Source organism: Bacteroidota bacterium, from assembly GCA_016195025.1.
Taxonomy (GTDB): domain Bacteria; phylum Bacteroidota; class Bacteroidia; order Palsa-948; family Palsa-948; genus Palsa-948.
Window position 1 is genome coordinate 1 of sequence record JACQAL010000060.1, and the last position, 115,343, is coordinate 115,343.

105 protein-coding genes, 1 tRNA gene and 1 pseudogene are annotated in these 115,343 nt (G+C 40.9%); 60 read left to right on the forward strand and 47 right to left on the reverse strand.

Annotated elements, in window-relative coordinates; translation table 11 throughout:
* Positions 1 to 525 precede the first annotated feature (525 nt).
* The 4 genes from trxB to HY063_11885 all read left to right on the forward strand — a co-directional run bounded on the left by trxB (position 526) and on the right by HY063_11885 (position 6,758).
* Positions 526 to 1,467, forward strand: a complete 942-nt coding sequence (gene trxB / locus HY063_11870) for a thioredoxin-disulfide reductase (GenBank protein MBI3502479.1) — start codon at positions 526 to 528, stop codon at positions 1,465 to 1,467.
* 63 nt (positions 1,468 to 1,530) lie between these two features.
* Complete coding sequence (locus tag HY063_11875) at positions 1,531 to 2,265, forward strand: hypothetical protein (protein ID MBI3502480.1); 735 nt, start codon at positions 1,531 to 1,533, stop codon at positions 2,263 to 2,265.
* A 48-nt stretch (positions 2,266 to 2,313) separates the two neighbouring features.
* A complete protein-coding gene (locus HY063_11880; GenBank protein ID MBI3502481.1) occupies positions 2,314 to 4,503 on the forward strand; it encodes a tetratricopeptide repeat protein in 2,190 nt (729 codons plus the stop codon).
* Positions 4,500 to 6,758, forward strand: coding sequence for a glycosyltransferase family 39 protein (locus HY063_11885; GenBank protein MBI3502482.1), 2,259 nt, complete (start codon positions 4,500 to 4,502; stop codon positions 6,756 to 6,758). Before HY063_11880 ends, HY063_11885 begins: the two co-directional genes overlap by 4 nt.
* On the opposite strand, the gene HY063_11890 is transcribed toward HY063_11885, so the two are convergent.
* The 4 genes from HY063_11890 to HY063_11905 are packed head-to-tail and all read right to left on the reverse strand — an operon-like array spanning position 6,759 to position 10,431.
* Complete coding sequence (locus tag HY063_11890) at positions 6,759 to 7,565, reverse strand: NAD(P)-dependent oxidoreductase (protein ID MBI3502483.1); 807 nt, start codon at positions 7,563 to 7,565, stop codon at positions 6,759 to 6,761.
* Positions 7,562 to 9,163, reverse strand: coding sequence for a hypothetical protein (locus HY063_11895; GenBank protein MBI3502484.1), 1,602 nt, complete (start codon positions 9,161 to 9,163; stop codon positions 7,562 to 7,564). Before HY063_11895 ends, HY063_11890 begins: the two co-directional genes overlap by 4 nt.
* Positions 9,163 to 9,555, reverse strand: a complete 393-nt coding sequence (locus HY063_11900) for a hypothetical protein (GenBank protein ID MBI3502485.1) — start codon at positions 9,553 to 9,555, stop codon at positions 9,163 to 9,165. Before HY063_11900 ends, HY063_11895 begins: the two co-directional genes overlap by 1 nt.
* A 9-nt stretch (positions 9,556 to 9,564) precedes the next feature.
* Complete coding sequence (locus HY063_11905) at positions 9,565 to 10,431, reverse strand: glycosyltransferase family 2 protein (GenBank protein ID MBI3502486.1); 867 nt, start codon at positions 10,429 to 10,431, stop codon at positions 9,565 to 9,567.
* A 133-nt stretch (positions 10,432 to 10,564) separates the two neighbouring features.
* Between HY063_11905 and recQ the strand changes: the two genes are divergently transcribed.
* On the forward strand, positions 10,565 to 12,772 hold the full coding sequence (recQ, locus tag HY063_11910; GenBank protein MBI3502487.1) for a DNA helicase RecQ: 2,208 nt from the start codon (positions 10,565 to 10,567) through the stop codon (positions 12,770 to 12,772).
* 12 nt (positions 12,773 to 12,784) lie between these two features.
* On the opposite strand, the gene HY063_11915 is transcribed toward recQ, so the two are convergent.
* The 6 genes from HY063_11915 to folB form a co-directional block, all read right to left on the reverse strand.
* The gene (locus HY063_11915) at positions 12,785 to 14,092 is read right to left on the reverse strand and encodes a glycosyltransferase family 4 protein (protein ID MBI3502488.1); all 1,308 of its coding nucleotides are present in this window, start codon (positions 14,090 to 14,092) and stop codon (positions 12,785 to 12,787) included.
* A gap of 83 nt (positions 14,093 to 14,175) precedes the next feature.
* Positions 14,176 to 16,734, reverse strand: coding sequence for a YfhO family protein (locus HY063_11920; protein MBI3502489.1), 2,559 nt, complete (start codon positions 16,732 to 16,734; stop codon positions 14,176 to 14,178).
* A gap of 42 nt (positions 16,735 to 16,776) precedes the next feature.
* Positions 16,777 to 18,456 carry a gliding motility-associated C-terminal domain-containing protein gene (locus HY063_11925; protein MBI3502490.1) on the reverse strand — a complete coding sequence of 560 codons (1,680 nt, stop codon included), beginning with the start codon at positions 18,454 to 18,456 and terminating at the stop codon, positions 16,777 to 16,779.
* Positions 18,457 to 18,659: 203 nt separating this feature from the next.
* The gene (gene carB, locus HY063_11930; GenBank protein MBI3502491.1) at positions 18,660 to 21,476 is read right to left on the reverse strand and encodes a carbamoyl-phosphate synthase large subunit; all 2,817 of its coding nucleotides are present in this window, start codon (positions 21,474 to 21,476) and stop codon (positions 18,660 to 18,662) included.
* Between the two features lie 68 nt (positions 21,477 to 21,544).
* Positions 21,545 to 21,615 (reverse strand) — tRNA-Cys (locus HY063_11935).
* Positions 21,616 to 21,680: 65 nt separating this feature from the next.
* Positions 21,681 to 22,031 (reverse strand): dihydroneopterin aldolase, encoded by a 351-nt coding sequence (gene folB, locus HY063_11940; protein ID MBI3502492.1) that lies wholly within the window; start codon positions 22,029 to 22,031, stop codon positions 21,681 to 21,683.
* Between the two features lie 74 nt (positions 22,032 to 22,105).
* Here folB and HY063_11945 point away from each other — a divergent pair, with 74 nt between their 5' ends.
* Together HY063_11945 and HY063_11950 are read left to right on the forward strand one after the other, a co-directional pair.
* On the forward strand, positions 22,106 to 23,593 hold the full coding sequence (locus HY063_11945; protein MBI3502493.1) for an NAD(P)/FAD-dependent oxidoreductase: 1,488 nt from the start codon (positions 22,106 to 22,108) through the stop codon (positions 23,591 to 23,593).
* Positions 23,594 to 23,737: 144 nt separating this feature from the next.
* Entirely contained in the window at positions 23,738 to 24,601 is an 864-nt protein-coding gene (locus HY063_11950) for a glycerophosphodiester phosphodiesterase (GenBank protein MBI3502494.1), read from the forward strand.
* A 20-nt stretch (positions 24,602 to 24,621) separates the two neighbouring features.
* Here HY063_11950 and HY063_11955 read toward each other — a convergent pair whose 3' ends face one another.
* Positions 24,622 to 25,857 carry a T9SS type A sorting domain-containing protein gene (locus tag HY063_11955; GenBank protein ID MBI3502495.1) on the reverse strand — a complete coding sequence of 412 codons (1,236 nt, stop codon included), beginning with the start codon at positions 25,855 to 25,857 and terminating at the stop codon, positions 24,622 to 24,624.
* A gap of 195 nt (positions 25,858 to 26,052) precedes the next feature.
* Here HY063_11955 and HY063_11960 point away from each other — a divergent pair, with 195 nt between their 5' ends.
* From HY063_11960 to HY063_11975, 4 genes are all read left to right on the forward strand, one after another.
* Entirely contained in the window at positions 26,053 to 26,406 is a 354-nt protein-coding gene (locus tag HY063_11960; GenBank protein MBI3502496.1) for a hypothetical protein, read from the forward strand.
* A 556-nt stretch (positions 26,407 to 26,962) separates the two neighbouring features.
* Positions 26,963 to 27,688 carry a hypothetical protein gene (locus HY063_11965; GenBank protein ID MBI3502497.1) on the forward strand — a complete coding sequence of 242 codons (726 nt, stop codon included), beginning with the start codon at positions 26,963 to 26,965 and terminating at the stop codon, positions 27,686 to 27,688.
* Between the two features lie 275 nt (positions 27,689 to 27,963).
* Complete coding sequence (locus HY063_11970; protein MBI3502498.1) at positions 27,964 to 28,806, forward strand: hypothetical protein; 843 nt, start codon at positions 27,964 to 27,966, stop codon at positions 28,804 to 28,806.
* 134 nt (positions 28,807 to 28,940) lie between these two features.
* Positions 28,941 to 29,888: a hypothetical protein gene (locus HY063_11975; GenBank protein ID MBI3502499.1), complete on the forward strand. Its 948-nt coding sequence runs from the start codon at positions 28,941 to 28,943 to the stop codon at positions 29,886 to 29,888.
* 89 nt (positions 29,889 to 29,977) lie between these two features.
* Here the strand turns inward: HY063_11975 and HY063_11980 are convergent, their stop codons facing one another.
* Positions 29,978 to 30,277 (reverse strand): hypothetical protein, encoded by a 300-nt coding sequence (locus HY063_11980; GenBank protein MBI3502500.1) that lies wholly within the window; start codon positions 30,275 to 30,277, stop codon positions 29,978 to 29,980.
* An 83-nt stretch (positions 30,278 to 30,360) separates the two neighbouring features.
* Positions 30,361 to 31,353 (reverse strand): hypothetical protein, encoded by a 993-nt coding sequence (locus HY063_11985; GenBank protein ID MBI3502501.1) that lies wholly within the window; start codon positions 31,351 to 31,353, stop codon positions 30,361 to 30,363.
* An 85-nt stretch (positions 31,354 to 31,438) separates the two neighbouring features.
* Here HY063_11985 and HY063_11990 point away from each other — a divergent pair, with 85 nt between their 5' ends.
* On the forward strand, positions 31,439 to 31,633 hold the full coding sequence (locus tag HY063_11990; protein MBI3502502.1) for a hypothetical protein: 195 nt from the start codon (positions 31,439 to 31,441) through the stop codon (positions 31,631 to 31,633).
* Here HY063_11990 and purD read toward each other — a convergent pair.
* Together purD and HY063_12000 are read right to left on the reverse strand one after the other, a co-directional pair.
* Entirely contained in the window at positions 31,626 to 32,936 is a 1,311-nt protein-coding gene (gene purD, locus HY063_11995) for a phosphoribosylamine--glycine ligase (GenBank protein MBI3502503.1), read from the reverse strand. The two genes, HY063_11990 and purD, sit on opposite strands and share 8 nt — an antisense overlap.
* Positions 32,937 to 32,999: 63 nt before the next feature.
* Positions 33,000 to 33,206 carry a hypothetical protein gene (locus tag HY063_12000; protein ID MBI3502504.1) on the reverse strand — a complete coding sequence of 69 codons (207 nt, stop codon included), beginning with the start codon at positions 33,204 to 33,206 and terminating at the stop codon, positions 33,000 to 33,002.
* Between the two features lie 88 nt (positions 33,207 to 33,294).
* On the opposite strand from HY063_12000, the gene HY063_12005 reads away from it, so the two are divergent.
* Together HY063_12005 and HY063_12010 are read left to right on the forward strand one after the other, a co-directional pair.
* Positions 33,295 to 33,495 carry a cupredoxin domain-containing protein gene (locus HY063_12005; GenBank protein ID MBI3502505.1) on the forward strand — a complete coding sequence of 67 codons (201 nt, stop codon included), beginning with the start codon at positions 33,295 to 33,297 and terminating at the stop codon, positions 33,493 to 33,495.
* Between the two features lie 170 nt (positions 33,496 to 33,665).
* Complete coding sequence (locus HY063_12010) at positions 33,666 to 34,835, forward strand: gliding motility-associated C-terminal domain-containing protein (protein MBI3502506.1); 1,170 nt, start codon at positions 33,666 to 33,668, stop codon at positions 34,833 to 34,835.
* Positions 34,836 to 34,846: 11 nt separating this feature from the next.
* Here HY063_12010 and HY063_12015 read toward each other — a convergent pair whose 3' ends face one another.
* The 5 genes from HY063_12015 to HY063_12035 all read right to left on the reverse strand — a co-directional run bounded on the left by HY063_12015 (position 34,847) and on the right by HY063_12035 (position 44,247).
* Positions 34,847 to 36,307: an exosporium protein gene (locus HY063_12015; protein ID MBI3502507.1), complete on the reverse strand. Its 1,461-nt coding sequence runs from the start codon at positions 36,305 to 36,307 to the stop codon at positions 34,847 to 34,849.
* 357 nt (positions 36,308 to 36,664) lie between these two features.
* Positions 36,665 to 37,159: a T9SS type A sorting domain-containing protein gene (locus HY063_12020; GenBank protein MBI3502508.1), complete on the reverse strand. Its 495-nt coding sequence runs from the start codon at positions 37,157 to 37,159 to the stop codon at positions 36,665 to 36,667.
* A 253-nt stretch (positions 37,160 to 37,412) separates the two neighbouring features.
* Entirely contained in the window at positions 37,413 to 38,990 is a 1,578-nt protein-coding gene (locus HY063_12025; protein MBI3502509.1) for a T9SS type A sorting domain-containing protein, read from the reverse strand.
* A 100-nt stretch (positions 38,991 to 39,090) separates the two neighbouring features.
* Positions 39,091 to 42,357 (reverse strand): PD40 domain-containing protein, encoded by a 3,267-nt coding sequence (locus HY063_12030; GenBank protein ID MBI3502510.1) that lies wholly within the window; start codon positions 42,355 to 42,357, stop codon positions 39,091 to 39,093.
* Positions 42,358 to 42,393: 36 nt separating this feature from the next.
* The gene (locus tag HY063_12035) at positions 42,394 to 44,247 is read right to left on the reverse strand and encodes a tetratricopeptide repeat protein (protein ID MBI3502511.1); all 1,854 of its coding nucleotides are present in this window, start codon (positions 44,245 to 44,247) and stop codon (positions 42,394 to 42,396) included.
* Between the two features lie 120 nt (positions 44,248 to 44,367).
* Between HY063_12035 and HY063_12040 the strand changes: the two genes are divergently transcribed.
* The 15 genes from HY063_12040 (at position 44,368) to HY063_12110 (ending at position 56,277) form a co-directional block, all read left to right on the forward strand.
* Complete coding sequence (locus tag HY063_12040; GenBank protein ID MBI3502512.1) at positions 44,368 to 44,718, forward strand: NADH-quinone oxidoreductase subunit A; 351 nt, start codon at positions 44,368 to 44,370, stop codon at positions 44,716 to 44,718.
* Between the two features lie 53 nt (positions 44,719 to 44,771).
* Positions 44,772 to 45,308 carry an NADH-quinone oxidoreductase subunit B gene (locus tag HY063_12045; protein MBI3502513.1) on the forward strand — a complete coding sequence of 179 codons (537 nt, stop codon included), beginning with the start codon at positions 44,772 to 44,774 and terminating at the stop codon, positions 45,306 to 45,308.
* A 128-nt stretch (positions 45,309 to 45,436) separates the two neighbouring features.
* Positions 45,437 to 45,880 carry an NADH-quinone oxidoreductase subunit C gene (locus tag HY063_12050; GenBank protein ID MBI3502514.1) on the forward strand — a complete coding sequence of 148 codons (444 nt, stop codon included), beginning with the start codon at positions 45,437 to 45,439 and terminating at the stop codon, positions 45,878 to 45,880.
* A gap of 181 nt (positions 45,881 to 46,061) precedes the next feature.
* Complete coding sequence (locus HY063_12055) at positions 46,062 to 47,192, forward strand: NADH-quinone oxidoreductase subunit D (GenBank protein ID MBI3502515.1); 1,131 nt, start codon at positions 46,062 to 46,064, stop codon at positions 47,190 to 47,192.
* Positions 47,193 to 47,242: 50 nt separating this feature from the next.
* Positions 47,243 to 47,677, forward strand: coding sequence for an endonuclease domain-containing protein (locus HY063_12060; GenBank protein MBI3502516.1), 435 nt, complete (start codon positions 47,243 to 47,245; stop codon positions 47,675 to 47,677).
* Positions 47,674 to 48,759 (forward strand): NADH-quinone oxidoreductase subunit NuoH, encoded by a 1,086-nt coding sequence (gene nuoH / locus HY063_12065; GenBank protein MBI3502517.1) that lies wholly within the window; start codon positions 47,674 to 47,676, stop codon positions 48,757 to 48,759. Before HY063_12060 ends, nuoH begins: the two co-directional genes overlap by 4 nt.
* Before the next feature lies 1 nt (position 48,760).
* Entirely contained in the window at positions 48,761 to 49,243 is a 483-nt protein-coding gene (locus HY063_12070; GenBank protein MBI3502518.1) for a 4Fe-4S binding protein, read from the forward strand.
* A gap of 86 nt (positions 49,244 to 49,329) precedes the next feature.
* Positions 49,330 to 49,842, forward strand: coding sequence for an NADH-quinone oxidoreductase subunit J (locus HY063_12075; GenBank protein MBI3502519.1), 513 nt, complete (start codon positions 49,330 to 49,332; stop codon positions 49,840 to 49,842).
* Positions 49,839 to 50,150 carry an NADH-quinone oxidoreductase subunit NuoK gene (gene nuoK / locus HY063_12080; GenBank protein MBI3502520.1) on the forward strand — a complete coding sequence of 104 codons (312 nt, stop codon included), beginning with the start codon at positions 49,839 to 49,841 and terminating at the stop codon, positions 50,148 to 50,150. The genes HY063_12075 and nuoK overlap by 4 nt, the downstream gene beginning before the upstream one ends.
* Entirely contained in the window at positions 50,150 to 52,108 is a 1,959-nt protein-coding gene (gene nuoL / locus HY063_12085) for an NADH-quinone oxidoreductase subunit L (GenBank protein MBI3502521.1), read from the forward strand. The genes nuoK and nuoL overlap by 1 nt, the downstream gene beginning before the upstream one ends.
* Positions 52,109 to 52,111: 3 nt before the next feature.
* On the forward strand, positions 52,112 to 53,584 hold the full coding sequence (locus HY063_12090) for an NADH-quinone oxidoreductase subunit M (protein ID MBI3502522.1): 1,473 nt from the start codon (positions 52,112 to 52,114) through the stop codon (positions 53,582 to 53,584).
* The gene (locus HY063_12095; GenBank protein MBI3502523.1) at positions 53,581 to 54,996 is read left to right on the forward strand and encodes an NADH-quinone oxidoreductase subunit N; all 1,416 of its coding nucleotides are present in this window, start codon (positions 53,581 to 53,583) and stop codon (positions 54,994 to 54,996) included. The genes HY063_12090 and HY063_12095 overlap by 4 nt, the downstream gene beginning before the upstream one ends.
* Positions 54,993 to 55,418 (forward strand): hypothetical protein, encoded by a 426-nt coding sequence (locus HY063_12100; GenBank protein ID MBI3502524.1) that lies wholly within the window; start codon positions 54,993 to 54,995, stop codon positions 55,416 to 55,418. Before HY063_12095 ends, HY063_12100 begins: the two co-directional genes overlap by 4 nt.
* A 49-nt stretch (positions 55,419 to 55,467) precedes the next feature.
* The gene (locus HY063_12105; GenBank protein ID MBI3502525.1) at positions 55,468 to 55,770 is read left to right on the forward strand and encodes a hypothetical protein; all 303 of its coding nucleotides are present in this window, start codon (positions 55,468 to 55,470) and stop codon (positions 55,768 to 55,770) included.
* A 120-nt stretch (positions 55,771 to 55,890) separates the two neighbouring features.
* On the forward strand, positions 55,891 to 56,277 hold the full coding sequence (locus HY063_12110; GenBank protein MBI3502526.1) for a hypothetical protein: 387 nt from the start codon (positions 55,891 to 55,893) through the stop codon (positions 56,275 to 56,277).
* Here HY063_12110 and HY063_12115 read toward each other — a convergent pair.
* Positions 56,269 to 57,291 carry an aminotransferase class I/II-fold pyridoxal phosphate-dependent enzyme gene (locus HY063_12115; protein MBI3502527.1) on the reverse strand — a complete coding sequence of 341 codons (1,023 nt, stop codon included), beginning with the start codon at positions 57,289 to 57,291 and terminating at the stop codon, positions 56,269 to 56,271. The genes HY063_12110 and HY063_12115 overlap by 9 nt on opposite strands.
* Positions 57,292 to 57,358: 67 nt before the next feature.
* Here HY063_12115 and HY063_12120 point away from each other — a divergent pair, with 67 nt between their 5' ends.
* From HY063_12120 to HY063_12140, 5 genes are read left to right on the forward strand one after another with little or no spacing between them, the layout of a single operon-like run.
* Positions 57,359 to 58,303 (forward strand): ABC transporter ATP-binding protein, encoded by a 945-nt coding sequence (locus HY063_12120; protein ID MBI3502528.1) that lies wholly within the window; start codon positions 57,359 to 57,361, stop codon positions 58,301 to 58,303.
* 6 nt (positions 58,304 to 58,309) lie between these two features.
* A complete protein-coding gene (locus HY063_12125; protein MBI3502529.1) occupies positions 58,310 to 58,981 on the forward strand; it encodes an SDR family oxidoreductase in 672 nt (223 codons plus the stop codon).
* A gap of 5 nt (positions 58,982 to 58,986) precedes the next feature.
* Entirely contained in the window at positions 58,987 to 60,240 is a 1,254-nt protein-coding gene (locus HY063_12130) for an MFS transporter (protein MBI3502530.1), read from the forward strand.
* A gap of 37 nt (positions 60,241 to 60,277) precedes the next feature.
* Entirely contained in the window at positions 60,278 to 61,321 is a 1,044-nt protein-coding gene (locus HY063_12135; protein ID MBI3502531.1) for an SRPBCC family protein, read from the forward strand.
* Entirely contained in the window at positions 61,318 to 62,070 is a 753-nt protein-coding gene (locus tag HY063_12140) for a TIGR02757 family protein (GenBank protein MBI3502532.1), read from the forward strand. Before HY063_12135 ends, HY063_12140 begins: the two co-directional genes overlap by 4 nt.
* Positions 62,071 to 62,444: 374 nt before the next feature.
* Here the strand turns inward: HY063_12140 and HY063_12145 are convergent.
* The 6 genes and pseudogenes from HY063_12145 to HY063_12170 all read right to left on the reverse strand — a co-directional run bounded on the left by HY063_12145 (position 62,445) and on the right by HY063_12170 (position 66,892).
* Positions 62,445 to 62,522 (reverse strand): annotated as a pseudogene (locus tag HY063_12145) (30S ribosomal protein THX).
* Between the two features lie 69 nt (positions 62,523 to 62,591).
* Positions 62,592 to 63,260 (reverse strand): RNA methyltransferase, encoded by a 669-nt coding sequence (locus tag HY063_12150; protein MBI3502533.1) that lies wholly within the window; start codon positions 63,258 to 63,260, stop codon positions 62,592 to 62,594.
* Complete coding sequence (locus tag HY063_12155) at positions 63,260 to 64,318, reverse strand: agmatinase family protein (GenBank protein ID MBI3502534.1); 1,059 nt, start codon at positions 64,316 to 64,318, stop codon at positions 63,260 to 63,262. The genes HY063_12150 and HY063_12155 overlap by 1 nt, the downstream gene beginning before the upstream one ends.
* Positions 64,315 to 65,268, reverse strand: coding sequence for a methionyl-tRNA formyltransferase (locus tag HY063_12160; GenBank protein ID MBI3502535.1), 954 nt, complete (start codon positions 65,266 to 65,268; stop codon positions 64,315 to 64,317). Before HY063_12160 ends, HY063_12155 begins: the two co-directional genes overlap by 4 nt.
* A gap of 3 nt (positions 65,269 to 65,271) precedes the next feature.
* A complete protein-coding gene (locus HY063_12165) occupies positions 65,272 to 65,655 on the reverse strand; it encodes a hypothetical protein (GenBank protein MBI3502536.1) in 384 nt (127 codons plus the stop codon).
* A gap of 37 nt (positions 65,656 to 65,692) precedes the next feature.
* A complete protein-coding gene (locus HY063_12170; GenBank protein ID MBI3502537.1) occupies positions 65,693 to 66,892 on the reverse strand; it encodes a class I SAM-dependent rRNA methyltransferase in 1,200 nt (399 codons plus the stop codon).
* A 105-nt stretch (positions 66,893 to 66,997) separates the two neighbouring features.
* On the opposite strand from HY063_12170, the gene HY063_12175 reads away from it, so the two are divergent.
* The gene (locus HY063_12175; GenBank protein ID MBI3502538.1) at positions 66,998 to 67,906 is read left to right on the forward strand and encodes a hypothetical protein; all 909 of its coding nucleotides are present in this window, start codon (positions 66,998 to 67,000) and stop codon (positions 67,904 to 67,906) included.
* A gap of 26 nt (positions 67,907 to 67,932) precedes the next feature.
* Positions 67,933 to 68,439 (forward strand): hypothetical protein, encoded by a 507-nt coding sequence (locus HY063_12180; GenBank protein ID MBI3502539.1) that lies wholly within the window; start codon positions 67,933 to 67,935, stop codon positions 68,437 to 68,439.
* On the opposite strand, the gene HY063_12185 is transcribed toward HY063_12180, so the two are convergent.
* Both HY063_12185 and HY063_12190 read right to left on the reverse strand, forming a co-directional pair.
* Entirely contained in the window at positions 68,436 to 69,005 is a 570-nt protein-coding gene (locus HY063_12185) for a DNA-3-methyladenine glycosylase (protein ID MBI3502540.1), read from the reverse strand. The two genes, HY063_12180 and HY063_12185, sit on opposite strands and share 4 nt — an antisense overlap.
* On the reverse strand, positions 69,002 to 70,906 hold the full coding sequence (locus HY063_12190; protein MBI3502541.1) for a RecQ family ATP-dependent DNA helicase: 1,905 nt from the start codon (positions 70,904 to 70,906) through the stop codon (positions 69,002 to 69,004). The genes HY063_12185 and HY063_12190 overlap by 4 nt, the downstream gene beginning before the upstream one ends.
* Positions 70,907 to 71,022: 116 nt before the next feature.
* Here HY063_12190 and HY063_12195 point away from each other — a divergent pair, with 116 nt between their 5' ends.
* The gene (locus tag HY063_12195) at positions 71,023 to 71,244 is read left to right on the forward strand and encodes a hypothetical protein (protein MBI3502542.1); all 222 of its coding nucleotides are present in this window, start codon (positions 71,023 to 71,025) and stop codon (positions 71,242 to 71,244) included.
* Positions 71,245 to 71,374: 130 nt separating this feature from the next.
* On the opposite strand, the gene HY063_12200 is transcribed toward HY063_12195, so the two are convergent.
* The 4 genes from HY063_12200 to HY063_12215 form a co-directional block, all read right to left on the reverse strand.
* Positions 71,375 to 73,654, reverse strand: coding sequence for a patatin-like phospholipase family protein (locus HY063_12200; GenBank protein MBI3502543.1), 2,280 nt, complete (start codon positions 73,652 to 73,654; stop codon positions 71,375 to 71,377).
* Positions 73,655 to 73,800: 146 nt separating this feature from the next.
* On the reverse strand, positions 73,801 to 74,568 hold the full coding sequence (locus tag HY063_12205; protein MBI3502544.1) for a hypothetical protein: 768 nt from the start codon (positions 74,566 to 74,568) through the stop codon (positions 73,801 to 73,803).
* Between the two features lie 27 nt (positions 74,569 to 74,595).
* Positions 74,596 to 75,057, reverse strand: a complete 462-nt coding sequence (locus tag HY063_12210) for a hypothetical protein (protein MBI3502545.1) — start codon at positions 75,055 to 75,057, stop codon at positions 74,596 to 74,598.
* On the reverse strand, positions 75,054 to 75,344 hold the full coding sequence (locus HY063_12215) for a hypothetical protein (protein MBI3502546.1): 291 nt from the start codon (positions 75,342 to 75,344) through the stop codon (positions 75,054 to 75,056). Before HY063_12215 ends, HY063_12210 begins: the two co-directional genes overlap by 4 nt.
* A 352-nt stretch (positions 75,345 to 75,696) precedes the next feature.
* On the opposite strand from HY063_12215, the gene HY063_12220 reads away from it, so the two are divergent.
* The 3 genes from HY063_12220 to HY063_12230 all read left to right on the forward strand — a co-directional run bounded on the left by HY063_12220 (position 75,697) and on the right by HY063_12230 (position 79,393).
* Complete coding sequence (locus tag HY063_12220; protein MBI3502547.1) at positions 75,697 to 76,977, forward strand: T9SS type A sorting domain-containing protein; 1,281 nt, start codon at positions 75,697 to 75,699, stop codon at positions 76,975 to 76,977.
* An 80-nt stretch (positions 76,978 to 77,057) separates the two neighbouring features.
* Positions 77,058 to 78,038 (forward strand): T9SS type A sorting domain-containing protein, encoded by a 981-nt coding sequence (locus HY063_12225; protein ID MBI3502548.1) that lies wholly within the window; start codon positions 77,058 to 77,060, stop codon positions 78,036 to 78,038.
* Between the two features lie 56 nt (positions 78,039 to 78,094).
* Complete coding sequence (locus HY063_12230; GenBank protein ID MBI3502549.1) at positions 78,095 to 79,393, forward strand: T9SS type A sorting domain-containing protein; 1,299 nt, start codon at positions 78,095 to 78,097, stop codon at positions 79,391 to 79,393.
* A gap of 90 nt (positions 79,394 to 79,483) precedes the next feature.
* Here HY063_12230 and ftcD read toward each other — a convergent pair whose 3' ends face one another.
* Entirely contained in the window at positions 79,484 to 81,118 is a 1,635-nt protein-coding gene (ftcD, locus tag HY063_12235; protein ID MBI3502550.1) for a glutamate formimidoyltransferase, read from the reverse strand.
* Positions 81,111 to 82,358, reverse strand: a complete 1,248-nt coding sequence (locus HY063_12240; GenBank protein MBI3502551.1) for an imidazolonepropionase — start codon at positions 82,356 to 82,358, stop codon at positions 81,111 to 81,113. Before HY063_12240 ends, ftcD begins: the two co-directional genes overlap by 8 nt.
* A 51-nt stretch (positions 82,359 to 82,409) precedes the next feature.
* On the opposite strand from HY063_12240, the gene aroC reads away from it, so the two are divergent.
* Positions 82,410 to 83,486 carry a chorismate synthase gene (gene aroC / locus HY063_12245; GenBank protein ID MBI3502552.1) on the forward strand — a complete coding sequence of 359 codons (1,077 nt, stop codon included), beginning with the start codon at positions 82,410 to 82,412 and terminating at the stop codon, positions 83,484 to 83,486.
* Here aroC and HY063_12250 read toward each other — a convergent pair whose 3' ends face one another.
* Both HY063_12250 and HY063_12255 read right to left on the reverse strand, forming a co-directional pair.
* The gene (locus HY063_12250) at positions 83,487 to 85,076 is read right to left on the reverse strand and encodes a T9SS type A sorting domain-containing protein (protein MBI3502553.1); all 1,590 of its coding nucleotides are present in this window, start codon (positions 85,074 to 85,076) and stop codon (positions 83,487 to 83,489) included.
* Positions 85,077 to 85,107: 31 nt separating this feature from the next.
* Positions 85,108 to 85,695, reverse strand: a complete 588-nt coding sequence (locus HY063_12255; protein ID MBI3502554.1) for a DUF479 domain-containing protein — start codon at positions 85,693 to 85,695, stop codon at positions 85,108 to 85,110.
* A gap of 107 nt (positions 85,696 to 85,802) precedes the next feature.
* Between HY063_12255 and gldF the strand changes: the two genes are divergently transcribed.
* The 5 genes from gldF to HY063_12280 all read left to right on the forward strand — a co-directional run bounded on the left by gldF (position 85,803) and on the right by HY063_12280 (position 91,953).
* Positions 85,803 to 86,531, forward strand: coding sequence for a gliding motility-associated ABC transporter permease subunit GldF (gldF, locus tag HY063_12260; protein MBI3502555.1), 729 nt, complete (start codon positions 85,803 to 85,805; stop codon positions 86,529 to 86,531).
* Positions 86,531 to 88,210 (forward strand): gliding motility-associated ABC transporter substrate-binding protein GldG, encoded by a 1,680-nt coding sequence (gene gldG, locus HY063_12265; GenBank protein MBI3502556.1) that lies wholly within the window; start codon positions 86,531 to 86,533, stop codon positions 88,208 to 88,210. The genes gldF and gldG overlap by 1 nt, the downstream gene beginning before the upstream one ends.
* Positions 88,211 to 88,214: 4 nt before the next feature.
* Complete coding sequence (locus HY063_12270) at positions 88,215 to 89,276, forward strand: hypothetical protein (protein ID MBI3502557.1); 1,062 nt, start codon at positions 88,215 to 88,217, stop codon at positions 89,274 to 89,276.
* Positions 89,277 to 89,389: 113 nt separating this feature from the next.
* Entirely contained in the window at positions 89,390 to 90,508 is a 1,119-nt protein-coding gene (dnaN, locus tag HY063_12275; protein ID MBI3502558.1) for a DNA polymerase III subunit beta, read from the forward strand.
* Positions 90,509 to 90,597: 89 nt separating this feature from the next.
* Complete coding sequence (locus tag HY063_12280; protein MBI3502559.1) at positions 90,598 to 91,953, forward strand: T9SS type A sorting domain-containing protein; 1,356 nt, start codon at positions 90,598 to 90,600, stop codon at positions 91,951 to 91,953.
* On the opposite strand, the gene HY063_12285 is transcribed toward HY063_12280, so the two are convergent.
* Positions 91,936 to 92,577 (reverse strand): rhomboid family intramembrane serine protease, encoded by a 642-nt coding sequence (locus HY063_12285; GenBank protein MBI3502560.1) that lies wholly within the window; start codon positions 92,575 to 92,577, stop codon positions 91,936 to 91,938. The two genes, HY063_12280 and HY063_12285, sit on opposite strands and share 18 nt — an antisense overlap.
* A 180-nt stretch (positions 92,578 to 92,757) precedes the next feature.
* Between HY063_12285 and HY063_12290 the strand changes: the two genes are divergently transcribed.
* From HY063_12290 to HY063_12315, 6 genes are read left to right on the forward strand one after another with little or no spacing between them, the layout of a single operon-like run.
* Positions 92,758 to 95,025, forward strand: a complete 2,268-nt coding sequence (locus tag HY063_12290) for an aconitate hydratase (GenBank protein MBI3502561.1) — start codon at positions 92,758 to 92,760, stop codon at positions 95,023 to 95,025.
* A 43-nt stretch (positions 95,026 to 95,068) separates the two neighbouring features.
* Positions 95,069 to 96,157, forward strand: a complete 1,089-nt coding sequence (locus tag HY063_12295) for a DUF4421 family protein (GenBank protein MBI3502562.1) — start codon at positions 95,069 to 95,071, stop codon at positions 96,155 to 96,157.
* A gap of 56 nt (positions 96,158 to 96,213) precedes the next feature.
* A complete protein-coding gene (locus HY063_12300; GenBank protein MBI3502563.1) occupies positions 96,214 to 96,906 on the forward strand; it encodes a carboxypeptidase-like regulatory domain-containing protein in 693 nt (230 codons plus the stop codon).
* 15 nt (positions 96,907 to 96,921) lie between these two features.
* Entirely contained in the window at positions 96,922 to 97,689 is a 768-nt protein-coding gene (locus HY063_12305) for a ChbG/HpnK family deacetylase (protein ID MBI3502564.1), read from the forward strand.
* Positions 97,686 to 98,441, forward strand: coding sequence for a glycosyltransferase (locus tag HY063_12310; protein MBI3502565.1), 756 nt, complete (start codon positions 97,686 to 97,688; stop codon positions 98,439 to 98,441). The genes HY063_12305 and HY063_12310 overlap by 4 nt, the downstream gene beginning before the upstream one ends.
* The gene (locus HY063_12315) at positions 98,438 to 99,583 is read left to right on the forward strand and encodes a DUF2029 domain-containing protein (GenBank protein MBI3502566.1); all 1,146 of its coding nucleotides are present in this window, start codon (positions 98,438 to 98,440) and stop codon (positions 99,581 to 99,583) included. The genes HY063_12310 and HY063_12315 overlap by 4 nt, the downstream gene beginning before the upstream one ends.
* A gap of 1 nt (position 99,584) precedes the next feature.
* Here HY063_12315 and HY063_12320 read toward each other — a convergent pair whose 3' ends face one another.
* On the reverse strand, positions 99,585 to 101,024 hold the full coding sequence (locus tag HY063_12320) for an aminotransferase class V-fold PLP-dependent enzyme (protein MBI3502567.1): 1,440 nt from the start codon (positions 101,022 to 101,024) through the stop codon (positions 99,585 to 99,587).
* A 71-nt stretch (positions 101,025 to 101,095) separates the two neighbouring features.
* Here HY063_12320 and hemE point away from each other — a divergent pair, with 71 nt between their 5' ends.
* A complete protein-coding gene (gene hemE, locus HY063_12325; protein ID MBI3502568.1) occupies positions 101,096 to 102,118 on the forward strand; it encodes a uroporphyrinogen decarboxylase in 1,023 nt (340 codons plus the stop codon).
* Between the two features lie 182 nt (positions 102,119 to 102,300).
* Here hemE and HY063_12330 read toward each other — a convergent pair whose 3' ends face one another.
* Both HY063_12330 and HY063_12335 read right to left on the reverse strand, forming a co-directional pair.
* Positions 102,301 to 102,675, reverse strand: a complete 375-nt coding sequence (locus tag HY063_12330) for an LUD domain-containing protein (protein ID MBI3502569.1) — start codon at positions 102,673 to 102,675, stop codon at positions 102,301 to 102,303.
* An 11-nt stretch (positions 102,676 to 102,686) separates the two neighbouring features.
* Complete coding sequence (locus HY063_12335; protein MBI3502570.1) at positions 102,687 to 102,935, reverse strand: LUD domain-containing protein; 249 nt, start codon at positions 102,933 to 102,935, stop codon at positions 102,687 to 102,689.
* A gap of 90 nt (positions 102,936 to 103,025) precedes the next feature.
* On the opposite strand from HY063_12335, the gene HY063_12340 reads away from it, so the two are divergent.
* Genes HY063_12340 through HY063_12355 form a run of 4 tightly spaced genes read left to right on the forward strand, consistent with a single transcriptional unit; the run spans position 103,026 to position 108,807 of the window.
* Positions 103,026 to 104,306 (forward strand): MFS transporter, encoded by a 1,281-nt coding sequence (locus HY063_12340; GenBank protein MBI3502571.1) that lies wholly within the window; start codon positions 103,026 to 103,028, stop codon positions 104,304 to 104,306.
* On the forward strand, positions 104,303 to 105,025 hold the full coding sequence (locus tag HY063_12345) for a (Fe-S)-binding protein (protein ID MBI3502572.1): 723 nt from the start codon (positions 104,303 to 104,305) through the stop codon (positions 105,023 to 105,025). The genes HY063_12340 and HY063_12345 overlap by 4 nt, the downstream gene beginning before the upstream one ends.
* Before the next feature lie 35 nt (positions 105,026 to 105,060).
* Positions 105,061 to 105,552 (forward strand): hypothetical protein, encoded by a 492-nt coding sequence (locus tag HY063_12350; protein ID MBI3502573.1) that lies wholly within the window; start codon positions 105,061 to 105,063, stop codon positions 105,550 to 105,552.
* A 42-nt stretch (positions 105,553 to 105,594) separates the two neighbouring features.
* Complete coding sequence (locus HY063_12355) at positions 105,595 to 108,807, forward strand: M1 family metallopeptidase (protein ID MBI3502574.1); 3,213 nt, start codon at positions 105,595 to 105,597, stop codon at positions 108,805 to 108,807.
* Here the strand turns inward: HY063_12355 and HY063_12360 are convergent.
* Entirely contained in the window at positions 108,804 to 109,286 is a 483-nt protein-coding gene (locus HY063_12360) for a hypothetical protein (GenBank protein ID MBI3502575.1), read from the reverse strand. The two genes, HY063_12355 and HY063_12360, sit on opposite strands and share 4 nt — an antisense overlap.
* A gap of 9 nt (positions 109,287 to 109,295) precedes the next feature.
* On the reverse strand, positions 109,296 to 109,859 hold the full coding sequence (locus HY063_12365; GenBank protein MBI3502576.1) for a chalcone isomerase family protein: 564 nt from the start codon (positions 109,857 to 109,859) through the stop codon (positions 109,296 to 109,298).
* A gap of 85 nt (positions 109,860 to 109,944) precedes the next feature.
* On the opposite strand from HY063_12365, the gene pfkA reads away from it, so the two are divergent.
* Positions 109,945 to 110,913, forward strand: a complete 969-nt coding sequence (gene pfkA / locus HY063_12370) for a 6-phosphofructokinase (protein ID MBI3502577.1) — start codon at positions 109,945 to 109,947, stop codon at positions 110,911 to 110,913.
* 1 nt (position 110,914) lies between these two features.
* Here pfkA and HY063_12375 read toward each other — a convergent pair whose 3' ends face one another.
* From HY063_12375 to HY063_12390, 4 genes are all read right to left on the reverse strand, one after another.
* A complete protein-coding gene (locus tag HY063_12375) occupies positions 110,915 to 111,157 on the reverse strand; it encodes a hypothetical protein (protein MBI3502578.1) in 243 nt (80 codons plus the stop codon).
* A complete protein-coding gene (locus HY063_12380) occupies positions 111,154 to 111,924 on the reverse strand; it encodes a hypothetical protein (GenBank protein MBI3502579.1) in 771 nt (256 codons plus the stop codon). Before HY063_12380 ends, HY063_12375 begins: the two co-directional genes overlap by 4 nt.
* 157 nt (positions 111,925 to 112,081) lie before the next feature.
* Entirely contained in the window at positions 112,082 to 112,753 is a 672-nt protein-coding gene (gene ung / locus HY063_12385; protein MBI3502580.1) for a uracil-DNA glycosylase, read from the reverse strand.
* A 384-nt stretch (positions 112,754 to 113,137) separates the two neighbouring features.
* Positions 113,138 to 113,542 carry an OsmC family protein gene (locus HY063_12390; protein MBI3502581.1) on the reverse strand — a complete coding sequence of 135 codons (405 nt, stop codon included), beginning with the start codon at positions 113,540 to 113,542 and terminating at the stop codon, positions 113,138 to 113,140.
* 76 nt (positions 113,543 to 113,618) lie between these two features.
* On the opposite strand from HY063_12390, the gene HY063_12395 reads away from it, so the two are divergent.
* Both HY063_12395 and lipA read left to right on the forward strand, forming a co-directional pair.
* On the forward strand, positions 113,619 to 114,404 hold the full coding sequence (locus HY063_12395; protein MBI3502582.1) for a hypothetical protein: 786 nt from the start codon (positions 113,619 to 113,621) through the stop codon (positions 114,402 to 114,404).
* Between the two features lie 71 nt (positions 114,405 to 114,475).
* Positions 114,476 to 115,336 carry a lipoyl synthase gene (gene lipA / locus HY063_12400; GenBank protein ID MBI3502583.1) on the forward strand — a complete coding sequence of 287 codons (861 nt, stop codon included), beginning with the start codon at positions 114,476 to 114,478 and terminating at the stop codon, positions 115,334 to 115,336.
* Positions 115,337 to 115,343: the final 7 nt, after the last annotated feature.

The following is a 115,343-nucleotide window of genomic DNA, read 5'->3' on the forward strand; positions in this document are numbered from 1 at the left end:
ATGAACAAGTGGATGATATTTGCGTAATCGGTATTAGAATATAGAAGATAAGAAATGAATTTGCTGTAAAGGTTTGAATCCATCCCGATACGGCTTCTATCGGGAAGGATGATATTTGCGTAATAGGAATAAAAGTTTAGATTTTATTATACCGAAGGTAGTTAGGTTTCCGAAAAATGAGAAAGTCCCAAGCATCAAGCCCCAAGTTTCAAGCCCCAAGAAACAGCCAACAGCAACGGCTGTTTTCTTGGAATTTGGGACTTGCCGGCCGGCCGGCAAGGCAGGGAATTTGGAACTTTGGACTTCAACATTTCGCAAAGCCGATTTGTTTCAGTATAAAGAGAGGGAAAGAGGGAGAGTTTGTTTGAAAGTTTTTACGGAGAAAGTGGTGATACAGTAAGCGGTGCACGTTCTGAAAAATTAGTTTGCCGGCCCGCTTTCTTTTCCTGAAAGAACTCTATTCAAACAATTCATTTTTTTCCAAACAAGCAGTTGCTTTGTGAATATATTTGCACAAAATAGTTTATGCAATCTGAAAAAGTAAAATGCCTCATCATCGGCTCCGGTCCTGCCGGATACACGGCAGCCATTTATGCCGCGCGCGCAGATTTAAAACCGGTAATGATTGCCGGAATGGAACCTGGCGGGCAGTTGATGACCACCACCGAAGTTGAAAATTATCCCGGCTACCCCAGTGGAATTCAGGGACCGCAGATGATGGATGACTTCCGCAAACAGGCGGAGCGCTTCGGCACAAAAATAATTTACGGCTACGCTTCCTCGGTTGATTTTTCTTCCTATCCCTATAAAGTGGTGGTGGATGAAAAAGATACGCTCATTGCAGAATCAATAATTATTTCCACGGGCGCATCGGCAAAATGGCTCGGCATTGAATCGGAGCAGCGCCTGCGAAAACTCAGCGGAGGGGTTTCCGCCTGCGCAGTGTGCGATGGATTTTTTTTCAAAGGGCAGGATGTGGCGATTGTGGGCGGAGGCGATACCGCTGCCGAAGAAGCAACGTATCTTTCCAAACTCTGCCGCAAAGTGTACATGCTGGTGCGGAAAGATTTTTTGCGCGCCTCCAAAGCCATGCAGCACCGCGTGGAAAATACGGCAAACATTGAATTGCTTTACAATCATGAAACGGTGGAAGTGCTTGGCGAAACCGGAGTAAGCGGAGCGAAAATAAAAAATGTGAAAACAGGCGAAGAACGGAAAATTAACATCACCGGATTTTTTGTCGCCATCGGCCACCAGCCCAACACGGAAATCTTCAACGGAAAAATAAAAATGGATGCGCAGGGATACATCATCACTGTTCCCAACTCAACCAGAACAAATGTGGAAGGTGTTTTCGCCTGCGGAGATGTGCAGGATAAAGTTTACCGCCAGGCGGTAACTGCTGCCGGAAGCGGATGCATGGCGGCTTTGGATGCCGAGCGCTGGCTGGCTGCGAAAGGTCATTGAGATAAGGGAACATTTTCTCTCAGTAATTTGTATTTTCGCAAACATTTTCTTTTAAGGTTTCACATGGTAAAAAAGTTACTTCTCTGTTTTATCTTATTTATCGGTTGCCATTTTTCATTCACTGTTTGCCAGGCGCAGGTGAAAAAAGGAGAAGTGCTCGAGTTCGTGGATGTGTATGATTCGGCTTACGGAATAAATGTGTACGATAACCTTTGCATCGGCACAGGCGGAGATTCCACGCGCAACGATGGAAAGGGCTATGCCGCGCAGGGCTGGATTGAAGACGAATATCCCGATGGAAAACTTCTTCACAAAGGATATTACATTGACGGGCAGTTGAAGGCATATAAAAATTATTTTCCCAGCGGGCAGCTGGAGCGCGAATTCAAAATGACCGACCTCAGCAAAAGCGCCATGAATATTTTTTACCAGGATGGAAAACCACGTTCGGTGATTGCATATTCCGGAAGCAATACATTAAAAGAAGAAGATTATTATCCGAGCGGACAACTCTCCTACGTGGAAGAATACGATAGAAAATGTGAATACTATCTTCAGCGGAAATTTTTTAACCTGAACGGCAAGCCCACTTCCACCCTCGACATCACCGACACCAAACGAAAAACTTACGACAGCAAAGAATATTACGACAACGGCAACCTGAAGGAAGAAGGACAAATGATTTTCAACACCGCGCTGGGCGATTACCAGAAAAACGGCAAATGGAAATTTTACAATGAGAACGGGGGCGTGAAAGAAGAAAAAACTTTTTCGAAAGGAGAAGAAGGAAATGAATAGGGTTTCATCCTTAAAAAAAATTAACTTTATCTTTCAGGAATAAAATTTATGGCAGGAACTCCTTCCGCGCATACTGCACGCTATTATTTTTCAGAGAACCTGAAAAATTTTGTTCGCTATTTTGAATTGGAAAAGAAATCTCCGGCAGAACCGGAAAAAATCCCCGTAAAGAAGTTTCTGGTTTTCTTTTCTGCCCTCGCCCTGGCGGTAACGCTCGTTTACTCCAATCATTTTCACAACGCATTTCATTTTGACGACATGCACACCATTGTGAATAACAGTTATGTTCAGGATATAAAAAATATTCCGTTGTTCTTTAAAGACGGAAGAACATTCAGTTCACTTCCTTCCAATCAATCCTACCGTCCAATGGTTACCACCACGCTCGCCATTGATTATTGGCTGGGGGGAGGGTTGAATCCTTTTTACTTTCACGTTTCGCAGTTTGTTTTTTTTCTGGCGCAGGGATTGCTTCTGTTTTTTCTCTTCTATAAAATTTTTTCCATTGCATTTCCTCATGCCTGGAATTTTTTTGTTGCACTTCTTGCTGCGGCATGGTATCTTCTTCATCCCGCCAATGCCGAAACCATTAATTACATCATAGCGCGCGGAGATTCGCTTTCCACTTTTTTTGTAGTGCTTGCGTTTGTAATGTATATGTATTCTGAGCGGAGCAGGAAATATTTTTTATACCTGATTCCCGTTGCGCTTGGCGTGCTCACCAAACTTCCGGCAGTTATGTTTGCTCCGCTTCTGTTTATTTACATTGCCATGTTCGAAAAGAAAATTTCTTTCACCAATTTCCGGAAAAAAGAAAACCTGAACTCTTTTTTTTCTGCGGTGAAATTATCTTTGCCTGCCTTTATTTTTTGCGGAGCATGTTATTTGTTTCAGCAGGTGAAACAGCCGCCCACCTGGGTGGGCGCTTTCACTTCGCGCCATCTTTATTTAATCTCTCAGCCCTATATCATTCTTCATTACTTCAAAACTTTTTTTCTTCCCTTCTGGCTTTCGGCAGATACCGATTGGCAGGTATTTGATTCGGTTTGGAATTTCAAAGTTATTATTGGTTTTTTGTTTGTCGCAATTTTATTTTTCTTCGGACTCCTTTGTTCCCGCTATGAAAAACTCCGCCCGGTTTCATTTGGAATTTTCTGGTTCTTCCTCGCGCTCCTTCCTTCTTCAAGCATTTTTCCGCTTTCCGAAGTGATGAATGACCATCGGATTTTTTTTCCGTATATCGGACTTGCGCTCAGCGTGTGCTGGCTGGTGTTTTTATTTCTGCAGGGAATAAAAAAAGAGTTTTCTTCTGAGAAAAAATTAATTTCCATTTCATTTATTTTTTCTTTGCTTCTTCTTTCTGCGTATGCGTATGGAACACGTCAGCGCAATAAAGTTTGGGAAACCGATGAATCGTTGTGGTACGATGTTTCGGTGAAAAGCCCGAACAACGGGCGAGGATTGATGAACTACGGGCTGGTGCTGATGGGAAGAGGCGATTACAAAGGCGCTGAAAAATATTTTACCGATGCGCTTAAACTCTGGCCTTACTACGCTTACCTGCATGTGAACATGGGAATTTTAAAAGATGCAATGGGAAATCCGCAGGAAGCAGAACCGTATTTTAAGAACGCCATTTCATACCGCGGTGATGCGCCCGACTGCTATTATTATTACGCGCGCTTTTTGAATGACCATAAACGGACCGATGAAGCCATTGCGCTGCTGGAAAAATCGCTGAAGATTTCGCACGGCTATACGAATTCGCGCTACATGCTGTTGACTATTTATTTTAACCGCGGAGAATTTGATAAAGTAAATAAAATGGCAAATGAACTGCTAAGCATTTTACCGAATGATGAGCAGGCGAAATATTTTCTGAATGCCGCGAAAGGAAAAAATTCTGTCGCGAATAAAAATCAGAAATCCTCTCTGGAAATTGCTCTTGAAAATGCCACGAACAATCCAACTCCTGAAAATTATATTCAACTAAGTTTGGAATATTACAATGCCGGCAAATACGAAGAGTGCATCAGCGCCTGCGAAAAAGCACTGAAGTTAAAACCCGACTATGATCTTGCCTACAACAATATTTGCAGCGCATACAACATTCTTGGAAATTGGGATAAGGCGATTGAAGCAGGTGAAAAAGCAGTTCATCTGAATCCAACTAATCAATTAGCAAAAAACAATCTCCGTTTTGCAATCCAGTCAAAACAATTACAAAAAAAGAAATGAAGTGGTTTTCTGATTATAAAAAAATATTCATTCTCCTTTCGGTGATTATTGGAATTACACTTCCTGTTTTGAGTTTTGATTTTGGAATTACGGAGGATGAGCAGGCGCATAACCAGCATGGAAAAAGTATTTTGAATTTTTTTCTTGGAGAAAACAACGATGCCATTCGCAGCCCTATCGACAGCACTGGAAAACTTTTGAATTCTGCTTTTGATAGTCAAATGAATGATATTTCGGGAGAGATGAATATGTATGGAGGATTGTTCGATTTAATTTGCGCGATTGCCAACAAATATTTTTTACACTTTGGTGAATTTGAAAACCGTCACTTTGTTAATTCATTATTTGGACTGCTGCTGATTATTTTCAGCGGACTTGTTGCGCAATTTATTGGGGGATGGCGAGCTGGCGTGATAACTTTATTGCTGTTAGCCATTTCTCCGCGAATCATTGCGTACTCCATGAATAATCCGAAAGATTTGCCATTTGCTGCATTCTATATGCTCAACTTGTTTTTTATTTTTCGATTTGTTCAGGAACTTCCTCGTCCTTCTTTAAAAACATGGCTGCCACTTCTCATTGGAATTCCACTTGCTGCAGATATCCGCATATCAGGGCTTTTACTAATTATTTATTTGCTATTGTTTGTATGCGCCCGATGGGGAGTATTGCTCTTTAAAAAAATTATCAGCAAGAAAGACATAAAAGATTTTTTCCGCTCAATTGGTCTCACATTTTTAATTTGCGCTGGAGGATATTTTTTTATTTCGGCATTCTGGCCATTCGCGCATACAAATCCTCTTACAGTTCCGATGCTTGCAATAAAACTTCTGTCCAGCTTTGAAATATTTAATTCATTAGAACTTTTTGGCGGAAAATGGATAAACCGATGGGAAATTCCATGGTACTTTATTCCTAAATGGCTGATGATTGGTTATCCGCTTTTTATTCTTTTAGGAATTACTACATCATTATTCTTTTTGCGAAAAAGTTTTTCATCCATAAGCAGAAAAAAAAATTTGCTTTTAGTTTTTACTTTTCTTTTTCCTATATGTTTTGTGATTTTTAATAAATCAAATATCTATGATGATGCGCGCCATGTTTTATTTGCTTATCCTCCATTAGTAGTTTGCTGTGCGCTTTCATTCGAAAATATTTTAAGAATGCGGGTTAAAAATTATTTTAGGATTATATTCATTTCAATTCTTGGTTTAACATTGATTGAGCCAATTTACTTCATGGTCAAAAATCATCCGAATGAAAATGTTTATTTCAGCCCGTTGATAGGAGGAGTGGATGGCGCGTTTAAAAAATATGAAACAGATTTTTGGGGAAGTTCGGTGAGGCAGGCAGTGGAATGGATTCAAAAAAATGTCACGCCAAAACAAGATGATACTATTCGAATCCGAAACTGGTATGGTGACCAGATGAAAGCCAAATATTATATCCGAAAAAAAACCGGATACAAACATGTTCTTTGCATGGAAGATTCCCGTGAATGGGATTATGAAATTGTTCAAACTGTGGAATGCAAGTACACTCCGGAAATGCTGGAAAGCTGGCCGCCACCGAACACAGTATACGAAGTAAAAGCCGACAACACTCCTCTTTGCGCAGTAGTAGAAAATTTCAGAAACAAAAATGCAGATGATGTTCTTGGAAAAATGAATGAGAGGATAAACACACAGCCAACTTTTTATCTTTATTATTCTTTGGCAGGAATGAATTATTATTTTAAAAAATATGCTGAATGCATTGACGCTTGCCAAAAATCCATCGCATTAAAACAGAATTATGCAAACACCTGGAGCTTGCTCGCGAGTGCGTATGGAATGCTGGGAAAATGGGACGAAGAAATTGAAGCATGCAAAAAAGCATTGGCAATAAATCCGAATATGGATTTTGTTCGCAGCAATATGAATTTTGCTTTGCTTCAGAAAAATAAATCCACCTCTGAAACTATCATAATTAAGCAAAGCAATCTGCCACAGGGATTGACAGCAGATGAATACATTAATTTAAGTTTGAAATTTTACAATGAAAAAAAATTTGAGGCGATGATTGATGCCTGCCGCATGGCGATTTCAAAAAATCCTTCCAGCGCCATTGCCTATAATAATTTATGTTCGGCTTATAACTCTCTGGAAAAATGGAACGAAGCGAAAGACGCCTGCGAAATGGCACTCGCGCTTCAGCCGGATTTTAATCTTGCAAAAAATAATTTAAACGTAGCGCTTCAACACCTGAAGAAATAATTATTTATTCAGCGCCTCGAGCGATTGCCAGAATGAGCGAAGAGTGATTCCGATTTTTTCTATGGATGGCTGCGTGTTTACTGTTTCGAGTTTTTTCAGCCCTTTCAGATTTTCTCTCGTTACCGGAAGTTTTATTCCCAGAAATTTCGGAATAAAAAGTAAAATATTTATCAGAAAATAAGAGAGGGGAATAAAAGTTGCTTTTACATTAAGCCATTTGCAAAGTGTTGTATAAAATTCTTTATAAGTAATCGGCTCTGCTTCCGCCAGCAAAGAAATTCCGGAGATGTTTTTTTCAATTCCATTTTCAATTGCAGAACATAAATCTCCTATGTAAATTGTTTGCATGGGCTGTTTGCCTCCGTCAATCAGCGGAATAATTTTTTTTCTTCTGACAAACTCGGTCATTTCTTTGAACAATCCTCCATTTCCAATCACAAGTCCGCTGCGGATAATCCAGTCGTTTTCTTTTTTGAAAAATTTCTCACAGGCAAATTTTTGTTTTCCATAAAGCGACACCGCATCTTCTTTTGCTGATATGCTCGAAAGAAAAATATATTTTTTAATTCCCTGTTTTCTGGTGCGTTCTACCAATTGCTTTGTTCCTTCTACATTTTCTTCAAAAGAATTTTTTATAAAAGCACAATGAATTAAAACATTTGCATCTTGAAAATATTTTTCATCCGGCATTTTGGTAAAGTCAAATTCTTTTCGGGTAAGAGAAATTACCTGCCAACCTTTTTCAGAAAAAAAATCAGCAAGATGAGAGCCGATAAATCCATTCGCTCCTGTAATTACAATCTTCATGCAAGTGAATTTAAAGCCACATTGTGCGCATTCGCCATGAGAGAAAAAGTCAATCCTTTTGCGGGCAAATATTTAAATCCTGAACCATCGGCAACAAAAATATTTTTTGCACCATTCAATTTTCCGGAAGGATGCAGCGAATACAGCAAATTATTTTCATTGAAAGGAAGCGTTCCCGCATAATGAATGCTCGCACCTAATCCGGGGTTTACTTTTTTCAAAGCAATGCATCCAAGTTTTCGCATGGTTCCTGTAAATTTCTTCTCTCTGGAAATTATTTTCTTTTTTTCTTCCTCTGAAAAAATATATTCGGCCTTCATACTATCCGCGGTGGGAGAGTTTTTATTTTCTTCGAGCCAGATTTTTTTTGCAGGAGAATATTCTTCCGGATGGTGGATGCCGAAAATAGTAATAGCAGGAAGCAAATACTGCATGATGATTCTTGCATCCTGAAAAGCAAACGGGACTTCTTTGATTATTCTGAAAAGCAGAAGCGAGCGATAGGTATAAATGGAGGCGATGGAAACATCTTCATTTTTTTTCTGCGGATCATACGCCATCACCAATTGAGCAAAACCTGTTCGGAAGCGATCCATTTCTTTTCCGAGCATTTGCCAATTCAGCGAAGGAACATACGTATATGGATTGCATAGCAGCGGAAGCCGATGCGCTTCTTTCTGAAATGAACGGAGAATAATTCTTGCAGTGCCAAGCGTGCCGCTGGCAAGAACTAATTTCCTGCATTGATGAATTTGTTTTTCATTCGTGGAAATATTCAAACACTCCACTTCAATGTAATCTTCCTTCTCTGAAAATTTTAAAACAAGTTGATTGCCAATGTAACGGAAATTATTTTGTTTTTTCAATTGCTCAATTGTAATCCATGGCCGCCATGCTGATTGCTCCCTGTCAGAATAAAAATCCATGTCATTGTAAGAAATTTTTTTTCTGCCATTTTTATCATTGGTCAGCAGAGCAAGCGCGGGTTTGCCCAAATAAAATCCTTCTTTATTAATTTGCTGTTTCTTCCGTAAATATTTTTTATAAATTTTTTTTGAACCGGAATCCAACTCAATGGATGGAAAATGATTTTGAATTTCTCCGCATGTATACGCGCTTGCATCATCCTTTTCCGCGCTGATGCCTATGCGCGATGCAACCAGTTGATACGCATCTTTCATTTTATTTTTTTCAAGACCGCATTTCCCCAGTTCGGCACCGGAAAAAAAATTGCAGCCAACGCCCCAAGTGCTTCCCAGTCCTCCGTACGCCAAACTTTCCATAGGGAAAAAAGAAGATGAATCAAACTTCAGCAGTTCATTAACTTTTTCAATCACAAATTTTCTGGGCGGAGTCAGTTGCGCACCGGTAGTTACATTTCCCCAGGGAACTCCTTCGAAATTATCTCCTAAAAAATAACGATGCTGTTCTTCTTCTGTTTGCCGGAGAGAAATAAAATCTTTGTCGGGAATACTATTTTTATATTTTTCTTCCGATAATCCGGCATCGAGCATGCAAACTTTTGCTCCTGCTTCTACCAGCGTTTGTGCAGCCATTGCACCCGTGCAGCCCGAACCTACCACAATAAAATCTTCCATCAGATGAATTTGAGTAATAGTGAGCCGAAAATTCTTCTTGCTATAGCGCGAATACTAACAAAAAAAAATGTTACGAGATATAAAGATGAATATTTTTTCGGAAGAAAATATTCACAGTGCTTCGGGCTTGCTTCGAGAATGGCAAGCATCAGAAAAATTTTTCTGCGAATGGTTGAAGAAGGATTTTTTACAGCAAGCGCTGCATCTGCAAATGGAAGAGCCCAGTTATTTTTCATAAGGAAGTTCCATTTTTTTTCTTCTTCCAAAGATAAATGGATATTCAGTTTTTGCATGGCATCGGCATACAGCAATTTTTCTTTTTTAGAAGGGGATTGATGAATGAGATAGTGAGAAAGAATCTCTGCTTCGCGGAAATAATCTATATCAGCCATTCGCCCAAACTATCCGTTTAAATTTTTTCTGATGAGCGAAAGTTGTTCTGCGAGCAGACCAAGCAAAAAGAAAACAATTCCCGTAATGATTCCAAGCATGGCGCCCACGCTCACTCCGTTTCCTTTCAGCACAATGGGCAGTCCCCAAGCAATGCTAACAAGAATAAAAAAAACCGATAGCGGAAAAAATACGCGCATAGGATTAAACAGCAAAACAATATTCAGAATTTGTTTGAGCGTTTCAAAAGCGGTGAGCGTATTGATGGTGCTTGTTCCGCTTGTGCGCGGATGAATGGTAACCGGAATTTCTTTTACCAGGTGCCGCTGGCTGATGAACACAAGTGCAATCACATCGCTGTATGCCATGGTGTTCGGGCAGAGATGAAGATATTTTTTTGCAAGCGCGGTGTTGTAAATTTTCATTCCCGAATTTAAATCGTGAATGTGAACGGGCATTAACAATTTTGCCACCGAGCGAATGAGCGACCTGCCGGCATTCCGGTAAGCATTTCCGCCAGTGCTCCGTCTTCCCACCACCATATCGGCATCAGAATTTTTTATTTCATTGAAAAGTTTTTCTACATCCTTCAACTCATGCTGGCCATCTGCATCAATGGTGATACAATAAGTGGTTTCCGCAGCGGCAACACCTGTTTTAATTGCGCCACCGTATCCTTTGTTTAATTTATTGTGGATAATGAACAGAACAGGTGAAGAAAAAATTTTCAGCACTTTCTGCGTACCATCTGATGAGCCGTCATTCACCACAATGAGTTTGAATTTTTTTTCTTCGCAAAAAGAAATCACTTCGGGAAGAAACTGCTTCAGCGAATTTTCTTCGTTATAGGCGGGAATTATTATTGTCAGTTCGTACATTATATATATGGTAGAATCTGTCTAAAATACTCAGAAAAAATTTTTCGGGTATTCAGAAATATTGTATATTCACTTTAGCCAAGAAACAACGCTCTATTTTGCTCACAAAAGTAATCCAAAATCGTTAGACAACATGGCTGTTGCCGAAACGCTTTCGCTGAAAGGGCATCTCAAAAAATTTTTCGGGTTCACCAAGTTTAAAGGCGAACAGGAAGAAATAATGGAAAATGTCCTGAACGGAAAGGACACCTTTGTGATTATGCCCACAGGCGGAGGAAAATCCCTCTGCTATCAATTGCCCGCACTTATTTCTGAAGGAACCACCATCGTTGTTTCACCGCTCATTGCACTGATGAAAAACCAGGTGGATTTGATTCGCGGTTTCGGAACGAAAGATAACATTGCTCACTTTTTGAATTCCTCTCTTGCGAAAGCAGAAATAATAAAAGTAAAACAGGAACTCACCGAAGGCAAAACAAAAATTCTTTACGTGGCTCCCGAATCGCTGGCGAAAGAAGCCAATGTAGAATTTTTCAAGGGCCTGAAAATTTCTTTCATCGCCATTGACGAGGCGCACTGCATTTCGGAATGGGGGCATGATTTCCGCCCTGAATATAGAAGAATAAGAGAACTCATTAATCAAATCGGAAGAGTTCCCATCATTGCTCTCACCGCAACAGCAACACCAAAAGTTCAGCAGGACATTTTGAAAAACCTGAACATTCCGGATGCAACTGTTTTTAAGGCATCGTTCAACCGCCCGAATTTATATTATGAAGTGCGCTCAAAGATTGAAGCACCCAAGCAAATTATAAAATACATCCGGCAGAATCCGAACAAATCAGGAATCATTTACTGCCTCAGCCGCAAGGGAACAGAAGTGCTTGCCCAAACACTCAGTGCAAATAATATTCGCGCGCTTCCTTATCATGCGGGCTTGGAAAAAGAAGTGCGCACCAAAACGCAGGACCAATTCCTCATGGAAGAAATAGAAGTGATTGTCGCCACCATTGCTTTCGGAATGGGAATTGACAAACCCGATGTGCGCTTTGTGATACACTTTGATATTCCAAAATCGCTCGAAGGATATTACCAGGAAACCGGCCGCTCGGGTAGAGACGGAGGAGAAGGAAAATGTATTGCCTTTTACAGCGAACAGGATATTGCCAAATTTGAAAAATTCCTGAAAGGAAAACCCATTGCCGAGCAGGAAATTCACCGGCAGTTAATTCAGGAAGTGGTTTCTTTTTCTGAATCTTCTGTTTGCCGGAGAAAAATGCTTTTGCATTACTTCGGAGAACAATATGAAGAAGAAAACTGCGGCAACTGCGACAACTGCCTGCATCCAAAAACAAAATTCGAAGGAAAGGACGATGTAGCCCTGTTGCTCGATTGCGTTTTGAGCGTAAAAGAAAAATTCAAAGCAAAATATATTGTGCATGTGCTAACAGGTACGATTACTTCTTCCATCCGGCAATATAAGCACAACGAACTGGAAATTTTTGGCAAAGGCGCGGAAGATGAGAAGGATGAAAGATTTTGGAACGCGGTAATACGGCAGGCATATGTAGAAGGATTTCTTTCGAAAGATATTGATAATTACGGCCTGCTGAAAGTAACGAAGAAAGGAAAAAAATTTCTCGACAAGCCCTATTCATTCATGCTGACGAAGGACCATGATTTTTCAAGTTCCCAAGCGGATGACGATAAAGAAATAATTTCTGCCGGAGGGCGCGGAGGCGGAGCGCTTGACCAAACGCTTTACACCATGCTGAAGGATTTATGCAAGCAAGTGGCAAAGAAAAATAATCTTCCTCCCTATGTAATTTTTTCCGAGAACTCGCTTTCCGAAATGTCCATTAACTATCCTGCCACAATTGAGGAAGTGGCAAAAATTTCCGGAGTTGGTCCCGGCAAGGCACAGCGTTACGGAAAACCATTTGCCGACATGATTGCAAAGTACGTGAAGGAAAATGAAATTGAGCGGCCGCAGGATTTAATTGTGAAATCCATTGTGAATAAATCCGGATTAAAAGTTTATCTCATTCAGGCGCTCGATAGAAAATTAGGGCTCGAAGACATTGCCGATGCAAAAGGGTTAAACATGAAGCAGGTGATTGACGAACTGGAAAGCATTATTTCTGCCGGCACGCGTGTGAACATAAGCCATTACATTAACGAAGTAGTGGACGAAGATAAGCAGGATGCCATTTACGAATACCTCCGCGAAGCGCATACCGATTCTGTTTCCGAAGCACTGAAAGAACTGGGCGAGGATGAATTCAGTGAAGAAGAAGTGCGGCTGGTGAGGATTAAATTTATTTCGGAGTTCGGAAATTAACTGCTGGCTTTGTCAGTTAATTACTTTATCTAAAATTTCAACGAGTTTCTTAGTAAGTTCCTTCCTCGAATATTTTTCAATCCCTTTGGAATAAGAAATTAATTTCCCTTCCCTGTAAAGCGAATAGAGTTTCAAAATTTCTTCCTGCATTTTTTTGCTGTCGGAAAAATCGCAGGTAACGCCTGCAGTTGTTTCGCGGATAATTTTTGCTGCGTCACCGTCTTCGCTTCCAATACAAAGAATGGGGCGCTTGACCGAGAGGTATTCAAAAAATTTTCCGGTGAGAATTCCTTTTGCATTGGGAGTGTTATTTAAAAGCAAAAGAAGCACCTGTGCCTGCTGCTGAAGTTTGGCCACTTCCGAATGCGGCAGGTAGGAAATTTTATTCACGAACTTTTCCAAATCAAATTCCTTCAGGGATTTTTCCACGCTTACATCTGCCTTTCCTACAAGTTTTATTTCCAGGTCATTTCCAAAGGAAGAATTTTCTTTTACCAGTTCCAATAAAGTTTTCCAGAGCGCAACAGGATTCCTGCTTGGAGTGATAGAACCGATATGAGCTATGGAAAATTTTTTATCGGGAATAATTTCTCCTTTGTACAAATCGTCTTCATCATAGCCGTTTGTAATCACTGAAAATTTTTCGGACTGCTTTCCTAAAATATTTTTGAACTCTTCCGATATGGTTTCTCCTATGGAAATAACTTTATCGGCATTCTGTAAAACTTCTTTCTCCAGTTTTTTATGTTGGGCATCCGCTGTTTTTGTGAGTTTGAGGTCTTTGTAAAAATCAATGTTTGTCCACGGGTCACGGAAATCAGCAAGCCATGGAATATTTATTTTCTTTTTTAATTCCAATGCGATAAGATGCATGCTGTGCGGAGGTCCGGTAGAAACAATTGCATTCACAGGATTTTTTTTGAGCTGCCCTGCCAAAAATTTTACTGACGGCTTAATCCAGAATTTGCGCGCATCGGGAATAAACCAGTTGCCGCGAATCCATACCGAAATTTTTTCTGCCATCCCGGGTTTTTCTTTTTCAGAGAGAAAGCCGGCATTTATTTTTTCTTCCTTCTTCTGCCCGATAAAACTTTTGTAGAGATTATACGGCTCCCATATTTTTGTTTTCAGCACGGTGATATTTTCCGGAATATCTTTTTCAAGCGAATGGTCGAGTACAGGTGCTTCTGGATTTTCAGTTGTGTAAACAATAGGTTCCCATCCGAACTCGCGCAGGTATTTTACAAACTTCAGCCACCGCTGAACGCCTGCACCACCGCTCGGAGGCCAGTAATAGGTAATGATTAAAACTTTTTTCATTGTGCGAATAACGAAAGAGGGCGAATCAACGAATGACAGCCAAAATATTTTGTATGCTTAGAATATTCGTTTTCATTCGCGATTCATACCACTTTTCTTTTGAATTCCGTAAACGCAGCGAATCCGCATAGCAAAAAGAGAAGCCCCATGCTTGCGGCAGAAATTTTTTCTCCTGTGAAAATAATTTTCGGTTCGAACTTGAATTCCACATTATGTTTCCCTGCCGGTATTCTCATTGCACGCAAAACATAATTCACACGGAAGTGCGGAGTGGGTTTTCCATCTACATAAGCATTCCATCCGTTCGGATAATAAATTTCTGAAAACACCGCCAACCCTTCGGAAGAAGAATTGGATTCATACGCTAAATCATTTGCCTTATATGAAGTGAGTTTGATGTTCCCTGAAAATTCATTCGGCACGCTGAACCCTTTCACATTTTCTTCAAAGCGTTTGTCAACAATTGCAGTTATTTCCGGTTTGAAATTTTTCAGCGCCATAATTTCCGAATCGGGGTTCGCTACAATTTTATACTGGCTCACAAACCATGCGTTGCCCAGCGTTTCGCGGTTCGGATAAGCAACGGCTTCATTTTTTTCTCCCGGCACAATCACATATTTTGTATTCAGCATATTTATCACAGACATGTTCCTGCGGTTAATATGGAAGTCAATCAACTCCTGGTATCGCCTGAGTTTTGCTCCGTGATAACCGCTGATGGATTTATGAAAATAAGAAGTGGCGGCATCCTGGTCAGGACGAGCAAATGTGTTCCATACCCGGAAGTAGGGGTCTTTGTCTTTGAGAATTTCCAAATCGGCATTGTTGGGTCTGCCCATGGATGCAAATGGATTTTGCATTTCATTTTTCTTCACGAAACTTTCGCTGTTCAGATACCTTCTGTCAATTAAAATCATGTCGAGCGAAACAAGAATGATGAGAGAAGCAATGAGAATTTTTTTGTTCACGATTTTATTTTTTGCAAAGAGCCACAGCGCAGCAGCAGCAAGCAGAATAAAAATAAAACTCCGCAGGGCATCTGATTTCACGATGGCTTTGCGAGCTACTTCCACAGAGGGAAGCATTTCAGACAAGTAATTTTTTATCTGTGAATCCTGCGCATCGGGATTGCTTTGCTTAATCTGCGCCATGAGTTCATTGAATTCATCGGGCTGTGAAAAATTCGTAAACATTCCGGGGGCAAGCCAGCAGAGCAATGCAATTCCTCCGGTGAGAACAAAAGAGGCGATTAAAATTTTTTGCCCGCTGAATGTTTGTTTGAACGGAAGAGAAAAATTCTCTGTGAGAAAATTCTTCCGTTGAAAAATTTCATGGATGGCAAGAACTCCAAGAAGAGGAATGGTAAATTCAGCAATCACAAGTATCATTGCCACCGCGCGGAATTTATTGTAAGCGGGAAAATGATCGAGCATGAAGTTGCTTAACCCCAACGGATCGTTTTTTCCCCACGAAAGCCAGATGGAAATAATTGTTGACAACACCAGCGCCCATTTGAGCGGTCCTTTCACTAAAAATAATCCGAGTACGAAAAGAAAAATTACAATGGCCCCGGCATAGACCGGTCCCATGGTGAAGGGCTGGTCGCCAAAATATTGATACATGCGCGAAACGGATTCGCGTTTTTCAGGGTCAACTTTTTCGAGCGCGCTTTTATTATTTCCAATCGGAGAAGAACTTCCGCCTTTGAAATTCGGAATCAGCAGCGTCATCGTCTCCCCTACTCCGTAACTCCATGCTGTTGCATAATCTTTATCAAGCCCCGATGTTACGTTGCGTTCGTTCTTTGTTCCATCGGGATTAATGGTAAGTTCCGTTCCTCCGCGAATGGTGTACTTGCTGTAATCGGCAGTTGCCCACAAACTCGTAATGTTTACTCCGAGTGCAATGAGCGCGGCCATTCCAACGGCAGCAGAACTTTTCAAAAAGCCGCTGAACTTTTTTTCTTTCCATGCATTGAATAATTCCGACAAGCCGTAAAACACCAGAACAAATCCGAGATAGTAAAGAATCTGCGGATGGTTGGAAAAAATTTCCATTGAAAGAAAAAATGCTGTGACAGCCGTTCCCGTCAGAAGTTTTCCCCTGTATGTTAAAATCATTCCTCCCAACACCGGAGCCATGTACGAGATGGCAGCCATTTTTGAATTATGCCCTGTGTCAATGCAAATAAAAAAATAAGATGAAAGCCCGAACGCCAGCGCGCCCGCAATGGAAAGCCACGAATCTACTTTCAACACCTGCAGCAGAAAATAAAATCCGAGGAAGCAGAGAAAAATATAGCGCACAGGATGAGGAAGGAAGAGTGAAAAAATTTTCTGAACATATTCCAGTTTGCTTGAAAGATAAATGGTGGAAATCTGGTAAGCGGGCATTCCGCAGAAGAGAGAGTTTGTCCAGTAGGGCTCTTGGTGATTTTGTGCGCGAAAATCTGCAATCTCTTTCGATACTCCGCGCGCGCGCATAATGTCTTCCTGAAAAATTTCTTTGCCGCTGAAAATAACCGGAGAAAAATAAGCAACCGTTATCAGAAGGAAAATTCCAACAGCAATGAGGTGTGGCATCCAGTGTTTCATCCTGCTGATTTCGCCAGCAGGAATTTCTGAAGATATTTTTTGCGACATGAAAAATAAATTTGTCAGACGAAAGTACTTGAAATTTTGAAACTATCTCACAATGGAAATACTTCCTTTCCGGGTTTCCCTCTCCCCGGTAATGGTGGTGGTTTTACAATAATATACCAACACAGAAGAATTAATCGGCTGCCCTCTGAAAGTTCCATCCCATGAGTCATTAATATTTTTTGTTTCAAAAACTTTTTCTCCCCAGCGATTATAAATAGCGATTTCAAATTCATCGAGGCAATATTTATCCTTTCGGAAAAAAGAAAGCACATCATTTGTTCCGTCATCGTTCGGAGAAAATGCATTCGGCACAAATACAAACGCGCTGATGTCATGCGGTGCGTATGGAATTTGCCTGCTGAATGTATCCGCGCAGTTAGTAAACGGATTTATCACCAGCGAAACATTGTAAACAGAAGAATCGCTGTAGTAATGACAAGCAGCGATAGATGCGCCAGTATTTCCATCTCCGAAATCCCAGTTATAGGATAACGCATTTGTAGATCTATCCGCAAAGGTTACACATTTATCTCTGCAAGGCAAGTAAGAATAATCAAAGAAAGCATCTGCTGAAGTTATGACAGAAATTGTTGCTTTTGTTTTTGCCGAATCGCAATGGTCAAATACATTTAGCGTATATGTTGTGGCAGTTGAAGGCGAAACAAAAATTGTTGCAGCAGAATCTCCGGTGCTCCAACTATATGTTCCTCCTCCGCTGGCAGTAAGAGATGAAATGCTTCCGATACAAATACTCGTATTGCCGCTGATGGAAGGAACGATGACGGAAAAAGAAAACTTCCAGAGGTCGTTCTTTTCTCCAAAAGATTGGTCGCTTCCTGTTCCGATATATGCAGAATTATTTATGACGAACGAGGGCTGGTCAGTTCTTGCTCCGCCCGGAAAAGCAGAAAGCGCAGTCCAGGAATTTGCAAGCGGGTCGTACTTGTAAAAATCACTTAGCAGATTTCCGTTTTCATCCATTCCCAATCCCACATAGCCATAATTGCACAAAGAAAATCCGGTGGCGCCACGCCTGCCGAGCGGCAAGTTTGCTTTTTGCGTCCAGTTGTTTGTGGTTTGATTGTATTCCCAGAAATCAGCGTAATGCGTAGTCACAAAATCCCATCCAGTTCCCAGGTAAGCAGAAGTTCCGAGCACGAATACCGCGCGGTCCATATCGGCTCTGCCGCCTATTGGTATAGATTGTTTTTGTGTCCATGCATCAGCGACAGGGTCATATTCCCATAAATCATTTAAAGTATTACTTCCATCCCAGCCAGCAGCAATATATCCTTTTCCCGCTATGGAAAAACCGATTGCTCTTTCTCTTGCAATGGCAGGCAAACTGGTTTTCTGTGTCCACGAATTTGCTGAAGGGTCATATTCCCAAAAGTCATTATAATCATTGTTTGAATCAAAGCCGGTGCCGATATATCCTTTTGTGCCAGTTGCAAACCCGGTTGCAAACTCGCGCACTCCTCCTCCAAAGTTTGCTTTCTGCGTCCACGAATTTGCTATGGGATCATATTCCCAGAAATCATCAAACGTTTTAAACACATCGTCTCCCGTTCCCAAATATCCTTTGTTGCCAATGGTGAAAGCCACTGCGGAAAATCTTCCGCCCGCAGGCAAACTTGCTTTTTGTACCCATGATTGGGAAAAAAGGGCAGAGAGAAAAAAGCAGAGAAGAAATAGTAATGAGAAAAATAATTTTCGCAACATGAAAAAAATTCTGGAGCAAAGATAGAAAATGGCAATAAGAAAATTATTTTTCTTTATTAGACATTATTCAGATTAAGAGTTTATAGGGTAAATTTCTTTGGTGCAAATTTGGTGTTTTGGTGTTTTTGTGGCGAAAAAAGTATTTTGCCACCAAAGCACAAAGACACAAAATCCCACTAAAAAGATAATCTGAATAATGTCTATTATCTGCTCAAATAAAGATTCCTCTCAGCATACACCTTCTGGAAGAATTCATCTTCCAAATCCTCTATGAAATAAATGGCTTCACCAGTGGATTTCATTTCAGGTCCGAGTTCTTTATTCACATCCTGAAATTTATCGAACGAAAACACCGGAACTTTTATGGCGTAGCCCTCTTTCTTCGGAGAGAATTTAAAGTCCTTTAACTTTTTTGCGCCAAGCATAATTTTCGTAGCGTAGTTGATATACGGTTCATCGTATGCTTTTGCAATGAACGGCATGGAACGCGATGCGCGCGGGTTGGCTTCGATGACGAACACTTCTTCATTCTTAATTGCGAACTGGATGTTGATGAGCCCTTTGGTTTGCAGCGCGAGCGCAATTTTTTTTGTGTATTCTTCCATTTTCTTAATCACTTTTTCACTGAGGTCGAACGGAGGTAACACTGCGTTGGAATCTCCTGAATGAATTCCCGCGGGCTCGATGTGTTCCATGATTCCCATGATATAATTTTCTTCTCCATCGCAGATGGAATCGGTTTCGGCTTCAATGGCGTTCTCTAAAAAATGGTCGAGAAGAATTTTATTTCCGGGAATGTCCTGCAGAATTTTTATGATGTGCTCTTCCAATTCCTGTTCGTTGATTACAATTTTCATGCTCTGCCCGCCCAGCACATACGAAGGACGAACGAGAAGAGGAAATCCGAGTTCGCGCGAAAGTTTCACTGCTTGCTCGGCATCTTCCGCCACTCCGAATTTCGGATAAGGAATTTTTAAATCGCTGAGAAGCGTGGAGAAACTTCCGCGGTCTTCTGCCAAATCAATCGAAGAAAATGCGGTGCCGATAATTTTTATTCCGTACTTATCCATCTTCTCTGCAAGTTTCAAAGCGGTTTGTCCGCCAAGTTGAACAATTACTCCTTCGGGTTTTTCGTGCTGAATGATTTCATACACGTGCTCCCAGAACACGGGCTCGAAATAAAGTTTGTCTGCAATATCAAAATCGGTGGAGACAGTTTCGGGATTGCAATTTATCATGATGGTTTCGTAGCCACATTCTTTCGCAGCAAGAACTCCGTGCACACAGGAATAATCAAACTCGATTCCCTGTCCAATTCTGTTTGGTCCTGAACCAAGAATGACAACTTTCTTTTTCTTCGAAGGAATGGATTCATTCTCTTCTTCGAACGTAGAATAGTAATAAGGAGTTTTCGCTTCGAACTCTGCCGCGCAGGTGTCAACGAGTTTGTAAACTCTTTTTATTCCGAGTTCCTGACGCCTCTTATAAATTTGTGATTCGAGGCAGCGAAGCAGATGAGCGATTTGTCTGTCGGCATAACCTTTTTGTTTTGCTTCGAGCAATAAATCTTTCGGAATATTTTCCAGAGAATATTTTTCAATTTCTTTTTCCAGTGCGATGAGTTCCTCGATCTGATTTAAAAACCACGGGTCAATCTTCGTGAGCTTGTGAATGGTCTTGAACGGAATTCCTATTTTGAAAGCATCATATACATGGAACAAGCGGTTCCACAACGGCTTCTCTAAATTTTCCAAAAGAGTTTTCTGGTCGGCAATTTCTCTTCCGTCAGCGCCTAAACCATTTCGTTTTATTTCCAAACTCTGACATGCTTTCTGCAGCGCTTCCTGAAAACTTCTTCCTATTCCCATTGTTTCTCCCACCGATTTCATTTGCAGACCTAAATGGCGGTCGCTTCCTTTGAACTTGTCAAAATTCCAGCGTGGAACTTTCACAATCACATAATCAATTGTCGGTTCAAAAAATGCGGAAGTAGATTTTGTAATTTGATTTTTCAGTTCATCCAAATTATATCCCATGGCAAGTTTGGCGGCAATCTTCGCGATGGGGTAACCCGTTGCTTTGCTCGCAAGAGCGGAAGAGCGCGACACGCGCGGATTGATTTCAATCACAATCATCTCTTCCTCGTTGTCTGGATTCACCGCGAACTGAATGTTGCATCCGCCCGCGAAATGCCCGATTCCGTTCATACATTTTATTGCAGCATCGCGCATGCGCTGATAACAAGTATCCGAAAGTGTCATCGCAGGAGCAACCGTCACAGAATCTCCCGTGTGAATTCCCATCGGGTCAAAGTTTTCTATAGAGCAAATGATAACTACATTATCATTCGCATCGCGAAGTAATTCCAGCTCGTATTCTTTCCAACCGAAAACGCTTTGCTCAATCAAAACTTCGTGAATGGGTGAAGCGTGAAGCCCGCGATTGAGAGCGGCATCAAAATCTTTTTGAGTGTGAACAAATCCTCCGCCCGTTCCTCCGAGCGTAAACGATGGGCGAATCACCAGCGGAAACCCGACTTCCTGCGCAATCTCTTTTCCTTCGAGAAAAGATGTTGCGGTTCTTCCTTTGCAAACTCCCATTCCTAATTCCAGCATCCGCAAGCGAAATTTTTCTCTGTCTTCGGTGGTGTGAATTGCTTCCACATTCACACCAATCATTTTCACGTTGTGCTTTTTCCAGAACCCTGCTTTTTCACAATCGAGCGCGAGATTCAAAGCAGTTTGTCCTCCCATTGTGGGAAGCACCGCATCAATTTTATGTTTCTTCAGAATTTCTCCTATGGATTTTTTGGTGAGTGGTTTTAAATAAATATTATCGGCCGTGACTTTATCCGTCATAATCGTAGCCGGATTGGAATTGATGAGCGTAACTTCTATTCCTTCTTCCTTGAGCGAGCGCGATGCCTGCGAACCGGAGTAATCAAATTCGCATGCCTGTCCGATAATGATGGGTCCGCTTCCTATGATGAGAACTGATTTTATTGAATTGTCTTTCGGCATTTTTTTAGTTTTCAGTTTATGATTTTTGTCTACCGTAAGCGGTCTGTTGTCAAGTTGATTTTTTTTCGAGGTCGGAACCAGATTTGAACTGGTGTAGGAGCTTTTGCAGAGCTCTGCCTAACCGCTCGGCCATCCGACCAAAAATCTAAAAACGAATCAGTACGAACTTACGAAAAAATTAATCGTTTCGTTTTTCGATGAGTTCTATTCTGAAAGAACAATACAAACTTTTTCTACCACCCCCTTGATGGGAGGATTCAGTTTCGTCACCTTCACTTCAACTGAATTTACTTTTTCAAATTTGTTTTTCAGCGCATCGAGAATTCTTTTTGCCACATGCTCAATTAATTTTGAACGAACCGACATTTCCTGTTTCACAATTTCATACACCGCAACATAATCAATCGTCTCGCTGAGTTTATCGCTCTGTGACGGCTTGCTCAAATCGGCATCAATGCAAACATCCACAACATAATTTCCCCCCACCACCGATTCTTCTTCCATGCAGCCATGATAGCCGTAAATTTTTATTCCTTCCACTAAAATTTTTGCCATGAAATTTTTCTAAGGGGGGCAAATGTAGAAATCTTATTCTTACACCGAATCGTGAATTTTTATCTTTGCTTTCTATGGAGAAATATGATTTATGCATAATCGGTGGTGGCCCTTCCGGTTATGCGGCTGCTATGCGCGCGATTGATTTCGGAAAAAAAGTTGTGTTGATTGAGCGCGATAAAATTGGCGGGACCGGCTTGTACAATGGCGCGCTTTCTTCCAAAGCCATGTGGGAGTTTTCTCAGAAATATTTTACGGTGAAGAATGAGTTGAAGGAAAGCGGTGCTGACGGTTTCGACATAAGTTTTGAAGATTTTATGAAGACAACCAACGCGGCCGTGTTCGACAGAAAATTTCAACTGGCGGTTCATGTTAAACTTTTGCAGACGGAAACAGAAAAAAAAGTTTTCACTTATGAAAGAGGAAATGCTGTTTTGAAAAATAAAAATGAAGTCGTTATTCAAAAGGTAGAGAAAGAGAAAACAATTTATGCCGATTATATCATTCTTGCCACCGGAAGCCGCCCGCGGAAACTTCCGACAATTCCCATTGACGAAAAAATAATTTTTACCAGCGATGGAATTTTTTCTATTACTGATTTCCCGAAATCAATGGTGGTGTTGGGTGCAGGAGTAATCGGATGCGAGTTCGCCACTATTTTTTCCAATCTCGGCAAGACAAAAGTTTTTCTGATTGATAAGGCGGACAGAATTCTTCCGTTTGAGGATGAAGATGTTTCTTCTACTGCCGCTTCCAATCTTGAAAAAAACGGAGCAGTGATTCACCGCAATTCTTCTCTTGCACGAATGGAAATTAAAAACGGAGAAGTGGAATACGAATTACAATATAAAGACGGAAGAAAAGAAATTCATCACGTAGAGAAGGCGCTTGTTTCCGTTGGAAGAATTCCGAACACCGATAACTTAGGACTGGAAAATGCAGGCGTGCAGGTTGACCCGAACGGATACATAGTTGAAAAAGATACGCAGACAACTGTGCCGACTATTTATGCCGTGGGAGATATTTCGCGCAACGTTGCGCTGGTAAATGTGGGCGAACTCGAAGGAAGATTGGCCGTGGAGAAAATTTTTTCTGAGCCGGATAAAAAACTGAACTATCAGAATCTTTCCGCCATTATGTTTCTCAATCCGGAAGTGGCAACGGTTGGATTGAACGAGCAGCAGGCGAAAGAAAAAAAATTAAACTTCCGCGTGGTGAAGATTGATTACTCCTGCATTGCGCGTGCCATTGCCATGCGGAAAACGCAGGGCTTCTTTAAAATCATTGTTACCGATGACGATGAAATGAAAATTCTGGGAATGCGCGCAGTGGGCGAACATGCCTCGAGTGCAATACAGGCGGTGGCACTTTTAATTTCAATGGATAAAGGAATCGGAGTGCTTGCCGATTTAATTCATCCGCATCCAAGCATCATTGAGGGAATTCAGGAATGTGTGCGCATGCTGATGGGAAAATCTATTTTCAAATCTTCCGTGTTTAAAGATAAATTGAAATGTTACCGCTATGTGAACGGAGAAATAATTCCTATGGAGAGGTTGTAATTGTGAATAAGAATTTTCTGGTTACGAATTACGAATTTGGCAACGAATATTACGAATTGAAACAGGAAGCGGTTATTCGTAACATTCGTAAAACGATTCGTTAATTCGTAACCCGAAAAATTACAAATGCTAATTACATAATACATGGTAGAAATTTTTGGACATCGCGGAGCGCGCGGATATTTTCCTGAAAATACTTTAACGGGTTTTATTGAAGCCGTGAAAATGGGCGTTCATTGGCTGGAACTGGATGTGGTGATTTCAAAAGATAAAAAAGTGGTGGTGTCGCACGAGCCGTGGATGAATTCAAAGTTTTGTTTGATGCCGGATGGTTCTCCTGTGAAGAAAAGAAGAAAGTTTAATTTACACAAAATGAATTATGAAGAAATAAAAAAGTTTGATTGCGGAAAAAAAACGAACAAGGATTTTCCAAAACAAAAATCAATTTCATCTTATAAGCCGTTGCTGAGCGAAGTGATGGATGGCGTTGATTCTTTCACAAAAGAAAATAATCTTCCTTTGATAAAATACTGCATTGAAATAAAAAGTTTCAAACTCTTTGAAAATAAATTTCAACCGCCCGTGAAAGAATTTTGCGAACTGGTTTATGAAGTCATAAAAGAAAAAAATATGCAGGAGCGCGCAATGGTTATCAGTTTCGACAAAAGGGTTCTTCAGCATTTTCAAAAATCCGATAGCAAAATAAAAACCGGATTTACCTTTGTCAATCTTTTTTCTGTGAAAACAAATCTTAAACGACTTGGATTTACTCCTTATTCTTTTAATCCCTATTATAAACTGGTTTCAAAAAAAATGATTGAGCAGACACATGAATCGGGAATAAAAATAATTGCATGGACTGTGAATAAAGAAAAATCCATAGCGCGCATGATAAATTCAGGAGTGGATGGAATTATGAGCGATTACCCGGATGTGGCTTTGAAAGCAAACAAACTCTCCCTCTTTCCCTCTCTTTGCAAAGAGAGGGATGTCCGAAGGACAGGGTGAGACTGCCTGCCGCAGGCAGGTTACTGTATCACCACTTTTTCAGTATAAATCTTGCTCTCGCTCTGCACCTTCACAAAATATATTCCTTTGGGCTGGTTTGAAATATCAATCGTGAGATTCCCTGCCTGTCCGGCAGGCAGGCTCGCTCCGCTCGGAATGTTACTTTGTGTAACTTTTTCTCCATGAACATTATAAATATCAATAGTAGTTAAACTGCCGCTGCCTGCTGCCAGTGCAACTTGCATTTTCCCATTTGATGGATTAGGAAAAACAGAAATAGAATTGTTTAATTCATTTTCATGTACTCCCACGCCATTGGGGTCAAACTCCCAGAAATCTTTATAATATGTAGTGGAAGAACTGCCGCCTGTTCCCACATATCCCTTTGTACCAATTGAAAAACCGACTGCACCATTTCTTACTGCTCCGCTGAAATTTGTTTTTTGTGTCCAGATATTTGTTGTTTGGTCCCATTCCCAAAAATTATTAATACAATTTCCACTGCAATCACAACCAATACCAAGATATCCTTTTGTGCCGATTGAAAATCCTACAGCCCCGGTACTTTGGCCTCCGCCAAAACTTGCTTTTTGCGTCCAAATATTTGTTGCTTGGTCCCATTCCCAAAAATCTACAGGACAGGAACCATTCCATCCAACACCTACATAACCTTTAGTACCTATTGAAAAACCGGCTGCATACCATCTTGTACTTCCTCCAAAATTTGCCTTTTGAGTCCAAATATTTGTCGATGGATCCCATTCCCAAAAATCATTGTATGTAATAATTGGCGGCTGATTGTTCTGACCAGTACCAATGTATCCCTTTGTTCCAATAGAAAATCCTACAGTACAACAGCGGGGACCTCCATTTAAATTACTTTTTTGTGACCATGTATTTGTTGCCTGGTCCCATTCATAAAAAGTATTTGTACTTCCACTTAAAATTGCACCTGTGCCTACATATCCCTTTGTTCCGATAGAAAAACCAGCAGCATCTGATCGTAAAGATCCGGTAAAATTTGCTTTTTGAGACCATACATCTATTGAAGGGTCATATTCCCAGAAATCATTTTTTAATATATATCCCGTGTCTGTTCCAATACCAATGTACCCTTTTGTGCCTATAGAAAAGCCAACCGCACCCAACCTGTTTCCTCCTCCAAAATCTGCTTTTTGAGTCCATGTGCCTTGGGAAAACGAAACGGCTGTAATAAAAAAGAAAATAATTACGAAGGAGAGGAAAAGTTTTTTCATGAGAATGGTTTTAGTTGGAAGAAAAGAGTACGCGAGGTTTTACGGCAGTTGAAAGAAAAGGTTTCAGAAAAAGAAAGAAAAAAATTAACTGCTCCTTCTCCGCGCGGTTAACATTTTTTAACAGAACGTTTGCAATAAACTTCCTCCTGCTGCCGTTGCAGTATTTAAAAAAGAACCGCATGCGGCAAAATTACCATGCAAGTGCAATTAACATTCAAAGACAAAGACGGCTTTCCGTTCTTCCGCGATGGCGCAGATGTGTGCTGGGCGCAGCCCGCACGAAGAAAGTGCATCCTCCATTTTAAAAACGGGGAAGCGCTTGTGTACGGGCATCCGTTAAACTATTTTCATAAAAAGAAAGTATGGGCTCTCAATCTCTTCAGGCGGTTCGACAAGTTTTTACTGCTGAACATTTCGCAGCTTGCAAACGGCAAGTGGCTTTTTGCCCTGCTGAAGAACGGAAAAATGCTTCCCCTCACCCGCAGCGGAAGCAAAAAGTTGAAACGCTATCTCCTCAGGCATAAAAACAGCGAAGGCGGCAACCCATAGCCCGCGCTTCTGCATTCCGCTGCCGCGCACCTGCGCACCGTTACCTGTAATGCGGTGCGCGTGAGCTGTAACCTGCATCCCGTAACGTGTAACAGGGTGCGGATGACGCATAACCTGCATCCCGTGACAGGTAACGCGGTACAGGTAACGCATAATGTGGTGCGCGTGACGTGTAACAGGGTACAGGTGACGTGTAGTGTGGTACAGGTGACGTGTAATATGGTACAGGTGACGTGTAGTGTGGTACAGGTGACGTGTCGCCTGCATCCCGTAACCTGTAATGTGGTACGGATGACGTGTCACCTGCATCCCGTTACAGGTAACGCGGTACAGGTAACGCGTAATGTGGTGCGCGTGACGTGTAATGTGGTACAGGTGACGTGTCACTTGTTACACTTTCATCGTCCCGTGATGTGCAGTTGGGGATATACGTATGCCGTTGGGGATATAAAGGTGCAATGGGGGATATAAACGCAAACTTATTTCACGCTGCCGCGTTAAGGTAACAGATTGGGCAACGAAGTTCAATCGCAACAAAAACAAAAAAACAAAAAAAATGAAAAAGTTAATTTTTAAAGTAGCGATTCACAGAGACCGCTACGGAAACCGCATCGTAATAATGATGGCGGTGGTATCAAAAACAAATGTAAAACGGGTGGGCGCTATTTTAAACCTGAAAAAAATCAGGAAGATTGGCGACTTCCAGAACAAGGCGAAACTGATTCGCACCTCCATGGTGGGCAATGCGTTTTTTCCTTCGCCTCCCATTTCGGTATCGAATGGCGGTGTGTTCGACCTCGACATTCAGGCGCTGGATACTGCCGAAGTAACCGCGCAAACCAGAGCGAGGGGCACAGCCACCGCCCGCGATGTGGCAAAGCAAACCGTGCTGGACGACATGCACACTTTGCAGGGCTACGTGCAAACCGTGGCGGATGCAACGCCTAAAAAAGCCCAGGAGATTGTGCTCGGTTCGGGCTTCAGCATGAAAATTGCCGCCCCGCGCGACAAGGATGACTTCATGGTGAAGAACACCAAAGTGAAAGGCACTATGAAGTTAACCGTAAATGTGAAAAAAGTTACGGGCGGCAGCAGGCGGGCGTTTTTCAAATGGCAAATCAGCACCGATGGAATTACGTTTACCGATTTGCCTTCCACCTTAAAAGGAAGCACGCTGGTGAGCGGGCTCACCAGAGGAACTACGTATTGGTTCCGCTTCTTAGTGGTGGCGAAAAATGGCGAAAGCGGCTGGAGCGCTGCCGTGAGCGAAATGAGCAACTGACCTCCACCTCTCAGGGTTTTTCAAAGAAAGCCCCGCTTGTAAAAAATTTGCAGGCGGGATTTTTTTTGTTCCTGCAAAAAATAAACGGCACGCGCTTTGACGTCTTACATACTATTTTTACAAAGACAGGACTTACGCAGAAGTTTAGTGAGTATTGTCATTTCGACCAGAGGGAGAAATCTCCTATGTTTGGCACAAAGGAGATTCCTCGCTTCGCTCGGAATGACACCGTTTTGCGTAAGTCCTGAAAGATTCGTTCTATCTTTGCCCCTCTTATGTTTCGGAATTTTTTCATCCTGCTTATTCTTCTTGCCTGCAAAAATTCTTTTGCGCAATCCGCCAACAATAAACTTATACTGGGAACAGAATACGGAAGCAACACGGTGTATATCGGAGAAGCGCCCGCGCAAAAACTTCCCTATCTGAATGCTTCTGCCGATTTCACTCTTTCATTCGGGCTCTGGTTGAATGTTACTGCTTACCATCTGCTCGAAAGCAATTTGGTTTCGGATGAAACGCGCCCATCGGTTGGCTGGGATATTCCGCTTTCAAAACACTGGACGTTCACTCCTTCGTACACGCATTTTTTCTTCGCGCCCGAAAGCCCGCTGCCGCACGCCTCGCTGCTGAATGACTGGGCGGGCGAACTGGCGTATTCAAAAAAAATGGAATGGATGTTGGATGCGGATTACTTAACCGGAAACGGAGAGAGCGATTATTATTTTTCAATAGATGCCGACCGCCCTTTTTACATTCCCAAAATCTTGGGCAAGAATGACGAACTGAAAATAATGCCCGATGCGGTTGCGTATTTCGGCACCACCAATTTTTATTCTTCCTATCAGAATAAAAACGGAATGCCCATAGGAAACGGAGGCGCAGGGCACGGGCATCATGGGCAGGGACAAGGCGGTGGCGGAACTTCGTCCGGCAGCGGAAGCAGTTTTTCTGTCATCAGCATTATTGGCGGCTTGCCGGTGCATTATTACGCGGGCGGCTTTGATTTATATTTCACTCCCTCCTGCTCTTTCCTGCCAAACGATGCAGCCAATTCATTCTTTTATTTTCAAACGGGGCTGAATTATTTTTTCGCTTCTGCGCATAAGCATAAGAAATAAAAAAGATTAAATAAATAACTATGTAACTTCTGCACATCCTTCTTTCGTCTTATACTTGAACGGGCAAGAAATCTAAAAAATTGTTTTGCGTTTATAATAATAAGCGCATACCTTCGTTCTCAAAAAAAAATCAAATGAAAACATCTTGTAAATTAATCTGCCTTGCTGCTATTGCAGCAGCAGCATCTTGCAAAAAAAAGGATACTCCTCCTTCTAACTCCACCACAACTACTGAGAATTATTCTTCAGTGAATGATTTTTTTGTAAAGAACGGAGTCGCTATGCAAACCTATACGGTAAGCGGAACAACAGGCGGAAGTTTCACTTCTCCTCAGGGAACGGTCGTAACAATTCCCGCGAATGCTTTTGTAACGCAGTCAAATGCGCCAGTTACAGGAAATGTAACCATTCAGTTTAAAGACCTTTACAAGAAAAGCGATATGCTTTTATCAAACATGCCGACCATGATGGCTTATGGTGCTCCATTAAAATCAGGCGGAGAATTTTTTATTAAAGCATCTGCGAATAATTCGGCTGTTGTTCTTGCTCCCGGAAAAAAAATAACTGCTGCGCAACCTGTGGCATTAACAGGAATATTAGATTCTGCTATGCAACCGTTCGTACAACAGAAGGATTCCAGTGGAACGTATTCATGGGGTTTAACTTCAGCGGATTCTATTAATTATGTGGCATCAAATTATTTGTTCAGTTTATATCAATTTAATGTCCCCGTTGATTCAGGCAGTTGGAGTAACAGCGACAACTCATCATACTTTTCTTCCTATCCACAAACTACATTAACATTACAACCCAATGATAATTTGACAACTTATGGAACAAATGTTTTTCTGGTGTTTAAAAATATATCTTCCATGGTGCATGTTTATCACAACGGAACAAATTTCCCTTACTACTATGCACCGCAAGGTTTGCAATGCACGCTTGTTGCTGTTGGAATAAAAAGCGGAATCCTCTATTCTTCTTTTGTTCCTATTACAATTAGTTCTAATCAAACAGTAAATTTTTCTCTGAGCCAGACAACCACCAGCGCCTTTATTACGCAGTTAAAAACTTTGAACTAAAAAAAAGAGCGAAGTATTTCGCTTGGATGAAATAAAAAAGGGAGAAAACTTTTTCGTTTCTCCCTTTCACTAAATGTTCTAACTAACATTTATTTTTTCGGTCCTTTATGATGACCTTTGCCGTGCCCCTCGCCATGATGGGCTTTTTCTTTTTTCATTTCCTGCCCATGGTTGTCTTTAGCTTCGGTGCTCACCACCTGCCCTTTGCCCGGACCGGAAGGTGTGCTTTGAGCAGTGCCGCTCACTTCCTTGCCGTGATTTTCTTTAGGCGCGGGAGCAGGAGCGGGTGAAGTGGGGTTTGTTTTTGAAGACGCTGCGTTTTGCGCGAAACCGGTTCCTGCAAGCAGCATGGCTGCAAGAAAAGCGGCTGATACGATTACTTTTTTCATAATTGATTTTTTTTATTGATTGATTTGGGTAAAGGTAATTCAATTATCGTGCCGGAAAATAGTTTTCACAATTTTTAACAACTTCATATAGAGGGAAAAAACTGGTTGGCAAAAACCGAAAGGAGCAGCAGCGTGAAAATAATTTCCGCAAGCCATTGTCTTTTTGCATAAAGCAGGTAATCAGAAATAAAAACGGTGAAGGGAATAGCAAGAAAAGAGAGAAAGAAAATAGAATACGAAGGAGCGAGAAAAACAGAAAGCAAAGCGAGCAAAGAAAAATAAATCAGCAGCCGGAAATTATTCCGCAGCCACACGGTGCTGCCGCTGAGGTTATGCAGCAATCTGCCCGAAGCGAGCAGCGCGGTTAAAAGCAGCAGCGCAAACTGTGAAATTTCCGCTATGGAAAAAGAATTCATGTTGAATGATTTTACAGGCGTTACCAAACTATAATAAAGCAATTCATACCGCAGGTCTTCGAGTTTATCGTTCCAGAAAAAATAAAATATCAGATAGAGCCACGGCAGCAAAAAACCGGTAAATGAAATCACCCATTCCCTCCACACAAAAGGGCGAATGATAAGTAGTCCAATCCAAATCAGCAAAACAAAAATAATGGAAGGAAAATAAAACAGCACTGCGAGCGAAATAAAAATTCCCATGCTGAACGCTTCGGAATAGGCGGTTTCTTTCCGGTACGATTGCATGAGTTTATGCAGCGTGTACAAAATAAAAATATTGGCAATGAGAATGGGATGCAGCGAAAGCATTTCGGGCTGCAAACTCATCAGTACAATATAAATCAGCGCGGGCAGATAACTGTTGGTATCTATAATTTCATTTTTCCGGATGATGTAATTAATGAGAAGCGCTTCGCAGAAAATGAGAACGAAAGAAATAATTACCAGTGCGTGCGGAAAACCCGAAAGCCCTGCCAGAACAAGACGATGCAGCGGAGCCGAATGCCCGGTGGAAGGAATGGAAGGATGAATGAATCCAACCACCCACAGCGCAATCAGCACAACAGGCAGCAGAAGAACGGATGCCGGCTGGTTTCTTTTTATAAATCCTATCAGCATAAAAATTCGGTGCGGTGGCGGAGGAAATCTATTTTCATTTCGCGTAATTAATTTTTTTTACATTTGTCCAATCAAATTTTTTTCTATGCTCTTATTTACATGGATGGGTTTGTGGACAAAAGCAGCGCATTTGTTCCAATGGTCGTTCCGCGTAATGGAAGGACCCAACCGCAAGATGAATATTTTATTCATTGCCATTGGCGCATTGATTGCCCTTTACTGGCTGTGGAGGCAAAACCAACTCAACCGGAAAGCGGAACAGGAAGAAACCTTTAAGTGATTTTTATTTCCTGTTTCTCCGGAAAAATCCTTTCGGACAAATCAAAGCCGATATCTCTTCTGAAATATTTTTTCTCGTAGTTAATTTTTTCCGCGCCTGAAAAACTTTTTGCCAGCGCTTGCTCCATAGTAATTCCGTAAGAAGTAACTGCCAGCACTCTTCCTCCGTTCGTAACCGCTTTCCCATTTTCTTCTTTTGTGCCCGCATGAAACACGATTGAATCTTTTACTTCTTCCAAGCCGGTAATTGTTTTTCCTTTTTCATAATCGCCCGGGTAGCCGCCCGAAACAAGCATTACGGTTGCAGCGCTTCGCAAATCAAATTCTAATTTTTTTGTGTCGAGCGTTTGAAAGGCAACACCTGCAAACAAATCGAGAATGTCAGATTTAATCCGCGGCATCACCACTTCCGTTTCCGGATCGCCCATGCGGCAGTTGTATTCAATCACAAAAGGATTTCCTTCCACGTTAATCAATCCGAAAAAAATAAATCCTTTGTAAATGATATTTTCTTTTTTCAATCCTTCCACTGTCGGAATAATAATTTTCTGTTCCACTTTCCGCATGAACGATGAATCCGCAAACGGAACGGGAGAAACCGCGCCCATGCCTCCGGTATTTAATCCGGTATCGCCTTCGCCAATGCGCTTGTAGTCCTTTGCCTCCGGAAGAATTTTATAATTGCTGCCATCCGTAAGAATGAAAACCGAGATCTCAATGCCTTTGAGAAATTCTTCAATCACCACTTTCGCGCTGGCATTTCCGAATTTTCCGCTGAGCATTTCTTCCAGTTCTTTTTTTGCTTCGTTCATAGTTTGCGCAATCACCACGCCTTTTCCGGCAGCAAGCCCATCGGCTTTGAGCACGTAAGGAGGAGAAAGTGTTTTGAGAAAAGCAAACGCTTCTGAAATTTTTTCTTTAGTAAAAGTTTGATAGCGCGCAGTGGGGATTCGATGACGGAACATAAATTGCTTTGAAAAATCTTTGCTTCCCTCCAATTGTGCGCCTGCTTTAGCGGGACCAATGACAGGAATATTTTTCAACTTCTCATCTGCCAGAAAAAAATCATGAATGCCTTTTACAAGCGGCTCTTCCGGACCAACCACCACCATATTTATTTTGTTTTCGAGAACAAACTTTTTTACGGCTTCAAAATCGGTAGGAGAAATGTTTATGTTTTCTCCGTAATCGGAGGTTCCTGCATTTCCGGGTGCAATAAAAAATGCTCCGAGTTTTTTGCTCTGCGCCATTTTCCATGCAAGCGCGTGCTCTCTTCCTCCGCTTCCCATCAACAATACATTCATGTTCAAAAATTATTTCTGAACATCAAATTTAGAAATGTATTTCGCGCAGAAGGAAGAAAGTTTTCAATAAATCTTTTGCCTTGAAATCAATTTTTCGCGGGGAAGCAAATCGGCTTTCACTTTTACATCTACCACTTCGGCAATATTTTTTGTCAGCAGGCGGGGAATTTTAATGCCGAAACCCTTCACCGCAATTTTGAAATTGCTTTCAAGCGAAATGCTGTTTCCTTTTATTATGAGAATTCCTTTTTCGGTTCGCTCCTGCTCCACTCCATGAATTTTTAATTTGCCGGTTGCAGTAACATGGTAAGTTCCGTCTTTGGAATAATCAACCCGCTCGTTAATCTTCCCGGTAAATGTGGAAGAAGGAACAACGATTGTCTGGACAAATCAGGACTATGCCACTCATACTGTAACGAGCAACACCGGTTTATTCAACAGCGGTGATATGACGAATGGAAAAACTTTTTCCTATAAGTTTAGCGATGCCGGAACTTATGCCTATTACTGCAAATACCATCAGGCAATGGGAATGACGGGAACGGTGGTGGTGCAGTAATTTGTAACTATGGTTATTAACCATATACTGCTGATAAAAGCATTTGTTCGCGGTATGGGTTCGGTTTGCTGCAATTAATTTTGTGAATTCAACTTACCGAAAACATGCGTGGAAGAAGTTTTTGCTTGCTGAAAATTATTTTTGTTCTCCTGCTTATTCCCTTTTCCCTTATGAAGATAAAAGCAGGTACCGGTTGTGTGGCGGGCATAACTGGAAATAATACCATTTGCGCAGGCGACAGCACCACGCTCACTGCATTCGGAGGAATAAATTATTCATGGAGCACAGGCAACACTATAGATTCTATTATTGTTGTGAAACCAACCATTACTACAACTTATTCTGTAATTATCACCGACACATGCGGAACTGACACAAGCAGCATTACGGTATTTGTCAACCCTCTTCCAAATGCAAACTTCAGCGGCATTACCAGTTTTTGCAATGGCAGCAGTTCTGTTCTTACCGCATCGGGAGGAATAAGTTATTTGTGGAGCACGGGCGAAACTGCCGCCACTATTATTATTTCCCCTTCCCTCAGCACTACATATACTCTTATTGCAATGAATAATTGCGGCTCGGATACAACTTCTATTCCTGTAACTGTTCTATCACCTCCTGTTGTGGTGATTTCAGGAAATACTTTTTTATGCAAAGGAAATCCGGGAGTGCTGACTGCATCAGGCGGAAGTGTTTATTCGTGGAACACAGGAGCCACAACTTCATCTATTGCAATTTCTCCTTCAACCAATACTACTTCTTTTTTTGTGATTGCTTTGAATCAATGCGGAAGCGATACTGCCGACACCACAGTAATCCTTGTGCCAAAAACAGTTTCATCTTTCAGTTATGCGTATGATACCTGTGTTTATTCCTGTATTCAGTTCAACGACCAGTCACAAAACGCTTTTTACTGGCAATGGCAGTTTGGAGATGGCGATACTTCTATGAGAGAAAACCCCTGTCATTTTTATTTAAGCGGGCAGTATACTATTATGCTGATTACGCTGAACTCATTTCAGATGTGCCCCGATACAAGCAAAGCATCGCTGAAATATTTTGCGGCAGATACTTCTCTTTCGCTCATCATTCCCAATGTTTTCACCCCGAACGGTGACGGACAAAACGATGCATTTAAAATTTCCGGATTAAACCGGTGCTCGCCTTTCTCGCTAAAAATAGTTGACCGCTGGGGAGGGCTTATGTTTGAAACCACTGATTATGGTTTTGTGTGGGACGGAAGAACAGCGGCAGGAGTTCCGGCACACGAAGGAGTATACTTCTATGTGTTCTCAAATAATAATTCTACCTACAAAGGTTTCGTTTCTTTGTTGAAGTGAATTAAGAAAACTTAGTGTAACAACGCCTTTGCTGAACCTCCTACACCGGTAGATTCAAGCCACATTCCTATGGAACCTGCAGTACCGGTAGTGCCCCGTGCTTTTCCTGCAGTAGAAGATGTAGTTACTTGATATCCACGAATAGTTCCTGTGGCGGTTTGTACTGTTACAACTCCCAATATTGCAATACGTCCAACTGCACCGATTGCAATAGTTGCATCATAAACAATCCCAATTGCCTGGGAGGAACTTGCAGTTGTAGTTACAGTAAATGCATTATCAGTTGTAGAACTAGAGATTACTATTTCACCGGCACTGCGGGTCGCACCGCTGACATTCTTAAGCCATACAGTTATTGGCTGATTGCCGGTTAGAGTGCCATCACCTAATCCTATGTCACCTCCAGCAACCTGAAGGGTGCTGGTAACAGTGGTAGTGCCTATTCCCACATTTGTACCTGTGTTATATAAATTACTGGTTGCTGTCCATGCAGAACCATTGTAATAAAGCGTCTGCCCGGTTGTTCCCGTTGCCCCTATGTTGCCGGTAGCGCCTGTTGCTCCTGTTGGACCTGCTGCCCCAGTTGGACCTGCTGCCCCAGTTGGACCTGCAACGCCTGTTGCGCCATTCAAACCCGCAGCACCTGTTGCACCTATCGGACCAGTTGCACCCACCGCACCAGTTGCTCCATCTGCTCCTGTGGGTCCGGTTACTCCCATCGCGCCTGTAGCACCATCAGCACCTGTAGGACCAGTAATTCCCTGCGCGCCTGTGGCTCCGTCAGCGCCTGTTGGACCGGTTACTCCCATTGCACCAGTTGCTCCATCCGCTCCTGTAGGACCGGTTGCACCCATTGCACCCGTTGCTCCATTTGTTCCTGTGGGACCAGTTGCTCCCATTGCACCCGTTGCGCCATCCGCTCCTGTAGGACCTGTGACTCCCATTGCACCTGTTGCTCCATCCGCTCCTGTAGGACCTGTGACTCCCATTGCACCTGTTGCTCCATCCGCTCCTGTAGGACCTGTGACTCCCATTGCACCTGTTGCGCCATCCGCTCCTGTAGGACCTGTGACTCCCATTGCACCCGTTGCGCCATCCGCTCCTGTAGGACCAGTTGCACCCATTGCACCCGTTGCGCCATCCGCTCCTGTAGGACCTGTGACTCCCATTGCACCTGTTGCGCCATCCGCTCCTGTAGGACCTGTGACTCCCATTGCACCTGTTGCTCCATCCGCTCCTGTGGGACCGGTTGCACCCATTGCACCCGTTGCGCCATCCGCGCCAGTAGGACCAGTAATTCCCTGAGCACCGGTTGCACCGTCAGCGCCAGAAGGTCCTGTTGGTCCAGTGGGACCTGTTGGTCCGCTAGCAGGACCAGTAGGACCTTGAGCACCTGTTGGACCCATCGGTCCTGTTGCACCATTTGCGGTATACAAAGCATATGGCACGCTTAACAATTGTGAAGCGCCCATGGAAACATATCCGCTTCCAAAGTCAACTTCTATTTCAATAAATTTATTTCCGCTGTTCCATGGAATAGTTAAAAAATTTCCGCTGACTACTGTGCCTGCTCCTATACTTAATGTTACCAACCCGAATTGATTAGTAAGCGCAGTTTGAGTTTCCTGGTATACAATAGGTCCCGCCTGCGTGTTATCGTGAATGGTTACACGAATGGGAAATGAAGTGTTGGCTATGGGATTTCCCGAAACATCGCGGATGACCGATTGGTACTTGAATGCCTGTGGCGCCTGTGCATTAGCGATAACAGCAAGCAGCAAAAAAGAGAAAAGCAGTTTAAAAATTTTCATTTGATATTTTTTATAGAGTTATTTAAGCCGCACTATTTTATAAGAACATTTATAGATATTGTTTTTGCCGATTATGTTCAGCAGGTAAATTCCTTCCTCATACTCATTAAAAGAAAAAGTCAGATTATTTTTTCCATCCAGCAATTCTTCTTTACGCAAGAGTTTTCCGTTGGAATCAAAAAGTTCCACCGAAAAATTCCCCGGCACTTTTTCAAAATCAATCCAGAGGTTATTTATTACCGGGTTCGGATATACGAAAACAGAGGGCTCCGTGTAATTGGCTACCGATAAAATATTGTAAGCGGGCTGCTGAAATCCCTGCGTCATGAAATGTGCCGAAGCGGAATATGTTTCAGTCATCGCCTCACCAAGCGTCCAACTTACGGAGTTGTTTGCATTGGCAAAATAATCTCCTGATGCGGCAATGACTTCGGGCGATGCCGACTGGCAAAATAGCATACGAGAATTAAAAAGCAGGATTAATAAAAAAGTAATATTTAAAAATTTGCTCATTGAAACTCAGTTTGGGGTTGCAAAAATACAGGTTTTTATGTAGAAGAGCAGTTCTTAATTTCACTTCAATACGCAGATTTATTAAGAAGGTTTCTTATAAGAATCAATTACTCTATTTTTAATATGAAAAACACATATTTACTTTATTTTTAATTGCTTTTTCTAAAAGAATTGCTAAAATTATTTTAAAAATATATGTCTATTTCAGGAATAGACAAATTGCAGCAGCTTTTTGTTTCGCGGTGAAAATAGATTACTCAATCACTACCTTTCCCGCGCCAATGACCTCACCCCAGCCCTCTCCTTTAGGAGAGGGAGCAGAGAGTTTGTAGAAATAAATTCCGCTTGAAAGATTGCCTCTTTCAACTTGGAACTTTGAACTTGAGACTTGAAACTTTTTTACTTCTTTGCCAAAAACATCATATATTTTGAATTCAGAATCAATCACCGTTGACCGATTGCCGTTCACTTGTATTGTTGCACTCGTGCTGAATGGATTTGGAAAAATATTTATTTCTGGTTTTGAGGTTTGGAAATCGTTTATTCCATTTGCAAAACAAAGTGTAGTTACTGTTCCTCCATCACTTGTTAAAGTTGGGCGATTTGTAATAATGCCACCAGAGGAAACTAAAGTAGAGGGATTTGTAACTATTGTTGCAGGAGATAACTCAATTGTGTTTGGATTACCTTCATTACATCCACTATGCCCAAGAGAATCAGTTTTTATAAAATATATTTTTGGAAGAGAACCTGCCCCCCAATAATCAAACGCACCTAAAATAGCATAACCGCCATCTGCAGTTTGTTGCACAAATGTTCCTGCATCTTCATCCGAATCTCCATATAATTTTGACCAAAGTAAATTTCCATTTGAAGTTGTTTTAATCAGATAGCAATCTTCATCGCCATTTCCAAAACTTACAGTTTTACCAACAAGAATATATCCTCCATCTGAAGTTTGATGAACACAGTTTGAATAATCACCATCTGTTCCTCCAAATATTTTTGACCATATTAAATTTCCACTTGAATCAATTTTTATTAAGTAGACATCATAGTATCCAATACTAAAGTTATCGTCTCTATATCCAGAAATAATATAACCATTATCATTTGTTTGTTCCACCGAATAACCAAAGTCATTGCCAGTGCTACCATATGTTTTTGACCAAAGAACATTTCCATTTATGTCGGTCTTTATTGCATAAATATCATTAGCGCCTGCGCCAAAACTTTGTGTTGTCCCCACTATAATATATCCGCTATCAGAGGTTTGTTGAAGAAAATTTCCATCATCACGTCCAGTACCGCCATAAGTTTTCGTCCATAATGTATCACCGTTTGAATTCGTTTTTATTAAATAAAAATCATCATCTCCTGCACCAAAGCTTCCAGTTACTCCAGCAACAATATAGCTACCATTAAAAGTTTGTTGAACTGAATAAGCAATATCCCAAGAAGTTCCTCCGAAATTTTTTGACCAAAGTACATTTCCCATCGAATCAGTTTTCAATAGATAGGCATCATCTATTCCTAATGCAAAACTATGGGCAGTGCCAGCGATAATAAATCCTCTCTCTAATGTTTCTGCTATAGAATTTCCACCGTCTCCTGGTTTAGTTCCTGCATAAGTTTTTGTCCATAATGTATCGCCATCAGAATTAATTTTAATAATTGGAGTGCCAACAAAAATATATTCTCCTTCTTTTGTTTGTGTTCCAGAAAATACTCCGCCACTTCCGTTCGTTCCTCCATAAGTTTTCTGAAAAGTAATTTGCGCTTGAGTAAAAAGAGAAATAAAAAATAGAGTTATGAAAAAGAATTTTTTCATTAATCAAATGTAAGGAAAAGAATTGGCTTTCAAAGACTCACCCCGTCTCACTCCATTCGACACCCCGCTCTACGGGTAGAAAGGGGGAAGGGGAGAGTCCTTATTCATCTCCATCCGCATTCTCATGCCACGGGAAGTTTGCATTGTATCCCGATATTTCCCAGAAAAATTTTCCTCTTTTCTTATCATAGTTGCCGATCTCGTTCATGGTGTCGCAATCATATAAGCGCCCGTTCACCATAGTGTATTTTACTGTTTCAGAATTCAAAATATTTTCCAAAGGGTTTTTGTCAAGGATAATTAAGTCGGCAAGTTTTCCTTTCTCCAGCGAGCCGATTTCTTTTTCCATGCCGAGATAAGTTGCTCCGTTAATAGTTGCGCATTGCAGTGCCTGCATGTTCGTCATTCCACCCTGCTGTAGCATCCACAATTCCCAATGTGCGCCAATGCCGTTCATTTGTCCGTGCTGCCCTAAATTTATTTTCACGCCTGCGTCCGAAAGTTTTTTGCAACTCTGGGATACAAGCATATAACCATTCGTGTATTCTTCTTCGGGAATCATGGTGCGGTGGCGCGCTTTTGTGTCAACAACATTTCGCGGAGTAAAATTTAAAAGTCGCTGTTTTTCCCAAACATTTGTATGCTGGTACCAATATGTTTCTCCGCTCATGGCGCCATAGCAAACAATGAGCGTGGGCGTGTACTGCGTTTTGCTTTTGCTCCAGAGTTGCACAACATCATTATATAAAGTAGCGATGGGAAGATTGTGTTCCACACCTGTGTGACCGTCTAAAATATGTGTGAGATTATAAAAATAAGTGGAGCCGCCTTCGGGAACAACTTGTATTCCTAACTGCTTTGCCGCTGTGATTACTTGCTGGCGTTGTTCTCTTCTCGGCTGGTTATAACTTTTCACGGAGAACGCACCGAACGCTTTTGTGCGAACGATTGCGCTTTTCGCGTCATTCAAAGAATTAATTACCGCTTTGAAGTCACCGTCAGCGCCATAGAGAATTGTTCCGGTAGAAAAAATTCTTGGTCCCGTCATGATTCCTGCTTTCACCATTTCGCTCTGCGAGAAAACCATTTCGGTATTGGAAGATGGGTCATGTGTTGTAGTAACTCCGTAAGCAAGATTGGAATAGTATGTCCATTCTTTCTGCGGAGAAAGTCCCTGGCGAAATGTCCACAAGTGTGCGTGCACATCGATCATTCCGGGCATAATTGTTTTTCCTGTAACATCCATCACCTTTGCTCCTGCTGGAATCTGAACTTTGTCAGCAGCACCGATGTCCGTGATTTTATTGTCTGTTACAATGATGGTTCCGTTCTCGATTACATCGCTTCCGTTATTCATCGTAATTATTCTTGCTCCTGTGAACGCAATCGTTCCTTTTGGTTTGTCAGAATCCAAAACAAGATTTACTTTTATTCCAACCGTGTCCATTTTCAAAACACTGTCGGCTTTTCCGCTGATGAAGCCGAAACGATTTCCGAGTTCGGTTGTAAAATATTCTTCGCCCAATGTCCAGTGAACTTTTTTGCTGTCAGCACCCCAGTGAATATTTATTCCTGCATCTTTCGCCACCTGCGCAACAGGAACGGATTCCATTTTTGCGGAGAGGTCAGATGTTTTTCCCACGAGCGGCATTGCGGCAACATACACTTTGAAAAGTTCGCAGTACGCTATCCAATTATTATCAGGACTCACAACAAAATTGTTCGTGTACTTTGAAGTGAAATGCGTTCGCACATCCTTGCCATTCAAATCACAACTTTTGAGGACGAACAAATCATCCTTTCCTTCCGATTCAGTTGACTGGAAGAAAATTCTTTTTCCGTCTTTGGAAAAACGCGGGTCACTTCCTTCTTTGATGACGAGCGTTGGTTTTCCTCCTGTGCTCGGCATAACATAAATTCCCGGGTTCACGCAGAAAGCATTTCCCTGCTGGTTGTTGCCATTTTCTTTTTGATACACGAGCCATTTTCCATCGGGAGAATATCTTGGTGTGCGGTAAATTCCTTTTTCTTCAGAAAGTTTTGTCATCTTTTTATCTGTCACATTCATTTTCCAAATTGCTCCGCTGTTCTCATCGCTCCAGGTCACGAATACAATTTCTTTTCCATCGGGGGAAAAACTTGGCTCAAACATAAAGTGGTCAGTGGTTGCGATTTTGGTGGGAACTCCGTTCGGTAAATCTTTTTTCCAAATTGCTCCGACAGCATTGAACAGCATATATTTTTCATCGGGAGAAGTCACCGCATTGCGGATTGTTTTTACTGTGAACTTATCAGGCGCAACCGGATTTTCAAAATGCAGCGCGTCATAAATCTTTTGTTTCACTTTTACTGTGAAAGGAATTTCTGTGGCTTGTGAGGTGGTAACATCTATCTTCCAGATTTTTCCCTGCGCCCAGATGATTATATTTTTTGCATCGAGCCACTGAAATCCACAGTACGGTCCGAATATCGCCCAAGCTTCTGACTGGTCTTTGCTGAGTTTGTCATACACGGGCCATTCTTCTCCGGTTTCTAAATTTCTCAGATACAAAACTGTTTTCTCGTGAACTCTTCTTACAAAAGCTAATGTTTTTCCGTCTCTTGAAATTTGCGGACGCATTGCGCTGCCTGCGCCACCAGTCACAGTTTCGGTTTCTCCTTTTTCAAAATTGTATCGCTTGATAACATAAATCTGCTGGTTCGGATCTTTGTTGTATTCAAAATGTCCGCCCGGATACATATCCTCGCTGTAGTAAACATATTTTCCATCAGCAGAAACGCAGGGCTCGCCTAAATCCTGCTGGTCATTTTTTCTTTTCGTGATCTGAATTCCTTCCCCGCCTGTGAAATGGTACATCCACAATTCTCCGGCACCGAGCGAGCGGGTAGAGGTGAAATGTTTTTTTGCGATGAGATAATTTCCATCAGGCATCCATACTGCGTTGTTTAGCAAACGAAAATTTTCTTTGGTGATTTGTTTTGCGTCCGAGCCGTCTCTGTTCATCATCCAGATATTATCTCCGCCTCCTGCATCGCTGGTGAAAGAAATTTTCTTTCCATCCGCAGAAAATCTCGGCTGTGTTTCCATCGCATGATTCTGCCTCAGTGCTTTTGCTTCTCCGCCTGTGATAGGCATGGAATAAATATCTCCGAGCATGTCAAACACAATTTCTTTTCCGTCAGGGGAAACATCTAAACTCATCCATGTCCCTTCATTTGTGGTAAACTCCACTTCTTTAAAAGTTCCCGGAGGGTTGAGTACATCCCATTTTTTATCGTCTTTCTTTTTTATTGTGTCTTTAGAAGATTCTTTTGATTGTGCAAAAAGATTTGTGGAGATGAGAAAGAAAACAAATATTTTTTTCATAGGAAAATTTTGAGAAGGTAAATGTAAAAAAATTACTTAGTGCTGAAATTGTTGAAGCCTATTTGCAAATTCACTTGCTTTTTCTTTTTCGCCAATAGAGTTGTAAGCCATCATCAGATTATTGATGACATCTTTATTGTTCGGATTGTTTTTGTAGTAGCGTTCATAATAAGGTATTGCCTGCTGAGGATTTCCTGCCATGTGATAGACGAGCCCTGTTTTAAAACTCACATCCAGAAAATCCGGTTCAGTTTCATAGAGGCGTAAAAAATAATTTAGCGAGTTCTGATAATCTTTTCTGCTGAGGTAAACAGTTGCGAGATTGTACAAAGAATTTCTATGTTTCGGATTTATTTCCAGCGCACGCTTGTAATCATTCACTGCTTCATCCACTTTTCCAAGATTGCTTTGCGATACTCCGTAATTGTACCAGTCGGCTTCTATATTCGGATAAATCGCAAGGCCTTTCTGATAATAAGTAACTGCATTTTGCAAATGAATTTTCTTTTTCTCTTTATCTGTTTCTTTTTCTCCTGCTAAAACGCTTTCCCATGCGAAGGTTGTATTTGTTCTATATGAATTCGGACAATCTTCAACTCCTTTTGCAAATAAAGTTAAGTTGGATTCCCAGTCTTTATTTCGGGAGAAAGTTTTGTATGAAAAGAGAAAAAGAATAATTGCAAGAGGAATAGTTTTAATGTTGAACGATTCAATCTTCAAAAGTTTTATCATAGCGTATGCAAGCAGAATGCAAAATGCAAGCGATGGAGTAAATAAAAATCTTTCTGCCATTGTTGAGCCAATGAGAATAAAAATATTTGAACTTACAGAGAGCGAAATCAGAAAAAATAAAATGCAGAATGAGATTAATTTGAAAATTTTAGAATTCGATGATTTGAAAATTCCTCCTATAGAAATTATTCCGAGTGTCAAATAAATCAAAACAGAAATAATCGCCAATGGATTTCCAAATCCCACAAGTGGAATCTGATTGTAGCCATAATCCCAGCAAAGCGGATGTGGAAAGAAAAGAAGTTTGAGATAATCGAATAGAATTACAAAAATGGTAGCGTAGCGCTCGGTAAAAATTTTCGCACCGGCAAGTGTATTATTTACTAAACCGATAGGCGGAGGATTTGAATCAAGTGCTGAATTGCGCGCAAGAAAATAAATCAGAATACCCGAAGCAAGAATTCCTGTGACAGCTAAAAGGTTCTTCACGTTGACTGATCTGAAAAAGAAAAGCGCAAGCGGAATAATGAAAATAAATGTTGCGGCACTTTCCTTGGAAAATAAAGCGCAGAGAAAAAACAAAAATGAAACCACTAAATATTTTTTCTCAGAAGTTTCTGAAAATTTTATTGCGAATAAAAACGCGAGCGAACAAAAAAGCAAACTCAGAATTTCATCCGCGCTTTTAATGTTAGCGGTGACTTCGGTGTGAATGGGGTGCGCTGCAAAAAATAAAACAGCAATTAAAGGAAGAAGCGGGTGGAAATCTTTCAATAGTTTTTTCAGAAAAATAAAAATTACAACACATAAAATCCCATAGAGCAAAACCTGAACGAAATGATAAGCCGAAGAATTCTCTTTGAAGAAACCATATTCTATCGCGAATAAACTCATGGTGAGCGGACGATATGTTCCGAAATTTTCTTTCGTGCTTCCGTAAACCGATGATTGCCCGAATAATTCTTTGATTCCTCTAAAACCTTTTTTAACCGTTTCGTGATTGGTAATCACTGCGCCATCGTCCATCACAAAACCGTGATGAAGTGTGTTGGTGTAGAGGAGAAAAGCAAAAACAAAAATGATTAAAGGAAACCAATGTTCAATTTTCTTTTCGAAAGAAATATTTTTTTGCATTTTATTTTTAGTTAACTTAGGCATAGAAAAGAAAGAAACGAAAATATAAAATCGTTAACTTAAAAGACCAAAAGAGTTATTCAGCTGTGTTAATATCATTCTTGATTAGGAAAAATAAATTCTTAAATTCACGAACTAAAAATTATGGGAATCGCATCACTTATTTTGCTTGCCGTCTGCGGTGCAGTTTTCTGCGGAATGGGAATTTTAATTTCCAAATGGATTGCACCAACCTCTAAGAATGCTTCAAAACTTGAAGCGTATGAGTGCGGTGTTCCTGCCGAGAGCGGTTCGTGGGTGCAATATAATGTAGGATATTATTTGTTTGCACTTATCTTTTTAGTGTTTGATGTGGAAATAGTTTTTCTGTTTCCTTGGGCGGTTGTACTTCGTGAAGTGGGAATGATTGCCTTCGTTGAGATTCTGATTTTTGTTTTCATACTTTTTCTCGGATTGATGTACGCTTGGAAAAAAGGCGCATTGAAATGGGAGTAAAATAAAAGAAGATTTCCCTATGAAAATCTAATGAATAGTTGTAACTTTAAAACATGGTTGACACAAAACAACAGGAACTGATTAAAAGTTTTCCAGGTCAGGTTCACAATCTTCCTGGCGGTGGAAATATTGTAATGTCCACCATTGAAGGCGTTGCGAACTGGTCGCGCTCTAATTCGTTATGGCCGTTGGTGTTTGGAACTTCTTGTTGTGCGATTGAGATGATGTCGGCTGCTTCTGCAAAACATGACTGGTCACGGTTTGGTTTTGAAGTAGCGCGCGCAACTCCTCGTCAGGCCGATTTAATTATCTGCGCGGGAACCATCGTTTATAAAATGGCTCCCGTTCTCAAAAGATTGTACGATCAGATGGCGGATCCTAAATATGTAATTGCGATGGGCGCCTGCACAATTTCGGGCGGACCCTTCTTTTATAATTCTTATTCTGTGGTGCGCGGTGTGGATCATGTGATTCCTGTGGATGTTTACATCGCGGGTTGTCCTCCGAGACCGGAAGCGTTGTTACACGCACTAATTACTCTTCAAGAAAAAATCAGAGCGGGCGGTCCAAGAGAAAAAATAAATATTTGAGGCCCCACCCCAACCCTCCCCGTTAGGGAGGGAGAAGGTAAAGACAAAAAAACAAAATGAACAGTAATAAGAATAAAAACATCTGCAAGTCCTCCCCGATGGGGAGGATTTAGGAGGAGCTTTGTATTATGACCAACGAAGAATTAAAAACTTTTATTTCCGCTCATGCTCCCGAAACTGTTTTCGAAGAATCTCAATTTCTCAACGCAATCATTCCTGCTGAAAAACTTTATTTACTTGCGAAAACTCTTCGCGCTGCTGATTACGATTATTTGATTTGTGTTTCAGGAGTTGACTGGAAAGATCATTTCATGGTGGTGTATCATCTAGAATCAAGAAAGACCAAAAATGTTTTTGTTTTGAAAGCAAAAATTACGGATAGAGTAAATCCTGCTGTGGATACGGTTTGCGATATATGGAGAACAGCTGAACTTCATGAGCGCGAAGTATTTGATCTGTTCGGAATAAAATTTAATAATCATCCTGACCTCAGAAGATTATTCATGGATGATACATGGGGATTTCCGTTAAGGAAAGATTATGTGGATGATGTAACGATAGTGCAATTGTAGTTTGCGTTAGCGATTGCAGCGGAAATCCTTTTTGCGTTTCGCAAAAAGATTGAAGCGAAAAGCGCGACCCGCAGGGGAACGCCCAAATGAAAATACAAATAGGCAGTAAACAGTTGGCAGTAGGCAAAAAATACAAAATGAAAAAATCTGTGAGATTGCTTCGCTGCGCTCGCAATGACGAATGAACCGAAACGAAAACATAGAAGAACTTTTAGAATCCAAGGAAGAGGATTTTGTGGTGAACATTGGTCCGCAGCACCCGAGTACGCACGGGGTTTTGCATTTGAAAGTGAAACTGCAGGGCGAAACGGTGAAGGATGTTGTGCCGCACCTCGGATACATTCACCGCTCGATAGAAAAAATGAGCGAGGCGAGCACGTATCGCAATTTTATTTACCTCACGAGCCGGATGGATTATCTCTCAGCGCACATGAATAATCAGGCGTGTTCGATGGCGGTGGAAAAAGGAATGGCGCTTGAAATTCCTGCGCGCGCGAAAGTGATTCGCATTCTGATGTCGGAACTTACGCGCCTTGCTTCGCATACGCTTTGGTGGGGAGCGCTTGGTTTGGATCTGGGCGCAACTACTCCGTTCTTCATCGGCTTCCGCGACCGCGAAGAGATCATGGATATTTTTGAAGAGACCTGCGGTGCACGACTCACAATGAATTATATGGTTCCGGGAGGGGCGATGTATGATCTTCATTCGAACTTTCAGAAACGTGTTCATACTTTTCTTATCAATTTCAAAAAACATTTACCTGAATACGATGAACTGCTTACAGGAAATATAATTTTTCAAAACAGAATGAAAGGAGTTGGAAAAATTTCTGCGGAAGATGCGATTTCGTATGGATGTACCGGCCCTGTTGCGCGCGGATCAGGTGTGAGTTGTGATATTCGCAAATGGTTTCCGTATGATGGATATGAAGGCGCAAGGTTCGATGAGATTTTAGAAACTGAAGGAGATTGTTTTGCCCGTTACATGGTTCGTGTTCGCGAAATGTATGAGTCGGTAAAAATTATTGAGCAGTATATTGATAACATTCCTGAGGGGGATTTTCAGGCGAAGACAAAAGCAGTGCTCAAACTTCCGAAAGGAGAATTTTATTCGCGCGTTGAAACCGCTCGCGGAGAACTGGGAGTTTACATTGTGAGCGATGGAAGCATGAAGCCGTACAGAATAAAATATCGTTCTCCGAACTTTTCAAATCTTTCCGCGCTCAAACACATGGCGGTTGGAGGAAAAATTGGCGATCTGGTGGCAATTATGGCAACTTTGGATTTGGTAATTCCGGATATAGACAGATAATGTATTTGTCCCCCTTCAGTGAAGGGGGATTAAGGGGGATGTAAAAAGTTATGAAAAGAAAATATAAACCAGAACTAAAAACTTTCGCGAGAGAACTCAGGAAAAGTTCTACGCCTGGTGAAGTTCGTTTATGGTGCGAGTTGCTTCTAGGAAGAAAAATGTTTGGATATCAGTTTCTAAGACAAATGCCCATTGAAAAATATGTTGCCGATTTTGCTTGCAGAAAATTAAAATTGGTTATTGAGTTGGATGGATATTCTCACCACGATAGGAGTGATAGAGATAATAAGAAAGATATCGCATTGAATAAATTGGGGTACACAGTTCTCAGATTTTCGGAATCACAAGTGATGAAAGACTTGCATAATGTTTATAGAGCGCTTGAAGATTATATTGAGAAATTTGAAATGAAACATCCCCCTGTTTCGCAAGGCGAAACTTCCCCCTTCAAAAAAGGGGGACTTATTCCCGAAATGGCACAATGAAATATTTATACGACTTCACATATCTCACAGATGAAATCCATAATTGGCTTTACGCTCATTGTTCTCCGTTAATGACAATGTTGTTGGAGTTTATGATTGTCGGAGTGTGCGTGCTGAGCGTTTGCGTTTTGCTGGCAATCATTTTCGTTTACATGGAAAGAAAAGTTGCTGCGTTCATGCAAATTCGTCTCGGTCCCAATCGTGTTGGACCAAAAGGAATTCTCCAGGCAGTTGCAGATGTTCTGAAACTTTTATTGAAAGAAGGAATCACTCCGCAGGCGTCAGATAAATTTTTATTCAACCTCGCTCCGTTCATTGTGATGATCGTGGCAATGCTCGTGCTCGCTCCAATTCCGTTCGCGAAAGGATTGCAGATGTATGATATTAATATTGGTGTATTTTATATTTCCGCTGTGTCATCTATTTCCGTCATCGGAATTCTCATGGCGGGCTGGGCAAGCAACAGCAAATATTCTTTGCTTGGTGCCATGCGCAGCGGTGCGCAGATCGTGAGTTATGAATTATCCGCAGGACTTTCCATCATTGTGATTGTTGCATTAACAGGAAGCATGAGCATGAATGACATTGTGGAAAGCCAACGCACTGGCTGGTGGATCTTCAAAGGACATATTCCTGCCATCATTGCGTTCGTCATTTTTATCATCGCTGGAACTGCTGAATTAAATCGTGCTCCGTTTGATATGGCAGAAGCAGAATCGGAACTTACTGCAGGATTTCATACGGAATACACCGGAATGCGTTTTGCCATGTTCTTTATGGCAGAGTATGTGAACATGTTTACGGTCTGCGCGATAGGTGCGACATTATTTCTTGGCGGATGGATGCCCTTCCATGTCGGGCATTTTGAAAGTTTCAATCACATCATGGATTTTATTCCTCCGGTAGTTTGGTTCTTCGGAAAGACTTTCTTTTTAATTTTTGTCATTATGTGGTTCCGCTGGACTTTTCCGCGTTTGCGCATTGATCAATTGCTCACGCTTGAATGGAAATATCTGATGCCGATAAGTCTTGTTAATATGATTTTAGTTGCGTTAGTAGTAATAATGAAATGGCATTTTTAATATGAGATATTTAGCGATGTACATAGGAACAATTCTCCGCGCAATCAACTCGCTCCGCAAAGGCATGAAGTTGACGGGATATTATTTTTCTCATCACAAAGAAATTGTAACACAGCAATATCCGGAGAACAGAAAAGAAATGTTCATTGGTGATAGGTTCCGAGGAGAAGTGGTATTGACGCATGATGAAAACAACGAGCACAAATGCACGGGTTGTTCTGCCTGCGAAATTGCTTGTCCGAACGGTACAATCAGAATTATCAGCAAGTTTGAAATTGATCCTGAAACACAAAAAAAGAAAAAGGCAATTGATGAGTTTGTGTATCACCTCGGCATGTGCACATTCTGCAATCTCTGTATTCTTTCTTGTCCGACTGATGCGATTGTGATGTCAAAAGATTTTGAGCACAGCACGTACGACAGAAAACCGCTGACAAAGATTTTAAATAAACCAGGAAGTAAATTAATGAAAGGAGTAGAATAATGAAACCGTCATTGCGAGCGAAGCGAAGCAATCCCATCAATGAGATTGCTTCGGTCGTACCTCCCTCGCAATGACGAATAAAAAATATGAAAGCTGAATTCTTCCTATACCTGATTTCTATCATGCTCCTTGTCTTTGGTGCTCTTACAGTGACCTCCAAGAAGATTTTCCGTGTAGCAATTTATTTGCTCTTCACACTGATAAATGTTGCTGCATTGTATTTTTATCTTCAGTATGAATTTCTCGCTGCCGTTCAGATCGTTGTTTATGTAGGGGGAATCGTGGTGTTGGTCATATTTTCACTTTTCCTGACTCATCGTGTCGGTTCCGATCTTCCTGCCCCATCTTACCTGAAAATGTTTTTCACTTTTCTTGCAGTATTGTTTGGTTTTGGATTTGTGTATTCGCTTTTACTCGGACATGAATTTACCGCTACAGAAACAATCGGCTCGTCAATAAGCATGCGCTCTATAGGAAAAGCAATGTTGAATTATGGTGAAGGTGGATTCGTTCTTCCATTCGAAGTGGTAAGTATTTTATTATTGGCTGCGTTAATAGGAAGTATTGCAATTGCCATGAAAACAAAACCTAAAGCATGATGGGTGAAATGAAATTCATATTGGCAATCAGCTTCGCGCTCTTTTTCATAGGAGCGTACGGATTTCTCACGCGCAGGAATATGATCACCATGCTCATGGCGGTGGAACTGATGCTGAATGCCGTGAATATCAACTTTGTCGTATTTAACAAATATTTGTTTTCTGAAAAACTAGACGGACTCTTCTTCACCATATTCATCATCACCATTGCTGCTGCTGAAGCCGCTGTGGCAATCGCAATCATTATTAATCTCTACAGAAAATTCAAATCAATTGACGAAGACGATATTGACACGCTGAAATGGTAATGCAAAATTATTCTTACATATCATTGGTCCTGATAATTCCGCTGGCAGTATTTCTAGTCACAGGATTATTCGGAAAAAAGTTTCAATTGCTATCAGGAATTCTCGGAACAGTAGGAATGCTCGCTGCCACTTGCCTTTCTTATTTCGCTGCGTACAAATATTTCATTGTTGGAGGAAGAGCAGACGGAATTTATCCGACCATCATTGCGTTCAAACAAACCTGGCTGCATTTTTCTCCAACACTCAGCATTGATTTCGGAATCATGCTTGACCCGATTTCGGTGATGATGCTTGTGGTTGTGACAACGGTTTCGCTGATGGTTCATCTTTACAGTATCGGCTACATGCACGGGGAAGAAAGATATTCCACTTACTATTCTTTTCTTTCTCTCTTTAGTTTTTCCATGCTCGGATTAGTTGTCTCCACAAACATTTTCCAGATGTATATGTTCTGGGAGCTTGTTGGCGTTTCTTCTTTTCTTCTCGTAGGATTTTATTTTTCAAAACCATCCGCAGTGGCAGCTGCGAAAAAAGCATTCATCGTCACTCGCTTTGCCGATTTGGGATTCCTTGCCGGAATTTTAATTCTTTCTTATTACAGCGAGTCGCTGGATTTTCAAACCATCATTCACCGCATGATGGATTACCACGGAGCAATTTTTCTGAATGCGAACGCTGCTTCCTTCATGGGAATTTCTGCTCTCACCTGGGCGTTATGTTTAATATTCATCGGAGGCGCAGGAAAATCTGCTATGTTCCCGTTGCATATCTGGCTTCCCGATGCGATGGAAGGACCAACTCCCGTTTCTGCTCTCATCCACGCAGCAACGATGGTGGTTGCCGGAGTTTTTTTGGTGGCGAGATTATTTCCGGTGTACTCACAAATTCCCGCAGCGCTGAATGTGGTGATGTATGTTGGTGCGTTCTCAGCGTTCTTCGCGGCTATCATCGCCTGCACGCAAACAGATATTAAACGCGTTCTGGCGTATTCCACTATGTCGCAAATCGGTTACATGATGTTCGCGCTGGGCGTTTCAGGATTTTGGGGAGAAAAAGGACTTGGATTCTCTGCTTCAATGTTTCATCTCTTCACGCACGCGATGTTCAAAGCGTTATTGTTTCTCGGAGCAGGTGCAGTCATTCATTATGTTCATTCCAACGAAATGGGCGATATGGGCGGACTTAGAAAAAAAATGCCTGTGACAAATGCAGTATTTCTCATAGCATGTTTAGCGATTTCAGGAGTTCCACCCTTATCAGGATTTTTTTCCAAGGAGGAAATTCTAACAGCCGCACTTCATCACAATAAAATAATTTATCTGGTCGGATTGGCTACAGCTTGCCTTACCGCATTTTATATGTTCCGTTTGTACTTGAGTATTTTCTGGAACAAGGAATATAAATCGCACGGACATGATCATCCTGCCTTCGCAGATACTTCGGCAGGCAGGCATTCGGAAGCACCGATGACCATGAAACTTCCTTTGCTTATTCTCGCTATCGCAACTCTCATAGCTGGATTCATTCCTTTCAGCATGTATATCTCTGCAGATGGAACCGCCTTCGAATCCGAATTTCATTTAATTCCTGCAATGATTGCTGTTACAGCCGGACTGATTGGAATTTTTACTGCAATAATTCTTTACGCAAAACAAAATGACAAGTCAGAAAAAATTTCTATGTCTCTTGGAAATATTTACCGCTCTGCTTATAAAAAATTCTATGTAGACGAATTGTATCTGTTCCTTACGAAGAAAATAATTTTCAATTTGATTTCCACTCCCGCTGCGTGGATAGATAGAAATATTGTTGACGGAATGATGAATCTAATTGGAACGGTGACGGAAAATTTCTCAGACGGAGTTAAGTCTGTTCAGTCAGGAAAAATTTCAAGTTATGTGATGTGGTTTTTTGTCGGAGCAATTTTATTATCAATGCTGATTGTTTACTCGTTTTAGAAAATGAATTTGAATCTCCTTATATCGATTCCAACGTTAACGCTTCTCGGCATTTTGTTGGCGAATAGAAAAATGGCGCGAGTGGTTGCATTAGTGGGTTCTTTTGCTCAGTTGGGTGCTGCACTGTTTATGCTTTTCTCCTATATGAAATCCAATGACGCCTCTCATCTTGCTTTTGAAGAAAGCCATGTCTGGTTTGCGCAATGGAATATTAATTATCATATTGGAGTAGATGCAATTTCCATTGCTATGGTATTGCTTACTTCTGTTGTTCTGGTTGCAGGAATTCTTGTTTCCTGGAACATCGAAGATAAGCCAAAAGAATTTTTCTTCTTACTTGTTATGCTTGCAACAGGCGCATTCGGATTTTTTATTTCGGTGGATTTGTTCGCGCAGTTTTTCTTTTTTGAACTCGCTGTCATTCCGAAATATCTTCTAATCGCCATCTGGGGAAGCGGACGAAAAGAATATTCCGCTATGAAACTGGTGCTGATGCTGATGGGCGGTTCTTCGCTCGTTCTGATCGGTATTCTCGGATTTTATTTTTATTCATCGCAAGGAGGAGCTCCTTCGTTTGATTTACAAACGCTTTCTCATTTGAGTTTGACTCATGATCAGCAGATGTTCTTGTTCCCGATGCTGTTTGCAGGATTTGCTGTTCTCAGTGCGATGTTCCCATTTCATACATGGGCGCCTGACGGACATTCCTCTGCGCCAACTGCTGCTTCTATGTTCCTCGCGGGAATTTCCATGAAACTTGGTGGATACGGATGCCTGCGTGTTGCAACTTATCTTTTGCCTGATGCTGCGCGCGAATATTCTCCTTACGTAATTATTCTTGCTTGTATTGGAATTTTATACGGAGCATTCGTCACGCTGAAACAAAAAGACATCAAACTGATGAACGCGTATTCATCTGTTAGTCATTGCGGATTTGTTGTTCTCGGAATTGCGATGCTCACGCGAACTGCGATGACAGGCGCAGTTCTTCAAATGATCTCTCACGGAGTGATGACGGCTCTTTTCTTCGCTGTAATTGGAATGATCTACGAGCGTTCGCACACGCGCATTGGAAGTGAAATGGGTGGACTGATGAAAGTGATGCCGTTCCTTGGCACAGTGTTTATTATAGCGGGATTAACTTCGCTCGGACTTCCGGGCTTCAGCGGATTTGTGGCGGAGATGACCGTGTTTGTCGGTTCATTTCAAAATGCAGATTTATTCCATCGTGTTGCAACCATCATTGCAACTGCTTCAATAGTTGTAACTGCAGTTTATATTTTACGAGCAGTGGGTGTTGCTCTATGGGGGCCGATAACGAAAAAAGAATTTGAAAAACTTTCTGACGCCACATGGAATGAAAAATTGGCCGGAGGAATTTTAGTTATGTCAATTGTGATTATTGGAACAATGCCATGGTGGCTTTCAGATATGATTTCAAAATCAACAGAAGTATTATTTACGAGCGTGAAATGAGCCTAATCAATTACATATCCATGATGCGTTTCGAAGTGCTTGCGCTTGGAATGGTGATTTTCCTTTTACTAGTAAAAGTTTTTTCTGAGAAACTAAATCCTTCTGTGATGCTGGGATTTGTAAATGTTTCTCTGCTTCTAATGCTTGCTTCAGGATTCATCGGACATCCGTACGGAAGCATGTTCGGGGGAATGTTTCTGAATGACGGAACGCTGATGCTTGAAAAATCCATAATTACTTTTGCAGTGCTGCTCATTTCTCTGCAGGCAAATAACTGGCTGAAAAATCATTCCAGCTATCTTGAATTTTATCTTTTACTTTTCTCTGTTCTCATCGGAATGTATTTCATGATTTCTTCCGGAAACTTTCTGATGTTCTATCTCGGACTTGAAACTGCAACGATTCCTCTCACAGCGCTTGTTGCTTTTGATTTTAATAAAATCCGTTCAGCAGAAGGAGCTGGCAAAATGATTTTGTCTTCTGCTTTTTCTTCCGCTATATTACTCTTCTGCCTTTCCTTATTATATGGAACAACCGGCTCGCTGGATTTTGGTGCTGTCTCTCAAAATTTTTCACCTGATTTATTATCACTTTTAGGTTTATCTCTTCTTCTCGTAGGATTTGCGTTTAAAATTTCAGTCGTTCCTTTCCATCTCTGGACGGCAGATACGTACGAAGGTTCACCCGTAGCCATCACTACTTTCCTTTCAGTAGTTTCCAAAGGCGCGGCTGTTTTCATTTTCATGACAATTCTCTACAGAGTTTTCGGACATCTATATGAGAAATGGATTCATGCACTGGTGCTTCTTTCGGCAATCACCATGACCATCGGAAATCTTTTCGCGATGAGGCAGTCCAATATCAAACGATTTCTTGCTTTCTCTTCTATCACTCAAGCGGGATATATTTTGATAGGTGTTGCTTCCGGAACAATGCAGGGAATGTCTTCAGTAATTTATTTTCTGCTGATTTATATTTTCTCCAACGTGGGCGCATTCACAGTCGTTTCTCTCATCAGCGATAAAACCGGTAAAGACGATATAGATGATTACAAAGGACTTTACAAAACAAATCCAAAGCTTGCCCTTGCTATGATGATTGCGTTACTTTCTCTGGCAGGAGTTCCGCCTACGGCAGGTTTCTTCGGAAAATTATTTCTGCTTACATCAGGTGCTTCCGCAGGATTGATAACTCTCCTTATCATCGCTTCATTGAACATGGTTATTTCACTTTATTATTATCTGAAAATTGTTAAAGTAATGTTCGTAGATAAAAATGAAACTCCGATTGAAAATTTCTCCAGCGACATTTTGTCAAAAGTTGTTTTGGTACTCTGCATGATAGGAATTCTTGCTATAGGATTTGCAAATTATATTTTTGAATACATCCACTCACTTAGTTTTGGAATATGAATCGTTTAAGTAAAGAAGGACATATCGTTGAAGAGTTGAATGGCGTTCGTTGTTCTATCGTAGAAAAAAATGTTTCGCCTGAGCGTGTTGAGTTCCTGAAAAATCTTTTGGAGCATAACGGATACACGGTAATGGTTGCACAAACTCCTCCGCCTCCTGTGAAACCTCCACCGAAACCTCCCGCTCCTGTCATTGGTCCTGATGGATTGGCTGTAGCAGTTGCACCCCCACCGCCACCGCCTCCTCCGCCACCCGCGCCAAATACTTTTACGGTTGGCGTTACAAATATTTCTTTTCATCCGATGCTTGCCGTATATGAACGTTCGCTTTTTACTTCAGAGGGAAAAATTGTTTCCATCGCTTACTGGAACCAGGAGCCCGAGAAGGAAGAAGAGTTGTATTGGCAGAGAAGGAAAAAATAATTTTACCGTAAAAAAATTTTCTTTACTTTTGTTCAGCATTTATGACGCAATGAAATCCAGAAAAGAATTCCCTTCCTTTTTTATTTCTCTCCTCGGGGAAGGAATTGTTCACGTTGAAATGAAAGATGTAAAAGAAATGTCGGTGAAAGACACGATGCAGATTTACGATGAAATGGAGCGGTTGGGCAATGGAGAAAAAATGTGCGTGCTGACCACCTTCAACGGATTTATTTCTTCGCAGGATAAAGAAGTTTCAAAATATGCAACGACTGAGCGTGCGAAAAAACTTGTGCTTGCCACTGCTTATGTGTTCGATTCTTTGGCTTTGAGAATAGCTGTAAATTTTTTATGAACTTTCAAAAACAAATTGCTCAGCGAAAAATTTTTGATGACAAAAAACAAGCACTTGCCTGGCTGAGAAAAATGCGGGAAGAAATTCTTGCCCCCGTTGAACGCTGATTCTTTTTTATGAATGAAAAAAGATTTTCCCACCTTTTCCATTTCTGAAATCGAAAAAGGAATTGCTTTTATCGAATACAAGGGAATTGAAATGGGGCTGAAAGAAATCATTGAACTTTATGACGAGATAGAAAATTTCGGCAATGGAAAAAAGATTGCCATTCTTAATACGTTTAAAGAGTTTATTCCTTCCAACGAGGAAACGATGAAATACGTGGAAGGAGAACGTCCGCCAAAACTTTTATATGCTTCGGCAATTGTCGTGGAATCGCTCGCAACACGCCTTGCGATGATGATGTTTATGCGATTCAACAAACAAAGAGTTCCGCGAAAAGTTTTTAACAGCAAAAAGAAAGCGATGAAGTGGCTCAGAGAAATGAGTAGGAAAAAATCAGATTGATTTCAGCGCCTTCAAAGTTTTTTCCAGCATCTCATCAGTGAAGTCAAGGTGAGTAACAAAGCGCACCATTTTTTTTCCAAAGGCAATTCCTTTCACATCTTTCTCTCCAAGTTTCGCTATGAATTCCTGAGAAGTCATTGGTTCTTTTACAGTGAAGATGATAATGTTTGTCGTGACGGGAAGAAGTTCCTGAACATAGGGAGCAGTTTTTAATACTTCCGCAATTTTCTGTGCGCGGATATGGTCTTCTTTCAAACGTTTGATATTATTGTCGAGCGCGTAAAGTCCCGCACTTGCAATGAATCCCGCCTGACGCATTCCTCCTCCGAAAACTTTTCGCACTCTTCGTGCTTTTTTAATGTAGTCTGCATCGCCAACTAAAACAGAACCGACAGGACAACCTAATCCTTTTGAAAAACAAATGGAAACTGAATCAAAATACTTTGCAGTTTCAGCAGGAGAATCTCCTGTTTCAGCGAGCGCGTTAAAAATTCGCGCGCCATCCAGGTGAAGTTTCAAATTATTTTTCTTGCAGACTTCAGAGATTTCTTTGATTGAGTCCAGAGAATAATAACTTCCACCAGCGCGGTTCACTGTATTTTCCAAACACACCAGCGTTGTCTGCGGAAGCCAGTCAAATGGCGCATTAATATTTTCCGAAACTTGTTGAGCGGAAAGCCTTCCCTGGTCTCCGTTCACCAATCGCACCTGAACTCCGGAGTTGAAAGCAATTCCTCCCGCTTCATTTATATAAATGTGCGCGGCAATATCGCAGATCAATTCATTGCCCGGCTGCGTGTGCGCTTTGATAGCGACCTGATTCGTCATTGTTCCCGAAGGACAATACACGCCCGCTTCTTTTCCGAAAAGTTTTGCTGTGCGTTCTTCCAGCAGATTTACGCTCGGGTCTTCTTTGAAAACATCATCGCCTACTTGCGCGTTCATCATCGCTTCGAGCATTCCTTTGGATGGGCGCGTAACGGTATCACTTCTTAAGTCAATAAATTTTTCCATAGAGAAAAATAGGGATTGCGAATTTACAAATAACCTTCATATAGAAATCCATTTGTATATTCGCCCGATGGAAATTATTTCTGCGCAAAATATTGTAAAACGTTTCGCCAATCACACAGCGTTGGATGAAGTAAGTATTTCCATTCCTGAAAAAAGTGTTTTTGGTTTGCTCGGTCCGAACGGAGCAGGAAAAACCACGCTTATACGCATCATCAATCAAATTACCGCACCCGACAGCGGACAGGTTTTGTTCAACGGAGAAAAACTTTCGCAAAAACATATTGAGCAAATCGGCTACCTGCCCGAAGAGCGCGGGCTCTACAAAAAAATGGAAGTGGGCGAACAATGCCTTTACCTTGCGCAGTTAAAAGGTCTAAGTAAAAAAGAAGCGCAGAAGAAATTAAAAATATGGTTTGAGAAATTTGAGATGGGTAGTTGGTGGAAAAAGAAAGTGGAAGAACTCTCTAAAGGAATGCAGCAGAAAGTTCAGTTTGTGGCAACCGTTATTCATGAGCCGCGAGTTTTAATTCTCGATGAACCCTTCAGCGGGTTTGATCCCATCAATGCCAACCTTATCAAGAATGAATTGCTTGAACTGAAAGCAAAAGGTTCCACCATCATGCTTTCCACGCATAATATGAATTCGGTGGAAGAACTCTGCGGCCATATTGCGCTTATCAACAATGCAAAAACAATTCTGCATGGCTCGGTAAAAGAAATACGCCAGCAATATAAATCAGATACGTATGAAGTGGATTTCACAGGTGACTTGATCACATTTACAAAATCGCTCTATGTAAATTTTGAATTACTGGAAAAAAATCAGGAGGGAACGCATTGCAAAGTCAAAGTAAAACTTCTACGAAACAAAACTCCGAACGATTTGCTTGAAACCATTCTTCCATTCGTTCAGATACAGGGCCTCCGCGAAATCCTGCCAAGCATGAACGATATTTTTATTTCGAAAGTGAAAGAAACAGAAATTCATTCAACAGTAAACCTTACTGAATAATATTTAATGAATATTATTATTACAGGTGCAAGCAGGGGAATTGGCTATGAAACCGCCCAGCTTCTTTCCAAAGAACATAAAGTAATTGGAATTGCAAGAACTATCGCTGGCCGGAATTTAAAATCTCCGCCAACTTTTATTTCTCTTCCTTTTGATTTGGAAAAAGGAAATATAAAAAAGGATTTGCTTCCGCAGATTAAAAAACATTTTGATTCGGCAGATGTTTTAATTAATAATGCAGCAGCATTTTTCAGAAAACCTTTTGAAAAAATTTCACGACAAGATTTCGAAAAAATATTTCAGGTAAATGTTTTTTCTGTTGCTGAATTAACCCAGGCAATCCTTCCTTTGATGAAAAAAGGACACGTCCTTAACATTGCTTCTATGGGAGGAATACAGGGAAGCATAAAATTTCCGGGACTTTCCGCTTATAGTTCCAGCAAAGGCGCGCTAATTACGCTTACAGAATGCTTGGCAGAAGAATACAAAAACAAAAATATTTCTTTTAACGCAATTGCTTTTGGTGCGGTTCAAACCGAAATGCTTTCGGAAGCATTTCCAAATTTCAAAGCGCCTCTTACCGCAACGCAGGCAGCAGAGTTTGTTTCTTACTTTGCAGTAAACGGAAATAAATATTTCAACGGAAAAATTTTGCAGATGGCTTTATCTACTCCGTAAATTTTGTGAGTTTAGAAAAAAATAATCCTTCCTCTCCCTTTTCTTCGTTTCAGAATAAAGAATTTCTCTGGTATCTTTTAGCGCGGTTCGGATTAATTCTTGGCGCGCAAATGCAATATACAATTGTTGGCTGGCAAATAAAAGAACTGACGAATGATGCGCTTTCACTTGGTCTCATCGGTTTGGGAGAAGCAATTCCTTTTCTCGCCATTGCTCCGTTTGCCGGACACATTGCCGATATAATTGACAGAAAAAAAATTCTTTTTGTTTCCACTGTAGCAATGATGTTTTCATCCGCATTTCTTTTCTGGTTCACCGTAGATTCTTCCATCATAAATAATTTCGGCACGTTTCCCATTTACTCAGTAATTTTTCTCACCGGAATTGCCAGGGGATTTATCGGTCCCACTTATTTTGCATTGCTCCCACAAATTGTTTCGCGGGAACTGATTCCAAATGCCGCCACCTGGAGTTCCACTATTTTTCACATCTGTGTGGTGGCGGGTCCCGCAGCAGGCGGATTGATTCTTGGATTTGCGGGAATGAATTATGCGTACGCAGTTTCATTTGTAATGATTGCTTTTTCTCTTCTCTCTATACTTTTTATAAAAAGCCATCCGCTGCCGAAAAAAGAATCCAAAGATTCATTTGTTACCAATCTTTCTGCGGGAATCCGTTTCGTACTAAAAAATCAAATTGTGTTCAGCGCGCTCTCGCTCGATTTGTTCGCAGTTCTTTTTGGCGGAGCAACCGCACTGCTTCCTATTTTCGCTACAGATATTCTGCACGTGGGCAGCGAAGGTTTTGGGTTTCTCCGCGCAGCTCCTGCATTTGGTGCGGTGGTAATGGCGGGAGTTCTTGCTTATTTTCCTCCGCAGAAAAAAGCGGGAACAACTTTACTCTGGTCGGTGGCATTATTTGGAGTTTGCATTATTCTTTTTGCGGTTTCAAAAAATTTTTATCTCTCACTTTTCATCCTTGCGCTCAGCGGAGCGTTTGACAATGTAAGCGTAGTGGTTCGCCATATAATTCTTCAACTTGCCACACCGGATGACATGCGCGGGCGAGTTGCTGCAGTGAACGGAATGTTCATTGGTTCATCGAATGAAATCGGTGCGTTTGAATCGGGAGTTGCCGCAAAACTTCTTGGATTAATTCCATCCGTAATTTTTGGCGGCTGCATGACGATTGGAATTGTGGGATTGATCGGGAAAATTTCTCCACGCTTAAGAAAATTAGATTTACAATCCATGCAATAGAAATGTTTTATTTTTGCTCCCCATTAAAAAAAATCCCATGAAAATCATTAAAGGAATTTTAATCACACTTGTTATTCTTGCAGTAATTATTACCGTTATAGGATTTCTTTCGCCAAGGCACGTTCATGTTGAACGTTCGATGACAATCAAAGCACCTGTGGAAATTGTGCATGCACAAATCAACAATTTAAAAAACTGGAACAATTGGTCGCCCTGGTATAAAATGGATACCGCTATGAAAATGGAATACAATACTATTGCAGAAGGAGCTGGCGCAAGTTTCAAATGGGAAAGCAAAAATAAAAATGTTGGCAGCGGAGATTTAACAATCACATCAAGCACCAAAGATTCGATTGTAACCGCGATGAACTTTATGGAAAACGGAACGGCAACCGGAAAATTTGTTTTCACGAAAGCGGATAGTCCGAAGGACTCCTTACGGAGCGGTACAAAAGTTACCTGGACAATGGAAAGCGATATGGGAATGAATCCTATAGGAAGAATTTTTGGTTTGTTCATGGATAAAATGGTAGGAAAAGATTTTGAAAAAGGACTTGCAGGAATTAAAGATGTGGCAGAAGCAACTCCGACCGGACCGAAAAAATACCGCGGCTATGAAGTGGTGGAAATGGATTCGCCTGAAATTATTTTCATAGGAAAAAAAGATTCAATAAGCCGGAATAAAATTTCTGAGTTCTATCAGAAAAATCTTCCTGCAGTTTTTGAAGCGGTGAAAAAAGAAAAACTCCAGCCCGCAATTCCTTTTCCTTCCGGATTATTTTTCAAATGGGATACTGTAAATAAAATAACTGTGATGGCTGCGGTAATGGCTGTGAAAGGCGATTCAAAAACAAAGGTGAAAGGATTTGAAACGTTTGTTGTTCCCGCAGGAAAAACTTTGAACATAAAATATTTTGGCGGCTATAATGGAATAGGTCCTGCTCATGAGGCAATGGATGATTACATTAATGAAAAAGGATTTATAAAACGTACCCCTGTAAGAGAAGAATACGTGACTGACCCGATGACGGAAAAAGACAGCACTAAATGGCTGACGAATGTAATTTATCCGGTAAAGTGACCGAAGAAGAACTCCTTTTATTCCTAGAAGAAAAAGTTGACAAGTATAACCGCCCTGAATTTATAGAGAGTGATCCCATTTCCATTCCGCATAAGTTTTCAAAGAGAGAAGATATAGAGATTGCCGGATTTCTTACCGCTACAATTTCCTGGGGACAACGCATTACTATAATAAAGAATGCAAATGAATTGATGAGACGAATGGATTTTTCTCCATACAGTTTTATCCTGAACCATTCAAAAAAAGATTTGTCTTCATTCAAAAATTTCAAACACAGAACTTTTAATCATACTGATTTGAAATTTTTTCTCAGTTCATTAAAAAATATTTATTGCAAACATAAATCGCTTGAAAATGTTTTTATAGGCGAAAATGTAAAAGAAGCAATCATTAACTTCCGAAAAATATTTTTATCCGTTCCCCATCCTGCAAGAACGAAAAAACACATTTCAAATCCCGAAGCAAATTCATCTGCAAAAAGATTAAATATGTTTTTACGATGGATGATTCGAAAAGATAAGCGTGGAGTTGATTTTGGAATCTGGAAAAACTTTTTTCAGAAAGATTTAATGTGTCCGCTTGATGTGCATTCGGGAAATGTGGCTCGTAAACTCGGTTTGCTCGCCCGAAAACAAAACGACTGGCAAGCAGTTGAAGAACTTACCAGTCGTTTGCGTGAGTTTGATTCGAATGACCCTGTGAAATATGACTTCGCATTGTTCGGCTTAGGAGTATTCGAATCCCGATAGCTATCGGGATTAAACTATTTCTTTTTCTTTGCAGTTGATTTTTTTGCTGCCGGTTTTTTTGCTGCCGGTTTTTTTGCTGCCGGTTTTTTTGCAGAAGTTTTCTTTGCTGCGGGCTTTGCCGTTTTTTTCGCAGCAGTTTTTTTCTCTGCCTTTTTTTCTTTATGCGCAGGTTCAACTGCCGGAACTTCAACAACAGGTTCAGAAACAATCTGCGGAACTTCTGCTGTGATTCCTTCCACCACAGGTTGAACGGTTTCCACTACAGGAACAGTTTCCATCACCGGTTTTTTTACGATTGGTTCGGCAACTGCCTTTGGAAGTTCTTTTAATGTTTTCACCTTGCGCGATGGCGCTGACGGTCGAATTGTTTTTGATTTTTTACGAGGACGAGTAACACCTGTGGTGCCTCTCCAAATTTTTCCTCTGCGCGAGCGGATATCACCTTTTCCCATTTGAAATATTTTTTAGTGAATTATTAATTTGTTATAAGGACTGCGAATGTAGAAAAATCTGCCAATGGCTTACCTGGATTTCAGCAAAAAATCTTTTTCTAAAATTTCGCATTTGGGAATGGAATTTCTCAGCCATTGCAAGCGAATTTCAATTTCTTCTTCTTTTGTTACTTTCCACTTTATCTGGGATTTTTTCAAGCGGGAAGCAAGCGTGTATAATGTCACCGCTGCTGAAACCGAAATATTCAAACTCTCCGTAAATCCCACCATCGGAATTTTTACGAATGCATCTGCCTGCTCAAATGCTAATGGAGTAGCACCACGCATTTCTGTTCCGAAGAAAAGCGCGGTTTTGTTTTCAATATTTAATTCTTCAATTGAACAATCGTTTTTATGCGGAGATGTGACAATGATTTTGTATCTTTTTTTTTTCAAGGACGAAATGCAATCAAAAGTATTTTCGGGTTTTGAATTATACTTATATATAGTAAGCCATTTGAGCGAGCCAAGTTCCACATCGGGGTTTGCTTCAAACTTATTTTGATTTTCTATGATGTGCACATCCTGAATTCCGAAACAATCGCACGAGCGCAAAACCGCTGCAGCATTGTGCGGCTGGTAAATATCTTCGAGAACAAGAGTGAGATGGCGTGTGCGTTCAGCGATGACTTCATCAAAACGCTTCAAACGCTTTGCAGTAACAAAGCCGGAAAGATATTCCAACAACTCTTTACTCATTAACTGAATTTTGCGAGTCCGTTTGAAACCGCAGTGAGATTGCACATTTTGAAAAGCATTCTTGCGCCAACGTTTCCGTTCCATTCATCTTTTCCTGGCGCAACTTCATTCAAATCGAAACCAATAATTTTTTTTCCGCTCTTTACTACTTCTGTGATGAGATAAACTGCCTGCTCAAATTCCAATCCTCCGGGAACAGGCGTGCCGGTGTTAGGGCAAAGTTTCGGATCAAGCCCGTCAATATCAAAACTCAGATAAACTTTTTCCGGAAGTTCGGAAACAATTTCTTCGCAAATGTTTTTCCAGATTTTTCCTTCATATATTTCATTTTTCATCCTATAATCGAAAAAAGTTTTCACTCTGCCGTTTGAAGAATTAATAAGATTATTTTCTTCTTCGCACCAGTCGCGGATTCCAACCTGAACTAATTTTTTTATTTGTGGAATCTTTAATACATTATACATAATCGAAGCGTGGGAATATTCAAAACCTTCGTATGCTTTTCTCAAATCGCAGTGCGCGTCAATCTGCAGAATTCCAAACTCATTTTTTTCTACCAGCGCTTCCATAAAACCAAGAGGAGTGCTGTGGTCTCCGCCAACCAATCCGACAATTTTATTTTTCTGCAAATATTTTTTTGCTGATTCTTTCACCCAAGATTTTAATTCTTCACAACCTTTATTTACTTCAGCGCAGATTTTTTTCATTGCCGAGGTTTCGGTGGAAACTCCTTTTTCAATATTTCCAATATATTTCGAAGCAATTTTTCTGAGTGCGGAATTCTTTGCGGAAATCTTTTTTGAAATTTCTTCAATCGCTACGCCAATCTTCCAGGAATCTTTCACCAGCGGGTCAAACAAATCCACCTGCGCGGAAGCATCAAGGATTGCCTGCGGCCCTTTTGAAGTTCCATCGCTGTAGGAAACGGTAACATCCCATGGAACAGGAATTAAAATTATTTCTGCTTCATCAACCGTAAAGGGCAATCCAAAAATTCCGCTATTGACATCAGCAGGGCTATTTGGGTCGAATGATTTTATTTTTTCTATTTTGTTCATACAATTATTTTCCAATCGCTGAGTGAAAACCCTCTGAGAAATTCATCAATCTGCATTTTTTTTCTTCCTGCGAGCTGAAGTTCGATGAGGTTTATGAATCCGTCTTTCGCTGCAATCTTTGCAAAAGTTTTTCCATCGGTGTGAATGGAAGCAATTTCATTTTGATGCTGAAGAATTTCTTTTGAAGCTCGGAATATTTTCAAAGATAAAATTTCATTTTGTTTTTTTATTTCTGTAAACGCAGTCGGATATGGACTTAATCCGCGAATGAAGTCATAAATTTCTTCTGCTGATTCTTTCCAGTTTATCCTGCAATCCTCCTTGAAAATTTTCGGGGCCGGTTTTAATTTCTCTCCGGGTTTAATAAAATCTTTTTGTTCCTGCGGAGTGTAATTTCCGGTTTCAATGGCGCGAACGGTTTTCAAAACCAAATCGGCTCCGTCTTTCATCAACCTCTCGTATAAATCTCCGGCAGTATCTTCTTCACGGATATTTTCTTTGGCGCGCAAAATTATTTTTCCGGTGTCAATTTCCTTCTCCAGAAAAAATGTAGTAACACCGCTTTCCTTTTCCCCATTGATAATTGCCCAGTTAATCGGGGCCGCACCGCGATATTGAGGAAGCAATGAAGCGTGCAAATTGAAAGTTCCATTTTTCGGAAGAGAAAAAATTTCTTCGGGCATTTTACGGAATGCCACCACAACTCCCAAATCAGGATTTAATTCTTTCAATTGCGAAATAAATTCTTCGCTTTTCAAATTTTCCGGCTGAAAAACTTTCAGATTTTTTTCGCGGGCGAATTCTTTTACTGCCGACATCTTTATTTCCAATCCCCGTCCTGCTGGTTTATCAGGAGCTGTAACAATGCCAACAACATCATAATTATTTTTCATCAGCATATCAAGCGAGGCAACTGCAAATTCAGGGGTGCCGAAAAAAATAATCTTCATAAACTATCTTCTCAATTGAATATCGTTGAGGTCAACCACTTCTCCAGCCATACAAGTGCTCATAGTGCCTTTCTTAGGAGTGTATTTAATCCAGACATCAAGCCCGTCTTTTTTAAATTCTTCAGAAAGTTTTTTTGACGGCTCCAATTTTTTTCCGTCACCCAGTTGAATCATATAGCCACAGCCGTCCACTTCATTGTAAACAACACGCGCCCTGATATAGCCCGCCTCGTAAAGCGCTTTTTGCTGCTCGCGAATTTTTTCAAGTTCTGCTTCCGAATAAGCAGAAGAAGTTGTCGCAGAAGAAGTTTTTTTCTTGCAATGACAGGAAATAATTAAAAAGGAAAAATTAAAAATTAAAAAAGAAAACAAAAATACTTTTTTCATCAAAAAATGTTTTGTCAAACTTACGAAGAAAGAATGTTCATTCGACAAAAAGTACAAGCCCTTTCAGGTATTCCCCTTCGGGATGAAAAATGCTGGCGGAATGGTCGGGTGCTTGCGAAAGGTGATGAAGTATGCGTACATTTCTTTTTGTAACAATAGCGGCAGATAAAATTGTTTTCTCAAACAAATCGCGGCTGATTACCTGCGAACAGGAAAAGGTAAAAATAATTCCTCCGCTTTTAATTTGCATGAACGCTTCGGTGTTTAATCTTTTATAGCCCATCACTGCGTTGTGCCGCACATTGTGATGCTTTGCAAAAGCAGGCGGATCAAGAATCATTACATCATAAAAATTTTTCTTTTCCTTAATGAAATCAAAAACATCGGAGCAGTAATGCGCTCCTTCAAACTTTCCGGCTTCGGGAGAAACATTTAACTGGAAGTTTTTTTTCACCAAATCAATTGCGCGCTTTGAACTATCCACGGAATGAATGAGCTTTGCTCCGGCATTCATCGCGTAAATTGAAAATGCTCCGGTATAACAAAAAGCATTCAGAACAGTTTTTCCTTCGCAATAACGTGCGAGCAATTGGCGATTCTCACGCTGATCAAGAAAAAATCCTGTCTTTTGCCCGCTCTTCCAGTCAATCCAGAAATTCAAATCATTTTCTTTTACGGTGTGATGTTCTTCTTCTCCTTTCCCGAAAACATATTCATTTTTTATTCCTTCTGCAAATTTTTTAGGAAGCGTTTCGGCACTTTTATCGAAAACCGCTATGAGTTTATCTTCGTAAACTTCTTTGAGCGCTTCCACAATTTCTTTTTTTGCTAAATACATTCCGATGGAATGGCACTGCATCACGCAAGTGCCATTATAATAATCCACAATAAGCCCCGGCATTCCATCGCCTTCTGCATAAATCAGGCGATAACAATTCGTGCGGGGATTATCGGTGAGCCCGATTGACTTTCTGAAATCATAGGCGCTCTGAATTTTTTCGCGCCAGAAATCTTTGGTGGGTTCAACTTTAGTGAAAGAGAAAATCCGAACAGCAATACTTGAATCCTGGTAATGACCAATGCCGAGAAATTCATCCTTATTATCATACACCGCCACCACATCTCCGTCTTTGGCTTCGCCTTTAATTTTTTTAATGGCGCCCGAAAAAACCCAGGGGTGAAACCTTCGAAGCGATTGGTCTTTGCCAGAAGAGAGAATTATTGTGGGATAATTCATGGTTCGCAAAGGTAATTTTTTGGTTACGGGAAGAAATTAGGTAAAAATTTGCTCAATTAAAAATTTATTACATTTGCCGTTAAATTTATAAACGACTGCAACCCAATGAAAAAATTATTCCTGTTTGCCAATGCAATTGCCCTGGCATTTTTTATTTCCTCCTGCGGAAACCAAAAAGAAAATGCTGAAAACACTTCTGCAGACACAACCGCTGCCGTTGATTCTTCAGCCATGAAATCCGCTACTTCTGAGCAACCGGAAGAATATATTTCCATTCCGGCACCCGATGAAATGTTTTCATTCATGAAAGCCATAGGCGGAGAAGGAAAAAGCACTGCCTATCTTAACAATCCCGACAACCTCAAAAATTATGTGGACACCAAATCCAAAGCGCTCAACTTTGGAATTTATGCTACCGATTTTCTTTATTGCTCCACGTTTGATTACGGTTCTGAAGGGCTTAAATATTTTGTGAACGTGAAAAAATTAGGAGATGAACTGGGAATTTCAGGAGTCATCAGCGAGGCAACTGCCGACCGCATCAAAAAGAACATAGGAAAAAATGATTCGCTCACCGATATTTCAAACACCTTGTACTTTTCCGCAGTTTCAGAATTGGAAAAAAGCGATAAGGCAGGCGTGCTCTCGCTTGTAATCACTGGCGGATGGGTGGAAAGCATGAACCTTGTAACCAACATGGTGAAAAAATATAAAGCCGACAATCCGGCAATTGACCGAATTGCAGAACAAAAATATACACTCGATAATTTAATTGCCTACCTTGACAAAAGTAAATCGGATGCAAATGTATCGGCTGTGATAGGGCAACTGAATGAATTAAAAGGAGTGTATGATCAATTAAAAGAAGAATCAACCAAAGGCGCAGTTTCCACCAATAAAAAAGGAAAAAAAGTTTTGGGAGGCGGAACAAAAATCAGCATCACCGAAGCGCAGTATAAAGCAATTTCAGAAAAAGTAAAAAGCATTCACGATAGTTTCACAATGGCAAAATAATTTTTAACGCAATAAAAAAAAATACCATGAAGAAGTTACTTGCAATTTCATTCACGCTGATATTCGGATTATCAGCATTCACATTAATGGCGCAGCGTTACGGAGGCGTTCCAAAAGTTGCTGCCGCAAATCCCTGCCAGGACTTTCACAGAAAATCCTGCATGCGTTCGCCCGATGATGGTTTTTCTTATAATGGCCAATCGCGAAGCGGGTTGTTTGCCAAAGGACAGCAATCTACTATAAAGTGTGTCTTTTATAAGGGAATGGATTATCATGTTTCGGTTTGCACCGAAGAACAAACACCGGCAAACTTTACTATTAAAGACGCAAAGACCGGAGAAGTTTTATATGACAACACCGCAGATAACAACACGCAGGAAATCCAAATCACGAATGAAAACACCCGCGCTGTAAACATACAGGTTGTCCTTCCCGGAGAAAATGAAAAGAAAAAAGACATGGTGAAAGGGCAGGAAGGAATGTGCGCAGGATTATTGATTGAGCACCGCAGAAGCGATAAGACCGGTTTCTAAAGTTTCGCAACAAACCTATAAGGCAATAACGCATCAGCCCCTGCATAGTTAACTCCTATGCGGGGGTTTTTTGTTATATCAGAAATTTTATTTCCTCTTTCCTCAATCCAGATTTTTTTTCCAAGCAAGGTTTCTCCTGTGTGAAAAGTTTTTATTCCCAATGCCTGCGAAACTGTTCCCGGACCGTTGCAAATTTTTTCATCCGCTTTTTTCTTGTTTCTTCTTTTCAATATGAGCGGAATTCCTTCATAAGGTTTTATTGCACGAATCAGAACAGCATGCGGAATATTTTTTTGATTCGTTACCACATTAAAAAGGTGATGCATTCCATAGCAGAAATAAACATACGATGTGCCGCCAATGGAATACATGATTTCGGTTCGCTCCGTTCTTCTTCCGCCAAATGCATGCGAAGCGCGGTCGGTGATGCCTGCGTATGCTTCGGTTTCAGTAATGATTCCTGCAGTGAGTTTTCCATTCACTTTTGTGAACAAAACTTTTCCCAAAAGTTCTTTCGCAATCTGTACCACATCTTTTCTTGTATAAAAATCTCTTTGCAATTTCATTTATGCCACATTAAATTACTCGAATCATCATAAATTAATTTTTCATTGTCAATCAGCCATTGAACCACTTTAATGGTTTTATCTTCCTGTGAATTTTTTACCGAGTTGACCAGCGCATTCAGCGGAAGAGATTTTTCTTCAAGAAGTTTTTTCACCTGTTCTGTCACGGTTTCAAATTCCAGATTGCTCAGTTCAAGTTTATTTCTTTCCAGGCAGAAATCACAAACCCCGCAGCGGTACGAATCCGTTTCTCCAAAATAACCGAGCAGCATCTGGCTGCGGCATTTTGTTTTTGATTCTGTGTAGTGAAGCATTCCCTCCATTCGTTCTTTCGCTTTTTCTTTTCGCTTTTGCAGAGTTTCCTGCGAGATATGAATTTCTTTCGCGTCAATTCTTTCGGTAAGAAAGGTAAGTTGCGGCATTTCTGTTTGCGGAATGTAGGAAATGATTTCTTTTTTCCGAAGTTCATCCAGAAACTTTTTTGTTTGCTCCATTGATTTTTCAAATCGTTTTGCAATTTCATTTTCAGAAATTTTTACAAAGCCATCGAACAACCCGGAATAAGAACGAAGCAGCAATTTGATGAACTCATCGTACTGCACTTGTTCCACCTGGAATTTATACAATCCTTCCTTATTAATAAGAAAATGAATGCGCGATGGCTGATGAAATCCATCCGATAAAACAATATATCCTTCCTTCTCTAAAAATTTCAGGCAGTTGAAAGCGATGAGGTGATTCAGATTATAGCGCGAACAAAAATCGCTGATGTCAAATTCAAAGGTGGCGCCTTGCCCCGCTCCAACCGGGAGTTGAAAATAATTTGCAAGCGCCTGATACGTTTTTTTTATTTCACCGAGCGGAGGGAAACTGGTTTCAAAATTATGCTTCATCTCAATTTTATCGGAATCGTTGTGAAGAAGAATTGCAAAAGATTTTTTTTCATCCCTTCCTCCCCTTCCTGCCTCCTGGAAATAGGATTCGAGGCAATCGGGCAAATCCATGTGAACCACAAAGCGCACATCGGGCTTGTCAATTCCCATTCCGAAAGCGTTGGTGCAGACAATAACTCTTGTTTTGTTTGTAATCCATGCCTCCTGTTTTGCATCGCGCATTTGCGAATCAAGACCTGCGTGATAAAAATCAGAAGCAATTTTATTTCTCAGGAGAAAACCGGCAATCTCCTGGGTTTTTTTCCGGTTGCGCACATACACAATTCCTGTTCCCGAAATTTTAGTTGCAATTTTCAGAAGACGGTTCATCTTGTCTTCTTCTTTCACCACCACATAAGCAAGATTTTTCCGCTCAAAACTTTTTTTCAGAAGATTTTCTTTTTTGAATAAAAGTTTTTGCTGAATGTCTTTTGCAACTTCGGGCGTGGCAGTGGCGGTGAGCGCAAGAACCGGAACTTTCGGATGAAGTTCACGCAGTTCGGCAATCTTTAAATAACTCGGGCGGAAATCATAACCCCACTGCGAAATGCAATGCGATTCATCCACTGCAATCAGGTTCACTTTCATTTTCTGAATTCTCAGTTTCGCAATGTCAGTTTCCAACCGTTCGGGAGAGCAGTAAAGAAATTTATAACCGCCATACACGCAATTGTCAAATGCAATGTCAATTTCCTCGCGTCTCATTCCCGAAGTAATTGCAATGGCTTTTATTCCTTTCGCTTTGAGATTTTCCACCTGGTCTTTCATGAGCGCAATGAGCGGAGAAATTACAATGCAGATTCCTTCTCTGGCAAGCGCGGGCACCTGAAAGCAAATTGATTTTCCTCCGCCTGTGGGCATGAGCGCGAGCGTATCGTTTCCTGCGAGAATGGAATGGATGATGTCTTCCTGCAGCGGGCGAAAATGCGAATAGCCCCAATGCTTCAGAAGGATTTGGTGAATAGTCATGCGCGATTCAAATATACGAATGACATGCGAATGATGCGAATATTATCAAGTGAAGAAGATTGTGAAGGAATGAATGTTTTAGTTTTTTATCTTTGCAATATAATTATTTCTGACCTATGACTACGCTTGAAAAAAAAATGAACATGATAGAATGGCTTCTTCACCTTGAAGATAAAATTCTTTTGAAAAAAGTGGAGCGCCTGCTCGAATACGGAGCCGACCGCTGGGATGAACTCACCAAAGCCCAGCAGGCAGAGATTGACGCTTCCATTAACGAGCTTGACAAAGGCAAACGAATTGCTCACCAAACCGTGATGAACAAACTGCGCAGGAGATGATTCCTGTTGTTTGGTCTCCTACATTGATGCGAGACAAAATCCTTTGAAGTTTAAATTTTAAGTCAGATAAAAACTGCAGAGGGAACAGCGGTAGAGAAGATTATGATTTCTAAATAAATCTCAACAGAGTTTACTCGAACAATTCCCGCAGCCGCTCTATGGATTTGCGGTTTTCGGGAAGGTTAATCGAGTTCAGCACTTTATTTTTTTCGTGGTTGGTGAGATGCCACGAGAGAGAAATTTTATCGGGGATTTCATTCTGCAACTGAAAATCGAGCACGTCTGTTTTTCCATCGAACCAGGAAGAAATAAATTCCACCTGCTGGTTTTGCGACAGGTCCTGCATGGTAAAAAGATTTCCGTAAAAACTTCCGAGCGGGCGCGTGAGCGCGGTGAGCATGGTGGGCGGAGGATTTTCTTCAATCTGAAATTCTTTATGGCGGTCGCGAATCTGAATAATCACCACACCGCTGGTGTTGGTGGCAATCCAGTTGCGGAACACGTATAAAAATTTCAGCGCCACTTCAATTCCGTAATTATCGCGCATGCCTGAATCCATAATTTCAATGGCGGGTTTGCTGGGCAGAGAAACAATGGGAGTGATATAGGGAAACGTGGAACTCATGCGCAGCACGCTGGTGAAAAGAATGCTGTCGGAATTTTGTTTTCTGAAAAAGCGGGAGAACTCAATGGCATCGTTCAGCGGAACATGATTCAGTTTATCCGATTTTGAAGTTTGAATGAGAAACGAAACGGGCTGTGAAGAGATAACAAGTTTTCTTCCGTCATTCACCATGGTGGGGGAAAAAATCATCATGGGGATTTTTGCTTCCGCTTCTGCCGGTTTATAATCATTCAACCTGCGGTTAGAAAAAACATTCCCGAGATTTTCATCGAGCCGCCTTTCAAAAATATAGCCGCGGTCTTTGTTGTATTTATTTTTTCCGTACTTCACGCTTTGCATGGAAACAAACCAATCGCTGGTTCCAATGCTGAAGGCAACCGCGTTCAGAATGTCTTTTGAAATATTGGTGCGGTAAGAGGGGCGGTATAAATCTTTTACTTTCCCCGCCTGATTTTGCCAGTACAATTCGCGCAGGTAAGCCGCGCCAATCATTCCGCCCGATGAACCGGTGATGAGGGCGGTGTGCTTCAGCAATTCTCCCTTGAGCAAACTATCGGCATATTGCAGCGCCTGAAAAGTCCAGAGCGAAGAGCGCAAGCCGCCACCGCTGGTGCACACAATTACAAACTTGGGTTTTTCATTTTTCTCAAGGGTTGTTTTCAGATTTTTCAAACGCCACTTGTTCAGAATTTCGAGCATGGCTTTGAAATCGGCATCGGCAGTGTCTTTTTCAGAAGCGAAATCATTCAGTGTTTTGTTATCGTAGGAAGAAGGTTTCACCCCGTAATTCATTCCGTACACTTTGTTGATGTTGTTGAAAAAATCCATGCGGTATAAAAAATTCAGCGCCACTATGGAAACAAGGAGCACCACGGGCGCCCATCCTTTGAAAACGGAATAAAGCGGAACGGGAAGCATGATGAACATGGTGAGCAGAAGAAAAATGCTTGCACCGGCAGGAATCATGAGCGCGTGCACTTCGCGGAAAAAGCCGAGCACGAACAAACTCAGAATGGTGACGAACGAAAAAATTGCCGCGTTGCGGTGGTTCTGCGAAAAAACATTGCGCAGCATTTCTCTCTTGTAATGGCGCACTGCGCGCACCAAACGGATTTTGAACGGATGCGCCAGATAGGTTTCCACATACCAATCGCGCGATTCTTTGATGAGATATATGTTTTTCCACGAATCGCCTTTGCGCTGCTGCTGCTGAAGGAGGCGCATGGTTTTTTCTTCCGAAGGCGGCTTGACGCCAAACATGCGGTGAATGTCTTTGTTGGTTTGAAAAAAATAAAACAGCCCTAAGAAAACAAAAACAACGAAGCCGAGAAGAAACCCAAGCACCATGGAAAAAATTTCGGAGGAAGAATAAATCTGCTCGCTGCTTAGAAATGAAATTATATTGATGACATACACGAGCACAAACGAGCAGGGAATGATGAAATTATTGATGCAGTATTTTGTAAACGGATTCGAGAGCGTGGCAAGAAAAGGAAAACGATAACTGTTGAGAATATAACTTGCAATGTTAAACGCCATCACAAACCCACCGCAGGCAAAACCGATGATGAAATAAGAAAGCGGATTGACCGCATCGAGGTATTCGGGATTTAAAAAAAGATACGGAACCCCGTAACGCGCGGCAAGCGATTGCGTAACAAAACCAAAAAGCAAACCCCAGATGGAAAGCAGCAGCAGGTTTTTTTTAACATGCAGAAAAACCAACTGGAAGGGAAAGAAAAAAATGATTCTGCGGAAATTCGGATTATCTAAAAGGCGACTCATAAACGGGTTTTCGGAAGTAAAGATAGCAAAGAAAAAACCGCGTGGCGGTGAAAGGTAAATTGAGGCAGTGTTTCAGTTTGGCTGCCTGTCTGCTCTTTGCGTATATTTTCTCTTTCCGGAAACGCGCCCGCACTGAATTATTTTCTTCATCCCATAAAGGCGCTTTCGGCAGGGCTTTCGGCAATGGGTTTTTTTGTGGCTTTGCTGATGTAAACGGCAATGTATTGCTCGGTTTGTTTCATGGCGGGGTCGGTTGTGTATTCGTGCACAAACTTTCCTCTTTTTCCGGCTTGCCCTAAGTAGCCGCCTCCCATTTTTATTAAAGCGGCAAGGTCGGCAGGCGTAGTGTCAGAAGTAACTCCGTATACATCTATGCGCAGCACATCGGGGCGGAGTTTGAATTTTTTCTGATGGCTGTCGTGAATAACAAGCGTGTGCTGGTTGTGCACATTTTTGTCTATGAATTCAATAACGGGGTGGCTTTCGGTGTTGGCGGCATGGGTGCGCGCAGTGGCAGCGCTCACATGACCGGTGTCCTGCCCTTTGATTCCGAACTTGAGTGTTTTTGCATTTGCAGCGCGGGTGGCTGTGTTGCCGGAAATGGCTGCCTGCGTTTGAGGCATCCACAGGTCAATAATGGTATTTTGAATAGCAGTGATTCCGTCATTGATTTGCTGCGTTAGGTTTTTTTCGAGCGCTATGGCTGCATCGCGCTGGGTAATGAGCCCGGTGACGGGGTCGTTGATTGCCCTTATTTGATTTTGCACAGTGCCGGCACTTGGGTTGAGACCCGGAACCAATCCGCTGCTTGCCTGCGCGTTTGCCATGTCAGATTCTAATTTGAGTTTTTCCTCTTCGGTTAAGTTTTGAAAATTAGCCGTGAGTTTGAATTTTTTGTCTAATTTCTTTGCCATGATAAATTGAATTGGTGAGTGGTTGAGTTATTGAATTATTGATTGAATCCAGGACTTACGCTCCGACTGCCTTCGGCTGTACGGAGTCCGTATTCCATCGGACAGAAGTTTAGTGAGTATTGTCATTTCGACCAGAGGGAGAAATCTCGTATGTTTGGCACAAAGGAGATTCCTCGCTTCGCTCGGAATGACACCGTTTTGCGTAAGTCCTGGAATCATTAAATTTGAAATATTTTTGCTGCTATGTTCTCTTACAATCATTTTACTTAATCGTAAAACCATTTTATGTAAACAGGGAACCATTGCCATTAAAATGGAAACCGTTTTAGGTTTAATTAAAATCATTTTAACAAGAGCGGGAATCATTGTAAGAGATAGGAGAAGCGTTCCCATTAAACCGGGTCCGAAGGACTGCTTTCGGAGAAGTGTTTTCATTAAAGCAGGAACAATTTCCATGAAAGCGGGCGCGCTTGGTTTTTTAAAATTCATTTGTTCATTGTATAATTGAGGTGATATAGTTTATTGATGAAAGCAACCAGTGTATGCGGGTTAATTAAATCTTTCAGGTAGATAATCATTTTTTGAACGGGGCAGCACTCGCTGCCATTGCAGAACTTAAAATACGACCTGACATGCGGATTGCCGTCATTGCTTTTCATGCGGTGAAAATCAAAACCCCAGTCCCTTTTGCAATCACTATACGCCATGTCTTTAGAAATTTTTTCTCCGTCCATATCTGCAAACCATTCTTTGCGGAAAACATCATACAGTTGCATACTACCTTATCTTTTTTTTGTAAAGTAAAAACAAACTTTTGAAAGTATATCCTCATAATGAGGATGGAGCGGAAAATTTCAGTGTGGCGGGGAAAAATAAAGAAGCAAGGTTGCCGCTCAAAACTGCGCGAGAGAAACAGTAATAAAAGGTGTCCGATGGAATACGGACTCTCCGCAGAATGACGGAGTCCGTAACTTTGTTCGGACCGTCATTCTGCGGAGCGCTTATGCGTGAGAGATTGCAGGGATAAGCGTACTTTTGATACGGATATAACAAGTTAGCAACAACACCCAAATACAAAAAAATCAACGTTAGACAGTTACTTCGTACTTTTACGGCAATTCAAATCCAATGAAAAAAATTCTTCTCGCCTTGACAGCCGTTCTCGCGCTGACAGTTGCGCGCGGTCAGACAAATGTAAGCGGAGGCATTTACACAAATACAACATGGACTTTAGCAAACAGTCCGTACATTGTAACAGACACTGTTGTGGTTTTTCCCGGAGTAACTCTTACCATACAGCCGGGCGTAACGGTGAAGTTTAAAGCGAATCAGAGATTGGAAATAAGGCAGGCGAAACTTATTGCTGTTGGAACAAGTACAGATTCAATAACATTTACAAGCAATTCATCTACTCCTTCTTCAGGTGATTGGCTTGGGCTATTCTTAAATGATGATATCACCCCTTTAATTAATTATTGCAATTTTAAATACGCGGATAAAGCAATATGGCGTGATGTAACTTCTTCCAACATAAATATTACAATTAAGAATTCGCAATTCACCCAAAACAATTCATGTATTTTATATAGTCCACCTTATTATACTTACATGTTTGTTGATTCAAGTATTTTTAGAAATAACATAATAGCGATTGATTTTATATCCAAAATTATTTTCGTGAATCATTGTGTAATATCCAATAACCAAACTGGAGTTGATTTTGCCTATAGTAAAATTCAAAATTCAATTATTGATTCTAATACGACTGGCATAAGATATAATTTGAATGACACTATAATTAATTGTAAAATACGCTATAATAATATTGGATTAAGAAATCCACATAATACAAGTTGCTGTGGTAATTTAATTACTAAAAATGAAATTGAAAATAATAATATAGGCATACGACTGGATATTGATGGAGATGTTATATACTGTAATAAAATTTGTAACAATACAACTTATGATTTGTATTACAATGTAACATTTGGAAACAACTTTAATGCTTCAAATAATTATTGGTGTACTCCAGATTCTACTTCAACTTCAGCAGTAATATATGATGGCTATGATAATATTAATTTAGGTCTTGTTTATTTTATGCCTTTAGATACAACTTGCTCTCCAGGTATTCTCACTTCAATAAATGAAATTAAAAATCCTACTCTTTCCATTTTCCCAAATCCCTTTTCCACAGAGACAACTTTGCAAACAGACAATCGCTCGCATAACGCAACTCTCACGGTGGACAACTGTTTCGGGCAGACAGTTGCGCAAATAAAAAATATCAACGGGCAGACAGTTACTTTTCACCGAGACAATCTCGCAAGCGGACTGTATTTCATTCGGCTGACAGAAGAAAACAAAACCATTGCGGTAGACAAATTAGTAATCACCGACAAATAATTTTCTCGGCTCTTACAGTTGCGCTCATCAGACAAACTATTCTTAACTTTGACAACGGCAAAAAGTAAAAACCAAAATCAATGAAACTAAAAATAGTTATCATCTTAACAATGCTTTGCGGAATTGCAAACGCGCAACCTGTTATTCCAAATGGAAATAATTATCCTTTGCTCGGAACTACAGGAAATTATTACATAGGAAATGATTCTCTTGGAGATGGAACAGCGGGGGCAAATCAAGTTTGGAATTTTAATGGAGGAAATTCAATGAAGAAGGCAGGTACATATACTTTTGCGAATCCTTCTTCTACTCCTTATGCTTCTACTTTTCCGACAGCAACAGGTTGCAGATATATTGATTCAACAGGTGGATTTACTGGCAGCGGTATTTACGCAGGATATAACTATGATTCTATTAATGCAACAAAATGTGGGGTGCTCGGCAGGGAGTATTTTGGAGTACAAGATTCTTGCAAAACATCTTCAAACGGATTTATTGTACTTAAATTTCCTTTCAACTATACTGATTCTGTATTTGATATTGCAAACCAAAGTTGCTATGGAAATGATTCGGTTTCTGTTGTCTATGACGGTTATGGCACATTAACAACTCCGCTTGGCAATACTTATTCCAATGTTATCCGAGTAAAAGGATATCACCGAGGTGGAAGCATTCTATATTATTTCTGGACAACCAATCCCTTGATGGTGGTCTTCTTCACCTTCCCTCAATATAATTTGAGCGGTGAATATGGTTCTTGGCTGACAAATATTAATGAACATGTAGCAACTAATCTCAATGTTGGCATTTCTCCAAATCCCTTTTCAACTCAAACAACTTTACAGACAGACAATCTTTTACACAACGCAACTCTCACCATTTACAATTCTTTCGGGCAGCAGGTAAAGTCATTAGTCATCAGTCATCAGTCATCAGTCGTCATTGAGCGCGGCAATCTCGCAAGCGGACTGTATTTCGTTCGGCTGACAACCCCCTCTCCTGTTTTAGGAGAGGGCGGGGGTGAGGTCTACACAGGCAAACTTGTAATCACAGACAAATAGACCATGCATCGTTAGACAGTAACTTTGTATCTTTACAATAACCAATACATAATACAATGAAAAAATCACTACTCATCGGACTATTTGCAATTTGCGGAATTGCAAATGCACAAACATGGGCTCCGTTCGGAGCGAATAATTTATCTATTGCTGTGAGGACAATGATTATTGATACGGCAACAAATACTTTGTATGTTGGAGGAACAGGAGGTGTTGCAAAATGGAACGGCTCATCGTGGACTTATCTAGGGGCTTTAACCACTGGTTCCGTTGCTTCACTTGCAATTTACAACGGAACATTGTATGCGGGTGGAAATCTTCCTTCAAACAGCCACATTGTTCAATGGTCAGGCACTGCATGGAATACTGTTACTACCGGCACCAATGGAGCCGTAAATGTTCTATGTGTTTACAATAATAAATTAGTTGTTGCAGGTTCGTTCTCTACATCTGGTGGTGTGCTGACTTACGGATTTGCAAATTGGGATGGAACGACATGGACAAATTTTGGCGCAGGGTATCCTTATAATCCTAGTGGAACCTCGGTGCTCACCATGCAGGTAATCAATGGTAAATTATTTGTTGCAGGAGGTGATCTCAGTTTGATTACTACCTCCTATCCTCATGCCGCTATTGCAAGTTATACTGGTTCTGCATGGGCAGATGAAACAGCAGGAGCGGGGCTGGGAATGCAAAGTGTATATTCCCTTGCCCTTCATAACGGAACATTATACGCGGGAGGAACATTTAAAACAACAGCAACCCGTGTTGCAAAACAAACAGCAGGCGCATGGTCAACAGTGGGCTCTGGAACTGACAGCACGGTATTTTCTCTTCTGTCTTATAAAAATAATTTATATGCAGGAGGAGCATTTACTGTTGCAGGGGGAAATCAGGCGCGTTACATCGCTAAATGGGATACAGTTAGTTGGACTGAACCGGATAGCGGCATGGGCGTTGTTGGAAATCAGCCGTTTGTTCTTTCATTGATTATGCATGACAGTTGCCTTGTTGCAGGCGGACAATTTACCAAAGCGGGAGGAAATTCTGCTGCCAACATTGCTAAATTATGCAGCAGCGTTACAGGTATTGCTTCTACTTTTGAGCAGTATCAAATAAAAAGTTTCCCTAATCCTTTTTCAACACAAACAGTTTTGCATACAGACAATCTTTTACATAACGCAACTCTCACGGTGGACAACTGTTTCGGGCAGACAGTTGCGCAAATAAAAAATATCAACGGGCGGACAGTTGTTTTCTCGCGCGACAATCTTGCAAGCGGACTATATTTCGTTCGGCTGATGCAAGAGAATAAAATTTATGCAACGGAGAAATTAATAATCACCGATAAATAACTCTCCCCTTTCATCCCCTCTCTACACGTAGAGAGGGGAAAGAGGGGTGAGTCCTGTGACAAATAATTTCATTCTTGTTCGTTGCGCAGATTATATCTTTCTTCTCACAATCCCGAATATCCTCGCTTCGGCTTTCTTCGCGTTTTCTTCAAGGCGTTTTCCCTTTTGAAGAATGCTGTGTGCAAATTTTTTATCGGTTAATCCCTTCGCATTAATTTTCACATTCAGGTAAGCGCCCAGCACCGCGCTTCTTGCGCAAAGCGCGCCAACACCCGCATCGGAAACTGAATTTGGATTTCCGGTCTTCGCCATCGCTTCAATAATTTCCATTGATTCAAAACATAACTGCATTACTTTAAAAGGAACTTCCATTGCATATTTTGTTGCGGATTGAATTTCTTTATCTCTTAATTTCTTTTCTTCTGCGCTTGCTTTCGGCAAACTGAAGGCGCTCATGATTTTGTTGAAGGCATGGGTGTCTTCATCCGTTAATTTCAAAAGTTCCTCTTTAATGCGCTGACCTTTCTCCGCCCAATCAGAAAATTCTTTTACCCGCGCATCCCATCCCTGCTTATGCGAAGAAAGATTCGCCACCATGGTGCCGAGCGAAATTCCGAGCGCGCCAATATAGGCAGAAATGCTTCCGCCACCGGGCGCAGGGCTTTCGCTCGCGGTTTCATCTGCAAAATCGCTGAGAGACATTCCGGTTAGTTTCATTTTATTTTTGTCTTTGAGTTGGTATTCAATAATCCGTTCTTCAGGTTTGAACGAAGAAAGTTCATCCAGTCCGAGTGATTTCACCGCCATGCGAATCAGTTCTTTTTCCGAAACCCCGGCAGAGCGATTTTGTTTCCTGAGAAAATATTTTCCTGCATTAAGCAATGATTGCAATGGAATTAATCCCACCAGTTCAGAGCCGGTCACGCGCATTCCACGATTGTTCGCGCTCTTCACGCATTCTTCAAACGCAATGTGAACGGGAGTAACAGAAATGTTTGTAAGGTTCATGCTCACCTGCGCAATTCCGTATTCGGCAATAAACCATCCGATGCCTTTCACGGCTTTGCACGCACCCGGCTGAATAACTCCATCCACTTTTCTTCCCGCTTCGCGCACATCAAACGCAACCGAGTTTGCCCTGCGAACGGAAGTTGTATTCAGATTCACATTATACGCGACTAAAAAATCTCTTGCTCCAATCACAGTGGCTCCGCGCTTTGCGTCAAATTCAGCCGGACCGAAATCAGGTTTCCATTCAGAAAGTTTTATTTTTTTGAAAAAACCTTCGTACTCACCTTCGCGAATGATAGAAAGATTTTTCCGTGCAGGATTTTTTTGCGCGTATTCGTAGAGATAAACAGGAATCTTTAATTCTTTTCCTACACGCCCGGCAAGTTGCTGCGCATACTTCGCGGTTTCTTCCATACTGATTCCGAAAATGGGAATGAACGGGCAAACATCCGTTGCACCCATGCGCGGATGCTCGCCTTTATGCTTGCTCATATCAATAAGTTCGCCTGCTTTTTTGATGGCGTTGAAACATGCTTCCACACAAGCATCGGGAGTTCCGACAAAAGTCACAACGGTTCGGTTGGTTGCTTTGCCCGGGTCAACATTCAAAAGTTTTGCTCCTTCCACTTTTTCAATCTCATCCGTGATTTGTTTGATGATGGATAAATCTCTTCCCTCGGAAAAGTTGGGAACGCATTCAATGAGTTTATTCATGGGTTTGAATTTTACCTTTCAAAATTACTGTTTCAATCAGATTATTTGCGAATGAATACGGAATAAAATTATAATCCGGAATTTCTTTTGTAATAAAAATATTTGCCTGCTTGCCGATGGCGATGCTTCCGTGCGTTGTGGATAAATCCATCGCATAAGCAGAATTAATTGTTGCCGCATTAATCGCTTCTTCGGGCGTAAGTTTATATTGCACGCACGCAAGAGAAATATTGAAGTTTATATTTCCGCTTGGCGATGAGCCCGGATTATAATCGCTCGCTATGGCAAGAGGCAAGTCCGCATCAATTATTTTTCTTGCAGGAGGATTTTGCAACTGTAAAAACCATTGTGCGCCCGGAAGAATAGTCGGCATGGTTTGGGAATTTTTCAGAAGGGAAATATCATTGTCATTTGCAAACTCCAAATGGTCAACGGAGATTGCTCCGCATTCAACCCCTGCTTCCACTCCACCGCTATGACTCAGCTGCTCTGCGTGAATTTTTCCTTTCAGCCCATATTTTTTTGCTTCAAAAAGAATTTTCACCGTGTCTTCTTTTGTGAAATAATTTTTTTCGCAGAACACATCGCAGTAGTCCGCTAGTTTTTCTTCCGCGATTTGCGGAAGCATTTCATTTATTATTACATCTATGTATTTTTCTTTTGTCAATCCCGAAGGAACCGCATGCGCTCCGAGAAAAGTTGTTTTGATGGTGAGCGGAGAAAGCTCTTTAAGCTTTTTAATCACTCTCAGCATTTTCAATTCCGATTCAAATGAAAGCCCGTAACCGCTTTTGATTTCCACCGCACCTGTTCCAAGAAACATTATTTCATTCAAACGTTTCAAAGCCGACTGGATTAATTCCTCTTCGCTTGCTTCATGAACTTTTTTTGCCGAGTTCAGAATTCCTCCTCCGCTCTTGAAAATTTCTTCGTAGGATAAACCATTTATTCTGTCCACAAATTCTTTTTCGCGCGAACCGGCATACACAATATGCGTATGGGAATCACACCAGCAGGGAAAAACTAATTTATCGGTCGCATCAATTACCGTAAGGTTTGTCCAGTCAGAAATGCCGGGAAAATTTTTCATCTCTCCGAAATCTGCAATCTTATCTCCATCAATTGAGAGCCAGGCATTTTCCAGAGAGGAAAGTTTTTTCATCTCAACTCCGGAAATTTTTTGTCTGGCTTTTTTTTCAATCTGCGCCAGCAATTTAATGTTCTTAATGAGAATTTTCATAGAGATTAAGCGAAGTTAATAAATAGAAGGGATTGTGTATTTTTGCGAATTATGTCAAACACCATCGGCAAAATATTTTCACTCACTACTTTCGGAGAATCGCACGGCACTGCGCTGGGCGGGATAATTGACGGCTGTCCTGCCGGATTGGAAATTGATTTGGATTTTATTCAAAGCGAACTTGACCGCAGAAGACCGGGACAATCTGAAATTGTTACGCAGCGGAAGGAAGGAGATAAGGTGGAATTTCTTTCGGGAATTTACGAGGGAAAAACCACAGGCGCTCCGATTGGTTTCATCATCAAAAACGAAAACCAGAAATCAAAGGACTACGAACATATCATTGATGTGTACCGCCCATCGCATGCCGATTATACGTATGATAAAAAATATGGCATCAGAGATTATCGCGGAGGCGGAAGAGCATCCGCTCGCGCAACGGTTTCATCGGTGGTAGGCGGAGCGATTGCAAAACTTCTTTTACAAAAACACGGAATAAAAATTTCTGCTTACACTTCTCAGGTGGGAGATATAAAACTTCTGAAAGATTATCACACGCTTGATTTATCCAAGACAGATTCAAACGCAGTACGCTGTCCCGATGAATTGATTGCAGAAACGATGATCAAAAAAATTGAGCAGGTGAGAAAAGAGGGCGATACCATTGGCGGAATAATTTCCTGCGTAGCGCAAAATATTCCGGTTGGATTGGGCGAACCTGTGTTTGATAAACTTCACGCTGAGTTGGGAAAAGCCATGCTGAACATAAACGCGGTGAAAGGTTTTGAGATCGGCAGCGGGTTTGAAGGAGTGAAGATGAAGGGTTCGGAACACAATGACATTTTTTACTCCGACAAAAAAAATATTCATACGAAAACAAATTTCTCCGGAGGAATTCAAGGCGGAATTTCAAACGGAGAAGATATTTTATTCAGAGTTGCATTCAAACCTGTTTCCACGATAATGAAAAAACAAATGACTGTGAACTCAAAAGGTGAAGAGGTGGAAATGATGGGAAAAGGAAGACACGACCCTTGTGTTCTTCCGCGCGCGGTGCCGATTGTGGAAGCGATGTGCGCGCTTGTTTTAGCAGACCATCTTCTGCGCCACCGCACAACGCGCCTATAATTATTCTTTAATTATTTTTTTAACTACAGTTCTATTTTCAGAATTTATTTTCAGAAAATAAATTCCACAGGGTTGAGAACTTAAATCAATTTGAAAATTATTTGAAGTAAATATTTTTTCTCCCATAATATTTTCGACTTCTATGTGAGATTGCTTTGTTTCGCTCGCAATGACGGTAAAAATATTTTTAGAAGGATTCGGAAAAACATTCACTTCAAAATCATTTTCTGAATTTTCATAAAGAGAAGTGAGCGTATTCGGATGCGTAGGCATTGTATCTAATTGCAATTGCCAGCCATTGTTCGTGCAGCAACCTGAATATGCTCCGCGAAAAGTCCAGTTGTATAAGTCTGCATTGAAATCAATATCCCAGTCGGTGTTTGATTGAAAAAGATTGTTCGGAGTTGCAGTTGCGGTGAGTTGTCCCGATGCAGGATATAAATCAAGTGAAGAAAGATTGGTGGATGCGGAAAGCACATACGTGGAAGCATTGCTGTATGAATCGGTAACATTGTCGAGCGTGTTTGTAAAATTTGTAATCGCAGAAGGAGCAAACACCGCATTGCCGTAACAATATTGCTGATAAGATGTGTTTGGACTGAAAAGCCGGATTCCTCCCGAAGAATTATTCGCCCACATGGTGTTATGAAAAATTTTTATATCCTGCGGGCTCACTCCGTTCTGCGGAGTAATATAAACTGCACGATAGCCGGAAGGGTCAACATGATTCACAAAAATATTTTCATAGAGCATTATGTTTCCCGTTCCCTGGAAAAGAGCTTCGGTAGGATTCTGGTAAAAAAAGTTTCCGTAAATCTCGTAGTAATCATTCGTGCCCCAGCCGCTGAGCGGAAATCCTCCCACCAAAAGATTCGGGCGGGCATTCGCTCCTGTGGAAGCATTGTTCTCTTTGCAGAAAACATTATAGCGGAGAATTGTTTTTCCGTTCACGGAGGTTCCGGCAAAATTATCGCGCACGGTATCAAGCTGGTGTTTTATTTCAATGTTGTAGCCGAGCGTATTCATAATGAGATTGTATTCAATCAGCCCATTCACAAACGGGTCTTCTCCTGTTGAATTTCCCAGATACATTCCTGTTCCGGCTCCAACGATTTTATTTTTCCGAATCACCCAATCCCATGCAGAACATTTTGTGCTGATGCCCACAATCTGCTGGTTGTTTCCGTAGTTAATGATGTTAAGATATTCAAGCGTGATGTGATGCGCGAAATTTCCGGCAATGCCTTCGCCTTTCACAGCGTCTACAGCGAGATTCAATCCATCGAGTTGAAGATTTTTTATCACAACATATCCGCACTTGGTAATGCTCACCGTATTGCAGCAGGATTGTCCTTGAAAAATAGTTGTGTAAAGATTCGCGCTTCCCATTATCACAATGGGCTGAGAAGAAGTTCCCGTGAGATTATTCAGCGTGAGATTATTTGTGTAAGTGCCCGCAGTTAGAAAAAGCGTGTCGCCAGCAACAAGTGAAGAAAGAAAACTTGTGTAGTTGGAAGGATTGGCGGTGATGAAATTTCCATAGGAGAATTTTGAAAAAATAATTGCGGTAAAGAGTAAAAACTTTTTCATCGGAGAGATTTTGGGGTAAAGGTAGAAAACTTCAGATATTTTTTCTCTTCCATTCTTCAACAAATACTCTCGCATCTTCAAAAAATAGTTTGAACTCATTTTCAAATTCAGAATAATGTTCTTTCAAATCTTTCACTGCAAATTCCATGTTCGATTTAAAAGTTGTGTGCCTGCTCATCCCATAAAGCACCTCGCCTATTCCATCTAAACCCGCATAAGAAACCAAACGGTTGGTGCGAATAGCGTATTTCAAAAACATTAACGATTTTTCCGGCATCAGTAAAATATTTTTCAGCATGAGCGAATGAACTTCGCTTGCGTATTGCTCCAGCGGTTTATCGGAATAATTTTTCCAGTTCTTCGCCAGATAATGATCGTAAAAAATATCTATGATGACTCCTGCATATTTTCTATAGTTAGGACGCAATCGTTCAACGCTTTTTAAAAACACCGGATGATTGTCAGAATAAAAATCAATTGCGCGATGAAGGAGAATTCCTTTTTTAATTCCCACGGGGAAATTATTATACGCGCTTCCTTTCACTGAATCAGCAATGAAGTTGCCGATCATCAGTTGTTCATCATTGCCGGAGAGATAAAGGTGCGCAAGAAAATTCATAAATCTTCGAAAAACGAAACTGTACGAAAAATACGAAATGATTCAACTGCCAACTGCTTCTGCCAACTGCCAACTTTCATTCTTTACTATATTCGCAAGCAAGAATTATGTTCACGCTTTTCAAGAAAGAAATTCGCGCCTTCCTGAGTTCCCTCATCGGCTACATTGCCATCTGCGTTTTTCTTTTGCTGGTCGGATTATTTCTATGGATTCTTCCCACCGATTCAAATCTTCTCAACAACGGCTATGCCGGATTAGATTCTCTTTTTTCTCTGGCGCCCTGGGTTTTTCTTTTTTTAATTCCGGCAATTACGATGCGTTCGTTTGCGGATGAAAAAAAATCAGGCACGATTGAATTTCTTCTTACAAAACCTTTAACCGATTTGCAAATCATACTCGCAAAATATTTTGCGGGAGTTACGCTTGTTTTGTTTTCTCTTCTTCCAACTTTAATTTATTACTATTCTGTTTACAAACTCGGAAATCCTGTTGGTAATATTGATTCTGGCGGAACATGGGGTTCGTACATCGGATTATTTTTTCTTGCTTCAGCTTTCACTGCCATAGGAATTTTTGCTTCTTCGCTTTCCGACAATCAAATTGTGGCTTTCATTCTCGCGGTGTTTCTTTGCTTTTTTTGTTTTATCGGATTTGAATATGTGAGCATGCTTGCCTTCGGAAAAACCGGAAGCATTATTTTATCGCTCGGCATCAATGACCATTATGCTTCGATGAGCCGCGGAGTAATTGATTTGCGCGATGTAATTTATTTTCTGAGTTTGTCAGGAATTTTTATTCTTTCAACTAAAACTGTTCTTGAAAGTCGTAAGTGGTAATGAAAAAGCGCAAAGACATAATTCAACTTCTATTAAGCGTAGCTATCATTCTTCTGGTAAATTTTATTTCTACTTTTTTCTTTTTACGATTTGACTTGACTTCCGATAAGCGCTATACGCTTTCTCCCGCCACCAAAGAAATGCTCGGCAAACTCGATGACATTGTCTATTTCAAAATTTACCTTGAAGGAGATTTGCCTGCGGGATTTGACCGCTTGAAAACTTCCACAAAAGAAATGCTTTATGAAATGCGCGTGCATTCGCACAATAATATTGAATATGAATTTATCAATCCGAATGAAAGTCCGGAGAAAAAAAAGCAAAATGAAATTGCTTTGCAATTAATGCAAAAAGGATTAACACCAACTTATATAGAACAGAAAGTGGAAGCGGGAACTTCTCAGCAAATGATTTTTCCGGGAGCGATTGCGAGTTACAAAAGCGGAAACAAAGAATTTGCAGTTCAACTTTTCAAAGAGCAGGTGGGAACGCCCAGCGAAATGCAGCTCAGCAATTCCATTCAATCGCTCGAATATGAAATTTCAACTACCATTCGAAAACTCACGATGGACATGAAAGCGAAAATCGCTTTCACCGAAGGGCACGGAGAACTCGATTCGGTTTATGTGGCGGATATTTCAAAAGCGCTGAGCGATTATTATTCTGTGAGCCGAATCAAACTTCAGGGAAAAATAAAAAATATTGAAAAGATAAATCAGCAGAAAGCAATCATCATTGCCAAGCCCGATTCATTTTTTACGGAGCAAAATAAATTTATCATTGACCAGTACATCATGCAGGGCGGAAAAGTTTTGTGGCTGGTGGATGGAGTTTATGCGAGCATGGATAGTTTACGCAAAGCGCCCGAAACTTTCGCCATAAAATTTCCTCTCGGCCTCGACAATCAACTTTTCCGCTATGGAGTCAGGATAAATTCAAATCTGGTGATGGATTTGCGCAGCGGAGTCATTCCGGTTCCGGTGAACAATAAATATAAATTGATGCCCTGGTTTTATTTTCCGCTTCTCGCACAAAGCAACAATCATCCGATTGTAAACAATCTTAATCTGGTGAAAGGAGAATTTGCCAGCACGATTGACACAGTGAATGTTTCGGGAATAAAAAAAACTTTTTTGCTTTCCACTTCGAAATACACCAGTGTTCAAAATACTCCCGCAAAAATTGACATTCGTACAATTTTTGAAGAGCCAGATACGAGAATTTTTAATCAGGCATATAAACCGGTGGCTGTTTTGCTGGAAGGAGAATTTCAATCGCTTTATAAAAATCATCCGCTGCCGGGAATTGATTCCATTCCGCAGGTAAAATTCAAAGAGAAAAATGTTGCCACAAAAATGATTGTAGTAGCAAATGGAGACATCATAAAAAATGTTGTGCAACAATCCACCAACCGCGCATACCCGCTCGGCTATGATATTTATTCGCAACAAATCTATGGAAACAAAAATTTTATTCTGAACGCGGTTAACTATCTTTGCGATGATTCGGGATTACTGGAAGTACGCTCGCGCGAATTAAAATTAAGAATGATGGACCGAAAAAAAGTTTCGGAAGAAAAATTTAAATGGCAGGCAATTAACACCTCTGTTCCGATTTTACTTATAATTATTTTTGGAATCATTCAGGCAGTCATACGAAAAAAGAAATTTACATTGTAAAAATATGTCCTCAAAAAATAAAATCGCCATTCTCATTTTCATAGTTGTTGCTTCGGTTTCATTCTGGCTTTATCTTCATAGCAGCAAGAGCACAATCCGGAAAGAACTTTATGATTTTGCCATAGACGATACTGCTTCCGTCACAAAAATTTATATGGTGAATACGGCAGGAAAACAAGTTACGCTCGAAAAAATAAAACCCGGCAACTGGCAGGTGAACGGAAAATTCAAAGCAAGAACCGATGCCATGAAAATTCTTCTTTCCACTATGAAAGATTTGCGCGTAAGAAATCCGGTTGCGAAAACCGCCATTGAACCTGTTTCAAAACAACTTGCCACTTCGGGAACCAAAGTTGAAATTTACCGGGGAGATAAACTTGCGAAAATGTATTACGTTGGCGCAGATACGCAGGATGGTCTTGGAACTTTTATGCTTCTCACCGATGCCGAGTCGGGAGAAAACTCCACTCTTCCTTTTATAATGTTTATTCCCGGCTTCAACGGATTTTTATCAGTACGGTATTTTGCGGATGAAGAAGAATGGCGCGACCGTCATGTGTTTGCGCTTTATCCCGATGAAATTTCTTCCATATCAGTTCAGTTCAAACGTTTTCCGGATTCATCGTATACTTTTTCTCTCAATGACAAAAATGAAATCTCGCTTGCCGACAGCAAAGGGAAAAATATTCCTGTCTTCGATACTATAAAAGCGAAACGATACATTACGTACTATTCAAATATTTCTTTCGAAGGATTGAAAAATGATATGCGCGCTTCGCTGAAAGATTCGCTTCTTGCTAACGGGCCCGTTCACATCATTACATTGAAAGAGCGAAACGGAAAAATTCATACGGTAAAAACCTTCGCGCTGAAGGCACATCCGAGCCAAATCAATCCTGTAACCAATAAATCCTATGAAGAAGACCCTGAACGAATGGACGTGCTGCTTGATGAAAAAGATTTTGCAGTAGTACAGTATTTTGTGTTTGGAAAATTGTTTATTGGGATTTCTAATTTCCTGCATAAGGATGCCTCCGTTTCAAAAAATCCGATTGTTAAGAAATAGTCAACAAGTTGTGAAAAATTACCGTCTGAACAAGTGTCTTTTCCATTTCAATAATTTAATTTTGCTCCCCCTCTGAAATCAAAAAAATGTATAACATCTAATCGTCAAACAAAATGAAATTTATAATTTCCAGTTCTGCGCTTTCAAAACAAGTTGGCGCGCTTAGCGGGGTGCTCAGCACCAGCAATGCGCTTCCCATCCTCGATAATTTTCTTTTCCACATCAACAAAGGAGAATTAAAAATTTCTGCATCTGATTTGGAAACTACCATGACCGCCACGCTTCCGGTTGAATCAAAAGATTCAGGAACTATTGCAGTGCCGGCTCGTATGCTTCTCGATACGCTGAAAACTTTTCCTGAACAGCCGCTCACTTTTACCATTGATAAGAAAAAATTCGCCATTGAAATTTCTTCCGATTACGGAAAATATAAACTTACCGGTCATGACGGAGATGATTTTCCGAAGATGGCGGAAGTGGAATCGCCATCTTCCTTTGAGATGGATGCAGACACGCTGGGCAAAGCAATTACAAAAACTTTATTCGCAGTGGGAAATGATGAACTGCGCCCTGTAATGTGTGGCGTGTTTGTGCAACTCGAAGGAAATGAAATTACGTTTGTTTCCACCGATGCGCATAAACTTGTTCGCTACAAGCGCAGCGATACGAAATCAAAAAAAGCAAGTTCGTACATCATTCCGAGAAAACCGCTCACGCTTCTGAAAAATATTCTGGCGGGCGATAAGAAGGTAAAAGTGGAATACAATAACACGAATGTTTCATTCACATTTGGAAATACACATCTTGTTTCACGTTTGATTGATGGAAAATATCCGAACTACGAAGCGGTGATTCCAAAAGAAAATCCGAATAAGATGATTGTTGACCGGGAAGCATTTCTCAATTCCATCCGCAGAGTTTCCATCTTCGCAAATCAAACCACCCACCAGGTTCGCCTGAAATTAAAAGGAAGCGAACTGAATGTTTCTGCCGAGGATTTGGATTTTTCTAACGAAGCGGCCGAGCGCCTCACTTGCACATACAAAGGCGAAGACATCGAAATCGGTTTCAACTCAAAGTTTCTTGCCGAAATGCTGAGCAACATGGACAGCGAAGAGGTTCAGTTTGAAATGAGTTCGCCTAATCGCGCAGGCGTTTTGCTTCCGGCAAAAAACGGAAATAAGGAAGAAGATATTCTCATGCTTGTTATGCCCGTGATGCTAAACAATTAATTTGTTCTCACTACGGATTTCCAAGAATGGAAAGAAATTATTTTTGATTTCTTTTCCTTAATTCATAAGTTTGCTTATTATTTTTTTTAATGAAAAAATATTTACTTGCTTTTCTCATTTCGCAAATCTCCTGTTTTGCTTACGCGCAATCAAAAATTTGCCTCGACATTGGCCAGCCGATTGATAATTCTTCAGGGCAGATTTATTTAAATTATTCCGAGATAGCGCAAACCTGCACTCCGAATATTCGTTTGAATTTTATTCTCGGTCCGTGGAATTCTCCCGATGATGTTACGCTTCACAACGGAAAAACATGGAAGCAAACCTACGATGAGATGGTGGATAGTTTGGTGAACCGCGGTATTCAGATTTACGGATTGATTGGCGCGCAAATTCAGCCCAACTCTATAGGAGATTTGCTTATTGCTTATCCGAGCGATAACACTGCCGATTCTGCCGCTGCTGCGCAGTGGGAGCAACTTTATGTTTACAATTTCGTGAGCGTGGTGGATAAATTCAAAGACCGCGTTCACACATTTGAAAGTTACAACGAGCCCAACAACTGGGATAACGGATGGACTTCGGTGGTTTGCACGCAATGGTTCGCATACATTCTTCAGGATATTTATCTGAACGTAAAATATTTTAACGGGCATTGGAATGACCCTGCATGGCAGGTGAATTTAATTTCGGGGGCTCTGTTCACATTCGATGCAAATGATGGCTCGCAATATTTGGACGACACCTATTGGTACGGGAAAAATGTTTGGGCTTGGGACTGGACGAATCAGGAAACCGGAAGTTATCCGCTCGATGGAATCGGTCAGCATTTATATGTAGAGCAGGGAAGTTCGGTACCGTCCACTATCACCACCGCGCTGAACAAAAACATAAACGGCATGTGGAATATTATTGCGAAATGGGAAGGCAACAGCACTCCCAAAAAAATCTGGGTTTCAGAATTCGGCTGGGAATCTTCAAATGTAACGGAGCAGGGGCAGGCGGATAATCTGAAAAATTCTTTTGCTCTTTTTCTGAATGACAACCGCATTGCGCTTGCAAACTGGTTTACGTTTATGGATTGGCCCGGAGCATACTGGGGATTATATTACTTCGGAAATTTTTCTCCCTCCGACAGGAAACTTGCTTACTTTGAATTTCAGAAACTCACCAATTGCAATCCTGTTTCTGTTTCTGAAAATCTGAATAAAGAAAAATTTTCTCTGCTGTTTGATGCTGCTGCGGGAAATTATATTTTAACATCTCCTTCCCGGGAAAAATTAAAAATTGAAATCTGGAATTCAGTAGGAGAAAAAATTATAGAACGAAATATTCCGGGTGGAACAAGAAATCTCATTATTAATAAGGAAAACAGGCCCAGCGGAATTTATTTTCTTCGTGCAGAAACAGAAAATAATTTTTCGGTTTTAAAAATTATCTTCTGAATTTTCTTTTGGAAAAGTAATTTCATTTTCTTCTTTCTCATCTTCCCATTCAAACTTTTTTGCCTGCGGCCCTTCCTTTCGGAAATAAAATGCTGTAATAATTCCTGCCAGCGAGCCAAGCAAATGCGCTTCCCACGAAATGGTCGGATAAATCGGAAACAATCCCCACACCAAACTTCCATAGAGAAAAACCACCAGCAGCGAAAGCACCATGAGCGTTCGCTCTTTGCGGATTATTCCGCTGAAAAAAAGAAAAGCCACGAAGCCGTATACCAATCCGCTCGCGCCAACATGATACGCTTCTCTTCCGGCAGCCCACAGCCAGATTCCGCTCATGAGATAAACCCAGAAGAAAACCGAAAAAGCAATGGGGCGGTAAAAATAAAATGTGATGGCGCCCAGAATTAAAAGCGGAATGCTATTTGAAAAAAGGTGATTGAAGGAACTATGAATGAGCGGGCAGGTGAGAATGCCAAGGAGCCCCTGCCACGAGCGCGGGTACAAACCAAACTGGATAAAATTAATTCCGAAAACGTTTTCAAAAATCTTCACTCCCCATAAAATCGCCACAAAGAGGGAAGGAAAAAAAATGCTTCGGAAAATTTTTTGTTTCTCTTCGTTCATACAATTTATACATCCAATTTCAGAAAAAGTTGTCAATCACCGTGCCGATAATAAATTCATGCCATTCAGGCATATTTCTTATACTAAGAAAATATTCATCCTTTATAAACAGCATTTTTTATTATTTGTAAATTCGCCAGCACTCAAATAAATGAACGCAACATCAAAATAATAAATTCCATGGCATTCGACATCAATGTAATTAAAAAAGTGTATTCAGGTCTTCCCGAAAAAGTTTCTACAGCGCGAAAAATTATCGGAAGACCATTAACCTTCACCGAAAAAATTCTATACGCGCATCTCACCGAAGGAATGCCTTCAACATCTTATGAGCGCGGAAAATCATACGTGGATTTTAATCCCGACCGCGTTGCGATGCAGGATGCCACCGCGCAAATGGCGCTTTTGCAATTCATGCAGGCGGGAAGAAAAAAAGTTGCAGTGCCGAGCACCGTTCACTGCGACCATTTGATTACCGCGCAAAGCGGAGCCAAAACAGATTTGGAGCGAGCAATAAAAGTGAATGAAGAAGTTTATAATTTTCTTTCCTCCGTTTCGAATAAATATGGAATTGGTTTCTGGAAACCGGGTGCAGGAATTATTCACCAGGTGCTTCTGGAGAATTATTGTTTCCCAGGAGGAATGATGATTGGAACGGATTCTCATACTGTAAATGGCGGAGGACTCGGAATGATTGCAATCGGAGTCGGAGGCGCGGATGCATGCGATGTGATGGCAGGATTGCCGTGGGAATTAAAAATGCCGAAACTCATAGGAGTAAAACTCACAGGGAAATTAAGCGGTTGGACTTCATCAAAAGATATAATTCTGAAAGTGGCAGGAATTCTCACCGTGAAAGGAGGAACCGATGCCATACTGGAATATTTTGGCGAAGGCGCGGATTCTCTTTCGTGCACCGGAAAAGGAACCATTTGCAACATGGGCGCGGAGATTGGCGCAACTACTTCTATTTTCTGCTACGATGAAAAAATGTCTTCCTATTTGAAAGGAACCGGGAGAAAAGATGTGGCGGATGCTGCGGATAATGCGAGCGAACATTTGCGCGGAGATAAAGAAGTATACGAGAATCCTAAAAATTATTTTGACGAAGTAATTGAAATAAATCTTTCGGAACTTGAACCGCACGTGAACGGACCGTTCACTCCCGATTTGGCTTGGCCTATTTCAAAATTTGCCGAAGCGGTAAAACAAAATCAGTGGCCCGCTGAATTGGAAGTTGGATTAATCGGTTCGTGCACCAATTCTTCCTATGAAGATATTTCGCGCGCTGCTTCGCTGGCAAAGTACGCTGTGGAAAAAGGATTGAAAGCAAAATCTGAATTCACTGTCACGCCCGGTTCGGAACAAGTTCGCTACACAGTGGAGCGCGATGGGTATTTGCAATGGTTTGAAAAAATGGGAGGAGTTGTTCTCGCGAATGCCTGCGGTCCTTGCATCGGGCAATGGGCGCGCCACCGCGTGAAACCTGAACCGAAAAATTCCATCATCACTTCATACAATAGAAATTTCGCGAAGCGAAATGATGGTGACCCGAACACGCACGCGTTTGTTGCTTCGCCAGAAATTGTAACTGCGCTTGCGCTCGCGGGAGATTTAACTTTCAATCCGCTGAAAGATTCTCTGGTAAATTCCAAAGGAGAAAAAATAAAATTGCCCGACCCCAGCGGATTGGAACTTCCTCCGAAAGGTTTTGACGTGAAAGATGCCGGCTACCAGGAACCCGCAAAAGACGGAAGTACAGTGCAGGTAAATGTGAAACCGACTTCCGACCGTTTGCAAATCCTCGAACCGTTTCCCGCATGGGAAGGAACCGATTTAAAAAATTTGAAACTGCTCATCAAAGCAAAAGGAAAATGCACCACCGACCATATTTCTATGGCGGGACCTTGGTTGAAATACCGCGGGCATCTCGATAATATTTCAAACAATATGCTGATTGGCGCAATCAATGCGTTCAACTTAAAAACAAATTCGGTAAAGAATCAGCTCACGGGAAATTACGATGAAGTGCCGAAAGTGCAACGCGCTTACAAGAATCAGCATATCGGTTCAATCGTGGTTGGAGATGAAAATTACGGAGAGGGTTCTTCGCGCGAACACGCAGCGATGGAACCGCGTCATCTCGGAGTAAGAGTTGTGCTCGTAAAATCTTTTGCGCGCATTCACGAAACAAATTTGAAAAAGCAGGGAATGCTCGCGCTCACTTTCTCGGATAAAAATGATTACGATAAAATTCAGGAAGACGATACTATTGATGTGCTCGGCTTAACTGAATTCACTCCCGGAAAACATTTACAACTCGTACTTCATCACAGCAAAGGCGACCACGAAATAATCAAAGCAAATCATTCCTACAACGCTCAGCAGATTGAATGGTTTAAAGCGGGCGGTGCGCTGAATATTATCCGTGCGAACGTGAAAACATAGAAAAAACTCTGGAGTTTTTACAATCTTCAGGTTTTAATTCAATATGAAAAAAATAGTTTCTCTTTTTTTATTTATTTTTTCTTTTTTATTCCTCTTCTCTCAAAAATCAACTTCAGTTTCTGCATCGGCAACATCATCCGATACAAATAAAACCGACACGAATTATGTAAAGTTTTATAAAAACAAACTGGTGATTGCACTCTGGCAATCGGAAAGAAATTTTGACATTACAATTGCTCAAAAAAATTTTCCTGATTCCGGAAAATCAACTGTGAATTATATAGCAAACTCAAATCACGTTTCAGGAATTTCACTCGATTATGATATTCTCTCGCTCGCATTCGGCTACAAGTCCATTCCTTCGGGAGATAAAAGAACCGGCAATACAAATTACCTCGACCTTGGCGCCAATATTAACACAAGCGGTTTTCGCTTTGAAAACAGTTACAGAAGATACACGGGATTTTACGATAAGAATACTCCCAAGTATGTTCAGCCATTTACCGATACAACTTTTTATTTTCAGAATCCTTCGCTAACTATTCACCAGATAAAATCAAAACTTATTTACACTATTTCCCATAAACGGTTTTCGCTCAGTGGAGCGTATGCAAATGTAAAGCGGCAGATAAAATCGGCAGGTTCAATTTTATTGGTATATAATTTTTATGGGCTTTCTATGCGCAGCGATTCTTCTTTTATTCCTCCTTTGCTGCAAAAATATTATGGGCCGGTATGGGATGGGCTGCATCGAATGAATATTTATGCTTACTCTGCCGGTGCGGGCATTACGCGCACGTTTGTTTTCTTCAAAAGATTTTATCTGAATTTTTTTGCCTCGCTCGGGCTTGAACGGCAGTACAGGCATTTTTATTTCTATTCGGAAAATTATCATTACAGCTATTGGAAAACCTGGTTTGCAGGCGACTGGCGAACTGCATTCGGCTATAACGGAAAAAGATTTTTCATTCGCATATCAAGCATTTATGATTTGAATAATTATGAATCGAATGCGTTACGGTTTGAAATGAAATTTATCATGGGCTCTTTCGATTTCGGCTATCGCTTCAATTTCAAACCGCCAAAGCCCTATAGAAAATTTCAGGAAACAAAATTCCACAAAATGCTTTAAATAGTACCTTCAAGAAAAAAAGCTTGCACAAAAAATTCTTTTCTGTAATTTTATTTATGCTCTGTGAAATTTCCTTTTCACAGACAATAAACGTGAAAGGAATTGTTTTTGACAAAGACAGCGCAACTCCAATGCCATTCGCTTACGCGGTTGACAAAAATTCTTCAAACGGAACCGTTGCCAATGATGAGGGAAAATTTTCTCTCAGTATTCAATTTGGCGATACGCTTGCCTTTTCTTATTTGGGATACAACATGACAAAAATTTTTACTCACACGCTGAAGGACTCGGTAAAAAATTTTTCACTGCGTCTTAAAATTTTTCTCCGGCAAAAAACTGTGGAACTTAAACCTCTAATTATTACTTCGCATTCATTTACAAAGGAAGAAAAAGAATATTACGAACGAAGAATAGAAGAGTACAAGAGAATGTCTTCGCTGTTCACATCAAACTCCTATGGAGGAGGATTGAATATAGATGCATTGTATTATGCCTTGAGTAAAAAAGGGAAAGAGTTGAAAAAACTTTCCGGGCTTTACCAGCAATTATTAATTGACGAAATAAAAGAGAACCGCATCAGCGCTGATAAAATAAGAATGATTACGGGCAACGATACGCTGAACACAAAAGATTTTTTGAACTTTTGTTTTTTGCCCGACCAATTTATTCTATCGGCTTCCGATTATGATTTGTTTCTCTCAATAAAAAGATGCTATAGAGAATATTTGTCAAGCAGAAGAAAAAAATAATTTATTTTCGTTGGAATGAGCCGTAAAAAAATTCAACTCTGTATCAATGCCGATGATTTTGGGTTTTCTCCCGAAATCAGCAGGGGAATTTTGCATATGATAGAAGAAGGGCTGGTTTCCTCCACCAGCATTATGGCTTCGCATTGCTCCGGTGATGAATGGAAAAAAATTTCAGAGAAAGAAAATATTTCCGTGGGGTTACACTTTTCGCTTACTTCGGGCTGTAATCATTTTGCAGCAAATTGCAAAAATCAATACGTGCTTGCACGAAAAATAGTTTCCGGAAAAATTAAATCAAGAAATATTCTTGATGAGTTATTCGTGCAATATGAAATAGTTAGAAAAAATTACTCCGAAGAAATTACGCACATAGATACTCATCAGCACATTCACATTCTTCCTGTTGTTGCCCGCGCTATTAAAAATTTTTCGGCTGAAAAAAAAATACCTTACTTTCGTATTGCCAGGGAAATTTCTCCGGGGATATCTGTAAAAAAAATTCTTTTTAATTTATTCGGGAAAAAATCTGCTATTCCGGTTTTCGGCTTGAATATGATGGGAAAAACTTTTACTGCAAAAAACATTCTGCGACATTTTGAATTTTTGAAAGAAAAAAATATAGGCAAAGCAATATGGATTGTTCACCCGGGATATAAAAGCGATAAAATAAAATTTTCAGATTCGTACAACGAGGAAAGAGAAAGAGAAATTAAATCGCTTCTTGAAACGAGAAATAAAATTTTTGACTTTGCTGAAATTGTTCCGCTGAATGAATTAGTATGAACCGGCTAACACTCATAATCCCCTGCTATAATTCATCTTCTTTTATTCAAAATTCATTTGCTACACTCGATAATTTTATTTCCACAAGAAGTCAGATTTCACTTTTTTTCATAGACGATTGCAGCGCGGACAATACGTTTGAACTTCTCTCTTCGCTGCAAAAAAAATCATTGAATGCCGCGCGTATTCAGGTTCAGAAAAATAAAATCAACCTTGGAAAAGGCGGAACACTTAAGCGCGGAATTACAGAAATCAAAGACGGATTGATCGCGTTCACTGACCCTGACTTAGCATACGATTTGGAGAACCTGGATAATTTTTATTCCACTATTTCTCCCAAACAAATTTTAATCGCCAACCGTGTTCATCCCGATTCGCGCTATTTAGTGCCTCCGCAGTTTTTCAGATATATTTTTACGAGGCATCTGTCCAGCCGTTTTTTAAATTTATTAGGAAGAACTTTTCTGGTGGAAAGGCTGGAAGACAGCCAGGCTGGGTTGAAAATGTTTTTTGCGGAAGAAATAAAACCGTTGCTGAAACTTTCCTGCAAAAACGGTTTTAGTTTTGACTTGGAATTACTTTGCATAGCACAGAACAATGCAATAAAAATTATTCAGATGCCGGTGAATTTCCGCTATGACCACGAAACCACAACGGTGTCTTTTCTCGGAGATGCAATGAAATTATTTTCTGATTTGTTCCATTTATATTTGCGAAAAACATCTGGAAAATACAAACTAAATCGCAAGTGAAAATACGTTTCCTGAAAGAAAAAATACTCCGATATAATTTTCTTCTGATAGTTTATGTGGTTTCAGCCGTAGTATTTTTTTTGCCTCGTGTAATTTCCAAGGACTATAATAATTACCAAATCTTTTCGCATTCATTCGATATTTTGAAAGTGAATGGAAATCTTTATCTCGCACACCCGGAATACTACTGGGATTTATACCGCTACACTCCTTCCTTTGCTGTGCTCATCTCTCCGTTTTCTTTTTTTCCTGAATCCATTGGAGTTCTGCTGTGGAACATTTTGAATGCTGCGATTTTATTTTTTGGAGTAAAAAATGTTTTCAGAAAAGACGAGCGTAAAGGCGCGCTTGTTCTCTGCATTATTTTTATTGAATTCATCACTGCCATTCAGAACTGCCAGGCAAATGCACTTGTGACGGGAATTATTCTTCTTGCCTTTGCGGGGTTCGAAGAAAATAAAATTGTTCGGGCTGGATTTTTTGTAGTACTGAATTTATTTATCAAGATTTACGGATTTGCTTCCGCAGCACTTTTTCTTCTTTATCCGAAGAAGATGAAATTTATTTTTTCGTCCGCACTTTTTTTTATAGCATTTATTTCTTTGCCATTGATTTTTATTTCTCCGCAGGAATTAAAAGAGCAATACAAGAGCGAATTTGCATCGGTGATTAGTTACAGTACCGGACTTTCAATAATGGCGGTGGTTTCTTCCTGGTTCAAAATTGATTTTAATTTTTTATGCGTGCAGGTTCCTGCTCTGTTTTTTCTTTTACTGCCTGTTGTATTTCTTATTTCACACAAGGAAGAAAAAATAAAATATCTTTTTATTTCTTCCATTATGATTTTTCTTGTTTCATTTAATCAAATGGCGGAATCTGCCACGTACATTATTGGCGTGACAGGCGCTGCAATGTGGTTTGTTAATTCGGAAAAAAATAAAATAAATATTTTTTTATTGGTTCTGCTGATATTTTTCTGCATTCTTGCCCCGAGCGATGTTTATCCGAAGTTCCTGAGAGAAAACTTTTTTACTCCTTATAAAATAAAAGCAGTTCCGCTTTTTATTATCTGGCTCAAAGTTCAATATGACATTTGGAAAATAATTCTGGTGAATCCAAAATTATTTTTTCAGGCGACATAATTTATTTTCTCTCCAGCATTTTCACTTTTTCATCAAGCACTTCAAGCAGCGTATTAATTGTTTTCAAGTGCGTGCGGAATGCAAGGCAGGCAAGGCGCAAAGTAAATTTTCCATCGAGCAGGGTAGATGAAATAAAAACTTTTCCGTCTGCAACCACTGCTTCCAGAAGTTTTTTGTTAAATTCATTTGCATCTCCTTTCTTCGGAATCCATCTATATGTGCAAACAGAAAGTTCGGGTTCAGGGCCGGTTTCAAAACTACGTTTCTGAATTTCTTTATGAAAATATTTTGCAAGTAAAAGTTTTTCTTCCAGGCAGGCGCGGAAAGGTTTCAGACCCATCAGTTTCAACGGAAGCCATAAACGCAAGCCGCGAAAATGTTTGGTAAGTTCTGGAGATAAATCAGCAGGAGAAAGTTCATCTTCTTTTCCAAGAGCATCCTGTAAATACTGCGCCTGGTAATAATGCGACTCCTGTAAATGTTTAACCTCTTTCACCAGAATAACGCCAAGCCCATAGGGAAGAAACAATCCCTTGTGCGGATCAATCACGAGTGAATCGGAAAGTTCAATGCCTTTCAATTTCTTTTTTCCTTCATCGGTGAGAATAAAAAATCCTCCGTAAGCCGCGTCAATGTGATACCATAAATTATTTTTCTTTGCGATGTTTCCGATTTCTTCCAGCGGGTCAACAGCACCTGCATCGGTTGTTCCTGCAGAAGAAATGACAAGAAAAGGATTTAATTTGTTTTGTCTGTCAAGCGAAATTTGTTTTTCGAGTTCAACCGAATTCATTTTATACCGCGCATCCATCGGCACATGGCGCACTATGCATTCTTTCAATCCCGCAATACGAATTGATTTTGCAACAGAGTGATGAACCTGCTTTGTAAGATAAATTACACTCTGCGAAATATTTTTTGAAGAAATGTTTTTTGCATCGCGCGCGGTTACAATTCCCATCAGGTTTGCAAGCGAACCACCTGAGGTGAGATTGCCTCCACAGTTCTGAGGATAACCAACTGCCTCCGCCATCCAGCGAATGAGCATATTTTCCATGCGCACCGCACCGGGGCCGGCATAAAAAACTCCGGCATAGCGATTGAAAATATCCGCAAGATAATCTCCGAGCGCGGAATAATAAATTCCTCCTCCCGGAATGTAAGCAAGATGTCCGCCTGAAGCAGGATTGAGTCCCGGAAAGTCAACATTCTTCTCAAGAAGTTTTATGGCTTTTGAAATATCAATCGGCTTTTCAGAAATCGGGGATGAAAGCAAATCAATTCCTTTACCGGATGTCAGATTATATGCATTTAACTTTTCAATCTCATTCAGAAATTTTTCGCTATAGGAAATAACTTTTGTTCTTGTTTTTTTCCGCTGAGAAGAAGTTGGCTCGAGCAATCGGGAAATTTTTTCTAATTCTTTTAACTTCTTAACCATTTTGCGAATGTGCTAAAAAGATTCTTACAATTACATGACATCTGCTTTTTTGTATTGTACTATTTTCGCTCATGCTCAAGAATGATTTAATTCTTCGCGCTTCAAGAGGAGAAAAAACCGAACGCACACCTGTTTGGCTCATGCGCCAGGCAGGAAGAGTTTTGCCTGAATACAGAAAAGTTCGTGAGAAAGCAAAAGATTTTATTTCGTTCGTAAAAAACCCGGAACTCGCTGCAGAAGTTACCATTCAGCCGGTAGAAATTTTTGGCGTTGACGCTGCAATTATTTTTTCCGACATACTTGTAATCCCTGAAGCAATGGGTTTGCCTTATAAAATGATTGAAGCGAAAGGTCCGCTCTTTGAAAAAACTATTCGGACAAAAAAAGATATTGTCCAATTGCAAATCGCGCAAGGAGAAGATTTAAAATATGTAACTGACGCGATTAAAATTGCAAAGAAAAAATTAAACGGAAAAGTTCCGCTGATTGGTTTTTGCGGAGCGCCCTGGACAATTTTCGCTTACATGATTGAAGGAAGCGGAAGCAAAACTTTTTCGAAAGCGAAAAAATTTCTCTATACAGAACCGGAACTTTCACGGGCGCTTCTTGAAAAGATTACGGAGAGTTCGATTAATTATTTAAAAGCGCAGATTACTGCAGGCGCAGACCTCATTCAGATTTTTGATTCATGGGCGGGAATTTTATCTCCTGAAATGTATTCCGGGTTTTCGCTGAAATATATTTCTGAAATCTGCAATTCGATTTCTGAAGTTCCTAAAATTGTTTTTGCTAAAGATGCACACTTTGCAAGAAAAGAACTTTCAAAACTCACTTGCGAAATGATTGGACTCGACTGGACAATGGATATTTCAGAATCACGAAAACTCATAGGAGAAAACAAAACTTTACAGGGAAATGCCGACCCCTGCTTGCTGTATGCTGATTTCTCCGCCATAAAAAAAGAAACTAAAAAAATGCTTCGCGCTTTTGGACCCACACATCATATTGCAAATCTTGGTCACGGGCTTTATCCGGATACGGATGTTGACAAGGTGAAATGTTTTGTGAATACAGTGAAGGAATTCAGATTTTAATTTTCTTTCTCACAATTTCTCCAAAAGATTTTTTTCAATTTTACTTTCCAGCCAGGAAAGGATATCAAATTCCTCAAACGCTTTTTTCTCGAAGTCTGACAGAAAAAGTGTTTATCTCCAAGTAGTATTTGTATAACCTTATTGCAAATCCCTTTCGAAATGCCGGAGGGGATTTTTATTTTTCAGAAACCAAGGACTTCATTCACAAAAATAAGTTCTATTTTTCTTTTTGACTCAAACTCTCTTTCGAAAATCAGAATTTTAGAAACCGAAGAACCAACACTGCCATGTTCTTTCATTCGTTTATCTTCCAGCGGAAAACAATGCTCGCGGATTCTTTTTATTCCGTCTTCAAGTGTGGGAACTATTTTATTTACGCTCACCACAAAAATAACATGCTCGCTCGTGTATGCAATAGAAGGAATCTGGCTTCCCGATGCCGATGAATTCAGAATTTGCCCGCTTTCAGTAACTGCCTGCGCGCTCACAATAAAATATTCTGACAGCACGCTTTTCTTCCGTAAATCTTTTTGAATCGCTTTATCTTTTTCATTCACGATTTCTATTTTCAGATTTCTCCAGAGATGCCCGCTGATTTTAAATAATCTTTGAACCCAATTTGCTCCAGCGTTGTAGAACCTCCGGTCATCACTTCGGCTCCGGGCGGAATTAATTCTTTCAGAAGTTTTAACCCTTCAAATTTATTTTCCGCATAGTGCATAGTAATTCCTCTCAGCAAAAGCGAAGAGGATACTTTGTCAACTACTGCTTTTTCCGGCAGCGTTGTATAGTTTTTAGAAATTGTTTTTGTTTCCATACTACTGCTGAGTAAAATAGAATGCCTGTTAACTACTTATGCCTTATACCGTATACTTTTATTTCCTTTATTGTGTAGGTTTGTGCACACATGCTTCAAAAAGGAAACAAAAAAATTATTACCGCCTGGAGTTTTTATGACTGGGCGAATTCGGTTTACCCGCTTGTTATTACTTCCACCATTTTTCCAATCTACTATTTATCGGTTACAAAAAATGAAAATGGAAACGCAGTTCATTTTATAGGAAGAGAATACATTAATTCCACTTTGTATGATTACGCGCTTGCATTCGCTTACCTGGTTATTGCACTTATCTCTCCTCTCCTCTCGGGCATTGCCGATTACAGCGGAAGCAAAAAAAGATTCATGCAGTTTTTTTGTTATCTCGGTTCGCTCTCGTGCGCTGCCATGTATTTTTTTACGGGCTTGGAAAATTTATGGATTGGAGTTCTTACGGTCATTCTCGCCTGCATCGGCTATTCGGGAAGCATTGTTTTTTACAACGCGTATCTTCCTGAAATTGCCGAGCCAGAACATCACGACCGCGTGAGCGCAAAAGGTTTTGCCATGGGATATATTGGCAGTGCGCTTCTTCTCATTCTGAATTTAGCGATGGTGATGAAGCCGGAATTTTTCGGATTGGAAAACACCGCAACGGCTACGAGATTTTCTTTTCTCACCGTTGGCGCGTGGTGGATTTTATTCGCGCAGATTCCTTTTTATTATTTGCCGGATAATGTTTACGGGCACAAACCGGAAGGGCATTATCTCTTCAATGGTTATCTCGAATTGAAAAAGGTCTGGAATGAATTAAAACAGCATAAGCAACTCGCAAAATTTCTCTCCGCCTTTTTTGTTTATAACATGGGCGTGCAAACGGTGATGCTTGTTGCAACTCTTTTCGGAAGCAAGGAATTAAAACTGGAATCTTCGCAACTCATCATTGTAATTCTTGTCATACAATTTGTCGCAATCGCAGGCGCATATTTATTTTCTTTCGTCTCAGGAAAAAGAGGAAATATTTTTACGCTGAAGTCCGCGACAATTATCTGGATTGGAGTTTGCATTGCCGCTTACTTCACCTATACGGCCAATCATTTTTATATTCTCGCAGGAATTGTCGGGCTGGTGATGGGAGGAATTCAATCTCTTTCGCGTTCCACCTATTCCAAAATGCTTCCCGAAACGGAAGACCACGCAACTTATTTTTCCTACTATGATGTTACCGAAAAACTTTGCATTGTCTGCGGAATGGGATTGTTTGGATTGCTTGAACAACTTTCCGAAAGCATGCGCAATCCGATTCTTGCCTTGGTTTTATTTTTTGTTGTCGGATTTATTTTACTTTTGAGAATACCAAAACAAATATGATAGTTGACATATTTATTCCCTGTTTCATTGACCAGCTTCACCCAAATGTTGGGCTGAACATGGTAAAAGTTTTAGAAAAACTCGGCTGCGGAATAAATTACAATCCTGAACAAACCTGCTGCGGACAGCCTGCTTTCAATGCAGGTTATTGGGATGAAGCTCGCGAGGTGGGAGAAAAATTCATCAAGGAATTTCAGAATGACAGATACATTGTTTCTCCTTCGGCATCGTGTGTGGGGTATGTAAAAAATTATTATCCGGAAATGTTTCACAACTCCACTATGCACAATGCTTACAAGCAAGTGCAGCGGAATATTTTTGAGTTCTCAGATTTCCTGGTAAATGTTCTGAAGATTACAAATCTTGGCGCATCGCTGAAAGGAGTTGCAACGTATCATGATTCCTGTTCTGCGCTGCGCGAATACGGAATCAAGCGCGAGCCGAGAACGTTGCTTGAAAAAGTTCGCGGACTGGAACTCCGCGAAATGAAAGATACGGAAACCTGCTGCGGATTTGGCGGAACTTTCTCCGCAAAGTTTGAACCCATTGCCGTGGGAATGGCAGAGCAAAAAGTGAAGAACGCTTTGGAAGTTCATGCCGAATATATTATTTCCACCGATATGTCCTGTCTGCTGCATCTTGACTCTTACATCAAAAAGCAAAAACATAATATGAAGGTGATGCACATTGCGGATGTTTTAGTTTCCGGTTGGGAATAGCCGCCACTAATTACACTAATTGACACGAATTTTTTATGAAACAACTTTTGGAAAATCACACTGCTTACAATCTCTGGGCGAACACGCGCATAACAGATTTACTAAAAAATAATTCTTCTCTTCTCGACAAAGAAGTGAAAAGCAGTTTTCCTTCGCTGAGAAAAACAATGTATCACATTTGGGGTGCGGAAGAATTATGGTGGAAGCGTTTGCACGGTGAATCACTCTCAAAAGTTCCTGCGATGGACTTTACAGGAAGTTTTGAGGAAGCGGCAAATAATTTTCTTTCCCTTTCAAAAAATTTTACAGAGCATATAAAAACAAAAGATGAAAACTATTTGCAGACAAATTGCGCTTACAAAGACACGCGGGGAAATTCTTACACCCAGCCATACTGGCAAATGATTTTTCACTGCATGAACCACAGCACGTTTCACCGCGGGCAAATCATCACCATGCTGAGGGAATTGGGTATTACAACAATTCCCGCTACCGACATGATTGTTTACTTTAGAGAATCTAAATAGGATTATCTCGGAATCTTTATCTTCGCCCATTATTCTTTTTACATGAAAAAAACTATTCTTCTTTTCCTTTTTAATTTTTCCTTTTTAATTTTTAATTTCTCCCAGGTGTACCGCTCCGCTGCAAATTCCTATTACTGGAAAAACCGTAAGCCCTTCGAAGGTTACTGGCAGCAGGATGTGCATTATAAAATTTTTGCGAAGGTGGATGAGAAGACCGATATTGTGAGCGGCAACGAAGAACTCACGTACTACAATAATTCTCCCGACACGCTTCGCTTTGTTTATTTTCATTTATACCAGAATGCTTTTCAGCCGGGTTCTTACTTTGATAAGATGACGAAAGAAAACGGAGTGAAACCAAAATACGGTCATTACGAAGCGCAGGGGAAAAATGAAGTAATCGAAAATCTTTTTGTGGGCAGCGAGCCCGCGAAGATGGAACTCGACAACACGATTCTGAAAGTTTATTTGCCCGAGCCGCTTTTGCCGAATGATTCAGATAAATTCCAGATTGTTTTTAAATCCTATTTTGATTCGGGCACGCAGCGCAGAAGAATGAAAATGTTTAACAGTTTTCCAAACAAACATTACGATGGCGTGCATTGGTATCCGCGCTTATGCGTTTACGATAGAAAATTCGGATGGGAAACCGACCAGCACATGGAAAAAGAATTTTACGGTGACTTCGGAACGTATGATGTGGAAGTGAACTTCGCAAACAATTATATTGTGGAAGCTACAGGGGATTTGCTGAACCGCAGCGAAGTTCTTCCCGATGAACTCAGAAAAAAATTAGACATCAGCAATTTTAAATCGAAGCCGATGTTCTCTGCGCCTTCGGTAATTATTCCGTATGACTCCACAGAAAAATCGCGCAAGACGTGGAAGTATCACGCCATCAACGTTCACGATTTTGCTTTCACTGCCGACCCGACTTACAGAATCGGTGAATCGGAATGGAACGGAATAAAATGTATCGCGCTCGCACAAGAGGGTGTTGCTGCGCGCTGGCAGAATGCTGCCGATTACACAGCGAAAATTATTAAAACCTATTCGGAAGATTTCGGAATGTACGCGTATCCGAAAATGGTGGTTGCCGATGCGCGCGATGGAATGGAATATCCCATGCTCACGCTCGATGGCGGCTGGGATCCGAACTACCGCGATTTATTTACGCACGAAGTCGGGCATAATTGGTTTTTCGGAATGGTGGGAACAAATGAAACCTACCGCGCGTTTATGGACGAGGGCTTCACGCAGTTTCTCACTTGCTGGAGTTATGAAAAAATTGACGGGCAAAAAAGAATTCAAACTCCGTCCGCTTCAAAATATGTGGAACGGTTTTCAAATACGGATTACGTACGCAACTCAGAAGTTTATCTTCCTTACATGATTGACGCCATTCACGGGGAAGAAACAAATATCAGCCGCCACTCGAATGATTTCAACACCGCGCTTCGTCATGGTGGCGGATACAGACAAGTTTATTTTAAAACTGCTGTTATGCTTTACAATCTTCAATATGTTTTGGGCGATGAATTATTTCTGAAAGCCATGCAGCATTACGTGAGCCAGTGGAAAATTGCGCATCCGTATCCGGAAGATTTCCGCAACTCAATTATTCAGTTCACGCACGTGGACTTGAATTGGTTTTTTGATGAGTGGCTGGAAACATCCAAGACGATTGACTATGAAATTGAATCCGTGAAGCAAACAAAAAATCCCGGAGAATATAAAATTACGTTCGAGCGGGAAGGACAATTGCAAATGCCTATTGACTTTGTTGTGATTGCAAAAAATGATTCCGTTCATAAGTTTCATATTCCGAATACATGGTTCGTGAAGAAAACAGACGCAACTGTTTTGCCGAAATGGTATGGCTGGGATAAAATTCAACCAACTTACGAAGCCGTTGTGAAAATTCCTTCGGGCATCAAGCAGGTGATTATTGACCCGAGCGAGCGACTTGCCGATGTGGACATGCGCAACAATAAATTTCCCATGGAGGTTTCTTACAACTTCGATTCAAAAATTAATAATCCTCCCGACTGGACGCAGTATGAAGTTTTCACCCGCCCCGATGTGTGGTATAATTCATTTGATGGCGTGAAAGCCGGAATTCACATCAACGGAAATTTTATGAACTACTACGATGCGTTTGACGCAAACTTCTGGATTAACTCCGGGCTTGCGCAGGGAAAAGTTGATTCTACCATCAGCAGAAATGCATTCAACAATGTTTCTTACCGGTTGAATTATAAAACTTCCACAGACAAGTTTGTGAAAAATTCTTCCGTGAATATTTCTATAAAACATCTGGACGGACTGAATGCTTACTCCGCAGGTTTTGAAAAGCGCGATAAAAATAATCTGAACCGCGTGTATGGGTTTTTCAAATCCATGATTCGCCAGCGCTACGAAGACCGCGCGTATCTTTTATTCCCCGATGAATGGGATAACGGAATGCTGAACAACACCATCAATCTTGGCTATGAGCATAATTACAATTATAGTTGGGGAACAGGAAAAATAAATCTAGACTTGCGTTCTTCAACCTTAATGAGTGATTACGATTATGCGAACGCGCATTTAACCGTTGTAAATAAAAATCGTCTCGGAAAAAAATTAAACTGGAACACGCGCTTCTTTGTTCAGTATGGAACAGGAAAAAATTCTCCGAAGGAATCCGCGCTTTATCTCGCAGGCGCAAACCCGGAAGAATTGATGGAAAATAAATTCACGCGCTCGCGCGGATTTTTTCCCGATGAGTGGATGGGGTATGGCGCAAACGTAAATCATTTTCAGATGGGAGGAGGATTAAACCTGCGCGGATACGCGGGTTATCTTGCTCCGCAGGAAGATGCAAACGGAAATATAAAATTTGTTTACCGCGGAAATTCGGGAGCAGCGTTCAACACCGAACTGGAGTTTGACCAATTGTTCAAATTCATTCACATCACCGATCAGAACGGAATTATCAAATGGGCGCAGAAAACTTTTAAGTTGAACACGTATTTGTTTGGAGACGTTGGCGTGCTGAATTATAATTCTTCGTCTGAGAATTTAAAACTTGCCGACTTCCGCGCAGATGCGGGCGCAGGCGCAGCGCTCACCATAAAAAAATGGGGACCGCTTCAAAAAGTTGACCCGCTCACCATTCGCTTCGATTCTCCGTTCTTCTTAAACAGAATTCCTGCCGTGGAAACAAATTACACTGCGTTCAGATGGATGATTGGGGTGAGCAGAACTTTTTAATTCATCTTCTTCAACTGCGTTCCGTACATAATAATAAAAGCGGCAGTAAAGATTGCGTTGATTCCAACTGCGAGAATGGAAAGCCAATTTACTCCCATAAAAACAAATGGCATGAGTGTCCAGAGAATTTGCGCGGTGGTATAAAAAAGAAATCCCGCTTTCTTAACATTCCACATCATCCAAACGCCAATCACACTCATAGTAGCAAGTAATATCGTAGAGAGAATCATCACCGTCCAGTGCTGCGACATCCGCTCAAGCATTGCCATAATATCATTCATCATTCCGGAAAGTGCGGGCGGAGCATTGGAGTAATCATTCATGCTTTGCGTCTGCTTTATGATTTCAATATAGGTCTCCATGAAGTTCGGCATTAACAGAGAAGGAATATTGAAAAGAATATTCAATCCTCCGTTTATAAAACTTAAAATGCAAAGCACTGTGAGAAAAGTGCTGCGTTGGTTGGGAATTGTTTCCATGAGAATTTTTTATTTGGAACTGAGTAATTCTTCTTTCAGATTTTCCTGCACAGGTTCTTTTCCCAGCCAAATTCCGAAAACAGCTTTCTTGAAATCAAGTCCGTCAATTTCTGCTTTTGATTTTCCGTTTTTGTAAATGGAAACTTTTTCTCCTGTGTAAACAATGTCAAACACATCGGTCTTTTTTATTTCTTCGCTGAAGGCGCTTTTGAATTTTGCAATCTGGTCTGAGAATTTTTCCGGATGCCCGTCCGTTGATTTTTTAAAACCTTCATCCACCGCTTCCGTCATTCTTGAACTTGTAATCAACCCCGATACAATGCAAATGCGGATTGCCATGGAAGAATTCGCGTCAATAATTTTTTGCGCGTCTTTATTTTTCTCTGTAAGATAAAGACCCGCCACGTACATATCCATCCAGAATTTTTCACGCGTGCCGCCACCGTTCAGAACCAGTTTATCTTTTCCGGCAGTGTAGGTATCGGAAAAAATTATTCCATTTATTTTTGTCTGCGCTTGTGCAAAGAAAGAAAGGACTAATAAAATTCCGAAGAAAAAAGATTTTAGTTTCATGGTGGTATGATTGTTTAAGCAAAAATAGAAAAACTGCCATACAATTTGATTCGTAAATTCGTAAAAGATTCGTTATCCGTACCCCATGAAGAAGATTGCCGTATTCACTTCCGGAGGCGATGCGCCCGGCATGAACGCCTGCATCCGCGCGGTGGTGCGCACTGCCATCTTTCATAAACTCGAAGTGGCTGGAATCACGCGCGGCTTCGATGGAATGATAAACAATGAATTCATTCCGCTGCAAACAAAATCGGTGGCGAATATTATTCAGCGCGGAGGAACCATTCTGAAAACCGCACGCAGCGAAGAATTTTTAAAACTTGATGGAAGAAAAAAAGCAAAAGCCAATCTTGAGAAGAATGAAATTGATGGCGTAGTGGCAATTGGCGGTGACGGAACTTTTCGCGGAGCTCTTGAGTTCTCTAAGATTTGTTCAATTCCTTTTGTCGGCTGCCCGGGAACAATTGATAACGATTTGTACGGCACAGATTTTACGATTGGCTATGACACCGCGATTAATACGGTCATAGAAGCCGTAGATAAAATCCGCGATACCGCGGAAAGTCACGATAGATTATTTTTTGTGGAAGTGATGGGAAGAGATGCAGGGCTGATTGCGCTGCGCAGCGGAATCGGTTCGGGCGCGGAAGCCATTTTAATTTCGGAAGCGAAAACGGACTTCAACAAACTTATCAAGCATCTTAAAGAAGGAAGAAAAGACAAGCACTCAAAAATTGTTATTGTTTCAGAGCAAAAAGGAACAGGAAGTGTTTTGAAAATTGCAGAGAAAGTGAAAAAAGAAATTTCTTCTTATGACATTCGCGTTTCGGTACTAGGGCATATTCAGCGTGGAGGAAATCCATCGTGCATGGACAGGGTAATTTCATCGCGCATGGGATTCACGGCAACAGAAGCATTGCTCGAAGGAAAAAAAAGCGTGATGATTGGAATCATCAACAATAAAATTGTTTACACCCCTTTCAAAAAAGCGGTGAAGCACTTAACAGGAATTCAGCCGGATTTGGAAAAGATGATGCGCATACTCGCGCTGTGAATCAATACGCTTTTTCTGCAGCCGCTCCCGTTTTTTCTCGCGCCCATTCGTGGAAAGGAATCAATTCGTGCGAAAGAAATTCCCATTTGCAGTTGCCGCCCGAAAGTTCTTTCAGCAGCGGCTCTGTATTTTTTCCGAATGAAAAACCTTTGCGCTCCGCCCTGCTTAATGCGTGCAGGATGACGGCATGGCGCGGGTTTGCTCTTTGCTTATTGCGCTGAAGAAATTTTTTTAAACTCTTCACTTCCCGCATGGCTTCATGGCTTTGTAATTTTTACCGCGCATGAATGAATACAACTCAAAAAACTTAAGATAGTACTTTACAGAATCTGATTTTGTTTTCTCCGCCAGCAGGTTGAGTTCGCGGATTGCTTTTTTCAGAAACGCATTTACCTTTTGTTCGCCCGCGGCATTTTTTTCTGAAACAAAAATCAGTTTATAGTAATAGTCATTTGCTTTTGCTTGCGCACGCTCGCATTCCTTATAAAATTCCGCTTTGGAAACAATTTTAGTAAACTCTTTCTCGCCTTCCCTGAAAGCATACCTCCATTTTTTAATGTCAAGATGTTCTGCGAGCGCTCCGTATAATTCATATTTCCTGCACTCGGCAATAATGTCATCAATCAGTTCGCGGGCAATTACAAGTTTGGTGTTTGAAAAATAGAGCAGGCGTGACTGGATGGATTTCTTTTTCACGCGGAAGGCGGCATAATCCAACTCATCGAGTTTTTCTTTTTTCTCTTCGTTGAGTTCAATGCAAAGGGCATCGAGGATTTTTGTTTTCAGCCGGTACTGAAGTTTGCGGAGGGGTTCTTCTTTTTCCCAAGCGGTTCCGTATAAATAAATGCAGGAGTCCTTTTCCGAAGGGCATTCTTTTTTCTGCAGCAGGTAATCAAAAAGTTTAGAGGCGAAGGTTTCGTCCCGTTCGGGGCATAAAAAGTTCAGGTAGGTTTTTACAACGCCTATTTCCCCGCCCGATAAATTATGCGCCAACTCATAAAGTGAATTCATGCAGCAGTAAGTTAAGGGGACATTCAAAGATGAATATTATTAACAATATATTGATAAATAACAGAATCTTTTTAAGGAATAAGGAAAATAAGGGCATAGGGTATACGGGATTCAGCTGTGATGGAATTTTTTTCTCCCATTCTTCCATCCTTCCTTTTTACTCCGCCCTCCAGTCAATCTCTTCCATTCCTTCGTGCCTGAGAAACTCATTTGCTTTCGAAAAATGTTTGCATCCAAAAAATCCTGAATGAACAGAGAAAGGCGAAGGGTGGGGCGCTTTCAGAACATGATGCTTGGATTTGTCTATCAGAATTTCTTTCGCCTGCGCAAATCTTCCCCAGAGAAGAAACACCAGTCCTTTTCTTTTTTCTGAAAGCGCGCGAATGGCGGCATCTGTAAAATTTTCCCAGCCCTGCTTTTGGTGAGAGCCGGCTTGGTTTGCGCGCACGGTTAGTGTGGCGTTCAATAATAATACTCCTTGCTTTGCCCAATTCTCAAGGTTGCCTGTTTTCGGAATGGGAATCCCCAAATCATCGTGCAGTTCTTTGAAAATATTCTGAAGCGAAGGTGGCTGCTGAATTCCATGGCTCACTGAAAAGCATAACCCATTTGCCTGCCCTTGCCCGTGATAAGGGTCTTGCCCGAGAATAACCACCTTTACCTTATTAAAAGGCGTATCATTGAAACAAGCAAAAATTTTTGATGCGGGAGGATAAATAATATGCTTTTTTTTCTCTTCAACAAGAAATTCTTTTAATATTTTGAAATAATCACTCTTAAATTCTTCCTGAAGAACTTCTTTCCATGATTCTTCAATAACAGGGTTTATTTTGTTGTTAATATTTTCTTTACTATTTATTGAAACCTTTTCTTCCATATTGCCGTATTAGCAGGGCAAAATTAACAACAAGTTATTTCTGTTAGTAAAAATGAAGACAAAACTTTTTGCCTATTTCCAGGAAAACACTACTTTTGTTTCACAATTAAGGTTTGGTACAAAGTTTGCCTTGCGTCTGACAAACAAATCTAAACATTAAGTAATCAAAGTTAAAACATGAAAAAATTATTCGCCCTCATTGCCACCGTAATGCTGTTTGTCATCATTCTTTCTTCCTGCAAGAGCCACGAACTCTGCCCTGCTTACGGAAAAGCAAATGCTAAAACTCATTCCGAGAAACAGGTTTAACCTTTTTAATTTATTTATCACCCGCTTTCAGTAATGGAAGCGGGTTTTTTGCTTTATATCAGGATGCAGACTTTTCGCAACCGGGCAATTGACGGCAGTGCGTTCCAGCAAGTCCTTTTCTTTTTGAGAATATTTGTTCGCAGGAAAAAACATATCCACATAAATTTCTGAAACCCTGCGAGGGCTTTCTGCCATCACTTTGAGAATTTCCACTTTTGTTCCATCTATATTAATATTATTTCTTCGGGCAACAATTCCCATCACCGTGAGCATGCAGGTGCCGAGCGATGTAGCAAGCAAATCGGTAGGCGAAAATGCCTCGCCTTTTCCATTGTTATCCACCTGGGCATCGGTAATCACCTGCTGTCCGGATTTCTGATGCGTTAAAACGGTTCGCAATTCGCCTTTATAAACAACTTCAGATGTATGCATTGGGTTGGTGTAATTTTTGTACTCAAAATTAAAATTATTCCGCCAGGTTTTGTACATTTGTTTAGAAGATTCAGGAATGAAAAGAATTGCTCCGATATTTTTTTCGCTATTCTCCCTCGTGCTTTGCGCGCAGGATAATATTGTTTCCGGAATAAATACTCCCGTAAAACAAAATGACGATGTGCAATTGCTTTACCGCAACGAACGCGAGTTTGGCGGTGTGCTTCATTCTTCGGGATGGGGATTTAATTACCGCAGGGGAAAGCACATTACCGGCTATAAAAAACGCACGTATGAATTTGAAATGGTAGGGCTGCGTCATCCAAAAGAAATAAAATCGCAGGTGGGAGATTTCAGCACAAAAGGATATTTTTATGGAAAACAATTTACGGTTACACTTCTGCGTGGCGGCTATGGAATTCATAAAGTAATTGCCGGCAAAAGCGACAGGCGCGGAGTGGAATTGCGGTTGGTTACCATTGGCGGTCCGGTGCTGGCGCTTGCAAAACCTGTTTACCTCACCATCTGGTATCCGCAAGATAATTCTTCTTACGGTGACTCTAAATTTGAAAGATACGACCCGTACAATCCCATGCATAAGCCGGTTGACCAGGGAGGAAACATTGTTGGGCGCGCGTCTTATTTTCATGGCATTGGTGAAATGAATTTTTTTCCGGGCGCATTTTTCAAACTCGGGCTTAGTTTCGAGCATTCAAATGTGGATGACGATATTAAACTTTTTGAAACCGGAATTACCGTGGATGCTTTTTATAAAACTATTCCCATTATGGCTACTGCAAAAAACAACCAGGTATATGTGAATGTTTATCTGAATATCATGTTCGGAAAGAAATGGTTTTAATCTTCGAAAAATGTTTCATCCCTATGGGACGAAATCCGAAAATTACGAAAAGCATTTCCTAAAATTTATTTGTGTCTGAAATTCTTGAACCTCGTGCAAAAAAACCCGATTGGCTTCGGGTAAAACTTCCCACCGGAAAAAATTATCTGCACGTTCGAAAATTAGTTGACACCCATAAACTCCACACCATTTGCGAAAGCGGCAACTGCCCGAACATGGGCGAATGCTGGGGAGCGGGCACCGCCACCTTCATGATTCTTGGAAATGTTTGCACGCGCTCGTGCGGTTTTTGCGCAGTGGCGACCGGAAAACCTTCTGCAGTAGATAAAGCAGAACCCATGCGTGTTGCAACTTCCGTGAAATTGATGAACGTGAAGCATTGCGTAATTACTTCGGTGGACAGAGATGATTTGCCCGATGGAGGTTCTGAAATTTGGGTGGAAACTATTCGCGCAGTCAGAAAAATTTCTCCGCAAACAAAATTTGAAACGCTCATTCCCGATTTCAAAGGAATAAAGGAAAACATGGACGTGGTTTTTGCAGAAAGACCTGATGTACTTTCTCATAATCTGGAAACAGTATCCAGATTAACAAAACAAGTGCGGGTGCAGGCGAAGTACGAGAGAAGTTTGGAAGTTCTCAGGCGCGCCAAAGAATTTAATCTTCGGACAAAATCAGGAATTATGCTTGGCTTGGGCGAAACCGAAAAAGAAATTTTAGAAACGATGGATAATTTGCGCAGTGCCAATGTGGATGTGCTCACGCTCGGACAATACCTTCAGCCCACCAGGCAGCATTTACCGGTAAAAGAATTCATTCACCCGGAAATTTTTTCCCGCTATAAAGAAATCGGCTTATCAAAAGGTTTTCGCTATGTGGAAAGCGGTCCGCTGGTGCGTTCTTCTTATCATGCCGAACGCCACGTGTTATAATCTTTTT

Bases quoted from the DNA above. Each gene is read 5' to 3' on its own strand.
- trxB (MBI3502479.1), top strand. From the start codon at position 526: ATGCAATCTGAAAAAGTAAAATGCCTCATCATCGGCTCCGGTCCTGCC.
- HY063_11875 (MBI3502480.1), top strand. From the start codon at position 1,531: ATGGTAAAAAAGTTACTTCTCTGTTTTATCTTATTTATCGGTTGCCAT.
- HY063_11880 (MBI3502481.1), top strand. From the start codon at position 2,314: ATGGCAGGAACTCCTTCCGCGCATACTGCACGCTATTATTTTTCAGAG.
- HY063_11885 (MBI3502482.1), top strand. From the start codon at position 4,500: ATGAAGTGGTTTTCTGATTATAAAAAAATATTCATTCTCCTTTCGGTG.
- HY063_11890 (MBI3502483.1), bottom strand. From the start codon at position 7,565: ATGAAGATTGTAATTACAGGAGCGAATGGATTTATCGGCTCTCATCTT.
- HY063_11895 (MBI3502484.1), bottom strand. From the start codon at position 9,163: ATGGAAGATTTTATTGTGGTAGGTTCGGGCTGCACGGGTGCAATGGCT.
- HY063_11900 (MBI3502485.1), bottom strand. From the start codon at position 9,555: ATGGCTGATATAGATTATTTCCGCGAAGCAGAGATTCTTTCTCACTAT.
- HY063_11905 (MBI3502486.1), bottom strand. From the start codon at position 10,431: ATGTACGAACTGACAATAATAATTCCCGCCTATAACGAAGAAAATTCG.
- recQ (MBI3502487.1), top strand. From the start codon at position 10,565: ATGGCTGTTGCCGAAACGCTTTCGCTGAAAGGGCATCTCAAAAAATTT.
- HY063_11915 (MBI3502488.1), bottom strand. From the start codon at position 14,092: ATGAAAAAAGTTTTAATCATTACCTATTACTGGCCTCCGAGCGGTGGT.
- HY063_11920 (MBI3502489.1), bottom strand. From the start codon at position 16,734: ATGTCGCAAAAAATATCTTCAGAAATTCCTGCTGGCGAAATCAGCAGG.
- HY063_11925 (MBI3502490.1), bottom strand. From the start codon at position 18,456: ATGTTGCGAAAATTATTTTTCTCATTACTATTTCTTCTCTGCTTTTTT.
- carB (MBI3502491.1), bottom strand. From the start codon at position 21,476: ATGCCGAAAGACAATTCAATAAAATCAGTTCTCATCATAGGAAGCGGA.
- folB (MBI3502492.1), bottom strand. From the start codon at position 22,031: ATGGCAAAAATTTTAGTGGAAGGAATAAAAATTTACGGCTATCATGGC.
- HY063_11945 (MBI3502493.1), top strand. From the start codon at position 22,106: ATGGAGAAATATGATTTATGCATAATCGGTGGTGGCCCTTCCGGTTAT.
- HY063_11950 (MBI3502494.1), top strand. From the start codon at position 23,738: ATGGTAGAAATTTTTGGACATCGCGGAGCGCGCGGATATTTTCCTGAA.
- HY063_11955 (MBI3502495.1), bottom strand. From the start codon at position 25,857: ATGAAAAAACTTTTCCTCTCCTTCGTAATTATTTTCTTTTTTATTACA.
- HY063_11960 (MBI3502496.1), top strand. From the start codon at position 26,053: ATGCAAGTGCAATTAACATTCAAAGACAAAGACGGCTTTCCGTTCTTC.
- HY063_11965 (MBI3502497.1), top strand. From the start codon at position 26,963: ATGAAAAAGTTAATTTTTAAAGTAGCGATTCACAGAGACCGCTACGGA.
- HY063_11970 (MBI3502498.1), top strand. From the start codon at position 27,964: ATGTTTCGGAATTTTTTCATCCTGCTTATTCTTCTTGCCTGCAAAAAT.
- HY063_11975 (MBI3502499.1), top strand. From the start codon at position 28,941: ATGAAAACATCTTGTAAATTAATCTGCCTTGCTGCTATTGCAGCAGCA.
- HY063_11980 (MBI3502500.1), bottom strand. From the start codon at position 30,277: ATGAAAAAAGTAATCGTATCAGCCGCTTTTCTTGCAGCCATGCTGCTT.
- HY063_11985 (MBI3502501.1), bottom strand. From the start codon at position 31,353: ATGCTGATAGGATTTATAAAAAGAAACCAGCCGGCATCCGTTCTTCTG.
- HY063_11990 (MBI3502502.1), top strand. From the start codon at position 31,439: ATGCTCTTATTTACATGGATGGGTTTGTGGACAAAAGCAGCGCATTTG.
- purD (MBI3502503.1), bottom strand. From the start codon at position 32,936: ATGAATGTATTGTTGATGGGAAGCGGAGGAAGAGAGCACGCGCTTGCA.
- HY063_12010 (MBI3502506.1), top strand. From the start codon at position 33,666: ATGAAGATAAAAGCAGGTACCGGTTGTGTGGCGGGCATAACTGGAAAT.
- HY063_12015 (MBI3502507.1), bottom strand. From the start codon at position 36,307: ATGGGCGCTTCACAATTGTTAAGCGTGCCATATGCTTTGTATACCGCA.
- HY063_12020 (MBI3502508.1), bottom strand. From the start codon at position 37,159: ATGAGCAAATTTTTAAATATTACTTTTTTATTAATCCTGCTTTTTAAT.
- HY063_12025 (MBI3502509.1), bottom strand. From the start codon at position 38,990: ATGAAAAAATTCTTTTTCATAACTCTATTTTTTATTTCTCTTTTTACT.
- HY063_12030 (MBI3502510.1), bottom strand. From the start codon at position 42,357: ATGAAAAAAATATTTGTTTTCTTTCTCATCTCCACAAATCTTTTTGCA.
- HY063_12035 (MBI3502511.1), bottom strand. From the start codon at position 44,247: ATGCCTAAGTTAACTAAAAATAAAATGCAAAAAAATATTTCTTTCGAA.
- HY063_12040 (MBI3502512.1), top strand. From the start codon at position 44,368: ATGGGAATCGCATCACTTATTTTGCTTGCCGTCTGCGGTGCAGTTTTC.
- HY063_12045 (MBI3502513.1), top strand. From the start codon at position 44,772: ATGGTTGACACAAAACAACAGGAACTGATTAAAAGTTTTCCAGGTCAG.
- HY063_12050 (MBI3502514.1), top strand. From the start codon at position 45,437: ATGACCAACGAAGAATTAAAAACTTTTATTTCCGCTCATGCTCCCGAA.
- HY063_12055 (MBI3502515.1), top strand. From the start codon at position 46,062: ATGAACCGAAACGAAAACATAGAAGAACTTTTAGAATCCAAGGAAGAG.
- HY063_12060 (MBI3502516.1), top strand. From the start codon at position 47,243: ATGAAAAGAAAATATAAACCAGAACTAAAAACTTTCGCGAGAGAACTC.
- nuoH (MBI3502517.1), top strand. From the start codon at position 47,674: ATGAAATATTTATACGACTTCACATATCTCACAGATGAAATCCATAAT.
- HY063_12070 (MBI3502518.1), top strand. From the start codon at position 48,761: ATGAGATATTTAGCGATGTACATAGGAACAATTCTCCGCGCAATCAAC.
- HY063_12075 (MBI3502519.1), top strand. From the start codon at position 49,330: ATGAAAGCTGAATTCTTCCTATACCTGATTTCTATCATGCTCCTTGTC.
- nuoK (MBI3502520.1), top strand. From the start codon at position 49,839: ATGATGGGTGAAATGAAATTCATATTGGCAATCAGCTTCGCGCTCTTT.
- nuoL (MBI3502521.1), top strand. From the start codon at position 50,150: ATGCAAAATTATTCTTACATATCATTGGTCCTGATAATTCCGCTGGCA.
- HY063_12090 (MBI3502522.1), top strand. From the start codon at position 52,112: ATGAATTTGAATCTCCTTATATCGATTCCAACGTTAACGCTTCTCGGC.
- HY063_12095 (MBI3502523.1), top strand. From the start codon at position 53,581: ATGAGCCTAATCAATTACATATCCATGATGCGTTTCGAAGTGCTTGCG.
- HY063_12100 (MBI3502524.1), top strand. From the start codon at position 54,993: ATGAATCGTTTAAGTAAAGAAGGACATATCGTTGAAGAGTTGAATGGC.
- HY063_12105 (MBI3502525.1), top strand. From the start codon at position 55,468: ATGAAATCCAGAAAAGAATTCCCTTCCTTTTTTATTTCTCTCCTCGGG.
- HY063_12110 (MBI3502526.1), top strand. From the start codon at position 55,891: ATGAAAAAAGATTTTCCCACCTTTTCCATTTCTGAAATCGAAAAAGGA.
- HY063_12115 (MBI3502527.1), bottom strand. From the start codon at position 57,291: ATGGAAAAATTTATTGACTTAAGAAGTGATACCGTTACGCGCCCATCC.
- HY063_12120 (MBI3502528.1), top strand. From the start codon at position 57,359: ATGGAAATTATTTCTGCGCAAAATATTGTAAAACGTTTCGCCAATCAC.
- HY063_12125 (MBI3502529.1), top strand. From the start codon at position 58,310: ATGAATATTATTATTACAGGTGCAAGCAGGGGAATTGGCTATGAAACC.
- HY063_12135 (MBI3502531.1), top strand. From the start codon at position 60,278: ATGAAAATCATTAAAGGAATTTTAATCACACTTGTTATTCTTGCAGTA.
- HY063_12150 (MBI3502533.1), bottom strand. From the start codon at position 63,260: ATGAGTAAAGAGTTGTTGGAATATCTTTCCGGCTTTGTTACTGCAAAG.
- HY063_12155 (MBI3502534.1), bottom strand. From the start codon at position 64,318: ATGAACAAAATAGAAAAAATAAAATCATTCGACCCAAATAGCCCTGCT.
- HY063_12160 (MBI3502535.1), bottom strand. From the start codon at position 65,268: ATGAAGATTATTTTTTTCGGCACCCCTGAATTTGCAGTTGCCTCGCTT.
- HY063_12165 (MBI3502536.1), bottom strand. From the start codon at position 65,655: ATGAAAAAAGTATTTTTGTTTTCTTTTTTAATTTTTAATTTTTCCTTT.
- HY063_12170 (MBI3502537.1), bottom strand. From the start codon at position 66,892: ATGAATTATCCCACAATAATTCTCTCTTCTGGCAAAGACCAATCGCTT.
- HY063_12175 (MBI3502538.1), top strand. From the start codon at position 66,998: ATGAAAAAATTATTCCTGTTTGCCAATGCAATTGCCCTGGCATTTTTT.
- HY063_12180 (MBI3502539.1), top strand. From the start codon at position 67,933: ATGAAGAAGTTACTTGCAATTTCATTCACGCTGATATTCGGATTATCA.
- HY063_12185 (MBI3502540.1), bottom strand. From the start codon at position 69,005: ATGAAATTGCAAAGAGATTTTTATACAAGAAAAGATGTGGTACAGATT.
- HY063_12190 (MBI3502541.1), bottom strand. From the start codon at position 70,906: ATGACTATTCACCAAATCCTTCTGAAGCATTGGGGCTATTCGCATTTT.
- HY063_12195 (MBI3502542.1), top strand. From the start codon at position 71,023: ATGACTACGCTTGAAAAAAAAATGAACATGATAGAATGGCTTCTTCAC.
- HY063_12200 (MBI3502543.1), bottom strand. From the start codon at position 73,654: ATGAGTCGCCTTTTAGATAATCCGAATTTCCGCAGAATCATTTTTTTC.
- HY063_12205 (MBI3502544.1), bottom strand. From the start codon at position 74,568: ATGGCAAAGAAATTAGACAAAAAATTCAAACTCACGGCTAATTTTCAA.
- HY063_12210 (MBI3502545.1), bottom strand. From the start codon at position 75,057: ATGAATTTTAAAAAACCAAGCGCGCCCGCTTTCATGGAAATTGTTCCT.
- HY063_12215 (MBI3502546.1), bottom strand. From the start codon at position 75,344: ATGCAACTGTATGATGTTTTCCGCAAAGAATGGTTTGCAGATATGGAC.
- HY063_12220 (MBI3502547.1), top strand. From the start codon at position 75,697: ATGAAAAAAATTCTTCTCGCCTTGACAGCCGTTCTCGCGCTGACAGTT.
- HY063_12225 (MBI3502548.1), top strand. From the start codon at position 77,058: ATGAAACTAAAAATAGTTATCATCTTAACAATGCTTTGCGGAATTGCA.
- HY063_12230 (MBI3502549.1), top strand. From the start codon at position 78,095: ATGAAAAAATCACTACTCATCGGACTATTTGCAATTTGCGGAATTGCA.
- ftcD (MBI3502550.1), bottom strand. From the start codon at position 81,118: ATGAATAAACTCATTGAATGCGTTCCCAACTTTTCCGAGGGAAGAGAT.
- HY063_12240 (MBI3502551.1), bottom strand. From the start codon at position 82,358: ATGAAAATTCTCATTAAGAACATTAAATTGCTGGCGCAGATTGAAAAA.
- aroC (MBI3502552.1), top strand. From the start codon at position 82,410: ATGTCAAACACCATCGGCAAAATATTTTCACTCACTACTTTCGGAGAA.
- HY063_12250 (MBI3502553.1), bottom strand. From the start codon at position 85,076: ATGAAAAAGTTTTTACTCTTTACCGCAATTATTTTTTCAAAATTCTCC.
- HY063_12255 (MBI3502554.1), bottom strand. From the start codon at position 85,695: ATGAATTTTCTTGCGCACCTTTATCTCTCCGGCAATGATGAACAACTG.
- gldF (MBI3502555.1), top strand. From the start codon at position 85,803: ATGTTCACGCTTTTCAAGAAAGAAATTCGCGCCTTCCTGAGTTCCCTC.
- gldG (MBI3502556.1), top strand. From the start codon at position 86,531: ATGAAAAAGCGCAAAGACATAATTCAACTTCTATTAAGCGTAGCTATC.
- HY063_12270 (MBI3502557.1), top strand. From the start codon at position 88,215: ATGTCCTCAAAAAATAAAATCGCCATTCTCATTTTCATAGTTGTTGCT.
- dnaN (MBI3502558.1), top strand. From the start codon at position 89,390: ATGAAATTTATAATTTCCAGTTCTGCGCTTTCAAAACAAGTTGGCGCG.
- HY063_12280 (MBI3502559.1), top strand. From the start codon at position 90,598: ATGAAAAAATATTTACTTGCTTTTCTCATTTCGCAAATCTCCTGTTTT.
- HY063_12285 (MBI3502560.1), bottom strand. From the start codon at position 92,577: ATGAACGAAGAGAAACAAAAAATTTTCCGAAGCATTTTTTTTCCTTCC.
- HY063_12290 (MBI3502561.1), top strand. From the start codon at position 92,758: ATGGCATTCGACATCAATGTAATTAAAAAAGTGTATTCAGGTCTTCCC.
- HY063_12295 (MBI3502562.1), top strand. From the start codon at position 95,069: ATGAAAAAAATAGTTTCTCTTTTTTTATTTATTTTTTCTTTTTTATTC.
- HY063_12300 (MBI3502563.1), top strand. From the start codon at position 96,214: ATGCTCTGTGAAATTTCCTTTTCACAGACAATAAACGTGAAAGGAATT.
- HY063_12305 (MBI3502564.1), top strand. From the start codon at position 96,922: ATGAGCCGTAAAAAAATTCAACTCTGTATCAATGCCGATGATTTTGGG.
- HY063_12310 (MBI3502565.1), top strand. From the start codon at position 97,686: ATGAACCGGCTAACACTCATAATCCCCTGCTATAATTCATCTTCTTTT.
- HY063_12320 (MBI3502567.1), bottom strand. From the start codon at position 101,024: ATGGTTAAGAAGTTAAAAGAATTAGAAAAAATTTCCCGATTGCTCGAG.
- hemE (MBI3502568.1), top strand. From the start codon at position 101,096: ATGCTCAAGAATGATTTAATTCTTCGCGCTTCAAGAGGAGAAAAAACC.
- HY063_12335 (MBI3502570.1), bottom strand. From the start codon at position 102,935: ATGGAAACAAAAACAATTTCTAAAAACTATACAACGCTGCCGGAAAAA.
- HY063_12340 (MBI3502571.1), top strand. From the start codon at position 103,026: ATGCTTCAAAAAGGAAACAAAAAAATTATTACCGCCTGGAGTTTTTAT.
- HY063_12345 (MBI3502572.1), top strand. From the start codon at position 104,303: ATGATAGTTGACATATTTATTCCCTGTTTCATTGACCAGCTTCACCCA.
- HY063_12350 (MBI3502573.1), top strand. From the start codon at position 105,061: ATGAAACAACTTTTGGAAAATCACACTGCTTACAATCTCTGGGCGAAC.
- HY063_12355 (MBI3502574.1), top strand. From the start codon at position 105,595: ATGAAAAAAACTATTCTTCTTTTCCTTTTTAATTTTTCCTTTTTAATT.
- HY063_12360 (MBI3502575.1), bottom strand. From the start codon at position 109,286: ATGGAAACAATTCCCAACCAACGCAGCACTTTTCTCACAGTGCTTTGC.
- HY063_12365 (MBI3502576.1), bottom strand. From the start codon at position 109,859: ATGAAACTAAAATCTTTTTTCTTCGGAATTTTATTAGTCCTTTCTTTC.
- pfkA (MBI3502577.1), top strand. From the start codon at position 109,945: ATGAAGAAGATTGCCGTATTCACTTCCGGAGGCGATGCGCCCGGCATG.
- HY063_12380 (MBI3502579.1), bottom strand. From the start codon at position 111,924: ATGAATTCACTTTATGAGTTGGCGCATAATTTATCGGGCGGGGAAATA.
- HY063_12390 (MBI3502581.1), bottom strand. From the start codon at position 113,542: ATGCATACATCTGAAGTTGTTTATAAAGGCGAATTGCGAACCGTTTTA.
- HY063_12395 (MBI3502582.1), top strand. From the start codon at position 113,619: ATGAAAAGAATTGCTCCGATATTTTTTTCGCTATTCTCCCTCGTGCTT.